At 40.6% G+C, this 85,761-nt stretch carries 76 protein-coding genes and 1 pseudogene; 57 read left to right on the top strand and 20 right to left on the bottom strand.

The annotated features are described in order from the left end of the window. The 6 genes from PAARA_RS00715 to PAARA_RS00675 all read left to right on the top strand — a co-directional run. Positions 1-1,734, top strand: a 1,734-nt coding sequence (locus PAARA_RS00715; RefSeq protein ID WP_276325273.1) for an RHS repeat-associated core domain-containing protein, incomplete at its 5' end; no start/stop codon positions are given. 17 nt (positions 1,735-1,751) lie between these two features. Next, a complete protein-coding gene (locus PAARA_RS00710) occupies positions 1,752-2,225 on the top strand; it encodes a hypothetical protein (RefSeq protein WP_062567167.1) in 474 nt (157 codons plus the stop codon). Between the two features lie 326 nt (positions 2,226-2,551). Continuing rightward, positions 2,552-3,070 carry an HD domain-containing protein gene (locus tag PAARA_RS00700; protein ID WP_083515226.1) on the top strand — a complete coding sequence of 173 codons (519 nt, stop codon included), beginning with the start codon at positions 2,552-2,554 and terminating at the stop codon, positions 3,068-3,070. Positions 3,071-3,197: 127 nt separating this feature from the next. Continuing rightward, positions 3,198-4,324, top strand: a protein-coding gene (locus tag PAARA_RS00690; RefSeq protein WP_157066143.1) for an IS3 family transposase whose coding sequence is annotated in 2 segments (ribosomal slippage) — positions 3,198-3,435 and positions 3,435-4,324 — 1,128 coding nt in all. Because the reading frame shifts where the segments join, the coding sequence is not laid out codon by codon here. A 264-nt stretch (positions 4,325-4,588) separates the two neighbouring features. Next, complete coding sequence (locus tag PAARA_RS00680; protein WP_062567161.1) at positions 4,589-4,771, top strand: hypothetical protein; 183 nt, start codon at positions 4,589-4,591, stop codon at positions 4,769-4,771. Positions 4,772-4,984: 213 nt separating this feature from the next. Beyond that, entirely contained in the window at positions 4,985-5,290 is a 306-nt protein-coding gene (locus PAARA_RS00675) for an HD domain-containing protein (RefSeq protein WP_083515225.1), read from the top strand. 123 nt (positions 5,291-5,413) lie between these two features. Here the strand turns inward: PAARA_RS00675 and PAARA_RS00670 are convergent, their stop codons facing one another. After that, positions 5,414-5,764, bottom strand: a complete 351-nt coding sequence (locus PAARA_RS00670; RefSeq protein ID WP_062567159.1) for a hypothetical protein — start codon at positions 5,762-5,764, stop codon at positions 5,414-5,416. Between the two features lie 329 nt (positions 5,765-6,093). Here PAARA_RS00670 and PAARA_RS00665 point away from each other — a divergent pair, with 329 nt between their 5' ends. From PAARA_RS00665 to PAARA_RS00655, 3 genes are all read left to right on the top strand, one after another. After that, positions 6,094-8,178, top strand: coding sequence for a TonB-dependent siderophore receptor (locus tag PAARA_RS00665; RefSeq protein WP_062567158.1), 2,085 nt, complete (start codon positions 6,094-6,096; stop codon positions 8,176-8,178). A gap of 85 nt (positions 8,179-8,263) precedes the next feature. Next, on the top strand, positions 8,264-9,226 hold the full coding sequence (locus PAARA_RS00660) for a protein kinase family protein (RefSeq protein WP_062567157.1): 963 nt from the start codon (positions 8,264-8,266) through the stop codon (positions 9,224-9,226). Next, positions 9,219-10,190, top strand: a complete 972-nt coding sequence (locus tag PAARA_RS00655) for a Gfo/Idh/MocA family protein (protein ID WP_062567156.1) — start codon at positions 9,219-9,221, stop codon at positions 10,188-10,190. Before PAARA_RS00660 ends, PAARA_RS00655 begins: the two co-directional genes overlap by 8 nt. On the opposite strand, the gene PAARA_RS00650 is transcribed toward PAARA_RS00655, so the two are convergent. After that, positions 10,187-11,014 (bottom strand): hypothetical protein, encoded by an 828-nt coding sequence (locus PAARA_RS00650; RefSeq protein ID WP_062567155.1) that lies wholly within the window; start codon positions 11,012-11,014, stop codon positions 10,187-10,189. The genes PAARA_RS00655 and PAARA_RS00650 overlap by 4 nt on opposite strands. 196 nt (positions 11,015-11,210) lie before the next feature. Here PAARA_RS00650 and upp point away from each other — a divergent pair, with 196 nt between their 5' ends. The 5 genes from upp to PAARA_RS00625 all read left to right on the top strand — a co-directional run bounded on the left by upp (position 11,211) and on the right by PAARA_RS00625 (position 17,964). Continuing rightward, the gene (gene upp / locus PAARA_RS00645) at positions 11,211-11,840 is read left to right on the top strand and encodes a uracil phosphoribosyltransferase (RefSeq protein WP_062567154.1); all 630 of its coding nucleotides are present in this window, start codon (positions 11,211-11,213) and stop codon (positions 11,838-11,840) included. 9 nt (positions 11,841-11,849) lie between these two features. Continuing rightward, positions 11,850-13,088 carry a uracil-xanthine permease family protein gene (locus PAARA_RS00640; RefSeq protein WP_062567153.1) on the top strand — a complete coding sequence of 413 codons (1,239 nt, stop codon included), beginning with the start codon at positions 11,850-11,852 and terminating at the stop codon, positions 13,086-13,088. A 138-nt stretch (positions 13,089-13,226) separates the two neighbouring features. Further along, on the top strand, positions 13,227-14,969 hold the full coding sequence (locus PAARA_RS00635; RefSeq protein ID WP_062567152.1) for an HAD-IIB family hydrolase: 1,743 nt from the start codon (positions 13,227-13,229) through the stop codon (positions 14,967-14,969). Next, positions 14,962-16,182 carry a glycosyltransferase family protein gene (locus PAARA_RS00630; protein ID WP_062567151.1) on the top strand — a complete coding sequence of 407 codons (1,221 nt, stop codon included), beginning with the start codon at positions 14,962-14,964 and terminating at the stop codon, positions 16,180-16,182. Before PAARA_RS00635 ends, PAARA_RS00630 begins: the two co-directional genes overlap by 8 nt. 12 nt (positions 16,183-16,194) lie before the next feature. Beyond that, entirely contained in the window at positions 16,195-17,964 is a 1,770-nt protein-coding gene (locus PAARA_RS00625; protein ID WP_062567150.1) for a sugar phosphorylase, read from the top strand. A 43-nt stretch (positions 17,965-18,007) separates the two neighbouring features. Here the strand turns inward: PAARA_RS00625 and PAARA_RS00620 are convergent, their stop codons facing one another. Next, complete coding sequence (locus tag PAARA_RS00620) at positions 18,008-19,027, bottom strand: substrate-binding domain-containing protein (RefSeq protein ID WP_062567149.1); 1,020 nt, start codon at positions 19,025-19,027, stop codon at positions 18,008-18,010. A 155-nt stretch (positions 19,028-19,182) separates the two neighbouring features. On the opposite strand from PAARA_RS00620, the gene PAARA_RS00615 reads away from it, so the two are divergent. After that, positions 19,183-19,569: a cytochrome b562 gene (locus PAARA_RS00615; RefSeq protein ID WP_062567148.1), complete on the top strand. Its 387-nt coding sequence runs from the start codon at positions 19,183-19,185 to the stop codon at positions 19,567-19,569. 21 nt (positions 19,570-19,590) lie between these two features. Here PAARA_RS00615 and ykgO read toward each other — a convergent pair whose 3' ends face one another. Beyond that, the gene (ykgO, locus tag PAARA_RS00610; RefSeq protein ID WP_062567147.1) at positions 19,591-19,728 is read right to left on the bottom strand and encodes a type B 50S ribosomal protein L36; all 138 of its coding nucleotides are present in this window, start codon (positions 19,726-19,728) and stop codon (positions 19,591-19,593) included. 12 nt (positions 19,729-19,740) lie between these two features. Continuing rightward, positions 19,741-19,992, bottom strand: coding sequence for a type B 50S ribosomal protein L31 (locus tag PAARA_RS00605; RefSeq protein WP_062567146.1), 252 nt, complete (start codon positions 19,990-19,992; stop codon positions 19,741-19,743). A gap of 251 nt (positions 19,993-20,243) precedes the next feature. Here PAARA_RS00605 and PAARA_RS00600 point away from each other — a divergent pair, with 251 nt between their 5' ends. Both PAARA_RS00600 and dkgB read left to right on the top strand, forming a co-directional pair. After that, positions 20,244-20,468, top strand: a complete 225-nt coding sequence (locus tag PAARA_RS00600) for a hypothetical protein (RefSeq protein WP_392353841.1) — start codon at positions 20,244-20,246, stop codon at positions 20,466-20,468. 213 nt (positions 20,469-20,681) lie between these two features. Continuing rightward, complete coding sequence (gene dkgB, locus PAARA_RS00595; RefSeq protein WP_062567144.1) at positions 20,682-21,497, top strand: 2,5-didehydrogluconate reductase DkgB; 816 nt, start codon at positions 20,682-20,684, stop codon at positions 21,495-21,497. A gap of 34 nt (positions 21,498-21,531) precedes the next feature. Here the strand turns inward: dkgB and PAARA_RS00590 are convergent, their stop codons facing one another. Continuing rightward, on the bottom strand, positions 21,532-22,185 hold the full coding sequence (locus tag PAARA_RS00590) for a DUF6058 family natural product biosynthesis protein (RefSeq protein ID WP_062567143.1): 654 nt from the start codon (positions 22,183-22,185) through the stop codon (positions 21,532-21,534). A 160-nt stretch (positions 22,186-22,345) separates the two neighbouring features. On the opposite strand from PAARA_RS00590, the gene dapA reads away from it, so the two are divergent. The 23 genes from dapA (at position 22,346) to PAARA_RS00475 (ending at position 43,749) form a co-directional block, all read left to right on the top strand. Next, positions 22,346-23,260, top strand: a complete 915-nt coding sequence (dapA, locus tag PAARA_RS00585; protein ID WP_062567142.1) for a 4-hydroxy-tetrahydrodipicolinate synthase — start codon at positions 22,346-22,348, stop codon at positions 23,258-23,260. A gap of 107 nt (positions 23,261-23,367) precedes the next feature. Next, positions 23,368-24,078, top strand: coding sequence for a beta-ketoacyl synthase chain length factor (locus PAARA_RS00580; RefSeq protein ID WP_062567141.1), 711 nt, complete (start codon positions 23,368-23,370; stop codon positions 24,076-24,078). Then, the gene (locus PAARA_RS00575; protein WP_062567140.1) at positions 24,068-24,844 is read left to right on the top strand and encodes a lysophospholipid acyltransferase family protein; all 777 of its coding nucleotides are present in this window, start codon (positions 24,068-24,070) and stop codon (positions 24,842-24,844) included. Before PAARA_RS00580 ends, PAARA_RS00575 begins: the two co-directional genes overlap by 11 nt. Continuing rightward, positions 24,841-25,098, top strand: coding sequence for a phosphopantetheine-binding protein (locus PAARA_RS00570; protein WP_062567139.1), 258 nt, complete (start codon positions 24,841-24,843; stop codon positions 25,096-25,098). The genes PAARA_RS00575 and PAARA_RS00570 overlap by 4 nt, the downstream gene beginning before the upstream one ends. A gap of 25 nt (positions 25,099-25,123) precedes the next feature. Then, a complete protein-coding gene (locus PAARA_RS00565; protein ID WP_062567138.1) occupies positions 25,124-25,369 on the top strand; it encodes an acyl carrier protein in 246 nt (81 codons plus the stop codon). A 9-nt stretch (positions 25,370-25,378) separates the two neighbouring features. Next, positions 25,379-25,942: a COG4648 family protein gene (locus tag PAARA_RS00560; protein ID WP_062567137.1), complete on the top strand. Its 564-nt coding sequence runs from the start codon at positions 25,379-25,381 to the stop codon at positions 25,940-25,942. Continuing rightward, positions 25,932-27,290, top strand: coding sequence for an AMP-binding protein (locus PAARA_RS00555; protein WP_062567136.1), 1,359 nt, complete (start codon positions 25,932-25,934; stop codon positions 27,288-27,290). The genes PAARA_RS00560 and PAARA_RS00555 overlap by 11 nt, the downstream gene beginning before the upstream one ends. Next, entirely contained in the window at positions 27,274-27,627 is a 354-nt protein-coding gene (locus PAARA_RS00550) for an ApeI family dehydratase (protein WP_062567135.1), read from the top strand. Before PAARA_RS00555 ends, PAARA_RS00550 begins: the two co-directional genes overlap by 17 nt. 3 nt (positions 27,628-27,630) lie before the next feature. Next, positions 27,631-28,368: a glycosyltransferase family 2 protein gene (locus PAARA_RS00545; RefSeq protein ID WP_062567134.1), complete on the top strand. Its 738-nt coding sequence runs from the start codon at positions 27,631-27,633 to the stop codon at positions 28,366-28,368. Continuing rightward, positions 28,368-29,336, top strand: a complete 969-nt coding sequence (locus PAARA_RS00540) for an LpxL/LpxP family acyltransferase (protein WP_062567133.1) — start codon at positions 28,368-28,370, stop codon at positions 29,334-29,336. The genes PAARA_RS00545 and PAARA_RS00540 overlap by 1 nt, the downstream gene beginning before the upstream one ends. 1 nt (position 29,337) lies before the next feature. Next, positions 29,338-30,882 carry an HAL/PAL/TAL family ammonia-lyase gene (locus tag PAARA_RS00535; protein WP_062567132.1) on the top strand — a complete coding sequence of 515 codons (1,545 nt, stop codon included), beginning with the start codon at positions 29,338-29,340 and terminating at the stop codon, positions 30,880-30,882. Next, positions 30,875-31,300, top strand: coding sequence for an acyl-CoA thioesterase (locus PAARA_RS00530; RefSeq protein ID WP_062567131.1), 426 nt, complete (start codon positions 30,875-30,877; stop codon positions 31,298-31,300). The genes PAARA_RS00535 and PAARA_RS00530 overlap by 8 nt, the downstream gene beginning before the upstream one ends. Positions 31,301-31,305: 5 nt before the next feature. Further along, positions 31,306-31,818, top strand: coding sequence for an outer-membrane lipoprotein carrier protein LolA (locus PAARA_RS00525; protein WP_167346326.1), 513 nt, complete (start codon positions 31,306-31,308; stop codon positions 31,816-31,818). Continuing rightward, positions 31,815-34,034, top strand: coding sequence for an MMPL family transporter (locus PAARA_RS00520; RefSeq protein WP_062567129.1), 2,220 nt, complete (start codon positions 31,815-31,817; stop codon positions 34,032-34,034). The genes PAARA_RS00525 and PAARA_RS00520 overlap by 4 nt, the downstream gene beginning before the upstream one ends. 3 nt (positions 34,035-34,037) lie before the next feature. Next, on the top strand, positions 34,038-35,279 hold the full coding sequence (locus tag PAARA_RS00515) for an NAD(P)/FAD-dependent oxidoreductase (protein WP_062567128.1): 1,242 nt from the start codon (positions 34,038-34,040) through the stop codon (positions 35,277-35,279). Continuing rightward, the gene (locus PAARA_RS00510; protein WP_062567127.1) at positions 35,267-35,818 is read left to right on the top strand and encodes a DUF3261 domain-containing protein; all 552 of its coding nucleotides are present in this window, start codon (positions 35,267-35,269) and stop codon (positions 35,816-35,818) included. Before PAARA_RS00515 ends, PAARA_RS00510 begins: the two co-directional genes overlap by 13 nt. A gap of 2 nt (positions 35,819-35,820) precedes the next feature. Beyond that, positions 35,821-36,984 (top strand): beta-ketoacyl-ACP synthase, encoded by a 1,164-nt coding sequence (locus PAARA_RS00505; protein ID WP_062567126.1) that lies wholly within the window; start codon positions 35,821-35,823, stop codon positions 36,982-36,984. Then, the gene (locus PAARA_RS00500; protein WP_062567125.1) at positions 36,971-37,423 is read left to right on the top strand and encodes a hotdog family protein; all 453 of its coding nucleotides are present in this window, start codon (positions 36,971-36,973) and stop codon (positions 37,421-37,423) included. The genes PAARA_RS00505 and PAARA_RS00500 overlap by 14 nt, the downstream gene beginning before the upstream one ends. Beyond that, the gene (fabG, locus tag PAARA_RS00495; RefSeq protein WP_062567124.1) at positions 37,423-38,148 is read left to right on the top strand and encodes a 3-oxoacyl-ACP reductase FabG; all 726 of its coding nucleotides are present in this window, start codon (positions 37,423-37,425) and stop codon (positions 38,146-38,148) included. Before PAARA_RS00500 ends, fabG begins: the two co-directional genes overlap by 1 nt. Next, complete coding sequence (locus tag PAARA_RS00490) at positions 38,148-39,374, top strand: beta-ketoacyl-ACP synthase (RefSeq protein WP_062567123.1); 1,227 nt, start codon at positions 38,148-38,150, stop codon at positions 39,372-39,374. The genes fabG and PAARA_RS00490 overlap by 1 nt, the downstream gene beginning before the upstream one ends. 124 nt (positions 39,375-39,498) lie before the next feature. Continuing rightward, on the top strand, positions 39,499-39,930 hold the full coding sequence (locus PAARA_RS00485; protein WP_062567122.1) for a hypothetical protein: 432 nt from the start codon (positions 39,499-39,501) through the stop codon (positions 39,928-39,930). Between the two features lie 67 nt (positions 39,931-39,997). Further along, positions 39,998-41,299 carry a DEAD/DEAH box helicase gene (locus tag PAARA_RS00480; protein ID WP_062567121.1) on the top strand — a complete coding sequence of 434 codons (1,302 nt, stop codon included), beginning with the start codon at positions 39,998-40,000 and terminating at the stop codon, positions 41,297-41,299. A 203-nt stretch (positions 41,300-41,502) separates the two neighbouring features. Continuing rightward, positions 41,503-43,749 carry a carbohydrate binding family 9 domain-containing protein gene (locus PAARA_RS00475; RefSeq protein ID WP_083515224.1) on the top strand — a complete coding sequence of 749 codons (2,247 nt, stop codon included), beginning with the start codon at positions 41,503-41,505 and terminating at the stop codon, positions 43,747-43,749. A gap of 22 nt (positions 43,750-43,771) precedes the next feature. Here the strand turns inward: PAARA_RS00475 and PAARA_RS00470 are convergent, their stop codons facing one another. The 5 genes from PAARA_RS00470 to PAARA_RS00450 all read right to left on the bottom strand — a co-directional run bounded on the left by PAARA_RS00470 (position 43,772) and on the right by PAARA_RS00450 (position 48,508). Next, positions 43,772-44,290 (bottom strand): protein tyrosine phosphatase family protein, encoded by a 519-nt coding sequence (locus tag PAARA_RS00470; RefSeq protein ID WP_062567120.1) that lies wholly within the window; start codon positions 44,288-44,290, stop codon positions 43,772-43,774. 19 nt (positions 44,291-44,309) lie between these two features. Further along, positions 44,310-46,046 carry an amidohydrolase gene (locus PAARA_RS00465; RefSeq protein ID WP_062567119.1) on the bottom strand — a complete coding sequence of 579 codons (1,737 nt, stop codon included), beginning with the start codon at positions 46,044-46,046 and terminating at the stop codon, positions 44,310-44,312. A gap of 221 nt (positions 46,047-46,267) precedes the next feature. Next, positions 46,268-47,863, bottom strand: a complete 1,596-nt coding sequence (locus PAARA_RS00460) for an AbgT family transporter (RefSeq protein WP_062567118.1) — start codon at positions 47,861-47,863, stop codon at positions 46,268-46,270. An 80-nt stretch (positions 47,864-47,943) separates the two neighbouring features. Further along, positions 47,944-48,240: a hypothetical protein gene (locus tag PAARA_RS00455; RefSeq protein WP_062567117.1), complete on the bottom strand. Its 297-nt coding sequence runs from the start codon at positions 48,238-48,240 to the stop codon at positions 47,944-47,946. 7 nt (positions 48,241-48,247) lie between these two features. Further along, positions 48,248-48,508: a DUF3081 domain-containing protein gene (locus PAARA_RS00450; RefSeq protein WP_062567116.1), complete on the bottom strand. Its 261-nt coding sequence runs from the start codon at positions 48,506-48,508 to the stop codon at positions 48,248-48,250. Positions 48,509-48,697: 189 nt separating this feature from the next. Between PAARA_RS00450 and PAARA_RS00445 the strand changes: the two genes are divergently transcribed. The 4 genes from PAARA_RS00445 to PAARA_RS00430 all read left to right on the top strand — a co-directional run bounded on the left by PAARA_RS00445 (position 48,698) and on the right by PAARA_RS00430 (position 54,816). Beyond that, positions 48,698-49,564: a TlpA family protein disulfide reductase gene (locus tag PAARA_RS00445; protein WP_062567115.1), complete on the top strand. Its 867-nt coding sequence runs from the start codon at positions 48,698-48,700 to the stop codon at positions 49,562-49,564. Between the two features lie 79 nt (positions 49,565-49,643). Further along, entirely contained in the window at positions 49,644-50,924 is a 1,281-nt protein-coding gene (locus PAARA_RS00440; RefSeq protein WP_062567114.1) for a flavohemoglobin expression-modulating QEGLA motif protein, read from the top strand. Positions 50,925-51,297: 373 nt separating this feature from the next. Further along, on the top strand, positions 51,298-54,267 hold the full coding sequence (locus PAARA_RS00435) for a TonB-dependent receptor (RefSeq protein ID WP_062567113.1): 2,970 nt from the start codon (positions 51,298-51,300) through the stop codon (positions 54,265-54,267). Between the two features lie 78 nt (positions 54,268-54,345). Next, positions 54,346-54,816: a hypothetical protein gene (locus PAARA_RS00430; RefSeq protein WP_062567112.1), complete on the top strand. Its 471-nt coding sequence runs from the start codon at positions 54,346-54,348 to the stop codon at positions 54,814-54,816. A 90-nt stretch (positions 54,817-54,906) separates the two neighbouring features. Here the strand turns inward: PAARA_RS00430 and PAARA_RS00425 are convergent, their stop codons facing one another. From PAARA_RS00425 to PAARA_RS00400, 6 genes are all read right to left on the bottom strand, one after another. Next, entirely contained in the window at positions 54,907-56,124 is a 1,218-nt protein-coding gene (locus PAARA_RS00425; protein ID WP_062567111.1) for a type III PLP-dependent enzyme, read from the bottom strand. Positions 56,125-56,363: 239 nt separating this feature from the next. After that, positions 56,364-57,215 (bottom strand): type 2 periplasmic-binding domain-containing protein, encoded by an 852-nt coding sequence (locus PAARA_RS00420; protein ID WP_062567110.1) that lies wholly within the window; start codon positions 57,213-57,215, stop codon positions 56,364-56,366. A 17-nt stretch (positions 57,216-57,232) separates the two neighbouring features. Next, a complete protein-coding gene (locus PAARA_RS00415; protein ID WP_062567109.1) occupies positions 57,233-58,036 on the bottom strand; it encodes a DUF1338 domain-containing protein in 804 nt (267 codons plus the stop codon). Between the two features lie 40 nt (positions 58,037-58,076). Further along, positions 58,077-59,549, bottom strand: coding sequence for a succinylglutamate-semialdehyde dehydrogenase (gene astD / locus PAARA_RS00410; RefSeq protein ID WP_062567108.1), 1,473 nt, complete (start codon positions 59,547-59,549; stop codon positions 58,077-58,079). Positions 59,550-59,567: 18 nt separating this feature from the next. After that, positions 59,568-60,602: an arginine N-succinyltransferase gene (gene astA, locus PAARA_RS00405; protein WP_062567107.1), complete on the bottom strand. Its 1,035-nt coding sequence runs from the start codon at positions 60,600-60,602 to the stop codon at positions 59,568-59,570. A 47-nt stretch (positions 60,603-60,649) separates the two neighbouring features. Continuing rightward, a complete protein-coding gene (locus PAARA_RS00400; RefSeq protein WP_062567106.1) occupies positions 60,650-61,855 on the bottom strand; it encodes an aspartate aminotransferase family protein in 1,206 nt (401 codons plus the stop codon). Positions 61,856-62,059: 204 nt separating this feature from the next. On the opposite strand from PAARA_RS00400, the gene PAARA_RS00395 reads away from it, so the two are divergent. Beyond that, entirely contained in the window at positions 62,060-62,488 is a 429-nt protein-coding gene (locus tag PAARA_RS00395) for an Lrp/AsnC family transcriptional regulator (protein ID WP_062567105.1), read from the top strand. 70 nt (positions 62,489-62,558) lie between these two features. Here the strand turns inward: PAARA_RS00395 and PAARA_RS00390 are convergent, their stop codons facing one another. Together PAARA_RS00390 and PAARA_RS00385 are read right to left on the bottom strand one after the other, a co-directional pair. Continuing rightward, a complete protein-coding gene (locus PAARA_RS00390; protein WP_062567104.1) occupies positions 62,559-63,485 on the bottom strand; it encodes a hypothetical protein in 927 nt (308 codons plus the stop codon). A 44-nt stretch (positions 63,486-63,529) separates the two neighbouring features. Then, positions 63,530-65,416, bottom strand: a complete 1,887-nt coding sequence (locus tag PAARA_RS00385) for a putative bifunctional diguanylate cyclase/phosphodiesterase (protein WP_157066142.1) — start codon at positions 65,414-65,416, stop codon at positions 63,530-63,532. Positions 65,417-66,007: 591 nt separating this feature from the next. Between PAARA_RS00385 and PAARA_RS00380 the strand changes: the two genes are divergently transcribed. From PAARA_RS00380 to PAARA_RS20685, 12 genes and pseudogenes are all read left to right on the top strand, one after another. Further along, complete coding sequence (locus PAARA_RS00380; RefSeq protein ID WP_062567102.1) at positions 66,008-66,307, top strand: isoamylase early set domain-containing protein; 300 nt, start codon at positions 66,008-66,010, stop codon at positions 66,305-66,307. A gap of 11 nt (positions 66,308-66,318) precedes the next feature. Then, the gene (gene malQ, locus PAARA_RS00375; RefSeq protein ID WP_062567101.1) at positions 66,319-68,295 is read left to right on the top strand and encodes a 4-alpha-glucanotransferase; all 1,977 of its coding nucleotides are present in this window, start codon (positions 66,319-66,321) and stop codon (positions 68,293-68,295) included. Then, a complete protein-coding gene (glgB, locus tag PAARA_RS00370) occupies positions 68,296-70,527 on the top strand; it encodes a 1,4-alpha-glucan branching protein GlgB (RefSeq protein ID WP_062567100.1) in 2,232 nt (743 codons plus the stop codon). It begins immediately after the preceding gene. Beyond that, entirely contained in the window at positions 70,517-72,559 is a 2,043-nt protein-coding gene (gene glgX / locus PAARA_RS00365; protein WP_062567099.1) for a glycogen debranching protein GlgX, read from the top strand. Before glgB ends, glgX begins: the two co-directional genes overlap by 11 nt. Positions 72,560-72,563: 4 nt before the next feature. After that, entirely contained in the window at positions 72,564-75,083 is a 2,520-nt protein-coding gene (locus tag PAARA_RS00360) for a glycogen/starch/alpha-glucan phosphorylase (protein WP_062567098.1), read from the top strand. 18 nt (positions 75,084-75,101) lie between these two features. After that, positions 75,102-76,403, top strand: a complete 1,302-nt coding sequence (gene glgC / locus PAARA_RS00355; protein WP_062567097.1) for a glucose-1-phosphate adenylyltransferase — start codon at positions 75,102-75,104, stop codon at positions 76,401-76,403. A 74-nt stretch (positions 76,404-76,477) separates the two neighbouring features. Continuing rightward, on the top strand, positions 76,478-78,016 hold the full coding sequence (locus PAARA_RS00350) for a glycogen synthase (protein ID WP_062567096.1): 1,539 nt from the start codon (positions 76,478-76,480) through the stop codon (positions 78,014-78,016). Positions 78,017-78,107: 91 nt separating this feature from the next. Next, positions 78,108-79,322 (top strand): EAL and HDOD domain-containing protein, encoded by a 1,215-nt coding sequence (locus tag PAARA_RS00345; protein ID WP_062567095.1) that lies wholly within the window; start codon positions 78,108-78,110, stop codon positions 79,320-79,322. A gap of 7 nt (positions 79,323-79,329) precedes the next feature. Further along, entirely contained in the window at positions 79,330-80,412 is a 1,083-nt protein-coding gene (locus tag PAARA_RS00340; protein ID WP_062567094.1) for a DUF418 domain-containing protein, read from the top strand. Positions 80,413-80,463: 51 nt separating this feature from the next. Continuing rightward, a complete protein-coding gene (locus PAARA_RS00335) occupies positions 80,464-81,567 on the top strand; it encodes an ABC transporter substrate-binding protein (RefSeq protein WP_062567093.1) in 1,104 nt (367 codons plus the stop codon). Between the two features lie 77 nt (positions 81,568-81,644). Continuing rightward, positions 81,645-82,562: a 23S rRNA pseudouridine(2604) synthase RluF gene (gene rluF / locus PAARA_RS00330; protein ID WP_062567092.1), complete on the top strand. Its 918-nt coding sequence runs from the start codon at positions 81,645-81,647 to the stop codon at positions 82,560-82,562. Positions 82,563-83,285: 723 nt separating this feature from the next. Continuing rightward, a pseudogene (locus tag PAARA_RS20685) lies at positions 83,286-83,996 on the top strand (RHS repeat-associated core domain-containing protein); the annotation flags it as partial. Between the two features lie 342 nt (positions 83,997-84,338). Here the strand turns inward: PAARA_RS20685 and PAARA_RS00305 are convergent. Next, the gene (locus PAARA_RS00305) at positions 84,339-85,667 is read right to left on the bottom strand and encodes an IS4 family transposase (protein WP_062567086.1); all 1,329 of its coding nucleotides are present in this window, start codon (positions 85,665-85,667) and stop codon (positions 84,339-84,341) included. Positions 85,668-85,761: the final 94 nt, after the last annotated feature.

Genomic DNA, 85,761 nt, shown 5'->3' with positions numbered 1-85,761 from the left:
GATGGGTTTGGTAATTTAAAACAAGTGGATGTAACGACAGGTAACCTTGGTATTGACCAACACCAGTTTTCTGAGAGTTATGTTTATGATGACTTGCATCGATTAAAAAGTAACTCAGTCAATGGTCATGAAATCACACACTACAGCTATGACAGTGTAGGTAACTTATTATTCAAATCAGATTACGCCACAGAGTACGACTACACAACAGGGACAACAGGTGGGCCAAACGCAGTAAAACGTGTATACCGAAGTGGTAGTTGGAAAACATTTAGCTACGACGCTCGTGGTAATATGATAAAAGGCGATGGATTATCACATGCAATTTACAACGCAATGGATAAGCCAATCCAACTCATAAAAGAGGGCAAAACACTTAACTTTACTTACGGTCCACAACACATGCGCTTTAAGCAAGTGAATGGCAGCGTAACCACCTTCTACAGTGATAAATTATATGAAGAAGACATCGACGGCACCAAAACCACATGGCGTGCCTATATTGATGACATAGCAGTGATAAGCCAAACGACGGATGAGACTGCGAGCATACGTTACACACATAGAGACCGTTTACAAAGTGCGCGCATAATCACAGACTATAATGGTTATGTGAGTACTCAACGCAACTATGACCCATTTGGTAAACCACGTTTAGCCAGTGGTGGCTTAATGCCGGTTGGAAACGCAAAGCTAAATGACTTAGCAGATGCAAAAACACGACGTGGCTTTACTGACCACGAGCATTTGGACGATATTGAGCTTATTCATATGAACGGTCGGGTGTACGATTATAACCTTGGCAGGTTTATGAGTGTTGACCCTTTGATTCAAAGCCCAACGAATAGCCAGAGTATTAACCCTTATTCTTACATAATGAATAATCCGCTGTCTGGAACCGATCCAACTGGGTACGCAGCAGAAATTGAAAAAGAGAAAATTAAGGTTTCAAAAATAGGTTCGAAAATTAAGCGTACCGTAGGGGAAAAAACAACGGTTACTACAACGAATGACTCAGGTCAGGTAACTAATAGGTCTACACAAACCGTTATTGGTTCAAATGTTGCTGTTACGTCAACAAACTTTGAAAACGGTGCAGTTACATCGTCTACATCTGCTGTTATGAATGGTAAAACAATGACGGCTGTATCTAATTCAGTTACAGATATTGGTTCTCCAGCAACGTTATCTCAATCGACAAGCATAACAACAGCTGAGGGGTCAGCAAATTGGTGTTATGGAGGTGCTTGTAGAACGGGAATAATGCCTAATATTGATACTAGAACTATTGCTCAAATGGATGAAGGGCTTGAAAATTTAAATTCAACTATGTCCGCAGTTGCAGGCGGTTTTAGTGTGGCTTCTATGCTGAAATCTTTGCTGACGGGACTTCCTAAATATGTTACAAAGGGCCATTATATACCAGATTATACATTGGCTAAGCAGAAAGAAAATGGCCAAGATATACCGCTACCATTAACTGAAGCAGAAGGAAGAGCGCATACTGTACTTGGTATGAGAGTAGGGAGTGATGGGAATATTTATCGTCAGTCAGCTCAGTTTCCAAGTAATACGTGGCCGAAAGTAAATGGTAAAGATGTTCCAATGAGTGAAGTTCATTGGAGTAATCACGGGCGCGGAGACCATTTAAGTCCTCATCAACATCAATTTAAGTTTGATGGTACAGGTTGGATTCGTGAGGGGGGCAATGGTTTGCCTTTTAGAACAGAATAGCAAGAGGAAAGTTTGAGATGCAGGTGTGTTTTGATTTAATGATACCTAAGGCATGCTTTGGAGATTCTTTTCCTTTGCAGGAAGAGCTTTCCTCTTTTGGGGGGGAAAGCTATAAGCAAGATCCCCCAAGGTACATGTGGAAAGAGGAAGTAAAGTTTAAATGTCAAGTTATACCTGACCATATTTTGACTTATATACCGTCTGAGATAAATGTTACGGAGTGGAACTATCTATCATTAGAAGGTAATGAGCTCGAATCTTGGGAAAAAAGCATTAATAAGCAAACACCGGAAGAGTCACAACTACCTTTAAAACAAATGCTTAATGAGTTACTACCTTTATTAAATGAATGGGTTGTCATTTTTGAGCTAAACTGTGATCAAATTGATAATGTCTATAAGATGAACAGTTCAATGCTATTAGATAAGGTCAATACTGTTCTTAATTGGAATAACGAGCCTGAGGGGTTTATAGCTTGGTATAAATCTTAACTATAATGTTTAGTATATAACTAATTCAATTATTCTTTTTAACCTCAAAAACGGATATTGAACTTTAAAGAAGTAAATATTTGAGTTGTGCATAATGGGGCGTTTCCTTCTACCTGTTTTATTGCCGAGCAAAAAGCTATCAAGAGCGTACTGTAAATCAGCTCATTTGCAGCGAGCACTGTGCTAAATGTGTTAGTGCCACTTCCTAGTGGCGCTGGCTCAAATAGCTTGATGCTTGCATGTGATTTACCATAGCAGCACTTTAACGTGATATAATACATCAACACGGTCTACGCTTAATTTTGCTCTAAAACTTTGAGGTTGCCATGATGAATCATTTTGCGCTTTTGGCTAAATCACTTCGGTTGGCTGCCCAATACTACGCTCAACAACAGCGTAAATCAGATGGCTCACCCTACATTAACCATTTAATCGAAGTTGTCGATATGCTTGTTAATATCGCTCATGTTCAAGATGAAAATGAGTTGTGCGCTGCCGCTCTTCATGACAGCCTAGAAGACACAGAAATTACCAAGGAACAAATTGCGAATGAATTTGGTATTTTTGTGCTTGAAATGGTGCAAGCGCTAACAGACGATAAAACACTATCATTAAAAGCACGTAGGGCTAGCATACTCGAACAGCTGCCCACTAAAGCGACCTCAATCCAGCGTATTAAGCTTGCTGATATTTGCTCAAACGCTACAGCCATTCCTTGTGGTTGGTCAAATGAGCGACTAACTGAGTACTTTGTTTGGCTTGATCAAGTTGCTGAACTTTGCAAAAACGCAAGCCCCTCTTTGTATGATGAATACCTAAAAAGAAGAGCTATCACCATCAAGTAACACGCTTACTTTCGCTTAATATTCCAACCTACTTGATTCTAAAACCAATCCAAAACGTATGCTGGACTTCCCATAGTTTGCTAGACACCTAATGAGTTACATTGTAACTTCTAATTAGAGGTGTTTTATGAGCAAAGGCAAACGGTATACCCAAGAATTTAAAATAGAAGCTGTTAAACAAATTACTGAACGTGGTTATTCAGTTGCTGAAGTATCAGAACGATTAGGTATTTGTACTAAAACCTTATATCACTGGCGCAGCCAGCTATCAGATAAACCTAAATCGGTTAAGTCATCAGAAGAACAACTTAGGATCGCTAAATTAGAGGCACAATTGAAACGAGTCACGGAGGAACGGGACATTTTAAAAAAGGCCGCAAGGTACTTTGCCAGCAACCCCGAGTAAAGAACGGCTTCATTCGAGAACACCAAAATGAGTTTTCCATCACTACGATGTGCCGCCTTTTTAAGCTGCATCGTAGTGGTTTTTATGCATGGTTAAAAAAGCCTTTAAGCGATAGAGCACTTGAAGATAATCGCTTGTTGAAACTCATCAAAGAATTCTACGTAGCCAGCGGCGGCACGTATGGTAGCCCTTGGATACATGCTGACTTACGTGAAATGCAGCTTAAATCGTGTGTGGCTAAGATCATGCGACAACATAAGCTTAAAGCGCAAATTGGGTATAAGCGCCGCCATATTAAAGGCGGTAAGACATCGCGGATTGCAGATAACTTATTAGCGCGTCAATTTAACCCACCTGCGCCGAATCAATCATGGGTGAGCGACATAACTTACATAAGAACTTATGAAGGTTTTTTATATGTGGCAACAGTAATGGATTTATTCTCTCGGCGTATTGTGGGTTGGTCGATGGATAAAAATCTTGTTATAAACGCACTATTGATGGCTGTATACCAACGTCAACCGAAGACTGAGGTAATGGTTCATAGTGATCAAGGTAGTCAATACGGTAGCGCTGATTATCTCGCATTTATGAAAGAACATAATCTTGTGCCTTCAATGAGCCGCGCTGGGAACTGTCATGATAATGCGGTTGCTGAAAGCTTTTTTGCGACAATTAAAAAGCGAATAATTAAGCGTAAGATATACTCGACACGCGAAGATGCGAAAGCTGAGATATTCAATTTTATAGAAATGTTTTACAATCCAAAAAAGCGCCACTCACATACAGGCGGTGTTTCACCTGCTAAGTTTGAAGAAGCATATTATTCTGAGTTAAAAACTGTCTAGTGAAAGCTGGGAAGTCCACACCTATAGACCCTAGAGATGTAGAAAACTTTAGAGATGCAGCAGGATTACCATCTGGAGGTGCTAGTGGGGCAATGAACTCAGCATCATTCCTGATTAGGGGACGTGTGAGCCATTCTGATATTATAAAATCAAGGTCAGCCTTACCTTTAGATGGTAATAAAGGTGGGTTAGAAGAGTTTATAATAGAACCTAAAAACGTTTAACTTACTGATTTTTCGATACTTAAATAGTAGGCTATAAGCTATGGATAATAAATATGCTGGAATGACAGTAAACGAACGCCTTTATGTTAGCGGTTTAATAGATGATTTTGATGAGGCTGTTGAAAACAACGATATTGAAAAAATCAGGACCATTCTTACAGAGGTTGAATTAACGAAAGAGGCGATTAAACCAATATTAGAAGAAATAGGTCTTTGGAAGTAATTGGTGTGTACTGTCTTTTACTTATAGTTGTTAGCTAAAATGACTTATCTGAATGATAAAGTCCACAAGAGTAGGCTTTATCATTTTTGCAATGGAGTTAGTTTGATATCAGTGTTTTTTAGTTATGTAACGGCCTGTCAAGTCACTTTTTAACGTGACAAAATACATCAACACGGTCTACGCTTAATTTTGTTCTAAAACGTTGAGGTTGCTATGATGAATCATTTTGCGCTTTTGGCTAAATCACTTCGGTTGGCTGCCCAATACCACGCTCAACAACAGCGTAAATCAGATGGCTCACCCTACATTAATCATTTAATCGAAGTTGTCGATATGCTTTTTAATATCGCTCATTTTCAAGATGAAAATGAGTTGTGCGCCGCTGCTCTTCATGACAGCCTAGAAGACACAGAAATTACCAAGGAGCAAATTGCAAATGAGCTTGATATTTGTGTGCTCAAAATGCAAAGCGTTAATAGGTTAGTACTACTTAATAAAGTTCTTGGCATAAGCTGTTAATCTAAAAATTACTAATGAGCTTTTAAAAAAGTCAAAACATTTGCAAAAAGCCCTTCATAATAGTAAAGCTAATTTAAGGGCTTTCTAGTGGCGTGAATAGATTCGCCGCTCATCAGAGTACACTTATATTGTGAGGCGTACTATTCTTCTATAAACATTTGGAGTGACACCCCAAGGTTCGCAATTGCCAACATCTTCATATGAAATACTTACAGTTGCACCAGCCATCTTTGCTGCTAGTAAAGTACTATACATTCTATCCCTGCTATCCTCAGAATAACCGGCGGGAATAATAAAAAATTCATTATTAGAACATGCTTGGACAGGAGCGCCATTTTGGTTTTCTAGTTTAACTAAAATTCTAGTGCTACTATATATTGACATGTTCTCCACCTTCCCAGTTGCACTAATCCACACTGCTTTTGCATTATGTGAAAATAAAATAAAAAATACTATAAAAAGAAACCTTTTCATACAAAACTCCTTTAAAATAAATAATAACAGTGTATTAATGCTAGGTTGGACGCCCAAATTAACCTAAAGTGAATGTCTTACCAATAATTAGTGAGTACCCTATAAAGATTCAGAATATTAGTCAATCATAATTTCACAGAATATATTGTGAAATTATACGTATTGGGTTGTGTAAAATAGTAGGATAATTTTCTGCTATTACAAGCTAATAGTACTGAAGGAAGCTGAACATTTTTTAATTTCATTTTTTCTCACACACCTAAAATACAATTGAAATGATAATTATTTTTAATTAATCTCTTGCTCTTTTATAGGTACAAGGAAGGAAAATGAAAATTAAAAAATTGGTTTTACTAATATCAGCTGCATTTGTTACCACACAAGCCGTGTCGCAAACTCAAAAGCAGCCAAGCAAAAAAGCACTTTCTGATATTGAAGTGATAGAGGTTTTAGGGCGAAGCGCGCAAACAACATTCTCTGATTACAGTTATTCAGTTACCCGCACTGCTGCTGATATTCTTGAGATCCCACAATCAGTAAGCGCAGTAACCAAGGAGGTGATACAAGATCAAGCAATGATGCGCTTAAACGATGTTACATCTTTTATTAGCGGCGCGAATGAATACTCTGTGTATGATGACATTACAATTCGGGGGTTTCGCAGCCAAGACGATCGCCGCGTCAATGGTATGCGTACTCATAATAACTTTTGGAATCAAACCTTAATTGCTCATGTTGAACGTGTCGAAGTAATTAAAGGGCCTGCTTCTGCTGTATTTGGTGATGCAAGCCCTGGTGGCACGGTTAATACAGTAACTAAAAAACCGCTTGGTGAAAGCCGCCATAACATTAGTGCTCGCTTTGGTAGTTATTCTGATAAATATGTCGCATTAGACACAACAGGCAAGGTAGCTAGCAATGATCGTTGGCTTTATCGATTTAATGCTGGCTACGAAGATTCAGAAACGTTCAGAGATAATATTTTTAATGAGAGTTTATTACTCTCACCCAGTTTTACATATTTACTAAGCGACGATACTAAAATTAATGTTGAGGTGGTTTACTCTGACAGCAAGGGGTTACTCGACCGCGGTCAACCCAATTTACGTAACGCGACCGATTTATCTCAGGTGTCTATATCTTTATCGTCAAATCAGCCAGGGGATAAGCTAGATACAACCTCGTTATCATCAAGTGTGACTTTAGACCATCATTTTAATGATTACTGGTCATTGGGTTTTAAATACATGCATTTAGATAGTGAGCAAAAGCTGGTTGAGCATCGTGCAGCGACATATGTTGATGGATCAGACTCCGTATTTAATGTTTGGTATACAGACCGGGATATTGATGCCGATTCAGATAATGTGACTGCTTACATAACAGGCAAAGTTTATATCGGTGATGTTGAGCACAATATTGTCATTGGTGGCGATTACATTGATAACCATAAACTCAATGCGCAACGAATGAGTCGCTCGGCAGGTACATTTGATATTTTAAATCCAACCTATGAGCAACCCGATATAGCAAGTTACAATTTAGGCGACCGTTTTGAATTTGGTGGTGGATTAAAAAGTAACGGCCTTTACATTCAAGATCATATTAAATTCGATGACTGGTCAATTTTAGCCAGTGTACGTCGCGAAGATTATAAGTTAACAGATCTAAATGGCAATGAAAGTTCAGACAGTGATTTCTTACCTCGCTTAGGTGTTGTTTATAATCTTACTCAAGACTCAAGTGTCTATGCCAGTTGGGTAACTGGCTTTGAACCCCCATCCACATTTTTAAATACCAAAGAGCAAGGTGGGCCATTTGGACCAATCGATAGTTACCTCTACGAAATTGGTTATAAGGCAAAGTTATTTGACGAAAAGGTGTTGCTAACAACGTCCATCTATCAAATAACAAAGCAGAATGTGTTAGTACAAGATTTTGCTCGTTCACAGCAATTAGGTTACCGAGTTTTTCGTCAAAGGGGTGAGGAGCAAGCCACAGGTTTCGAAATCGATATTAATGGGCAGCTCTCTGATAATTGGTTAGTGATTGCTAATTACGCCTACAATAGGGCTGAAATAACTGAAGACACGAATACGCTTTTAATTGGTAAACAAAAAGAAAATGCACCAAAAAATTCAGCCACACTCTGGAGTAAATATAGCTTAAACGATACATGGCAGTTAGCGGCGGGGGCAAGCTATGTTGATAAGCGCAATACAACCGACGAAGCTGTTTTGCCATCGTATACACTGTTGCAAGCAGGTATATACTTCAAGAAACCAAGTTGGAGTGCTGCATTGCTTGTTGATAATGCACTCGATAAACAGCACTGGAGTGGTGGTTATGGTTACGGGCAGTTATTTGTGGGTGATCCACGTACCGTTAGTTTGACTGTAAACTACACGTGGTAGCACATAATGAATAGGCCTTAACAGGCCTATTTTTTTATTGGTTTGCCTGACATAATCTGGCTGTGTATTTTTATATTGTTTGTTGATGTCAGAATTTTATTCTTTATTAAAGAATAACTATCAAGATATTGAAGTTATTAATGTGATTAGCACTCTATGGAGCGGCTGTGGCGAAATTATTCGTTGTCGATTAGACGATGAAACACGGGTCATTAAATTGATTTCTATGCCTGATTTCATTGAACACTCGCGAATTGAGCAAAGTCAATTTGCCCTAGCCAGAAAGCAGCAATCTTATTTAGTTGAATACAATTGGTATAAGCAATACAGCTCATCTTTACCAGACCAAGCTGCTGCCATTCCTTGTTTTAATCTGATACAGAAGCAAAATCAATTTGCTTTAATTTTTGATGATTTTACAGCGTTTGGCTATCAGCAAGCTCAAGACCACACTCAACATATTCATGCAATACTTAAATGGTTAGCGCACTTTCATGCTTTTCATTTATCAACCCCAGGCGAGGGGTTATGGCCCAGAGGCAGTTATTGGCATTTAGCCACGCGTCCTGATGAATACGCACGAATGCCCGACTCACCTCTTAAAGCCGCAGCTGAACATATTGATTGCGCACTTTATCAATGCAAATATCAAACACTAATACATGGGGATGCAAAGCGTGCTAATTTTGCTATCAACTCACAGATTAATCATGTACTTGGTTATGACTTTCAATATGCTGGTAAAGGGGTTGGCGTTATCGATGTAATGTACTTTTTGGGAAGTTGTTTAAATGAGTGCGCACTAAAGTTAAATGCGCAAACCTACCTAAATCGATATTTTGCAGAGTTAAATGCAGCACTTAAACAGTATCAACCTACTATAAACGCAGGCGATTTAATCAGTAATTGGCGTGGTCTTTGGTGTTATGCATGGGCTGATTTTTATCGGTTTTTAGCAGGTTGGAGCCCTCAGCATGTAAAGATAAATGGTTATATGCAAAACCAATTCAATGAATACCTGAACAAAAATAAGGAATACGATGAATAAGCCTATTCGTTTTGCCATTATTGGCTGTGGAGCGGTAACTGAGGTAAAAAGTGGCCCTGCTTATCAGCAAGTAAAGGGTATTGAACTTATTGGCGTTACGCGCAGAGATTTAAACAAAGCGCATGATTATGCTACACGCCATACTGTACCCAAAGTATTCGCAACTAACAGCGAGCTAATAAACGATGAAATGGTTGATGCTGTTTATATAGCAACGCCACCCGATAGTCATAAAGAATTGGCGCTCGAAGTTGCCAAAGCAGGCAAACCTTGCTGCATAGAAAAGCCACTCGCTCCTAGTTACGAAGAGAGCTATGCAATTGTTGAGGCGTTTAAATATGCTAAGCAACCATTATTTGTCGCTTACTATCGACGCTCTTTACCACGGTTTAATAAGGTTAAAGAACTTATTCAAAATGGCCAAATTGGCCAAGTACGCCATGTAAGTTGGCACTTAAGTAAAGTGCCAAGTGAGCTTGATTTGTCTGGTGAATATAATTGGCGCACTGATAAACGTATTGCTCGTGGTGGCTACTTTGATGACTTAGCGAGTCATGGCTTAGACTTATTCGCTTACTTACTGGGCGAGTTTACTCGGGTTCATGGTTTTAGTTCAAATCAACAGGGGTTGTACTCAGCATTTGATGCTGTTACGGCTCATTGGCAGCACAGTTCTGGTGTGACAGGTGTTGGCAGTTGGAATTTTGCCTCTGCTAAGCGTTTCGATGACGTGGTTATTTATGGTAGCAAAGGTGAAATACGCTTTAGTGTATTTGATGAAAAACCAATTGAGCTCAATAACCTTGCTGGTAAGTGTAAATTTTCCATCGAAAACCCCGTTCATATTCAACAGTTCCATGTTGAAAATATAGCGAGGTTTTTTGACCAAGGGGCGCCACACCCATCGACAGGGGAATCCGCACTTCATACAAGCTGGGTAATGGAACACATTTTAGCTAATTAATGCACATAAGCATTATTAAATGCCTCAATAATGACTTTTTGCTCAGGAGCTGGAAACAGCTCCGATAGCCGCTTGCTAATAAGAGTTTTGACTCTTTCACTTTGAAGAGCACGGTCAAATAACGCAATGGCTTGTCTTCCTTGCGGCGAAGGTGAACATGCTATATAACCAAAAACAGCTGCTTGATCAGGCTCAATGGTTAAATAACGTATTTTATCCGTACTAGCAGCGCGTTGATATCTGTCTATAAACACGTCTCTATATTCAATAATGGCATCTATTTTATTTTGAAAGAGCATCTGCCCCAAACGACTCGCATTGGTTGCACCTTCAAGTTTAAAAAAGTGTTTTTCATTATTTTTAATAAAGGTATCTATATCTACGGAATACGAGCGCCCACTTGTTATGCCAATTGTGAGGTCGTAGTCATTGATTGCTTTTTCCAGTGACAGTGAATCAGGTAAGGTAGGCATATTAAATACAATGAGCCTATTTGCAGGAAATGCCATAATTGGGTAGCGAGTAAATAGGGCGTTAGCCTCTCGTTCAGGCGTTTTTAACTTATTGTATAAGCAAACATCAGGAAGCATACTGAGTTGTTTCCACTCTCGTAATCTGCTTGCGGGAACAAACTGGATGTTTATTTCATCTTGTATTTCTTTTACAGCTTCGAGTAAGAAAATTGTTGCTTCATTTCTCGGCTTACCACTGGCTTGCGGAATATAGTCATCCATCACTTTTATTTCTAAAGGCTCAGAATTAGCTGTCGGACTTAAAAAAGCGAGGTTAAATAGTATTAAAAAAACGAGCGAATGTATTTTCATGCTACGTTGATACCTAAAAATTAAATAAATTGTGATGTTGTGCCACACCAGTTTGTTGCAAAAAAATTAATATTTCGGCCTTTTGATTAATATTAGACCTATTAACGAAATTAATGCAATAACAACGCATTTTTTGCGGTAGCGCGGGCTATTATACGCTAAAATAGGCGTAATTTATTTCATTTAGGTTCTACTTATGTCTATTAATGTAATTACTCATCCGTTAGTTCAACACAAACTTGGCCTTATGCGTGCAGAAGGTATTAGTACAAAAAGTTTCCGTGAGCTGGCGTCTGAAGTAGGTACTTTGCTTACTTACGAAGCAACTAAAAACCTACCACTAGAAAGCGTGCAAATCACAGGATGGGATGGTTCAACATTAGATGTAGAGCACATTAAAGGTAAAAAAATTACTGTTGTGCCAATTTTACGTGCCGGCCTTGGCATGATGGATGGCGTGATGCAATTATTACCCGCTGCAAAAGTGAGTGTTGTGGGTCTTCAACGTAACGAAGAAACACTCGAGCCAGTGCCTTATTTTGAAAAGTTAGTTGGCAAAATTGATGAGCGTTTAAGCCTTGTTATTGACCCAATGCTGGCAACAGGTGGCTCAATGATCGCCACTATCGATATGTTGAAAAAAGCAGGCTGTAAAGATATTAAAGTCATTGTATTAGTGGCAGCCCCCGAAGGCGTAGAAAAAACCCTTGCGGCACACCCTGATGTTGAAATTTTCACCGCATCATTAGACAGTCACTTAAACGAAAAAGGATATATCATTCCAGGCTTAGGAGATGCCGGTGACAAGATTTTTGGCACAGTGTAAGGCGCTCACGTGGAAAATCATCAACCATTTTCGTTAAAAACCATTCTTACCGGCGCGCAAATGCTGTTTGTAGCATTTGGCGCTCTGGTACTTGTGCCCTTACTGACAGGCCTTGATCCCAATGTGGCTTTATTTACCGCAGGTTTAGGGACTTTACTGTTTCATGTGGTTACCAAAGGCCAAGTTCCTATCTTTTTAGCATCGTCTTTTGCTTTCATTGCACCCATTATCGCCTCGGTACAAATGTGGGGCATTCCTGCAACAATGGGCGGTTTAATGGTGGCGGGCTTTTGTTATTTTGCGCTTAGTTTAATTGTAAAGTTTAAAGGCGTAAATGCTCTGCATAAAGTGTTACCGCCTGTGGTTGTTGGCCCTGTGATTATGGTCATTGGTTTAGCTTTAGCGCCAGTCGCTGTGAACATGGCAATGGGTAAAGCTGGTGATGGCAGTGCGCAATTAATCCCTTATGAGCAAGCTATTTGGGTTTCAGCTTTATCATTACTGGTTACGCTGATTTTTGCTGTATGGGGTAAAGGTGTATTTAAACTCATTCCTATTCTTGCCGGTGTGGTCGCAGGCTACCTCGCTTCATTATTTATAGGTATTGTTGAATTTAATGCGGTCACTCAAGCGAACTGGTTTGCAGTACCGGCATTTACCTACCCTGAGTTTAAGTGGCAAGCTATTTTGTTTATGGTACCTGTGGCAATAGCGCCAGCCATAGAACATATTGGCGACATGATGGCAATTAGCCAAGTAACGGGTAAAGACTATTTGAAGAAACCGGGTTTACATCGCACTTTATTAGGTGATGGCCTCGCGACCTCCGCGGCATCGGTTTTTGGTGGTCCACCTAATACAACGTACTCTGAAGTAACGGGGGCGGTAATGCTTACCCGTAACTTCAATCCACGGGTGATGCTTTGGACTGCTATTATTGCGATTGTGCTCGCGTTCGTAGCAAAAATGGGTGCAGGTTTACAAACTATTCCGGTGCCTGTGATGGGCGGCATTATGATTTTACTCTTTGGTTCTATTGCCGTGGTTGGTTTAAATACCTTAGTAAAATCAGGTGAAGACCTTACCGCGCCTCGCAATCTGACTATCATCGCACTGATTTTAGTGTTTGGTATTGGTGGCATGCATATCGGTGGTGACGAGTTTAGTTTGCAAGGTGTGAGCTTATGCGCAATCTTGGGGATTATCTTAAATGCTGTTCTCCCCAAAGCAGTGCAACAACCTGATTAGAATTTAGAAACTGCTTGAATATTGCACCAAAAAAGCGCGTTAAATATGCGCTTTTTTTGTAACTATTTAAAAAATAAGGAATTATAAAACTGGTCTACTAACTGCATTTATCTCTATGTCATACTGGTAGGAGCGATTATGCAAGAGGCAAATGTTGTGGATATTACCCCGTTTTTAGCGAAGCATCAGTTACCACTGAAGTATCAATACTTAAGTGAGCAGTTTTTTATACCCCTCGCGCACGATATCTTAAGTGCAAAAATAACTGGCCAACCTATGCTAGTGGCTATCAACGGCTGCCAAGGCTCAGGTAAAACAACCCTCGCTGATTTTTTAGTGACCTGGGTTAATAGTAATACCGAATTCAATAGCGTGTCATTATCAATCGATGACTTTTATTTAAGTCGCGATGCTCGCTCTGAGCTTGCTAAAGACGTTCATCCTTTGTTTGCAAGTCGTGGGGTACCAGGGACGCATGATACGCAATTAATGGAGCAAACCTTGTCAGCCTTGTTGGCAGGTAAAGTGGATGTGCCATTACCTCAATTTGATAAGCTAACTGATGATCCAGTGCCAAAAGAGCAATGGCCTAGTAGCCAAAAGCCGATTGATATCGTGTTTTTTGAAGGCTGGTGTGTAGCCAGTACACCGCAGCAACCTTATCAATTACAAACTCCAGTTAATGAATTAGAACAACAAGAAGATGCCGACGGCATTTGGCGCCGTTGTGTCAATAGTTGCTTAGCGAATGAATATCAACATGTATTCGCGATGGCTGATTACACCATTATGTTAAAAGCGCCTTCATTTGAAGATGTGTATGCGTGGCGCTTGGAGCAAGAGCAAAAGTTAATTGCTAAAAAAGGCCAAGGGCAGGGCACCTTTGACGAAGTGAGTTTAAAGCGTTTTATCTCTCATTTTGAACGAATTACGCGTGAAAACTTAGCCACTCTTACGCACAGCGTGGATGCGTTATTATTGCTTGATACCGAGCGTGATATCACCAAGATGGAACTACTGGCTGACCAAATTGCACAACCACTTATTTTTACAGACTTAGACGGCACATTACTTGATCACGATAGTTACGAGTGTGAGGTAATCAAACCTTTTTTGGCAAAGTTGAATGAAAGTGGTGTCAATGTCATTTTTAACACCAGCAAAACTTTTGCTGAAGTTACTGATATTCAAAAAGGTTTAAATCATCATCACCCTTTTATTGTTGAAAATGGCGCGGCCGTTTATATCCCAAAAGACACTTTCAAAGTAAAACCGATTGGCTGTGATGAATATAAAGGTTATTGGCGCTTTGCTATGACACAAAGCACCGATAAATTGCATGAAGATCTTAAGCAATATGCGAGTGATTACAGTCATTGTGTGCGCTTATTTAGCCAATTTAGTGCACCAGAAATAGCCGAGTTAACAGGACTACCTGTTGGTAAAAGTGAACTGGCTTTACAGCGCCAGTACTCAGATCCGGTTTGTTTCTCGGGCAACGATGAAGAAAAGCAAGGCTTGATAGATGCTATGAGCCAAGCAGGCTACGAAGTGCTTGTTGGCGGGCGTTTTATTCATTTAACCAAAGGTAACAATAAAGGTCTTGCACAAAAATGGCTGTTAAATCAGTTTAAAAAAGCCTATCGCAATCCATTTACTGTGATAGCCCTCGGCGACAGTCAAAACGATGTGGCCATGCTAAAAGCGGCCGACACCGCCATTCTAATCAATAATCCTGGCAGCCAGGTGCAATCACAAATATTACAAAAAGCCTGGCAGCTCAGCGAAAAACCAGCCCCAGCAGGTTGGGTTCAAGAAGTTTCTGCGTTAACTATCATCAAAGCGCGTTTTGCAGCAAAACAGGAGCAATCTCATGGCTGATTTTTATCAAAATGGCATTATCACGACCTTACACAATATTGCTGACCGCCCAGTAGAAGAGCTAGAAAAAGAATTATTGGGCTTTTCAAAACAACGCCCAATGGGACTGATTTTACCGTCGCTTTACAGTGAGTTAGAAGGCCCCGCTTTGCAAAATATTATTGCTGAGCTCAAACATGTGCCTTATTTATCGCAAATTACCATTGGCCTAGATCGCGCCGACGAAAGCCAATATCGCCATGCACTACAGTTTTTTGCTGAGCTTGATCAGCATCATAAAGTACTTTGGAATGATGGCCCGCGTTTACAAGCGCTCGATAAAGAACTCCAAAAACTGGGCGTTGCACCACGAGAGCTAGGTAAAGGTCGCAATGTTTGGTATTGCATGGGTTATAAGTTGGCAACGTCAAAAGTTGAGTCAATTGCGCTTCATGACTGTGATATTTTGACTTACGACAGAGCGCTTTTAGCACGCTTAATTTACCCTGTTGCTCACCCTCGTTTTAACTATGAATTTTGTAAAGGGTTTTACCCGCGCACCGCTGAGGGCAAAATTAATGGCCGCGTGTCACGTTTGCTGGTAACGCCGTTATTGCGCTCATTTAAAACAATTTTAGGTAGCAATGATTATTTAGAATACATGGACTCGTTTCGTTATCCGCTAGCGGGGGAGTTTTCGTTTCGCCGTGATGTACTCAACGATATTCGTATTCCAAGTGATTGGGGCTTAGAAATTGGTGTGCTATCAGAGATGTATCGAAACTACTCGCATAACCGTTTATGTCAGGTCGATATTGCCGATAATTACGATCATAAACACCAAGAGCTATCGCTCAGTAATCAAGCAACCGGATTGTCCAAAATGTCGATTGATATCACTAAAGCTTTATTTAGAAAGCTGGCTACACAAGGGGTGACCTTTACAACAGAAACAATTCGCTCATTAAAAGCGACCTATTACCGTATTGCACTCGATTTTATTGAAACCTATCACAACGATGCGCTCATGAATGGCTTAACGCTCGATATTCACCAAGAAGAAAAAGCTGTTGAGATGTTCGCGCAAAATATTATGAATGCGGGTCAGCACTTTCTTGAGTACCCAATGGAAGCACCCTTTGTGCCGAGCTGGAACCGTGTTGCCTCTGCCATGCCAGATGTGTTTGCGCGCTTAGAAGAAGCCGTAGAGCTTGATAACAAAGATTACATTTAATGGGGAAGGCGCGTGACTTTAGAGCTTTTACAACAACGGGTTATACAGCATTTAACCTGTATCTACGGCGAGGTTGAACTACCAACAACCCTTGAACAACTCGCAAACAGGCTGATCAACACTATGCTAGGTGATGATCCTGTCCGCGACCCGACGCCGCATAAAAACCGTTGGGATGAGCAAGACATGATCTTAATTGCCTACGGTGATTCAATCATTCGTCATGCTAATACGGATGATGCGGTAGCTAAGCCTGAAGAACCGCCTTTGCATACCTTACATCGCTTTGTTAAGAATCAATGTTTGCCTGAACTCAATGCCCTGCATATTTTGCCGTTTTACCCGTATAGCTCAGATGAAGGCTTCGCGGTGATGAACTATGTGCAAGTGAATGAAGCGTTAGGCAGTTGGCAGCATATCCGTGATATTTCGAAGGATGTCAGGTTGATGGCTGATTTAGTGATCAACCATTGTTCAAGTCGAAGTGTTTGGTTTGAAAACTTTATTCAATGCAAAGAGCCTGGTAAAGGGTATTTTAAAACGGCGAGTCCGAGTGATGATCTTATTCAAGTTGTTCGCCCGCGCACATCGCCTCTTTTACAAGCAGTTGAAACTAAAGATGGTTTGCAACATGTGTGGTGCACCTTTAGTCATGACCAAGTCGATTTTGATTTTGCCAACCCAGATGTGCTTAATGAATTTGTGGGCATTATTCGTCATTACTTAGACAATGGCGTACGTATTTTCCGCCTTGATGCCGTGGCATTTCTATGGAAAAAGCTCAATACCCGCTGCATCAACTTACCTGAAACTCACGAAGTGATTAGGTTGCTTCGCACCCTAATTGAGCATGTTGAACCTAACGTGATCATTATCACAGAAACTAACATACCTAATCGAGAAAACCTGTCGTATTTTGGTAATGCTAACGAAGCACATTGTATTTATAATTTTTCATTGCCACCGCTGTTATTGCACACTTTACTCAGTGGTGACAGTACTGCATTGAAGCATTGGATGATGAGTATGCCGCCAGCCCAGCACGGTACAGCTTACTTTAACTTTATTGGCTCTCACGATGGTATTGGTTTGCGTCCTGTTGAAGGTTTACTTGATCAAGCGCAAATAGCGGAAATGGTCAGCACGACCGCTAAATATGGTGGTAAAGTATCATTACGAACCGCACCAGATGGTACCAATACCCCTTACGAATTGAACATTGCTTTGTTTGATGCATTACAAGGTACGCATCGAGGACCAGACAAATGGGGGGTTGAACGCTTTTTATGTGCGCATGCCATAATGTTTGCGCTTGAAGGTATTCCGGGTCTGTATATTCATAGCTTGTTAGGTACTACTAACGATTACGAGCGTTTTGAAAATAGCCAACATAACCGAGCGATTAACCGCCATCGCTGGCAAGAGTCAGAGCTATTGGCAAAACTTAGTAATGAAAATACTCACCATCGTACCGTGTTTAAAGCAATGAAAAACCTGATGACTATTCGTAAGGCACAGAGCGCATTTCATCCTAATGCGACGCAATACACCTTACATATTAGCGATGGACTATTTGGCTTTTGGCGACAAAGTATTAATCGTTCACAGAGCATGTTTTGTATTTATAACATTACTGATGAATCAAAAACCCTTACCTTCGCAGATCTAAATCTGATTGAAACTGAAAGCTGGAAAGATTTGATTTCAGGGCAAGTTATAGAAGAAAACACGCAAAATATAGTGTTGTCACCTTATCAAGCTATTTGGCTAAGTAATAAGTAGTGTTTATAAGCTGTAAATGCCCTTTACAGCTTATTTTTAAAGGCTAGGGGAGGAGTGCTGCTATGGAGAACGGCTCAGAATTCTGCTCAGTTTTACTAAATTTCTTAAAATCTATCGCCAAACTATTGCTATGAATTTGCTCAACGAACGTGACTGTTCTAGCTGTGTGAGGCGTAAAAATAGCAATGTTTTGATGTAGCTCCAAAGGCTGTTGTTGGAATATGTCATATATGTTTACCATTGCTAGAGCACCAAGTGTGACATGCCCTCCGATACAAATGTCGATTTTTTCCGACGCAGCCTTGAGTGGCCAATTAATCGCGCCTACTAAGACTTTATCGCGTATCTTATTGTCATTAAGTGCTCTAATCGCTCCAAGCGCAATCGCATCATTAGCACTCCAAATAATGTTTATTTGTTTTTGGTGATTTAAAAAGCCAATGCTTTGGCGGTAAGCCTGCGTTGCTGACCAATTGGCAACACTTTGTGCGACTAATTTCGCGTTATTTGCTTTTGAAATATAATCAGTTATGCCTTGTTGTCTATCAATAGATGCGTGAGTTGTATAGTCACCATGAATTGCATAAATGTTAGCTTGTCCGTTATTTTTTTCTACGAGCTTTTGAGCTAACAACTTTCCTGCTTGAACATTGTTTGGCACAACACTGCCTGAAATATTAAGCCCTTTATTACTTAAGGCTGCAAGTTCATCATCAGTAGGACGATTTAGTAAAAAGTATATCGGGGTATCAAACTTTGGCAGATCTAAAAGTAGTTGGCTGAGTACACTTTTTTCATCCACTAAAATCAGCATATCAGGTTTAGTGTCTATCGCTTCAACAACAAGCGATTTCATTAAAATATGATTACGATTAGCGTACTCAATTGTTAAGTCTATATCTAAATCATCTGCTGCATCGCGCATGAGCTCAGATACTTCAAACCAAAAAGGCCCTGTGGTATTGGTATCGGCGTAACCCGGATTGATAAAAATAATTTTATGCTGTGCTAAAACACTGGGAATGCAAAATAAACAAAATAAGAAAGAAAGGGCCTTTGCCATAAACAACTAAAAACAATACAACAATGAAGTGAGTATAGCGCTTATTGGCAGAAGTTTCGATTAGCTGTTTGGCTTATAAAAAAGGCTGTATAAATTCGTTTCTATCGACCAAAAAGGATATAATTAACGCGAAGTTAGTTTTAATAGGAAGTAGTATGAGAGTTGTTTTGAGTGCCCTTTTTTTAGTTACCTCTTTATCTAGCTTTGCTAAAGGCATCGATTTAGAAGCTAACATGAAGAATATGGGGTTAGCATACAAAAATGCTGTGCAAGCCAGTGAGTTGAGCGAGTTCAACCACGCAATTGATGAGTTTATTCAACTATTAGAGAAAGCAAAAACGGCTGACTTTAAACAGCATCAATCTGCTTCTATTGAGGGTATCGATAAAGTTATCCATAAAGCAGAAGATGCTAAAAGGCTCGCCAATAAGCAGGGAATACTAGCGGCAAAAGTACCATTAAAAGAAATAGATACTTTACGAAAAAAATACCATGAACTTCATGAGCCACCTGGTTTTTGGGAGCTACTATTTGGCAAATAAAAAAGGTGCCTTTGCACCTTTTTAACGTTTTTTCTTTTTCCCTTGTACGGCTTTAAAGCGTGGGTTTTCTTTGTTAATCACGTACACGCGCCCTTTACGTTTTACGATTTGACACCCAGGTCTATTTTTTGCGCTTTTTAATGAACTTAATACCTTCATTTAATTCTCTTTTTATTTGCTCGCTAAATTTTTAAATCGGCGATTAAACGCAGCAACTCGACCATCACTTGCCACAGCTTTTTGTTTACCAGTATAAAAAGGGTGTGAGTCACTCGATACATCGATAGGCACATAGGGATAGGTCTTGCCTTCAAGCTCTACTGTTCGCGATGTTTTAATTGTTGAACCTATAATAAAGTAGCTATCTGCTGCTGTATCATGAAAGGCGACTTGCTGGTAATCAGGGTGTATATTCGGTTTCATTATATAACCTTTTGCTATGTGATAATGTATCAAATGATAAGTGTTCAAACTGGTAAGATCAAGATAAAAATAATTCTCATTTAATATTTGTGGTTTGATTTTAGTCAGTCTGAACAAACTCTGACCACTTGAATTCAAAAAGCTGGCTATTGTTAATAAGGCTGTTATAACTAGGTATGTGTGCTCATATAATAAGAAGGAGTAAGGCAGTGAACGATGAAATTCAAACTGAGCAATTGGACCAAAATGTAATGAATACGCTTCGTGATAAAGATCATTCAACACTTGCGAGCCATGTCGATACTTTAAGCTTCAGTCACAATGAGATAATTGAACTCTTAGCACAGTACCTTGCTCTGGGTGAGCAGGATGATGATGAGCGTTTTGATACTTGGTTTGATAATCTCACTAAAGAGCAGCATACGGTAGTGAAAACCTTTGAAGTGTACCGCGGTCACTATGAGCACTTAGACTAATTTAACAAATAGAAATGTATTAAACTCCCAATGAGGGCGTGTGTATTATCTATATACATGTTTATAGGTAATCTCGAGCAATTTAGGAAGTACTTATTTACGGTGAATAATTTCCTGTAAAGGCAACTTATTTTAAATCCCTCCTTGAAACTCTAAAATTTGGCCTCAGTGAAGTAAGTAAGCTTATAACGAATTACTTCAAAAGGAGAGGTTATGTCACAACATGTTATTGAAATGCCAGATTTAGGTATTGGTACATTTCGCCTAGAAGGAAAGACAGCTTACAATTCAGTTCAAATGGCGCTTGATATTGGTTTTAGACACATAGATACAGCGCAAATTTATGGTAATGAGGAGCAAGTCGGTAAAGCAATTAAAGACAGCTCTGTGCCCCGCAGTGAAATTTTTATTACTACTAAGGTCTGGAATGACAAACTAAACAAAGCCAAGTTTGTTGATAGTGTTAAACAAAGCCTTGAAAAGCTGCAACTAGATTATGTTGATTTATTACTTATTCACTGGCCTTCTCCGAGTAATGGAGAAAAAATGAGTGAATATTTAACTGAGCTCAAAAAAGTAAAAGAACTTGGTTTAGCAAAACACATTGGTGTTTCAAACTTTACCATTGCCAACTTGAAAGAGGCGATGCAAACGCTCGACGCGAGAGAAATTTTCACCAATCAAATTGAAGTTCATCCGTATCTTACCAATACTAAATTGCGCGCTTTTTGTGGACAACATGATATCCATGTTACCGCCTATATGCCGTTTGCCGTAGGTGAAGCCCTCAAAGACGATGTGATATTGGATATAGCGAAAAAACATAACGCTACACCTGCGCAAATAGTACTTGCTTGGGTAAATGCAAATGAGATGACGACAATCCCATCATCAACTAAGCGAGAAAACTTGGCTGATAATTTTGATGATTCAGTGAAACTTGATCATGAAGATATAGATAGGATCAATGCGTTAGACCAAAACAAACGCTTAGCGAACCCTGATTTTGCACCTGAATGGGATCAATAAATAATGAGGTAAAGCCGCCACCAGGCGGCTTTGTTTATTTTACAGATAGGTCGTATTTACAAACAACTTCTTCAATATATTTGTGACGTAAGGTGTTTTTACCTTCGTTGCCAGTACCGTGACTCAATGCTTTGTTCATAAGCTTTAAAGCTTTGTGAAGTGCTTGGCGCTCATCGACTGTTAAGCCTGTTTTAGTACGAAGTTCGGTAATATCATCAATGAGTAGTTTTGCTACATCAAGTTGAACGGCTTCTTCAATCAACCCATTTTGGGTTAATACCCCATATTTACTGCATAAAAACTGCTGCCAGACTTGTTGCAAATGTTCGTCAATCTCAGAACCAAATAAGTCTTCATTAAGGGCGTAACCTTGCTCGGCCAGTTTACTAAGTTGAGTCGAATATTGTTGGGCAAAGTGATTGAAGGCTTGGCATGATGATTTTACATCATGTTTAATAATGTGCTGGCCCCAGCTAGACGCACCACGAGGATAAAAGTCTTGATATTCCTCACATTGATAAATACCTGAGTAAGAGCTGCATTCTAATTGGCTTTGTAAGCAGTAACTTGGTTTCGGGAATAGCCCTTTTTGTTGCCAATCAGTTAGTGTTTCTTCATCAATTGATAGTGCATGACAAAGCTCCTCTGTGGTGTAAAAGTAATTAGCCAAAAATTTTGAAAGTTGCATTATCAATTACTCGCAATAAATACTGTTTATTTGTACAGTGTTTAATTCTGGCTTACCCTAAACATTTTATCAAGTATTTTTATTTATTAGCATGTACTACTCGGAAAATGCCTGTATTTATGTTACAACTAGCGCAAATTTTCCAAACATAAAAATAGTTATGCGCAGCCTAGAAACAATTAAACAAGCAAGTTTGATCACAGCAATTAAAACACCTTATCTCAACAACGGTGATATTGATCTGGCTTGTTACGATGAGCTTGTTGAACAACAAATTTCAGCAGGAGTCGATGGGATTATTGTTGGTGGTACCACAGGTGAAGGCCAACTAATGAATTGGGAAGAGCACTTGATGCTTATTGCACATAGTGTAAGTAAATTTTCAGATCGTCTAGTTATCATAGGTAACACAGGTAGTAATAATACCCGTGAAGCCATTAAAGCTACCGAATATGGCTTTGCAACTGGTATGGATGCAGCACTGCAAATTAATCCATATTATGGTCGTACGTCTATTCTTGGTGTGAAAGAGCACTTTAAACGCTTATTAGATATTGGTCCTGCGTTTATCTATAACGTGGCTGGCCGCACAGGGCAAGACCTTACACCTGATATTATTGAACCTCTAGCAGCGCATGAAAATTTTATCGGTGTTAAAGAGTGTGGTGGTAATGAGCGAATTGCTCATTATGAACAACAAGGTATTGCGTGTTGGTCAGGCAATGATGATGAAAGTCATGATGCTCGTCATATCCATAATGCTCATGGTGTTATTTCGGTAACTTCCAATTTAATTCCAGGCTTGTTCCGTCAGTTAATGGATAACAAAAACGATAGTCTTAACAATCAGTTACAGCCGTTAATGCAATGGTTATTCTGTGAACCAAACCCAATTGCTATTAATACCGCTTTAATGATGACTGGTGCAGTAAACAGTGTTTTCCGTTTACCGTATGTGCCGTTAACGCAAGCACAACAAGCGCTTGGACAACACCTAATTAATGAGCTTAATGTTGCTGATATTGTGGGCGATAAAGCTCAACTTTTAAACGAAAAAGGCGTTATCTTACGATAAAACTGAATTGACACTTAATTTTGGTTACAATTAAGTGTCAAAGTTTTACTTTTTTGTGGACAATGGGTAAAATTAGCAATCGATTAGCGCTAAAAGAATAAACGTTTGTGAAATTTGTTGTTAATAATCTGTGTTATTGGGTTGCACCCGGGCAACAAATACCTGAACGATTAGTATCAAGCTCCAGCGAACTTGATTTAAACTGGATCCCTGCCATGCAACGCCGTAGGTTAAGCCCTTACATGAAAATGGCATTGCATACCTTACATAACGCAAAAGCAGAACACACTCAAGTTGCTGTGAATTTTTCATCACGTCATGGTGACTTACCTAAAACAGCTAAGTTACTCAATACCCTCGTTGAACAAGCGCCTTTATCTCCTACTGCGTTTGGTCTAAGTGTGCATAATGCGACCACGGGTATTTTCTCGATAACAGGTCAAAACAAAGCAGCTATGAATGCCATTGCCGGCGGTGCAGAGAGTATCATTGATGCTATTACAGATGGTTATGCCCGCGTCAAATCAGGTCTTGAAAGTCAAATTCTAATCAATCATACAGACAGTGTGCTGCCTGAAGAATATCTTTGCTTTGCTGATGAGTTGCAAGTGGATCATAGTGTCTCGTTTTTGCTTTCAACACAACTTGGTAACGATGCATATTTTGAACTAAACAAGTTATCAAATCATGATGTGTCTCCTCCTAGCGATTGTTTACCATTGAGCGTGCAACTTGCAGATGCGTTTATTCGCAAGGAACCGAAAACAGTGCTTGTACATCAGCAGTCGGCTTGGATGCTTCAATACCATGGATCTTAACTTATTGGGTAAAGTTTGGCGTATCTTTGCAACTGGGTTTTGTTTTGTTGTATTTGGTATGGGTGGCATAGTTTTAACCTTGCTGGTATTCCCTTTGCAGCGTTGTATTGAGCCCTCAGCCCATAAACAAAAGCAAAAAGCACGTATCACAGTGCATTACACATTTAAGTTTTTTGTTGCTTTGATGCACTACACAGGCGCTATTCATTTTTCTGTGCATGATAGGGCGCGCTTTAAACAACTTAAAGGTCAACTCGTGTTGGCTAATCATCCATCTTTGATTGATGTTGTTGTTCTCATATCAGTGATTAAAAATGCAGATTGTGTCGTTAAGGCACACTTATTTAAAAACCCGTTTATGCGCGGAGTTATAAAGGGCACGGGGTATATTAGTAACGAAGATCCACAAGAGTTACTAGAGGAATGTGCGGCGTCACTCGCATCAGGTCATAATTTAATTATTTTTCCTGAAGGAACGAGAACAACGCCTAATGAACCATTAAAATTCAAACGTGGTGCTGCGAATATTGCAACACGTTGTCGAGCACCCATAACAACAGTAGTGATTAGTATGAAGCCAAGTACACTAACTAAAGACACACCTTGGTATAAAGTCGCTCCCACGAAGGCGTATTTTAAGATGCGCTTTGCTAATCAACAATTTGCATACACAGATTCTTTTAAAGATGAGCAGCCTGCAATGCAAGCGCGACAATTAACCCGTGATTTACAGGATTATTTTACAGAGGAACTCAGGCAACTATGACTGAACTAAAGAACCAAATAAAACAATTAATCATTAGCAGCTTAGACCTTGAAGATATTAGCATTGATGATATCGAGAATGATCAACCGTTATTCGTTGATGGCTTAGGGCTGGACAGTATTGATGCCCTTGAACTTGGTTTAGCTATCAAGAAAGAGTTTAATGTGAAAATTGATGCGAACTCGGAACAAACAAAAGCGCATTTTGCTTCAGTAGATGCACTTGCTGATTTTATTAATCAAAACAAATCGTAATATAGACTTAGAAGTAGGAAAAAGCATGAAAACCGCTGCCGAAATTTACACCGTTTTACAGGGCATTTTAGTCGATGAATTTGAAATCGATGCGGATGAAATTAGCCTTGATGCAAATTTATATCAAGATCTTGACCTTGATAGTATTGATGCTGTTGATTTGGTCGTTAAATTACGCGAAATTACGGGTAAAAAAATTGAGCCAGATGCGTTTAAGCAAGTACGCACAGTGCAAGATGTTGTTAGCGAAGTAGAAAAACTAGTTTCTTAATACAGCAACATGCTTAAAGCAATTACCACTACGTTAATTATCATCGGCTTATCTTTATACCCATTCATTGTGTATTTTGGTTTGCAGCACAGTTCAATTAAGCAGGTTAGTCTAGTACTGATTGCTTTATTAATTTTACGATTGATACTTAGCAAGCGCTTAGCGAATAAAATGCCATGGATAAAACCAGCCTCTTTACTAGCAATTGTGGCGTTAGTGGTAACACAGGTTTTTAATAGCGAATTAGGATTAAAGCTTTATCCTGTGATAATTAACAGCGTCATGGCAGCTACTTTTTTATATTCACTAAAAAAGGGGCCTCCAGTTATAGAGAGTTTAGCGCGGTTAAAGGAAGGTGATCTTGATGAAAACGGTGTACGTTACACGCGTCAAGTGACGAAAGTATGGAGCATATTTTTCCTGCTTAACGCCTCAGTAGCTTTATATACATGTCTATTCACCTCGTTATCAGTGTGGACGCTTTACAATGGTTTAATCGCATACATACTTATCGCTGGTTTAATGCTAGTTGAGTGGTTGATCCGACAAAAGGTAAAAAATAATGTTGGCTAATAACTTACAATTTCACCCAAGCGGTGCTTTTGTTGTTTCAGATAAAATCGTTAACCAGCAGCAGTTTTTTGCTGACATAGCGGCCTTTAAAGCGAAATTACATACGTTAAAAAGTCCATGTCATGTCGTTTTATTTCACCCTGATACTTATCAATTTGCCGTTCGGTTGTTTGCACTTGCTTGTGCTGGGCATAATGTAATTTTACCGCCCAATGGCCAGCCTGAAACATTACGCTTGTTGTTGGCTCAAACCCCGGTATTTGCAGGAGATACTGCAGATTTAGATACGCAGTCTGCGATTACTAATCTTGAGCAGCAAGCGTCTTGCGCGCCTACACCCCTAACTCAGTTACAGTGGCCAACAAACACGGCGGTGATTTTTTATACTTCAGGCTCTTCTGGCCAATCCAAGCCGATTGTTAAGCCATGGCGAGTGTTAAATCGTGAGCTGTCAGTGTTGTCTATGGCCTTTGATTTACAAGGGCAATTTACATTTTTAGCAACGGTGTCACATCAGCATATTTATGGGTTGTTATTTAGGTTGCTTTGGCCCTTGGCAAAAGGGCACATTATTGATAGCACACAAATCCAGTACCCAGAGCACATAGTGCAAAAGCTGAAAAAGACCCAACAAGCCGTGTTAGTTTCCAGCCCCGCACAGCTTGGACGCTTATGCTTAGACAATGTACTGATACCCGAGCGAGCACGCATAAAGTGGCTTTTCTCATCGGGTGGTCCGTTAAATAATCAGCACGCAGAGACGCTTTTTAATCAATTGGCTCGTCCAGTCACACAAGTTTTTGGCAGTACAGAAACGGGCGGCATTGCTTATAGGCAAGTTACTCAAGCAGCGGTTGAGGTTCCATGGCAGCCTTTTAGCGGTAATTATTTATCAATTAATCAAGAAGGCCGTTTAATACTCGACTCTTATATTCTAGAGCAATCTGGCTTTGCGCTAGATGACAGGGCACACGTGCATAGCAATGGTCAATTTAAATTGCTAGGCCGTATTGATAGGACAATCAAGATAGAAGAAAAACGGCTTAATCTAGATGACTTAGAAAATTATTTAGTAAGTCATACTTGGGTGAAAGAGGCTAAAGTTGTTGTTTTACCCGCGAAAAGAGTACAAATAGGTGCTGTTGTTGTATTAACAGATGATGGAAATAGTGAACGTCTTAAACAAGGGAAACTAATCATAAATCGTACTTTACAAAATTATTTATCTAATCGGTTTGAACGCATATGCCTGCCACGTAAATGGCGCTATATCGATGCGCTTCCTTTTAACAGCCAAGCTAAATTAAGCATCAAAATATTGGAGCAGTACTTTGCCAAGTCTGAATAATGTTACGCCACAGGTGAGCGTTTTATCACAAGCAAAAGATAGCGTCAGCTTAGCGTTAACGATAACGGCTGATTTAGATTATTTTCGTGGACATTTTCCTAATGCGCCTATCTTAGCAGGGGTCGTACAGTTAGATTGGGCCGTTAAATATGCGCAGCAATACCTTGGTTTTGGCTCTTTAGTAAAAAATCTAGAAATATTGAAATTTCAAGTGGTTACTACGCCTGATATGACGGTTAACTTAAGCCTAGAACGCAATGCAAAAGGCAAATGCTTATTTAGTTATTCCTCAGATAAAGGGCAGCATGCATCTGGCCGAATCGTATTTTGTGATTAAACAATGAACCAGTTTTGTATTGTTATTCCAAATTATAATCACACCCATGCTATCGCTGCGGTACTTGATGAGCTAAAGGCATTACAATTGCCGATTATTATGGTTGATGATGGCAGTGACGAAAGTGTGAAACAAGTATTTTCAGCACTTGACGCCGAGTACGATTTTTTAACTTTGCTCACCCATGCTCAAAATCAAGGTAAGGGCGGTGCTGTTCAAACCGGTTTAATGTATGCACATAAGCACGGCTTTAGTCATGCGATTCAAGTTGATGCGGACGGTCAGCACTCGTTAGCAGATATTAGTAGGTTGATAGAATTGAGTAATGAGTCACCCAACAATGTGATCAGTGGCTGCCCTATTTATGATAGCTCTGTGCCAAAACACCGTTATTTGAGTCGCTACATTACTCATTTTTGGGTGTGGGTTGAAACTTTAAGCTTTGATATTGTTGATTCTATGTGTGGCTTTCGTGTTTATCCACTTTCGGCTGTTGAAGATTTAATGTCTAAACAGACGTTAGGCAAACGCATGGACTTTGATATCGAAATTTTAGTTAGATTATATTGGCAAGGTGTGAAGGTTACTTTCTTGCCAACGCAGGTGATCTACCCCGAAAATGGCGTATCTCACTTTCGAGCCTTACACGATAACGTGGGTATTTCTTGGCTGCATACGCGTTTATTCTTCGGCATGTTACTGCGTTCACCTAAGCTACTTTGGCGTAAGGTGGTTGGCTGATGGCTGTTAAGCACTGGTCTAAAATGCAAGAGCGTGGCAATTGGCTCGGTATGCAAATTTTATTAATTTGCTATCGTGTTTTTGGCCGTTCAGGCTTATGGTTCGTATTGTTTCCAGTTGTGTTTTATTTGTTTTTAACAGGTAAAACAGCTCGTGAAGCATCTTATGCATTTTTAACTCAAGCACGTAAGGTAAATGGTAACCATAAAGCGGTTACATGGCGTGACAGCTTTCGCCACTTTCGTTCTTTTGCTGACAGTGCGTTTGATAAAATTGATGCTTGGCTTGGTCGTATTCAGCAAAGCGATATTATCTATACTAATGAGACATTATTTAAAGAGCTTGACGAGCAACAGCAAGGGGCTATTTTTATTGGCTCACATTTGGGTAATTTAGAAGTCTGTCGTGCGCTTAGTCAGCATCGCTATCGCAAAGTCATCAATGTATTGGTATTTACTCATCATGCGGTCGAATTTAACAAATTACTAAAAAGTATAAACCCTGATGTAGGCATTAACTTAATTCAAGTCACTGATCTTGGACCGGATATGGCGATTATGCTCAAAGATAAAGTAGAGCAAGGCGAAATCGTTGTCATTGTAGGAGATAGAACCAGTACTACAACAGCCGGACGTGTGGTTGAGGCTGACTTTTTAGGAAAACCAGCGCCATTTTCACAGGGCCCTTTTATACTCGCTGCGTTATTAGATTGCCCTGTTTTTCACTTGTTCTGTTTAAAAGATAAATTAGCCGGTGGAAAGAGAGTTTATCGGGTGGTATTTGAAAAATACGCAGACAAACTAGCGCTGCCACGTAAAACTAGACAGCAAACATTACAAAAAATTGTGAGCGATTATGCACAAAGGTTGAGTTATTACGCAGCTGCCTATCCATATCAATGGTTTAATTTTTATGATTTTTGGCAAAATGACGAGCAAGTGTCTCGTGACCAAAACAAGGAGAACTAAAGTGTCAGAGTACACGACTACATTATTTGGTGAGCAACGTTTATCGATTGAAGATATTGTTCATATTGCCTTGCAACAAGGGGCTGTTGCATTAACTTCAGATCACCAATTTGCCAAAAAAATCGACAGTGCCGTAGCATTTTTAGATAAACTCTTAGAAGACGATGGCGTAATTTATGGTGTCACCACAGGTTATGGTGACTCGGTGACTGTAAAAGTACCCCTTGATTTGGTTAATGAACTACCTCTTCACCTAACTCGATTTCATGGTTGTGGTCTAGGCAATACATTTAACTTAACGCAAGGACGCGCTATTTTAGCGACTCGCCTAGCATCACTGTCGCAAGGATACTCAGGCGTTAGCTGGGATATGCTCAATTTATTACGTGATTTTTTAAATCACAATATCGTGCCAGTTATTCCCGAAGAAGGTTCTGTGGGTGCCAGTGGTGACCTCACACCGCTTTCTTATGTCGCTGGCGCTATGGTGGGAGAGCGTGATGTATATTACAAAGGCGAAATTAAAAACAGTTTAGCGGTTATGCAATCTCTTGGCTTAAAACCATTAACGCTTCGCCCTAAAGAAGGGCTTGCGGTGATGAATGGTACCGCAGTAATGACTGCTTTAGCATGCCTTGCTTTCGATAGAGCCGATTATCTTGCTAAATTAACCAGCCGAATTACAGCGCTTGCCAGTCTTGCTTTAAAAGGTAATAGTCATCATTTTGATGATATTTTGTTTTCGGTAAAACCTCACCCAGGGCAACAGCAAGTGGCCGCGTGGATCCGTGGTGACTTAAACCATGTAGAGCACCCACGTAATGCTGACCGCTTACAAGATAGATACTCAATCCGCTGTGCACCACATGTCATTGGTGTATTACAAGATAGCCTCCCTTGGTTTAGGCAAATGATCGAGAATGAGCTTAATTCGGCGAATGATAACCCAATCATCGATGGTGAAGGTGAGCACGTACTGCATGGCGGTCATTTCTATGGTGGCCACATTGCAATGGTAATGGATAGCATGAAAACGGCGGTGGCTAATTTAGCTGACTTAGCAGACAGACAAATCGCTTCACTTGTCGATACTCGTTACAACAATGGCTTAGCTTCAAACTTGTCAGCAAGTACAGATGAACGTCGTTATATTAATCATGGTTTTAAAGCGGTGCAAATTGGTGCCAGTGCCTATACCGCTGAGGCATTAAAGTTGACCATGCCTGCTAGTGTGTTTTCGCGCTCAACCGAATGTCATAATCAAGACAAAGTAAGCATGGGAACTATTGCGGCACGTGATTGTTTACGTGTACTGCAGTTAACCGAACAAGTGGTTGCCAGTACATTGTTAGCGTGTATTCAAGGTTTACGTTTGCGTATTAATAACGGTGAGCTTGACTACGCAAGCTTAACCCCAGAAGTGCAGAGTATGTATCAAGACATTAGTGAGTTTTTCCCACAGCTTGATGAAGATCGCCCACTTGAGGCGGTGTTACGTTTTACCGTTGATGCTATTCAAACTAAACGTTGGAGTTTATATGCATAGTCGTGGCTCTTTATTGAGTACTTATGTAGAAATTGAAATCCCTTTTCATGATTGTGATCCTATGAACGTGGTATGGCATGGTAATTACCCACGTTATTTAGAGGTGGCACGTTGCGAATTGCTGCGTTTATTTGATTATGATTACGGGCAAATGCAGGAGTCTGGCTATGCGTGGCCAATTATTGATATGCATATTAAATATGTGGGTTCTGCATTGTTTACGCAAAAGATACGGATTGATGCATATTTGAAAGAATATGAAACGCGATTACGTATTGATTATATTATCAGCGATGTTGCGACGGGCAAAAAGTTAACGAAAGCGACGACTATTCAGGTGGCGGTTGATATAGAAAACAAAGAGATGCAATTTGTATCACCGCCTGTACTGCATGAGAAATTACAAAAGGTGATCTAATGCGAATGAGCATTTTTCTACTATGTAGTATGTTTTTTATAACGCCAGCTCTTGCTAAGAATGTGATAGAGCATGGCTCATTCAGCCAAGAAAAACACTTTAAGGGCTTTAGCAAGCCCTTTATTTCAAAAGGCATTTTTGAACTTAATGAAGAGGGCTTAACGTGGCAAGTGCAATCACCGGTAAAAAGCACTTTATTTATTAAACAGGGTCAAGTATATACTCTTGACAGTCAAGGAAACGAACAATTACAAAAAGGGGCTGAGCCCTATGTGAGCCTGCTACGAGCAATTTTAAAACACGACAGAGCGGCGTTAGCAGAGCAATTTACAATAAATAAAAGCGTTGAGCCTAATTGCGAAATCCTCTTGCCTAACCAAGCATTGCTAAAACACGTTTTTAGTCAGTTTGAACTTTGTTTTGATGCTAATAAGGTGACTACCGTGCGCTTACAAGAGCCAAATGAGAATTTTACCTTATTGCGTTTCTCATATACTGAAAATGAGCAGCAAAAGTGAAAGCGTGGGCAATTACATTATCTTGGCTAACTTTACTCACTGTTATGTTAGTTGTTGTTTTTGCGGTAAAACAACCAGCTTTAAATAATGACATTTTAGCCTTGCTGCCCAAGTCGGAGCCAAGGTTACAACAGGTAGAAGAGCACTTTTTTTCAGCAAACAAGCAACAACTGAGCTTTTCGTTTAGCGGTGAAAATAATACCCAAGCTTATGACGAAATGGTGAGTTGGTTCGCTGGCAAAAACATTCAACCGCGCTTTACACTGCCGAAGATTGAGACCCTTGCCCATTTTTATGGCCAATACGCAGGTTACTTGTTGGCACCCGAGTACCAACAAAGCCTACGTGAACCTAGAGTTTTCGAGCAGTATTATTTGGGGCAATTGAGCCAAATTGCTGATCCCTTTGTATCTAGCACTATCAATCAAGATCCTACGCTTAGTACCGCAAGTTTTTTGAGGCATGTTTTAGCCAATATACAACAATTTGAATTACAAGATGGCCGAATAACAGCTAACTACCAAGGCGAAGATTACTTACTTTTGTTTGTTCACAGCACGAATAATGCCTTTTCGATTAATAAGGCAATCGCTTTAAATGATGAAATATTAACTAAACTTACCCAATTAGAAAGTCAGTACCCAAATACAACCGTCCATTATTCAGGGGCTTTATTTCATACCGCTGCAAATGCTAAACAAGCAAAATTTGAAATGACTTTATTTGGCTCCTTGAGCTTAATTGCACTGTTCATAATGGTTGTGTGGGTATTTAGATCAGTGAATGCATTGTGGCTTGCATCGGTGACTGTGGTCAGTGCTGCACTTGGTGGCTCGATAGTGCTCGTTAGCTTATTTAATCAGATCCATGTACTGACGCTTGTATTTGCGGTCACACTGATTGGCATTGCTATTGATTATGCATTTCATGGCATGCTTGATTTAACGCAGCATAAAAGCGGTTTTAGTCGTGGACTCAAGCTTGCGTTAGCGCTCTCTTTACTGACTACGACTATGGGGTATGCAAGTTTATTTTTCTCGCCCGTTCAGCTGTTAACTCAAGTCGGTGTATTTGTTGTTGCAGGGCTTGTTACTGCTTGGTTTAGCACGCGATTTTTACTACCCCACTGGCAAAACAGGTTAGCAGTGAGTCAAAGTGCTAATCATCTTACTTCATCTCTTAGCAAGCAATTACAGAAGGTAAACGAGTATAAAACAGCACTAATAATAGGACTACTAGTGCTGTTAAGTGTATTTACACTACTTAAACCTCCAGTAGTAAATGATGATGTAAAACTATTAAATGCAAGCCCAAAAGCATTGATGGATAACGAAGCACTGCACATGACGTTGTTAGGAAAAGACAATGGCCAGATAATGATTTTATTTGCTGAAAATGCACAGCAACTTTTAGAAAAGCAAGAAACGTTAAAAAGCAAAATTAATGAGTATAAAGGCAAGGCTGTGATGCTCAGTGATCTTGTACCAAGTACTCATAGACAACGCGAGAATAAAGCGGATTTATTAACCCATCAAGCTGCTATAAATATCGTTAGCCAAATGACCGCCAATCCCGTGCAGTTTAGCCAGTCGACCTTAACTTTAGAGACCGCACTTGATTCAGCACTAGCACCACTGATACATAATCAAGTGTATATAAACAACTCATTTGCGGCCAGTTGGTTTATGGTAACAGGGGTTGAAAAACAGCAATTAAAACAGTGGGCAGCCGCCGAAAGCGATTTAATTGTGTATGATAAAGTGGCGCTGATCACTGAGGGCTTGAGTCATTACTCACAGTCATTATTAGTCACATTACTGATTGCAATGACCTTCGCTGTTTTGTTGTTTACCTTTAAGTTTGGATTTAAAACTGCATGCAAACAAGGCTTGATACTCGCTTTAACTTTAACCGCAGTATTATTGCTGTGCAGTTCGATACAAAGCCAATTATCGATTTTTAACTTATTGGGCTGCTTATTGATTTTAGCGTTAGCTATTGATTACCTCGTATTTTATCAAATCAATAAACTGGTACCGAACAATATTTTGGCAATTAGTTTGTCAGCAGCATCATCAATGTGGGTATTTGGTATGCTCGCAGTGTCAAAAACCCCCGCTATTTTTAGCTTTGGTTTAACGGTTTTAGTGGGGCTAATGTGTATTTATATACTCGCACCACTTAGTGTTGCATTACCTAATAATAAGGAAAAATAATAGGTGAATACACAAATTCAACAGGCAGATGTGATTATCATTGGTGCGGGTCCATCAGGAGCCGTGGCAGCCAGTTTATTGGTTAAAAAAGGGTGGCGTGTTGTGGTATTGGAGCAACAAGTTTTCCCTCGCTTTTCGATAGGTGAAAGCTTGTTACCCCAATGCATGCGCTTTTTAGCTGAAGCAAACCTTGAAGAGGCAGTGCAGTCGCAGGCTCAAGATTTAGGTTTTCAGTTTAAAAACGGCGCGGCGTTTCAGCGCCGTGGCCAGCATACACATATCGACTTTACAGAAAAATTCAGTGCGGGCCCAGGCACAACGTTTCAAGTTAAACGTGCTGATTTTGATAAATGCTTGGCGGATGGTGCGATGCAACAGGGGGCAGAAATTCGCTACCAACATAGTGTATCAGCTTACACGGATTGTGAAGATGGTGCTCTACTTAGCGTTATTGATGAAAATCAGCAAAGGTATCAAATTAAAGGCCGATTTGTGCTCGATGCCAGTGGCTTTGGTCGAGTGTTACCAAGACTACTTGACTTAGAAACACCGTCAAACTTTCCGGTGCGCTGGGCTTTTTTCAGTCATTTTGAGGATAATATTCGCGACGAGCAGTTTGACCGCGAGAAAATACTCATTAATATTCACCCCGAATTTAAAGATATTTGGTATTGGCTTATTCCATTTAGCGATGGCACAGCAAGCATCGGTGTGGTTGGCAAACCGAGTCAGTTTGAGCAGCAAGAACCGTTAACTTGCTTAAATCAGTTTATTGAACAAGATGCTTACTTAAGTAAATTACTGGCAAATCGTGTCGTAAAGGGTGAGGCGCGTGCCATTAAAGGTTATTCAGCGAATGTGTCGTCTTTATATGGTGAGCATTTTGCGTTACTGGGGAATGCGGGGGAGTTTTTAGATCCTGTTTTTTCATCTGGTGTCACTATCGCTTTAAAATCAGCTTCATTGGTGGCTCCTTTGGTTGATAGCTATTTACGGGGTGAGAAAGTTGATTTTGAAAAGCAGTACAGCATCCCTTTGCAACAAGGCGTCAATTGCTTTAGAACCTATGTGAGTGCTTGGTATAATGGTTCATTTCAGGATGTCATTTTTTATAGTGAACAAAATCAACAAATACGCGAAATGATCAGTGCCATTTTAGCGGGTTATGCGTGGGATCTTGATAACCCATTTGTTAAACAAAGCGATAAACGTTTAAACACCTTGGTCGAGTTATGTCAGCAATAATGCGTTATATCATTGTAATTTGTAGCTTATTTTTAGTTAGCTGTGCCAGTGAGTATGCAGTTAAAACAGGGCTTGATCTTGCACCTAACGCAGGTATCTATCTATCGGATCCGCCAGTTTCACTAGACGTTGATAATTGGCAGCAAGTGCTTACAGTAAAACATAATACAGAACAACATACTCTGTTAGCGCAGTTAAATTTGAGCAGTGAAACGGGTATAAATTTAGTCGTAATGACGGTGCAAGGCATGCCAATTTTTCAACTCGAAAAAGCCCCGTTAGGAGCGGTCAAAAGTGAAAAAATGTTGCCGATTAGTGGGGTTGATCCACGCTATATTTTGGCTGACATTATGCTTGTGCATTGGCCTATAGATGTACTTAATGCACAGCTTTATGGCCTGGTAATTGATGAGCAAGGGACAACACGACGCCTTTACCAAGGAAAACGGCTGATCAGCGAAATTCAATTTTTAGACAGTCAAACCAAGCTTGTTAACTACGAGCGAGACTACTCAATAATTTTTCAAAGGGTTAATTAATTATGCCATTTTGGCTAAATGACTTAGGAATTGTTAGCGCGATGGGCGTAGGGCAAGAGCAAACTATGCAAAGTGTGTGTGCTCAGCCTAAGCAAACACTAACAGAAGTTACTTCACTGGCATTTGAAAAGCGACCTACCTGTGTGGGGTTAGTCAATGAGATACCTTTATCTGAATCGATGCGTTTTTATAAGTTAATTGACTTAGCCCTTGCACAGTTATCCGATACTTTAGCAAAAATCACGTGCCCAAATGAACGTATTGCAGTGGTAATCGGTACCAGTACAGCTGCCATACAAGAGGGCGAAAGAGCCAGAAAAGTACAAGCTGAAAGTAGGCAGTGGCCAAGCCAATTTGATTATTATGATCAAGCTTTAGTTGCACCCGCTGCCTATATCGCAAAGAAACTAAATGCATCAGGGCCAAATTACAGTATTTCTACAGCCTGTAGTTCAAGCGCAAAAGCGATGATAAGTGCTCGCGCTTTATTGAGTGCGGATTTAGCAGATGTGGTGATATGTGGTGGGGTAGACAGTCTTTGCCAGCTTACAATTAACGGTTTTGATTCACTGTCTTCAATCAGTGATGATATCTGTAAGCCATTTAGTAAGGATAGAAAAGGCATCAATATTGGCGAAGCCGCGGCGTTTTTCGTAATGAGTAAAGAAAAGCTGAGTGATCACAGTGTTGCTTTTCTAGGTGGAGGAGAGAGCTCTGATGCCCATCATATCTCAGCGCCTATTCCTGATGGTTCAGGCGCTATAGCAGCAATGAAAGCTGCATTGAATGAGGCAGGTATTAACCCCTCAGATATTCAATATATTAATGCGCATGGCACCGCAACACCGCAAAATGATGCCATGGAGTCACTTGCAATCAATGATGTGTTTGGCAACAATACGCCAGTCAGTTCGTCAAAACATCTGACGGGTCATACATTAGGTGCTGCCGGTGCGCTAGAGGCAGGCCTTTGCTGGTTGTACTTAGCTTATCCTGAATTTACGAGTATGGTGTTTAATCAAATCGAAACTGACGAAACACTAGCTGATATTGGCCTGATAACTCAGCCTACACACGTAAAGGTTAGCCATTGTTTATCAAATTCATTTGCCTTTGGTGGCAATAATGTCAGTGTAGTACTAGGACATCTGAATGAAGAATTATAAAATTGAGCAGGTTGTACCTCATAGTGCGCCTATGATTTTGCTCAATCGTCTTGCCAATTATACTGAAGAGAGTGCTTGTTGTGAGGTAGATATTAGCCCTCAGAGTCCATTTTACAACACGTCTTTACACGGGGTTGCCAGTTATATTGGTTGTGAATATATGGCACAAACCATTGCTGCATATGCGGGTGCGCTGGCAAAAGATAAAGGGAACGATGTACAAATAGGTTTTCTAATTGGTACGCGTAAATACCAAACCTATGCACCGATCTTTGAAAAAGGGCAAACGCTTAAGGTAACGGTTACACAGTTGTATCAAGAAGAGTCAGGATTAAGTGTCTTTGAGTGTCAAATTCACCACGACGAAACGCTATTAGCAGAAGCAAAAATCAATGTGTTTCAGCCACAAGATCCAATGCAGTTTATAAGAGAAAGTTAATGACAAAACGTATTTTAGTGACAGGCTCTAGCCGTGGTATAGGTAAAGCAATCGCATTACGATTAGCAGGCGACGGCTTTGATATTGCCGTACATTGCCGAAGCGGTTTGGCTGAAGCTAAACAAACGTGCGACGAGATTATCGCATTGGGTCGGCATGCCAGTTTATTACAATTTGATGTATGTGACAGAGCATTAGCAAAAGAACAAATAGAATCAGATATTGCTGAGCATGGTGCCTACTACGGTGTGATCTGTAATGCTGGGATAACCAATGATATGGCATTTCCAGCGATGCAGGGCGATGATTGGGATAAAGTAATTCGCACAGGGCTTGATGGTTTTTACAATGTGGTTCATCCAACCGTGATGCCTATGGTGCAAACACGTAAGGGGGGACGTATTGTTACGATGGCATCTGTATCGGGGATTGCCGGTAACCGTGGTCAGGTTAACTATAGCGCGGCGAAAGCGGGTATTATTGGTGCCACAAAAGCATTATCGCTAGAGCTTGCTAAGCGTAAAATTACCGTCAATTGTGTGGCTCCTGGTTTAATTGAAACGGCAATGACAGATGATTTACCTGTCGATGAAATGCTCAAAATGATTCCATTGAAGCGTATGGGCGCGGTAAGCGAAGTGGCTGGCACGGTTTCTTTTTTATGCTCTGAAGATGCCGCGTATATTACTCGGCAAGTTATCTCAGTTAACGGTGGAATGGTGTAATGAAGCGCGTTGTTGTTACAGGTATGTCCGCAATTACTGCACTCGGTGATACTTGGGGTGAGTTTAAAGGTGCGCTTAAAAAAGGTGAGAACGCAGTTCAATACATGTCGCAATGGGATTGTGCTGCTGATTTAAATACACGTTTAGCTGCGCCTGTAACGCACTTTACAAAGCCTAGTCATTATAAGCGTAAACAAGTACGCTCAATGGGCCGCGTTGCTATGATGTCTACGCGCACCACTGAACTTGCACTTGAACAGGCTGGACTTTTAGAGCACCCAAGTTTAACCGATGGTTCTACGGGCATCGCTTTTGGCTCATCAACGGGGTCAACACCGCCGCTACTTGCTTTTGCAAACATGATGCGAACAGGCGAAATGACGGGGGTGACAGCAACGAGTTATATTCAAATGATGGCACATACTGCACCGGTCAATGTTGGTGTGTTTTTTGGCTTAAAAGGGCGTGTTATTACAACGAGCTCAGCGTGTACATCAGGCTCACAAGGCATTGGTTATGCGTATGAAGCAATTAAGTATGGACGTCAAAAAGTGATGGTAGCGGGTGGTGCTGAAGAGCTATGTATTACCGAAGCGGCTGTATTTGATACATTATATGCCACCAGTACTAAAAATGATGCCGCGAAAACAACTCCCCGTCCTTTTGACCAAGATAGAGATGGTCTTGTGATCGGTGAAGGGGCAGGGACATTAATTTTAGAAGAATATGAACACGCAATTGCGCGTGGTGCAGCTATTTACGCTGAACTAGTTGGTTTTGGTTGTAATTCAGATGGTCAGCATGTAACCCAACCAACTGCTGATACAATGCAAGTGGCCATTAATATGGCAATGACCGATGCCAATCTTACCGCAGATGATATTGGTTATATCAATGCCCATGGTACATCAACAGACAAAGGCGATATTGCTGAGTCTCATGCAACTTATAATGCGCTTGGTAAAAAGCCGATTAGTTCACTAAAAAGCTACTTAGGACATACATTAGGTGCCTGTGGTGCGATTGAAGCGTGGGCAAGTATTAATATGATGAATGATGGTTGGTTTGCACCGACTATCAATTTGAGTCAAGTTGATAGTCAATGTGCAGACCTTGATTACATAAAAGGTCGTGGCCGAGACATACAAACTAATTACATAATGAGTAACAATTTTGCATTTGGTGGCATTAATACTTCGCTGATTTTTAAGAAGTGGCAGGCATAACCTACTGCAATGTTAAATGAGATTTATCGACAACATCGAACTGTATGCAAGTCTTAGTGAAACAGAATAACAACAACTCTATTTCACTAAAGCGTGCATGGAAACGACACAAAAGGAACTTTAAATGAAATTAATTATTACCACTTTGGCTCTTATCGGTTGTTTATTTTCTGCTAATAGCGCTGCGCGCGATGATCTGCAAACACTACCAGTTGAAGCATTATTGCAAACAACGAAAGCAAAAAATGCGCTGCTTGATATTCCTCTTTATTTTGCCAGTCAAAGTCATAGCAAAATCAAAAGCAGTTATGGTGAAGTGATAACAAATAAAAAAACCAATGCGTTTAACAAAAGTGACCGCGAAGCATGTGAGTGGGTAATGTTAAGTGCGCTTAAGGCTCTACAAGAGCGTGCTAAACGTGAAGGCATGAATGCAGTCGTGAATATTCAATCTTATTATAAAAAGCGCGAGTTTGTGAGTGAGACTGAATATCAGTGTGGCGCGGGTACTTTTATCGCAGGCGTAGCATTAAAAGGCACTTTAGTTAAGTTATAACTAACTAAAACCATTTTTTTTCTGTATAATTTGCGACCCTTGATAAGATGGCCGCAGGTTATACAGCATGAATTTTAAATCATTTAGTTTTTCTTCTGAGATTCTTCAGGCGTTAGAAGAACTTAATTTCCAAACGCTTACTCCCGTACAACGTACTGCTATTCCTGCAATAAGAAAAGGCAAAGATGTACTTGTCAGTGCGCAAACTGGTACGGGTAAAACAGCTGCTTTTGCACTGCCTCTTATTCAAAAGCTGTCAGAGACCACACTGAGTGATAATAATGCGCCGAGTGCCTTAGTGCTTGCGCCAACTCGTGAACTTGCAGAGCAAATTGCCAATAACTTTAAAGCATTTGCAAAATACACTGAGTTAAAAACAGTGTGTTTATTTGGTGGAATTAACCTAGCCGGCCAAGCAAATGATCTTAAAGCAGGTGTTGACATTGTCGTAGCAACCCCTGGGCGTTTATTAGATCAATTACGTTTAGGTAATATCAGCTTAGCAAGTGTTAAACACCTTGTACTTGATGAAGCTGACCGCATGCTCGACATGGGCTTTATTAATGACATGCAAACAGTCATTAATGGCTGTGATGAAGCACGTCAAATTTTACTGTTTTCGGCGACTTTTCCTGCCGCAATTAAGCAGTTTGCAAGTAAAGTACTTAAGCAACCTGAAATTATCCATGTTGATCAAACGAACAGTACTGCCGAAACCGTTCAGCACGTAGTTTATCCAGTAGAAGAGCGCCGTAAACAAGAGTTGTTGTCAGAGCTTATTGGTAAGAAAAATTGGCAACAGGTTTTGGTTTTCGTAAACATGAAAGAAACCGCCGATGAGCTTGTTAAAGAGCTAAACCTAGATGGTATTCCTGCGGTTGTATGTCATGGCGATAAAACCCAAGGCAATCGCCGTCGTGCATTACGTGAATTTAAAGAGGGTAAAGTTCGCGTATTAGTTGCAACTGAGGTGGCAGCCCGCGGTATTGATATAGAAGGCTTACCACGTGTTATTAATATTGACCTGCCTTGGCTTGCTGAAGATTATGTACATCGTATCGGTCGTACAGGCCGTGCTGGTAAACCAGGACAAGCTATCTCATTCGTTAGCCGTGAAGAAGAAAATACCCTATTCGATATCGAAAAGTTAATCGGCCAGCGCATTAAACGCATAGTGTTACCCGGCTATGAAGTGAGTAATCGTGATGTATTGATTGATAAAATTGGTAAAAAGCCCGCGCACCTACGCCGTAGTCGTACAAATAAGCCGTCTGGTCAGGCGACAGGCGAAGCACGTGCTAAAAATCGCTCGCGTATTGCCAAGGTACGTAAGTCCTTAAAAGGCGGAAAACTAAGCTTAAAAAAATAACTAATTGAATTTTAGTTAATTTTGAAAGGCCCTGTCGCGAATACGCTACGGGGCTTTTTGTTACCTATTCAAAACTAATAAAAATTACTTATTTGTTAATTTTTATAGACAAAATCATTAACAATTCTACCTCATTGAATTACAATCGCTTTTCGAAAAGCTCAAATGGCGTGAAGGTCACGCTTGTATTTAAATGGATGTTTATGCAGTACGTAAGAAAAATAATTACCCGTGCTATTCTACCTGGCATTTTTTTTAGCCTTGCACATGTACCCCTCAAAGCTGTTGCTTATGATAAAGTCGAATTTTCATTAGCTCATATCAATGAGTCTATTCGTGTCGACGGTGTCATGGACGAAGCACATTGGCAGCACGCAACTAAGATACCTCTTAAATATCAAAACGAACCCAATGAAAAAGGTGAGCCACCTGTACAAACTGATGCTTATATGTATGAAGATGGTAAGTATTTGTATGTTGGATTTGTTGCCAAAGATAATGATCCTAGTCAAATTCGTGCAGCACTTCGGGACCGTGATACGCTGTGGCAAGATGACAATGTTGCCTTAATGATCGATACCTTTAACGACGAGCGTACAGGGTATGAGTTTTATGTAAATCCACTTGGTGCTCAAGGGGATATGCGTATGACAGACACTGATGATTGGGCTGAAGACCCTTCATGGGATGCAATTTGGGATAGTGCAGGGCAGATCACTGAAAACGGCTATGTGGTGGAAATGCGAATCCCTTTTACTGCATTACGCTTTCCTAAAAGCCAAGAGCAATTGACATGGAGCTTTGCTGTTTGGCGTAACTACCCGCGAGACGTATTTTATCAAATGTCGAATGTCGGTTTTGACCGTGATGTTAAGTGCAGTTTTTGTCAATTTGATAAATTAACTGGTTTTAGAAATATGAGTGAGAGTAAAAATATTCAGCTCACACCGACATTAACAGCACTTCGCCATGATACAAAAGACACTGTGCCAGGAGATTGGCAAAATGGAGATATCGACACTGAGGCTGGCCTTGATTTACGTTGGGGTGTGACTCAAGATGCGGTCATTAACGCTACAATTAACCCTGATTTTTCGCAAGTTGAGGCTGACTCACTTGAGCTTGATGTTAATACCACTTATTCAATTTACTACGCCGAAAAACGTCCATTCTTCTTAGATGGTGCGTCTTATTTTGACACTAACCAACTTGAATTACTGTATACACGTACCATTGCAGAGCCAGAAGTCGGTGTTAAGTTAACAGGTAAAACAGGGACGCACAGCTATGGCTTTATGTATGCGGATGATGAAAATACCAGCGTTTTGCTACCGACTAACCAAGGCTCTGGTTTTGCCAATCTTGGTGATAAAACACATTCAGCTGTAGGACGTTATCAACTTGATATAGGCCAAAAGGGGACGATTGGGTTGATGACAACACACCGTGAAAGTGGTGATTATCACAACACAGTTTTATCCCTTGATGGTAGTTATTGGTTTAATCAAACGGATAGCCTTCAATATCAAGCTGTAACAACAGACACTAAGAACTCTGATTATTTAGTTGATGTGTATGGTCTTGAAAAAAATCAATCAGACCAAGCCTACAATATTGAGTTTAGCCGCAATAAACGTGATTACGAGCTTTACGCAAACTATGAAAATATAGGCAAAGATTACCGCTCTGACTTAGGTTATCAAGCAAAGGCTGACTATGAGCAAGTTCAACTTGGTGGAGGTCAAACTTGGTATCGTGACGCCGAGGATGCAATTACTGAGTACAGTTATAATGCTGAGTGGGATAAAACGTGGGCGCAAAATGGTGATTTACTCGAAGAAGAGTACGATGGCTTTATTACTTTTAAAGGCAAAATGCAGTCACAAACAGAAATTGGTTTTATTCACCGTAATGAGTTTTATGCTGGTGAGTTCTTTAATCAAAATATTGGCTATATCTACGGTGGTTTTAGGCCAATTCGTGACGTGCGTTTCTTATTGTATGCGCAATACGGTAGCAAAATAGATTATAGCAATGCCGCCCTTGGTACTATGGTACGAATTGAGCCAGAAATGACATGGGACATTAACGACCATTGGCAAGTCCAATTAGAGCACAGTTACAGCTATTTAGATAACGAACAAAACGACCGTGTTTATACCGCTAACTTAACGGATTTGCGAGTTTATTATAAATTTAATATGCGCTCGATGCTGAAACTCGTTTTACAATTTGAAGATGTGGATCGAAATCATGAAGCTTATCTTTATGATGTAAGCCAAACGAATCGTGACTATGGTAGTCAACTGGTCTATTCCTACAAAATTAATGCCCAAACTTTATTTTACTTAGGCTACTCAGATAGAGGGTATGAGGATGACTCTCTTAAAGGGCTAGAAAGAGACCAACGAACCTTTTTTACAAAGTTAAGTTATGCGTGGCAGCTTTAGTTTCAGTTAAAAATTGGTCAGCTTAGGGCTGACCAATTTCTTCGTTTACTTTACTTCTTACAACCCCTTCAAGGCTTTTTAAGCCCCATTGCTTTCCAATCTCGACAGCTTCATCAATTGGCTGTTTTAAGGTAATAGCATTGTAAAGCGCAACAAGTGCACCAACACGGTTGCTGCTAGCACAATGCAACAAGGTTGTTTGCTGTTGATGTTCATTGAGCAAACTTTGTAGCTTAGTGGCATTTTCAATCGTAATATCAGCTTTCGATTGCACAGGAATATGGTAATAATTCATGCCAAGCTCGGTGACTAAATCTTGCTCAGACCAATTAGTTTCGTTATCCCCACGTAGGTTAATGATATTTTTAACTCCCAGCTCTTTTAATTTTGCAAAATCGGTTTGATTCGGCTGACCTGAGGTCAATACATACTCAGATTGAGCTTTCAGGTTATAAATATCTAGCTCTGTGGTGATTGTTTGTGTTGCTAATACTGAAAATGACAGCATTGAGGCTAATACTAACTGTATGAACTTATTCATATTATTCCTTCAAATGTGTTTAATTTTTACTGTAGACGGTTTTACCACGGCTGATGGTTTCTAACACGTGTAAGTTATGAAGCTCTGCAGGCTTTATTTTTAAAGGGTTATTATCAAGGATAATTAAATCCGCTTGCATCCCTTGTTTTAATTGCCCTTTTGAGGTTTCTTCAAAGTGTTGATACGCAGGCCATATTGTCATTGCTTGCAATGCAGTATACACAGAAACCCGTTGCTCAGGACCTAATACTTGATCAGTACGAGTTGTGCGGTTAACCGTTGCATCTAATACGCGAAGAGCATTGGGCAGTGCCACTGGCGCATCATGATGGGTGCTAAACATTAGCCCTTGCTTGCGAACCGCATGGGTTGGTGAAATAAAATCTGCACGGGGGTGACCAAGCACCGAGTTTACATGCCAGTCGCCCCAATAAAAGGTATGCATTGGGAAGAGTGATGGAAAAACGCCTAACTCTTTAAGGCGGTTAACTTGGTCCTGACGAATTGTTTGACCATGAATGAGCACAGGGCGACGGTCTTTTTTGCCAAGCTTGTTATTCGCATTTTCAACAGCATTTAAAAATTGTTCAATGGCGGCATCACCATTCGCATGGGTCATAACTTGCCAGCCATTAGCGAAGGCTGTTTCAACATATTTATAGGCTTGCTCATCGCTAAAAGTAGGGTAGCCTGCATAACCCTGCTCTTGGCCTTCAGGGGCTTTTAAATAAGGATGAGTTAACCACGCAGTTTTACCTTGCGGTGAGCCATCAAAATTTAGTTTTACCCCACCGATGCGAAAATGGTTGGTGTAGTCTTTACTATTATAAGTTGAGTTCATGAAACTACTACTCGTAGCCATATCCGCATAAGCAACCACATCAATCACGAATTTATTCGCTTTTGATGCCCTTACCATTGAATCATAAGCTTCTTGGGTTGCACGGCCTTCTTGCGCCGTTGTGTAGCCGTATTTGGTATACATTTTTTGGCCTTCTTCAAGCATCATGTCTTGTAACTCAGGATCAAAAGATTGCATGAGTTTAAACAATAAAGCAAAGTGTGCGTTTTCTTCGAGTACACCACTTGGTTCTTGTGAGTTAGGCATTCGGCGTATCAGTCCGCCATCAGGATTTTTAGTGCTGGCATCAATGCCAGCCATGGCTAACGCTTTACTGTTTGCAACACTTAAGTGGCCTGAGGTATGAATTATAATTACAGGTTTATCTGTACTAACTAGGTCTAAATCCATTTTAGTTGGATACCTATCAAGTTCAGCATCATCGTAACCAAAGCCTAAAATTGCCCCTGTTTTTTCGATAAATGTAGTGTAGTCAGGGTTATGTTGTGCTGCTTTTAGGATGTTGACGATTTGCTCAACGCTATTGGCATCACCATCTGGGCTAGGTAGAACATTGGCGACCATGGCTTGCAAGCCAACACCATATACATGGCTATGGCCATCTACAAAACCAGGCATTAAAGTTTTACCTTGCAGATCAATGAGCTTTGTTTTGCCAAACTTATATTCAAGTGCTTTATCTTTATTACCCACAAAGATAATTTTTTCACCTTTTGTTGCGATTGCTTGTGCGTACTCTGGTTTATCATCGGTCATAGTAAGAATATCACCACCATAATAAATAGCATCTGCATAGCTAACTTGCAGTGGCAGAGTTTTAGCTGTTTGCACAGGGGCTTTATCACAGGCCGTTAAGGCGAGTAATGTACAAGCGAGTGCGAGGTGATACTTCATGTGTAGCGTCCTTGTTTATTAATTATGTCTTTGAGCAATATAAGAATATAGTCTGTTTATATAGGTTGTGTTTAAAAAATGGGCTTAAATTTGATTGAAGTCAAACTCGATTGTCGAAGCTGCTAACTGATTCTTACTATAAAGCTGAGTGCCACAGGGTAATTACACAGGCAAAAAAGCCAAGCGAGTGCTTGGCTTTTTTCTTCAGAAGAGGTGCTCACTTAAGGCTGATAATAAATCGGTGATTCAGGGCCCACAGGTAATCCCAGTACAAATACCCATAAGTAGAATAACGCGACCCAACCAACAAAGAATATCATGCTGTAAGGAAGCATGGTCGCAACCAATGTACCAATACCCATGTCTTTCTTATATTTAGTTGCAACAGCTAGTATCAAGCCAAAGTAACTCATCATTGGAGTAATAAGGTTTGTTACCGAGTCACCAATTCGATACGCTGCTTGAATAGTCTCCGGTGCGTAGCCTATAAGCATTAACATTGGTACGAAGATTGGTGCAGTGACAGCCCACTGTGCTGATGAAGAACCCAAGCTTAAGTTTACTAGCGCACACATTAAAATGAATAGCACGAAAACTTCAGGACCAGTTAGGTTTAGCGCTTGTAATAGAGCAGCGCCGTTAATCGCTAAAATTGTGCCTAAGTTGGTCCATTTAAAGAAGGCAACGAACTGTGCTGCAAAGAATACCAGCACAATGTACATCCCCATCGAGCTCATGCTTTTACTCATGGCATCGATGACATCTTTATCGTTTTTCATGGTGCCAACAACGCGGCCGTAAACAAACCCTGGGATACCGAAAGTCACAAAGATAAATACTACAATGCCTTTTAAAAATGGCGAGTGTGCTACAAGGCCTGTTTCTGGGTTGCGTAAAATGCCGTCGTCAGGAACAATTGTCCATGCAAGTAATAATGAAACCACTAACAATGAAACACCAGCCCACTTAAGGCCTGACTTTTCTTTATCGGTTAAACCGGCAATATCATTTTTTGGCAAATCATTACTAGCTTCTTCTGGGTTGTATTTGCCAAGCCGCGGCTCAACGATTTTCTCAGTAACGAGAGTACCCAAAATAGCGATTAAAAATACTGAAATCATCATGAAATACCAGTTAGCTTCAGCGCCAACTTGGTAGTTCGGATCAATCATTTGTGCAGCGGGCGTAGTGATACCAGCTAGCAAAGGGTCAATGGTGCCTAGTAATAAGTTAGCGCTGTACCCACCTGAAACACCCGCAAATGCGGCAGCAAGACCCGCAAGTGGATGACGGCCAAGGCTGTGAAAGATCATTGCAGCGAGTGGAATAAGTACTACGTAGCCAAGCTCTGATGCCGTATTTGATAAAATCGCAGCAAACACCACCATAAAGGTAACTAATCGTTTAGATGCACCCATTACCATGCCACGCATAGCTGCAGAGAGTAAACCTGAGTGCTCTGCAACACTGACGCCCAATAAAGCAACCAGTACCGTACCAAGTGGCGCAAAGCTGGTAAAGTTAGTCACAAGCCCTGTAACGATACGTTGTAGGCCTTCAGCACTGAGTAAGCTGACAACCTCAATTACACCATCAGGGTCGCGACCTGCAGCACCTTCTGGGCGTGGGTCGATGGCACTTAGGCCAAACCAATCGGCAATACCACTGAATACGATGATCGCAACACAGAACATTGCAAATAATGTAATAGGGTGGGGTAACATATTGCCCAGAAATTCAACGGTGGCTAAAAATCGGTTAAATAACCCATTGTTACCACCCTCATGGGTGTTGTGAGAGTTTATTGTTTTTGACATGTCCAGTTCTCGTATTTTCAAAATGGCGCTAACCTAGCATTTTTTACCGGACAGATCATGTTTTAGCGGTGGGAATCGTTCTAAGTACGCTCAATGACACCCTTATATAGCAAGGGGTAGCGGCGCAAACGTTTACCAATATAATCATCAGCTAGAATTTGCGCGCAAATTTGCTCTACATCATTGCTTGCTTCAAACACCCAATCAAAGCGCTCAATAGCGAGCAGAAAACCACGCTTAAGAAACTGTTGCTCACGATAGTAACTCAGATTATCGCGGATGATATCTAACTTATCAGGATTACTTTTAAGTTCATTAATAACCTCATTGATAAATACAGTCTGTTGTTTTGACTCAGCTTTTACCCGTCGTTTCATTATGTATTCATAGTTCCTTTTCTGCGATATAAAGCACTTTCTTTAAAAAGTCTTCTTTATTTTTTTCGTGTTGATAGTCAAGGTGATAGGTATTGTGAAAACCAAAGCGCAGTAATACACCGCTGCCTTTTAGATATACTGTATAGCCATCGATATCTGAAAAAGCGCAAATACCTTCATAGAGTTTACCGTCTTCGTGATCTTCACCGTGTTGAATAATTTTCTCATACACAGAAAGAATTAATTTACCGTCTAACTCGTTTTTCATGATGACTCCTTTTTGGTGTAATACGTTTACTATCTATAAAAAGTTTAGTGCTATTCTTAATGTTTTGAGTGTTAATAAGCTTTACTTTGCGATAAATCATTAAAATGACATTAGCATGGCTGATGTCGAAAATTTACAATCCTTTGGCTTACCTTACGCTTAAGCTACGTTTTATTTGAGGATCGCACAATGAAATATAAGTTTTTTCCTTTGGTGCTGCTAACAGGCTTGTTGCTTGTTAGCCAAAGAATATCGGCGAATACACCCCCCCTTGTTTTAGAAAATGAAGCAGGACAAATTGTTAAACTTGGCAGTTACTTAGGCAAGAAACCAGTTTACTTAAAGTTTTGGGCTACCTGGTGCAAGCCATGTATGGAGCAGATGCCGCATTTTCAGCATGCTTATGAGCAATATGGCGATAAAATTCAATTTGTAGCTATTAATATCGACCTCAATGATGATGCACACGCTGTTGCTAAGGTTAAAGAGCGTTTCTCACTTAGTATGCCACTATTTACGGATCACACAGGCCAAGTTGCGAAACATTATGAATTTATGGGCACCCCTTTTCATGTGTTAATTGATAGCGATGAGAAAGTGATTTTTCAAGGCCACGAAGCCGATAAGCCGCTTGATAACACATTACGTTTGTTATCACACAATGGCAAAGTTGAAAAAGCACGACTGCTTAGCGAAAAACAAGGCCAAGCGACTCCATTGACTATTCCGAAAAAAGGCAAAAAAGCAGTGCTATTCACCGCAACGTGGTGCGACTGGTACTTAGCCGACACTCGCCCTGCTATGGCAAAGCAATGTGTATTAGCACAGCAACATGTTAATAAGTTGACAGAGCAAGGAATTGATGTGGAAGTTAAAGTGAGCCAGCTGTGGACCGATCAAAGTGCAGTGCAAGAATATGTTGATAAATTCTCTGCAAGTATGCCGGTTTCAATCGATTATGGTAACGATTTATTTCTCGAAAATGGCATTAATTCGGTACCAACTTTACTTATCTACAACGATGGAAAGTTAGCCACTACACAGGCTAAATTTTAGCTAAAAACCGATTAATTTAGCTTTGTAATTATACAAATTTAGCCTATGCTCTAGGCTCATTACACAGTGAGCCTAGAGCATGATAGATAAGGCATTATTAGCAAAAACACGCGAGTTATCTGACCGATTAATCGCACTGCAAACACCCATTCGTATTCTTGATGCGATCAATTGGGATAAACAGATCAAAGAAGAGTTTTTTAAGCATAAATGCCAGAAAAACCCAACGGTTGATCAAGCCTATTACCAGCAACGTGATCTTGGTTTTGTACCAAGTGAGTTACGCCGTGCGTTTTCTGATTTAAATCGCGATATCATCAGCCAGTTAGGGCAACTCAATCCGATTGCCCAATTCATGAGCAAGATGTGTACTGAATATAAAACTGTACTTAGTATGATTGAGTATCGTGGCACGCCTGAATTTCATGATCTTTCTGTTGAACTATTTGGTCACCCCAAAGATTTATTCCATGCTGGAGAGCCTTCACTTGCTGAGCTTGCCACTATGCTTGAGCAGCCGCTAAAGAGTATGCTCGATGCCGATATATTGCCTGATGATCCCAAAAATATTGATGCAGAAGATGCAGTTAAAATTTTAGCATCGCAAGTGGCTCAAACAATGCCGGGTATCGATGTTGAGGTCATTCTGAGCGACGGTATTGTTAGTGACGCTGCAGCGGGTGCAAACAACATTAAACTTAATCAAGATGTTAAGTTTTCACAGCGGGAGCTTGATATTCTTGAAGTGCATGAAGGCTGGATCCATGTGGGGACGACCCAAAACGGTCTTGCGCAGCCTTATTTAACTTGTTTAAGTAAAGGCACACCGAGCTCTACGGTTACCCAAGAAGGCCTTGCGGTGTTGACCGAAATTATTACCTTAAAGTCGACGCCTCGACGTTTAGCAAAATTAGTTAACCGTATTCAAGGGATTACCAAGGTTATTGATGGCGCTGAATTTGTAGACATTTATCGTGACTATGTAGCACAAGGCTTGAGCAAGGACGACAGCTACACGCTCACTCAACGCGTGTTTAGAGGAAGTACAGCAACAGGCTTACCTTTTACAAAAGATATTGCCTATATTAAAGGTTTCGTGTTGGTGTATAACCTAATACGAGTTGCCATTCAGTTAGGCCGAATTGATCAATTGCACTTGCTATTGGTTGGTAAAATCTCAATAGACGATTTCAGACTGATATCACAATTGCATGATTTAGGTGTGATTGAAGACCCTAAATTTATTCCGCCACACTTTAAAGACTTGCGAGGCCTAGCAACGTGGCTGAGCTTTGGTCGTTTTATTGGCAACTTGTCGTTTGAGCAATTAGAAAACGATTACAAACCATTGTTTATTTGATCTATTTAAATGTGGAGTGGCGATAATTTATTTAGCTCCACACTCTCAAGTGATTATTTAATTCAAACTACAAAAATTTTTGTTAACTTTATGTACCAAAAAGTCATTTCAAGCATAAAGTGATACCTAATTCATTCTGATTTTTCCCTCGAAAATCTTTTTAGTAAACCTCATATTTACAATTTTTATATTGTTTTGTTATCAGGAACAAAAGGTGTTTTTATAGATGTTGTTGAATATAGTGTGTTTTTTTCTTAATGAAATGTTATCAGAAAGTTTCAATAAACACTTGTATATACCACGTGTTAATGGTAAAAATATTTTGTTACATCGAAAGTGCGAAAGTAACTAAAATAATAATTCAGGGAAAATTATGATACATAAAAACAACATATTCAAAAAAGCGGCTTTATGCGTTGCCGTTTGCTCATCTTTAACACTTTACAGTGCGCAGTCACTAGCAAGTAACGTTGATGGTGCAATTAAAGGGGTAGTAACACAGCAACAAGGCGATGCACCAATTGCCGGTGCAACTGTTACTATTACGAACGAGACAAATGGTTTCACGAAAACGCTTATCGTAGACTCTAGAGGTCAGTTCAACTTAAATTCAATTCCTGTAGGTGTTTACAATATTCGCATTGAAAAAAGTGGTTATCAAACATCTGAACTTAAAGACGTAACAATCGGAATTGGTAAAGTTGCAGCGCTTGAAGTAGAGATGATAGAGGGTAACTTAGAGGTTATTTCTGTAACGGGTAGCCGAATTGCTCGCGTTGATACAACAAGCTCAGAGGCTTCTTTCAATATTTCTGCTGATGAACTAAACCGTTTACCAGTTGCGCCTGATATCACATCAGTAGCATTACTTGCTCCAGGTGTTAACTTAGGTGATTCTCGTTTCGAAGATGCGAAAGGTAACTCACTTGCAAGCTTTGGTGGTGCATCTCAAGCTGAAAACGTTTATTACGTGAACGGTCTTAACATGACAAACTTCCGTAATGGTGTTGGTGGTGCGACTATTCCTTTCTTAGCTTATGAATCTTTCCAAGTTAAAACGGGTGGTTACTCAGCTGAATTTGGTCGCTCAACAGGTGGTGTAGTAAGCTCTGTAACTAAATCGGGTACTAATGAGTTTAAATTTGGTCTACAACATAGACAAGATCTTGGCTCGCTATACGGTGACCGCCCTAGTTCGTACTATCAAGCCGATGACTGTCAGCAAAAAGTTGTAAACGGTGACATAGTTGAGACTTGTGCTAACCGTGTTGGTGACGTTATTGTTGATAATAGCCGTGATGCGCGTGAAACAAGCAAAACAGATATTTTTGCAAGTGGTGCTCTAATTGAAGATACATTATTCTTCTATGGTCTTTATGAAATGCGTGATAATGAATACGAAGATCTTATCAATCGTGGTAACGGTATGCGTATTCGTAAGGATGATGACCCTTATTACTTGGCACGTTTAGATTGGAATATTAATGAAGATCACTCTTTATCTGCATGGATGTTCAAAGACGAAAGTACTCTTGCGACTACTGATTACGACTTGGATGCAGATGGCAATATCATCAAAGACACGGCTCTAAATTCTGAAACCTTGTCTGGTGGTAAAAGCTGGTCTGTTCGTTATAACGGTAACATTACAGATTATTTATCAATCTCTGCAATGGCAGGTAAAGTTGAGTTTACGGATACTACAACAGCTGATGGCGCAGATTGTCCAGTAATTTATGACCTTTCATCTGGTCAAAACTTAGGTTGTTGGGCGTCTTTTACTATTGAAGATAATAGTGACGAACGTAAGCAATATCGTTTTGACGTTGACTGGTTAGTAACAGACAATCACAACTTGCGTTTCGGTTACGACGCAGAGAAAAATACATCAACGAGTGTTGTAAACCTTTCTGGTGATATCTACTACGCATACCAAAACTATGAAGCAGGTGCTGTATTACCAAATGGTTATACAATCCAAGAGTCTGGTCGTTATGTTCGTGTACGTAACTATGAAGTTGGTGGCGAATTTGATATCAACAATGAAGCGTTCTACATTGAAGATGTTTGGAATGTAAATGATCAACTAACTCTAAACATCGGTTTCCGTTGGGAAAGTTTCGAAAACTTAAATGCTGACGGTGAAACATTCGTTGAAATGAGCAATCAGTTTGCTCCTCGTTTAGGTATCGCATACGACATCTTTGCAGATGGTGAGCATAAAGTATTTGCCAATGCAGGTCGTTATCATTTACCAGTAGCATCAAATACTAACGTTCGTTTAGCAGGTGCAGAGCTTTATACACATGACTATTACCAAATTGACAGCATCGGCTCAGATGATGTTCCACAATTAGGTGGTAAGCTTGGTGACACAGTTGTATTTGGTGACGGTACAGCACCTAGCCCTGTAAGTGTTCGTTCTTCAAGCCTTGAAGCAATGTATCAAGATGAATTCATCATTGGTTATCAAGGTATGATCAATGAAGACTGGTCAGCAGGTATCAAATATACTCGTCGTGAACTTAAGAGTGTAATTGATGATGCGAGTGCAGAAAAAGCATTTGAAAGCATCGGTATTGATGATGATCATTTCTTATTGCTTAACCCAGGTAAAGGCGCATCTTTCCAATATGACGCTGACGGTGACGGTGTTTTAGAGGACTATAACTTCACAGCTGAACAGCTAGGTTACCCAGAAGCAAAACGTAACTACAACGCTGTTGACTTAATGCTTGAAAGAGCATGGGATGGTCAATGGATGCTTAAAGCGAACTACACATGGTCACAAAGCTATGGTAATGCGGAAGGTTACGTTAAATCTGATAACGGTCAGGATGATGCTGGTCTAACAACAGACTGGGATTACCCATACCTAATGGACGGCGCTAATGGTTACTTACCTAATGACCGTCGCCATTCACTGAAAATCTTTGGTTCATATGCGATATCAGACAATCTAATCGTTGGTATGAATACGCGTCTAACTTCAGGCCGTCCTCGTAACGCACTGGGTGCTGGTTACTACCCAGACCAAGGAAGCTATCACTATGGTGATACTTACTATGTAGGTGACACTAAATTCTCACGTGGTAGCTTTGGTAGAACTCCTTGGACTGCGACAGTAGATGTTAACTTCAAGTATGACCTTAGCTACTTAGACGTATTTGATTCTGCTTTCGTATCTCTTCAAATTGAAAACTTGTTCGATGCGAGCAATGTAACTAACTATGAAGAGGTTGCTGAATCGGAAGCTGCATTCAATGGTAATGCACAGTTCGGTTCACCAGTTTCTTGGCAGACACCACGTACTGTTGAAATGGTTTTCAACATGACGTTCTAAAAACTTAAGCTTATTGCTTGATTTTTAAACAGAAAGCGCCTACTTTATAAGAGGGCGCTTTTTTTATGGAGAAAAAATATGATTAAACATTCAAGCCTAGTAGTTTCAGCAGTTTTAATGACAGCATGTAGTGCGTTGCCTATTAAAAAGGATATAGACGAAGGAAAGTTTCGAGTTGAAAACTTTCAATATGAGCATGGTAAGCAAAGAGATTATGTGTACTTAATGTGTAATAGCAAGTCTGTTTCAGCTTGGGAGCAAGCAAGGCAGTACGAAGCTGGCGACCACGTTCTTTGGGTTAAAGCCGTAATTAGTGAAAGAGATTTCCCATCTTCTGAAAAGAATGCTTTTGCTCGATTTGATATGAACTTTAAAGAAGGCGGAAACTACACGTTAAACCGTGAAGTAAAGGGAGATAAAATTTCTATTTGGTTCGCAGATAAAGAGACGGGTAATCAAGCCTCAGAAGTAATTACCCAGGAGCTGAAACGTCCTTTAGTAATCGAAGATCAGCTAAGAAAGAAACAGTGTTTAGAAGGTACTGTTTAATTGCATGAAATAAAAACGCAGCTGGAATGAGCAGCTGCGTTTTGTAAAGCTAAAGCATGTTGACTTACATGCTTTTAGTCGAGGAAATAGTTAACCAGTGAGTGCATCAACCTGTACTACATCATTCAGTACAATAACGTCAGCACGTTTGAAGAAGTTAAAATCTGTTGCGGTTGCTAATGTGTAAGCACCCATCATACGACTGATGATTAAATCACCGTTGCTTAATTTGGGTAGCATGATTGACTCACTCACCACATCGATGCTGTCACAAGTTGGGCCTGCCAATACCGACTCTACACGTTCGTTCGATTGTTTTAGCGACTCTATTGGGTATGAGGCTTCATCAAACATTAAACCACTGAATGAGCCATAAATACCATCATCTAGGTAGTACCAAGGTTTACCTTCACGTACAGCTTGACCCATTACCGATGCAACACTGGTTACAGCGCTGGCAACAATAAAGCGACCTGGTTCTGCAATGACGCGAACTGTCTCTGGTAACTGTGCTAAGGCATCATTAATCGGCGCACAAAACTCATCAATTGGCAGCACGTCTTTGTTGTACGGCACTGGGAAACCACCGCCGATATCAAGCGTACTAAGTGCAGGTAGTCCCAATGCAGCTACATCGTTAATCACTTGGTTACATGCAGCAATTGCTGTTACGTATTTAGCAGGGCTCGCTGTTTGTGAACCAACATGGAACGACAAACCTTTGATACGAATACCTAGTTGTTGCGCGTAAGTAATGATCTCAATAGCCATTGCAGGGCTACAGCCAAATTTTTTCGATAAATCCGCGAATGACTCTGCATTACGAAAACTTAAGCGAACAAGTAACTCAACGCGGTCTTTGTATGCAATGAACTTTTCTAGTTCATTGATGTTATCAACCACAAACACGTTACAACCATATTCAAGGGCATCACGAATATCACGGTCACGCTTGATAGGGTGCGTGTGAATAGTACGATCACTTGGTACACCTTGGCTGGCAACTAAGTCAACTTCACCGCTGGTTGCTAAATCAAAGCTGGCACCTTCTTCTAAAAGCGTGCGAACAACTGCTGCATGAGGAAGTGGCTTTAATGCAAAGTGTAAAACAACACCAGGTAAAGCACGGCTTAGTGCACGGTACTGGTGGCGTACAGATTCACAATCTAGCACCATTAATGGCGCACCATGTTGGGCAACAAGTTGCTCAATAAATTGATTTGATGGTTGTGCTATTGATTCGTTTGCAGCAACCGATGCTGCAGGTACTTTGATTGTTAAGTCTTGTGTAAGTGTTGAAATAGCCATTTTACTCTCCGGCAATTAAGCAACTGCTCGGAAAAAAATGGAAGTCCAAGTCAGTTGAGTGTTATTAAGCGCACCGTATGTTCTGTGCAATCAAATACACTCTTGGATAGTTGCTCTATCGCCTTGCTACAAACTAGGTTTGCAATGTACTCGGATTGGCTATCATCAAGAAGCGGCGAGATAATAGATCTGCTTTTTTATTTGCGCAAGCATTATTTCAAAGATTTTTTGAATTATTTTCAGTGTGTTTTTTGAACAGGTGAAGGGGCGTTTTTAAAATTTATCCCGTATGTTTTAGTATAAATGTCGAGCATTGCTTGGGTATCTTCTGGGCGGCTATTATTAGTATGGATTTCTTTAAGGTAGGCAGCCATATCATGGGTTTTCATGTAATTGTTCATTAATTCCATGGCCCTGCGACCTTGCGGTGTTTTACTACAAGCAAAATACCCATTTATAAATTTAGGTAACTCAATAATAGGACGGGATTCAATAAGAGACTGTTGCTCAACGGTTAAATGAGCAAATAACGTTTCTTGGTAACCAATAATGAAATCGATACGATTGTTCATGAGTAGATTACTTAGTTGTAAAAATGGGTTTTCACCATATATAACAGCTACATTTGAGGCATTACTTGCAAACAATTTGTCCAGTTGTTGATAACTTGTGGATCCAATTATTCCGAAAATATAGTTTTTGTGTAGGAGTTGTTCCACTGAAATGTCAGAAGGTTTACTTTTTAGTTCATTTTTAAGACCAAATAACTGTCGTTGCACATGCATAAATGTTGGAACTGTTGAAAACAACATGTTCTGTTTGCGTTCTGGTGTTTTTATCGCATTAAAAGTACAGCTAGGTTCGTTACTTGATAAACGTTTAATTTGGCGTGCATGATTTGTAAACTGTAGCTTAAGATGGAACTCATTACCGAGTGCTGGCTGAATTGCTTTGACTAGATGGTAGTTAACGCTATTTTTATCAGTTTCATTGTCGAAATATGCATGAGATAGAATTATAAGCTTACTCTTATCACTAGCGAAAGCTGTGCTTAAGGTCAGCATTATTAAAAAAAGCAAACCTAGTCTCATGCATATCCTTTAATTATTTATCGAGCATTGGTGCTCTCAAAAATTTTGTCAGCTGATGCTGCAACAAAACCAGTGTAGAGTTCGCCATCCGGTTTTGCATAACGTAGCGCAAACTCATAAAAGCAACTCGGTACGGCAACAACACCATCGCTAAATTCAACTTCGCTATCATCAGCAAGCGTAGAAGACTGTTCAAGTAATACCTCTGGCGAACCTTTGATTTCGCCGCCCGATGTATTTAGTGCAAAACCGGCATCTTTAAGTGCTTGGTTAACACTTTCTATATCATCGAATTTCGCCAATTCATTGATGCTCACCGTAAAGTGATTAGCACGGTAACCCCACGCCGACATCCATGCTGCATATTCGCTTTCTGCTAGCAGTTTTTTGTAGGTGTCTGAACTTACTTGCCAGTGCGTACCTGAGTAAAGGAAATTATCCGCTGTTACAGCGTTTTCGTCAATCTGTTCAACCATATCGTTAACAATAGCTTGAAGCTCTTCTGAGCATTGTTCAACAAGTAATTCAGAAATGAAAACTTTAGGTTGCTTCGGATCTGAGTGTTCGAAGTGTTTAGCGTATAGTTTTTTCGCTTCGAAGTGGTATTCGCCGCATTCTTTGTAGCCAACTGCTAAGAAGTGCGCAGCTAGTTTTTCTAAACCGATTTTTTCATGGTTAAAGGTACGTAAAGCGATGTGATCGTTAATCACGTCATCTTTTTGTGTAGAGCCTAGTAGCTCATGTACTTTTACCGCCGATGGCGTAACTGATAAATAGTTGTCCCATAGGTTTTCAAATAGGGCGTTTACATCTGTGTGCATGTTTAATTCCTTCAATTAAGGCGGCGAGACCGCCAAACAATTATTCAATAATTAAGCCCGGCGCAAGGGTCTGTGGTAAGTTAACTTTATCGGCTTCAACAGAAGCAACAGGGTATGCACAGTAGTCAGCAGCATAATAAGCGCTTGCTCTGTGGTTACCACTGGCACCAATACCACCAAACGGTGCAGCGCTTGATGCGCCTGTAATTGGTCGGTTCCAGTTAACGATACCGGCACGAATACGTTTTAAGAAGTGCTGGTAGTCATCACTATCATCACTTAATAAACCAGCAGATAAACCAAATGAGGTGTTATTTGCTTCATTAATCGCACTATCGAAATCTGTATAACGGTATACCTTGATAAGCGGACCAAAGTGTTCTTCATCAGGCATGTCTTTAACAGCCGTTACATCAATAATACCTGGACTTACAAAACCAGTACCCGGTTCAAGATGCTTAAGCTCGACAAGAGAGGTTGCTCCCATATCAAGTAATTGCTGCTGAGCTGCAACCATACCGAGTGCTGCTTTTTCGCTGATCATTGCACCCATGAACGGTTGATCTTCGCTGAAGCTGTCGGCTACTTTAATGTGTTTGGTTGCAGCAATTAACTTTTCTAAAATTGCATCGCCATTTGCCGAGTTCTCAATAAATAAACGACGAGAACAGGTACAACGTTGGCCAGACGTAATAAAACCAGACTGAATAATATCGTGAACAGCGGCACTTACATCAGCAACATCTTTTACGATAAGTGGATTATTCCCACCCATCTCAAGCGCTAAGATTTTACCAGGGTGACCTGCAAATTGCTTATGTAATAGGTGACCTGTATTTGAGCTACCCGTGAAGAATAAGCCATCTATATCTTGGTGAGAAGCGAGTGCAATACCTGTGTCGACTTCACCTTGTACAAGGTTAATGACACCGGCAGGTAAGCCGGCTTTTAGCCAAAGTTTTAAGGTAAACTCTGCAACATGAGGGGTGAGTTCTGATGGTTTAAATACAACCGTATTACCCGCTAAAATAGCAGGCACAATATGACCATTCGGTAAGTGACCTGGGAAGTTATAAGGACCAAACACTGCAACAACACCATGTGGCTTGTGACGTATAAACGCTTTCGCCCCAGGCATTGGGTTTTCTGTGGTACCCGTACGTTCGTGATAGGCTCTAATAGAAATGGCAATCTTACCTGTCATTGCGCCTACTTCGGTACGTGTTTCCCAAAGTGGTTTACCTGTTTCACGGGCGATAATTGTTGCAAACTCTTCGCTATGCTCTTTAAGCTCTGCTGCAAAGTTTTCAAGAATAACAATACGCTCTTCAAGGGTCATATCAGCCCAGCCTAGCTGCGCACTACGAGCTGCTTTAATTGCATCAGCTACTTGCCCAGCCGTGGCTGTTTTACCCTGCCACACAACCTCGCCATTACTTGGGTTGATAGAACTAAAATCATGACCAAGGCCAGCTTGCCATTGGTTATCGATAAGTTGAGTTGTGACACTCATTTTAAACTCCTTAAGTGGTTACAAACGGAAGAACCGTGCTGCATCCCCTTGTTTTAATTTAAGTGCATCTGCCACTTCTTGGCTGATGATTAGCGTGTGCTTAGCGTGGTTATAATGAGCATGTTTGGTGAATGTTGCTCTAAAGTCATTCACGCCTTGATTACAAATAGCTAATGTATCTGAGCTTTTCTCATTAATGTGTGTAAGCTCACCGATGGTGATAGGACACACTTGTGACTCACGAACACTGCGAATATTGCCAAGTTTTGCTTCAACAGTGGGCCCTGCATCGAAAAGGTCGACATACCCACGGTGCTCAAACCCTTCTTTTTCTAACAGTTTAAGTGCAGGCTTTGTTTTTTCATGAACCTTACCAATCACAGCTTGCGCTTTTTTGCTCAGTAAGTTGGCGTAGATTGGGTATTTAGGCATTAATTCGCTGATAAATACTTTATCGCCTAAACCGACTAGGTGATCAGCTTGTGGAAACTCAATGCTAAAAAAGTGCTCTTGCAACCATTGCCAAAAAGGTGAATGGCCTTTTTCATCACTTACGCCACGCATTTCTGCGATGATGGTATCAGCAAAACGTTCGCTGTGCTGCGCCATAAATAGAAAGCGCGAACGCGATAAAAAGCGACCTGTTAAGCCTTTGCGGTTTTGTTCACGTAAGAACAAGGTACAAATCTCAGAGCAGCCTGTGTAGTCATTACACATACTCAGAATATCAACGGTGTTATACACGTTGAGAGTACGTGAATGGTGAACAGTTTTTCCAAGATGGTAATGATACAAAGGCACCGACATACCTACAGCGGCTTCAATCGCTGTAGTGCCGATAACGTCACCCGTTTTACTGTCTTCTAAAACAAATAAATAGGTTTCGTCTTGTGGTTTATTGATGTTTTTTGCAAAACTTTGATCGGCGCGATCGATTTTTTCTTGTAGCAAGGTGTCATCAACAGGTAATGAGGTAAACCCATGACCAGACTCCATCGCTATTTGCTTTAACGCGGCAAAATCATTTGCTGTGATAGGACGTAATACTTGCATTCATTGCTCTCCGATGGCGCACTGGTTTAGCAGCACGCCAACTAGAATTAACCGTTTACAACGTCTGCAACCGCTTTTTCAAAGCGAGCTAAACCTTCTTTAATATCCTCAAGAGGGATAACTAAAGATGGCGTAAAGCGCACAACATTTGTACCCGCAACAAGGCTCATTAAACCGTGTTTTGTGCTTGCTACTAGGAAGTCACGTGCACGGCCTTCAAATTTGCTGTTAAGTACCGCACCTAATAATAGACCTTTACCACGTACTTCACTAAATACATCGTATTTGTCGTTAATTGCAGCAAAGCCGTCGCGTAAAAGCTGTTCACGCTCTTTAACACCTGCGAGTACTTCTTCAGTATTGACAGTATCAAAAGCCGCTTCAGCTACAGCACATGCAAGCGGGTTACCACCGTAAGTTGAACCATGTGTGCCTACTTTTAAATGCTCTGCAATGCTCGCCGTTGTGATCATCGCACCGATTGGGAAACCACCGCCTAACGCTTTTGCTGTAGTAAGAATATCTGGAGTTACACCTAAACCTTGGTATGCGTATAAATCGCCGGTACGACCAACACCTGTTTGTACTTCATCAAAAATAAGTAAAGCATTGTGTTTGTCACATAACGCGCGAACACCTTTAATAAACTCGTTTGTTGGTGAAATGATACCGCCTTCACCTTGTAATGGCTCCATCATTACGGCACATGTGTTGTCGCTGATAAGTGCTTCAAACGCAGCTAAATCGTTATAGTCACAGTGATCAACGGCAGCAGGTTTAGGGCCAAAGCCATCAGAGTAAGCAGCTTGGCCACCTACAGTAACAGTGAAGAATGTACGACCGTGGAAACCTTTGTTAAACGCGATGATTTGGTTTTTTTGCTCGCCGTGTACATCTAATGCCCAGCGACGCGCTAATTTTAATGCTGCCTCGTTGGCTTCTGCACCTGAGTTTGCAAAGTACACTTTATCTGCAAATGTAGCGTCCGTTAACTTTTTAGCTAAGCGCAGTGCAGGCTCGTTTGTCATTACGTTTGATAAGTGCCAAATTTTTTCACCTTGCTCTTTAAGCGCATTGACAAGAGCAGGGTGACAATGACCTAAACAGTTAACGGCAATACCACCTGCAAAATCAATAAATTCTTTACCGTTTTGATCCCAAACACGTGAGCCTTTTCCGCGAACAGGGATAACCTCAGATGGGTTATAGTTTGGTACCATTACGTCGTTGAAAAGTTCTCTTGTTACTTGCATTTGTTGCACCTAAATATGGCTTAGTATGAAAAAAGTTAAATTGCAAAAAATAGGTCAGTTAAGCCGTTCCTGCCTAATTAAGCACGATGAGATTATTTTTCTTATCTATTTTTACTATTATCTGGGTTAGAAACTTAAATTTGCAGTGCTATTTTGTGAAAAATGACTAAAATAAAAAGCAAATTAACGAAAAGAGTAGTCAAAGTGATAACGCCACAAGACGAAAAGCTATTATCTATACTAAGAACAAATGCCCGCGCCAGTATCTCTGACCTAGCCAGGGCGCTTAATTTATCGCGCTCAACAGTGCAAAGCCGAATGTTAAAACTAGAAGAAACAGGTGTGATCAAAGGCTACAGTGTTGACTATGGTGATGCCTATTTGAGCCAAATGGTATCGGCGCACGTTTCAATTAAAGTAAAACAAAAATTGACCACTAAAACCAATCTTGAGTTGAAGCAAATTGATGCCATTTCGCAGCTCTACGCAATTAGCGGTGAGTTTGATTTGATTGCAGTTGTGCAAGCACAAAACCTTGAAAAGCTGAGCCACCTTTTAGATGATATTGGTAACTTAGATGGGGTTGAGCGTACTACATCGTCAGTGATTTTAGAGACGAAATTTAAACGTTAACCCTTAATTTGGATCAAGGTTGTTTTTACTCGGTTCAGAAATTACTCATTCAGTTTTTGGCTATAGATATTTAATTTGTATCTGCTTGAGGTGCTTTGCGAATGACTTTCTTTTCGACTTCATCAAGTTGTATAACATATGCATTGCCACCGATACCTTTAAATTCTTCATCGGTAAACACGATGGTGTTGTCATCGTAAAATGTGATAGCTTCTTTTTGAGTGACGATACCTAAGTCTATACGTGACACATCACCTGAGAAGAACTTATCGCCTTTAAAGTTTTCAAATAACCAGATGCTAGTCGAATCAAGTAAAACAAGTTTACTTCTGTCAGGGCTTAACGCGGCAGATGTGACCCAGCATAACTTTTCCATCGTCGTGCAGGTTTTGAATGAGTCAATTAATTCGGCATCGAAATTTGCGGCATGGTCGCCTACTTTATAAACATTGGTAATGCCATCGAATGGCTCGGTACGGTTTTTGGTAAATAAATACAAATGATGGTTAAAAGCAACAAATGCTTCTAAGTCAAAGTTACGTTTATTGGGGAGGATTGGGCTGCCATCCATTTCAGGGTAGGTGAATTTTATGATTTCAGCTTGTGTTGTATTACCCTTTATATCAATAGGGTTTTCTATTTTATAAATGGTTAGCCATTTTCGGTCATTGTTATTATTGCCAAAATCCCCTAAAAAGAAATGCCCGAACCTATTTTGAGTCATATCTTCCCAATCAATGTTTTTGGCATTGGTGACTAACACTTCTTTTGCGATTGAGCCATCCTCATTTAAACGATACAGTTTTGGCTGGTCGCCACTATCGTTAATTGCCCAAAGGCGATGCTTTTTATCAAATTCTATCCCTGATATTTCCTTGACTTTAGGATCAACAGATAAGCGTTTTTTACTGTATAAAGTATAAATTGATGTACCGATAAAAATACCGACAAGCGTCACGATCAGGGTTAGTGTAATTAATAGACTTTTTTTCAACATTAACAAGGGATTGGGATTTAGATATTAAATGTGATTATAGCTTATTAATGTTGTCTCTGTATATTCCAAACACTTGTGCCTGTTGTTGCAATAAAATTGACGTTATCGTGGAGTACTTTGTGGCCTACATTAAAAGATGATTCGGGCTGGCTAACAAGGTAACCCTGCACACTTCTAATACCCATTGATTTAACTAGTTCAAATTGTGCAAGCTCTTCAACGCCTTCGGCCACAATTTTTAAACCTAGTTTATGGCCTAACTCACTGACAGAGTGAAGTATCTTATTATATTTTGGGTTGTCATTGGCTTGCGCAATAAACAGTCTGTCCAGTTTTATTACATCAATCGGTAAGTCAGCAAGGGTACTTAAAGAGCTAAAACCAGTACCAAAGTCATCGATGGCGATAGTGATACCCTCACGGCGTAATTTCTCTAGGTCGTTTATAATTTTTTTACTTGCGGTGATTAATGTCGACTCTGTTATTTCCAACATAATAGCAGTTGCTGGCAGTCCTGTTTTAGAAAGTTTGGCCATTACCCAATCATAAATTGCCCGGTGTTTTAACTGAATGCCAGAAATATTCACCGATATTTTCACTTTCTTCATCCCCGCGTTATACCATGCAGCCATCTGCCGACATGACTCAAGCATGATCCAATCGCCGAGTTCTAAAATAAGATTCGATTCTTCAGCAATAGGAATAAACTCAACAGGAGAAATAGCGCCCTCAACTGGATGTTCCCAGCGTACCAAAGCTTCAAAATAATCGATTGCGCAATCGTCAACATCTACAATCGGTTGAAAGAATAAATGAAAGTTTTCAGAGGCAATTGCAAGGCGCATTTCCTCAAGTAAGTAATGATAGCGACGCATTTTATTGCCCATTTCAGGGGAATACACTTTAAAAATACCACGGCCATCAGTTTTGGCACGATACATCGCCACATCAGCCATTTGCAGTAATGTGTGAGGTGTCGCTGCACTGTCAGGGTAAGTTGCAATGCCTATGCTTGCGCTGATCTTAATCAGCTTATTACCGAGTACAAAATCCCTCTCGATTTCTTTTAAAACATTTTTAGCAATTTCAAGTGCTTGCTCTTTTGAGGTCAGGTGATTAATAAAGATAGAAAATTCATCTCCTCCCAAACGAGCTAAGTTTTGTTCAAGCTGGCTGGTGGCAGAAATATTGTTGAGCTTGTGATGGCGAAGCACACCCGTTAAGCGAGCAGCTACCTGAATAAGTACTTCATCGCCAAAGCTGTGGCCAAATGAATCATTTACCTGTTTAAAACCATCTAAATCGATAAATAAAAGTGCACAATTGAGTTTATCTATCTCTGCAACACTTAGTTGTCTGGCTAAATGCTCTAAATATGCATGGCGGTCTATCAGTAGGGTCAATTTGTCTTGGCAAATACTCGCCTGAGATTCACGGGTGTAAGTGGTAATGTGCGCGCTCAAAGCGTGAACATTTGCTTGTAAATTACAAAGTGTAGATTGCGAAGCTGAATGTGTGTTAGTAAGGTTTAGGTTGGAGAGTAGGGCTGAAGTTTGAACGTTAAGTTCTTTAATCGTCTGTTTCATGCTATCGCTTTGACGTCTTAGGCTGACCAACCAGGTGATAGCAATAATTAACAGCAACAAAATGATAACATTAATAGGCGCCATCAAAGTAGAAGTAATGAGCTGCTTTGTCTCAATAGCCGTGACTGTTTTTGTATCGGCTTCAACGACAACGTAATTTTGCTTGTTATGAGTGACTGTGTATTGGCCAGTTAAAAGAATGTTGTACCAAGGGGCCGGTGCTATACCTGATGGGGGGATTGCGAAAGTGGAAAGCATAGTTGTATTTGGTTGATAAGAAAGATCGTTAACCTGTTTAACTAATAAAATGTTTAAACCATAAAAAAAAGCTACTATGGTTATCATACAACTGCATACTATACGAAGAGCATTGGCCATTATTCACTACCGTCCTGGGCACTATTATATTGTTTACCAACCCGTAAGTTAATTTTTTCAGTATATGGCTTGTCACTAAAATAGACAAACCTTTTGTAATGTAATTAGAATGTTAATCTGTTAAGTAAGCAAAAAGTTGTATTTGTTGAGTGCAATAATCAGGCCTTTAATCTCTTAAAAATACTTTGTACTACACGATTAACTTCAATTTAATTCACTTTACCAACACTTACTTATTAACTACTTTTTACTGAGAAATGACTCAAGTTCAGTATTTAGAGTAAATGAGAATTTAACTTTCAAATTGGTTCGTTTATTGCTGACTTAAGGTTAGAAGTTTGATTAATCATGTTTTTGTTTGTTTTATGCACTTTTATGGTGCGTGCACAAATATTTTGCACTGTCATAATGCGTAAACAAAGATTTGATTTACTGAGTAAGGTACATGTTCTTTTAGGCAGTTTTTAGCGCATGTAATACACAGCCCCGACTGTTGAGTAGTTGAACACGGCACTGTGGCAAGGATTAATTAACCATCTGGTTGAATTGGAGCCCACTATGTTAAGTAAACGTTTTTTTAAAACCAAAGACGAAACCGAAGTTACTTTTGAATTTCAGCACCCAGACGCTGAAAATGTGCAATTAGTTGCAGAGTTTACAGATTGGCAGCCAGTGCCAATGAAATACAACAAAAAAGAACAGGTTTTCAAGTGCAAGCAGCGTTTACCGCTCGATAAACAATTTCACTTTCGTTACCTCATCAATGGTCATGTTTGGGATAACGACCATCAAGCTGACGCTTATACTCCTAATGTTTTTGGTACTGAAAATAGTGTTGTAAACACTCAACGCGCTTAATAGGTGCATTAATGCAGTCACTTTCGCAGTTATTTTATCTTTATGGTATTGGCTACGAGTATACAAAGTACACAGGCGAGCATGTTGTTTTCGATGAGAATACTCGCGCTTGTGCCTTACGTTGCTGCGGTATTCATACTGACGACATAAATACAATTGAACAGCTAAACTTTACGCTTGATGCAGGTAATTGGCTCAATTTATTGCCGCCGGTAAGCCTTGTCAGCGCTGAAAACCGACTATTAAAAGTGCGTATAGATGAGCGCTTACTTGAGCATCATTGTGAGCTATCAATCCCGTCACTCGGAATAACCGCTAACAGAGAAAGCTTTGTAGGTTTAGATGTATTAGGTGACTATGGTTTAAATGGTGTTCGTTATATCGAGGTCGCGCTACCTGTGCCGCCTATGCCTATTGGTTATCATGATGCGTATATATCTGTGGCAGATCAACACAGTCGTAGTCAACTTTGGATAACCCCTCAAACATGTTTTCAAGTTGAAGATAAAAAACGTTTGGGTTTATCTATTCAGCTCTACAGTTTAGTGAATCATGCAGGCTTTGGTATTGGTGATTTTGCTGACTTGGCTTCCCTTATTCGTGATGCGGCCAGCCATGGGATGGATTATATTTTACTCAACCCATTACATTTACTTTTTGAACACACCCCAGAGCGGGCAAGCCCATACAGCCCAAACAGCCGTGCTTTGTTAAACCCGCTGTATATAGCGGTGTCTCTATGTGAGGACGCAAAGCACAATACTAAGCTTGAAAAATTATTGGCTGAGCTGCCAATCAACTCAGAACAGTTCATAGATTACACCCTAGTCACTGATTTTAAATATAAAGTGTTCGATTGCTTATACGCACACTTTTGCAATACCGCATCGGACGAACGTAAAGCCCAATTCGACGAGTTTTGTAACGTACATAGCCAAAGCCTAGTAACACTGGATGCAGAAGATAGCCGATACGCAAGTTACTTACAGTGGCTTGCGCACTCTCAGCTAAACTTTTGCCAACAACTAGCTGCTGATTGCTATATGGATATTGGTTTAATAAACGACTTGGCAGTGGGCTGCGCTGGAGATGGCAGTGAGTTTAAAAGTCAATATACGTTATTTTCTCATGGTGCTTATGTTGGTGCACCACCGGATCCTTGGGCAGAGCGAGGCCAAAATTGGGGGCTACCTGCATTAGACCCACAAAAACTCAGTACAGATCACTTTGCATTTTACCGTTCTTTAATTCGCGCCAATATGGAAGATGTAGGCGGGCTGAGAATTGACCATGTTATGGCTATACGCAGATTATGGTGGTGTTTTGAGAACCAAGGACAACAAGATGGTTGTTATGTTTATTACCCATTTGAACATCTTCTTGCCATTTTAAAAATAGAATCTCATCTTAATCAGTGTGTCGTAATTGGTGAAGATTTAGGGGTTGTCCCTAATGAAGTAAGAGAGGCACTTGAAGCAAGTGCTATTTATTCAAATGGTTTGTTTTATTTTGAAAAAGATCAGGATGGGGAATTCCTCTTGGCTGAACATTTTTCGCAGCACAGTTTATTAATGATTGCCAATCATGATGTCCCGCCATTTTCTGGTTGGTGGACTGGTTATGATATCACTGTAAAACAGCAATATGGATTGATAAATGAGGCCGAGAGCTATGAACTTATCGCAGCGCGAGACATTGAAAAACAAAGGATGTTGCATTTTATTTATCGTCAAAGTGCGAAGGAGTTAAGCCCTAATGCACAGGCACAAGAAGTGTATGAAGCATTAGCGACATGTCTTGCTAAGGCTCCTGCGCAGTTATTTACCATTCAAATAGATGATTTAGACGAGCAAGTATTGCCCGTAAACATCCCTGGCACTGATCAAGAATACCCAAATTGGCGGCGTTTATTGTCACGTTCGGCAAAGCATATTATCGATTCTAAAGCATCATTGTTAGCCAATTTAATCTCCATAAGGAAGCAATAAATGCAAAGTCGTGTCCGCCAAGAGCACATTGAACAACCACTGATTTATCAGGCACAGATCACGGCTTTAACTGCTGGCTGCTTTAAAGATCCATTCAGCTTTTTAGGGCCACATAAAGTGAATAGTGAAAGTTATGAAGTACGTTGCTTTTTACCAGGAGCAAAAACAGTATCCGTTGTGCTCGATTCACTCATTGTACCAGCACACAGGCAAGGGCAAAGTGATTTGTTTGTTGCGACAATCCATACAGAGTCTGCTCCTGAGTACAAACTTGACGTCAACTATGAGCAAGGGTGCGAGCAACAGTACGATGAATATAGCTTTGTAAGCACACTCGACGAACAGGCAATGTATTTGTTCAATGAGGGCAGCCTCGAGCATGCTTATAAACACTTTGGTGCTCATTTTACAGATCAGCAGGGTGTACAAGGAGTCCGTTTTGTCGTGTGGGCACCTAACGCCGCGAGTGTCTCAGTCATTGGGGATTTTAATTATTGGCAACGCAGCCGCCATTTTATGCGGTTTCATCCTGCAAGTGGTGTGTGGGAGTTATTTATTCCTGCACTAAAAGTAGACCAATGTTATAAGTTTGCGATTACCACTCTTAGTGGTGAAGTGCTTGAAAAAGCGGACCCATTTGCATTTAAAATGCAACAGGCGCCTGGCACTGCTTCTGTTTTACAGTGTAGCAAGGCAGCGGTACACCTTGACAAGAACGCACTGGCTAATCGTGCCAAGCGCAATAGCATTGATGCGCCAATAAGTATATATGAAGTGCATGTAGGCTCTTGGCAGCGACAAGATAATAATCGATATCTAACATGGCGAGAGCTTGCCGATTGTCTGATCCCTTACACCATAGAACTTGGTTTTACCCACTTACAGTTAATGCCAATTAGCGAATACCCATTTGATGGTTCATGGGGTTATCAACCGGTAGGTTTATTTGCGCCAACAAGCCGTTACGGTAGCTTTGAAGATTTTGTTTATTTTGTTAATCAATGTCATCAAGCAAACTTAGGAATTATATTAGATTGGGTGCCTGGGCATTTTCCAAGTGACCCGCATGGTTTGCATTGTTTTGATGGCACTCACCTTTATGAACACGCAGACATTCGTCAGGGGTTTCACCCTGATTGGAATACCTATATCTACAACTATGATCGGGCTGAAGTACGCAGTTTTTTGATTGCGAATGCGATGTATTGGCTGCATGAATTTGGTATTGATGGCCTGCGTGTTGATGCTGTGGCGTCAATGCTTTACTTAGATTACAGCCGAGAAGAAGGGCAGTGGGTTGCTAATCAATATGGCGGCCGTGAAAATCTCGGGGCCATTGAGTGTTTAAAGCAAGTGAATATGCGCTGCTACGCAAACAATCCAGGCATCATGATGGTGGCAGAAGAATCAACAGCATGGCCTGGTGTTACACGCCAAGTTGATCATGATGGCTTAGGATTTGGCTACAAATGGAATATGGGCTGGATGAATGACAGTCTGCACTACATGCAGCGAGACCCACTATACCGTGCGCATCACCACCACGAAATGACTTTCTCAATGGTTTATGCTTACAGTGAAAATTATATTTTGCCACTCAGTCACGATGAGGTTGTACATGGCAAAAGGTCGCTTATTGAAAAAATGCCCGGCGATGATTGGCAAAAATTCGCTAATTTAAGAGCCTATTATGCGTTTATGTGGGCGCATCCAGGCAAAAAGCTCCTTTTTATGGGGGCTGAAATAGCGCAACGTAACGAGTGGAATCACGATCAATCGTTAGATTGGCACTTACTTGAGCATATTAGTCATTGTGGTGTGCAGCAAACCATTAAAGAGTTAAATGAGGTCTATCGCAATACGCCCGCACTGTACGAACAAGACACCAGCCCTGCTGGGTTTGCTTGGCTTGATAGCAACAATGCAAAGCAAAGTATTTTTAGTTTCATTCGCTATGCAAAACAAGCCGATGATTTTGTAATTGTGATCAGCAATTTAACCCCGCAGGTCTATCATGACTTCATCGTTGGTGTACCTAAAGCGGGTGATTATCAGGTTGTTTTTAACACCGATAAGCAAGATTATTTTGGCTCAGGTGTAGAAGTGACAGGCATGGCAAATCAAACAATAAGTACGCAAACGACGCTAAGTCACGGCTTTAAACAAAGTTTGAGTATTTCTTTACCTGGCCTTGCCACAATTTACCTTAAAAAGGTGAATCATGAGTCATAGTGTGCGGTTGGAAATCGGCTTTACGCAGCCTCTGGGGTCATCCGTTGTTGAAGAGGGGGTTAACTTTGCCGTCTATGCGCCACAGGCAAAGCATATCTTACTGTGCTTGTTTGATAGTAGTGGTCACTCGGAAGTATTAACGCTACCGATGAATATGAACGAAGGAGGTGTGTGGACACTTTTGGTCAGCCCATTAAAAAAAGGAGCGTTATATGGCTTTCGTGCCGATGGTGAATATGCACCTGATAAAGGAGTGTTTTTTAATAAACACAAACTCCTGTTAGACCCATATGCGCAGGACTTTTACGGTGAATTTACTTGGAGTGAACGCCACTATGGGCAAATGCCGGTAGGCACCTTAAGCGAAGTGAATAATGCCATTGATATGCCTAAGTCGCGTGTCGGAGAAGTTAAGCCATATTCGGGTAAAAGACCAAATCACAGCTGGGGCAAAACTGTGATTTATGAGTGCCATGTTAAAGGGGCAACATGTAGACACCCAGACATTCCAAAGCCATTACAAGGAAAGTTTTTAGGGTTGAGCCATCCTCGTTTCATTGAGCATTTACGTACGTTGGGCATAACTTGCTTGGAGTTATTGCCTGTGCAAGCTTTTATCAGTGAACAGTTTCTTACTGCCAAAGGGTTACAAAATTATTGGGGTTATAACACCTTAAACTTTTTCACTCCCCATAAAGATTACTTGGTTAAAGATGATGTCAGTGAATTTCAAGATATGGTGGCAACCCTTCATAAAGCAGACATTGAAGTTATTTTAGATGTTGTTTACAACCATACTGCCGAGGCTGGCACGGATGGTCCTTTGTTATCACTGCGAGGCTTAGATAATCTAGGTTATTACCGAACAGTGCCTGAAAAACCATCACATTATATTAATGACACGGGGTGTGGCAATACGCTCAACATTGACTCTCCACGCACATTGCAATTGGTACTCGACAGTTTACGCTATTGGGTTGAAATAATGGGCGTGGATGGTTTTCGATTTGATCTTGCGACTATCTTAGGGCGCAACCCAAACGGTTTTAATCAAGCCCATTCATTTTTACAGGCAATAAACCAAGACCCTGTACTTAATAAAGTAAAGTTAATTGCTGAGCCTTGGGATATTGGGCCTGGAGGCTATCAACTTGGTGCTTTCCCTGCGCCTTGGCGTGAGTGGAATGATCAATACCGCGATACCGTTCGACGTTTTTGGAAACAAGAGCCAGGCTTAATTGGTGAACTTGCAAAACGCTTACATGGTTCTTTCGATCTATTTGAGCATAACTTACGAGGCCCTTTAAATAGTATTAACTTTATCACTAGCCATGACGGATTTACGCTGGCAGATTTAGTCAGTTACGAACAAAAGCATAATGAAGCTAATGGCGAACAAAATCGTGATGGTCATAGTGCTAATTATTCATTTAACTGTGGAGTTGAAGGCTTTACTAACGATGCAAAAGTAAGCTCATTACGATTACAACAACAAAAAAATATGTTGCTAACTTTATTGCTTTCCAAAGGCGTGCCTATGCTTGCGTCGGGCAGTGAAATGGCTCACTCACAGGGCGGTAATAATAATGCGTATTGCCAAAATAACCGCACCAGTTGGCTTGCTTGGAAAGATTCTCAATTAAGCCACCCATTGACTCGATTCATTGATGATGTGCTGCGTTTACGCAAACAATTTAGTGTCTTTAAGCACCGTTTCTTTGTGCACGATGATGACACGCGGTATGACGTCGCATGGTTTACCGAAGAGGGTAACGCAATGCAACAGGACGACTGGCATGAAGCTGAGCGTCAGTTCCTAATGTATAGCTTAACCGATAAACATACACACCAAGCACTCTTAATCATTCTAAATGCAGGGTCTGAGGCTGTTAGCTGTCAACTTCCTCATTTAGAAAAAGCTAAGTGGCAGCTCGCTGTTAGCAGTATTCATCCAATATCCGCCAATGAAGATATGGAACAACAAATAGCTGCAATGAGTAGCTGGGTTTTTACCGCCAATTCAGAGGACTAAAGTCATGACTAAAAATGCTGAGCAAGCATGTGTTGTAAAAGGGTGGCAAGACGCGCCAATTATTGATGAAAGCACCTTAGAGGATGATTTATCACGCCATTTTTACTACACCTTAGGGCGTGACAAAGTCGGCAAGTCACAACTGTATTTATATCATGCGTTAGCATTAACAATACGTGACAGGCTGGTGGCTCGCTGCCGTGTAACTAAGCAGCAAATACATGAACAAAAGCGTCGAAAAACTGCCTATTTATCACTGGAGTTTTTAATGGGACGGGCACTTGGCAATGCAATTTTGAATCTTGATTTAGATGAGCAAGTTGAAAAAGCATTGCAGCAATATTGTACTGAACTTGAACAAGTTGCAGAAGCTGAACACGATGCAGGGCTTGGTAATGGTGGCTTAGGGCGTCTTGCAGCGTGTTTTTTGGATAGCTGCGCCAGTCTTGCTCTGCCTGTTATTGGTTATGGTATCCGTTACGAATACGGTATGTTTAATCAGGCACTTGAAAACGGTCATCAAGTTGAGCAACCAGATAACTGGCTACGCGAAGGCCATCCGTGGGAATTAAGCGCACCAGAGCAGTCAAAACGGGTTAAATTTTTTGGTCACCTAGACAGCTATACAGATAAACAAGGACGAGTACATCGTCAGTGGCTTGATACCCAAGACGTACTCGCCGTACCTTATGATGTGCCAATTCCTGGCTATAAAAATGACATAGTTAACACCTTGCGTTTGTGGAAGTCAGAAGCCACCGATGAGTTTGATTTAAGTGAGTTCAATGCAGGCAGTTACTCTGAGGCTGTGGCACGTAAGAACTTAGCAGAGCAAATTACCATGGTGCTATATCCCAACGATAGTAGCGAAAACGGTAAAGAGCTGCGTTTACGTCAACAATACTTTTTATCATCGGCCAGTATTCAAGACATCATTGATATTTGGGTTAATCAGTACGGTGAAGACTTTTCTGACTTTGCCGATCATCATGTATTTCAGTTAAACGACACTCACCCTAGTATCGCTGTAGCAGAGCTAATGAGACTACTTGTCGATGATTATGAGCTTGATTGGGATGAAGCGTGGCTAATTACCACAAAAACAATGGCATACACAAACCATACACTGTTACCTGAAGCACTTGAAAAGTGGTCGGTGTCATTATTTTCTCGTTTACTGCCCCGTGTTTTAGAAATTATTTATGAGATTAATGCTCGTTTTCTAGCTGAGGTTGCACAAGCGTGGCCAGGCGATGTTGGCAAACAACAAGCTTTGTCGTTAATTGAAGAAGGTGGCGAGCCGCAAATTCGTATGGCGTATTTAGCGATTGTTGGTAGCTACTCCGTCAATGGTGTAGCAGCCCTGCATACTGAACTATTGAAAGCTGGCTTATTTAATGACTTTTATCAGTTATGGCCTAACAAATTCAATAACAAGACAAATGGTGTAACTCCTCGTCGCTGGCTTGCTCATTGTAACCCTGCGTTAAGCACATTAATTACCAGCAAAATCGGTGATGATTGGGTTGCTGATTTCAGCAAAATTAGCCAGCTACGTCGTTATTACGACGATGAAGCCTTCCACAAACAATGGCAAGCAGTTAAATGCACTAACAAACAGCGTTTAGTTGATTTAGTTAAAGCTCGCTGTGGTGTTGAGTTTGATTCTTCAATGATGTTCGATGTGCAAGTTAAGCGTATTCATGAATACAAACGCCAGCTTTTGAATGTACTGCATATCATTCATTTATATGATCGAATTCGTCAAGGCCACACAGACAATATCGTGCCACGCTGTGTGTTACTTGGTGGCAAAGCAGCACCTGGCTATTACATGGCGAAGAAGATCATTAAGTTAATTAATAACGTCGCTGAGGTTATCAATAAAGATCCACTCGCTCAGCCCTACTTACGTGTTGCGTTTTTGCCTAATTATAATGTCACCGCAATGGAAACTATTTGCCCTGCAACGGATTTATCAGAGCAAATTTCAACAGCAGGTAAAGAAGCATCAGGCACGGGTAATATGAAATTCATGATGAATGGTGCACTGACCATTGGCACATTAGATGGTGCAAACATTGAGATTCGAGATGCGGTTGGTGCAGACAACTTTTTCTTATTTGGTGCCCGCGCAGAACAAATTGACGATATTAAAGCCCATTATAACCCTGAGCAAATTATTCAACAAACTGACAGCTTATATAAGGTGATGCAGCTCATTGAAAGTGGTCATTTTAATCTTTTTGAACCCAATTTATTTGACGACATCATTGCCGCGATTAAAAGCCCACACGATCCTTGGTTAGTCGCCCATGATTTTGCCAGCTTTGTACAAGCGCAAGAACATGTTGAGCAAGCCTATTTAGACACATCACATTGGACCAAAATGAGCATTTTGAATACGGCCGCCAGTGGAATGTTTTCGAGCGATAGAACAATAAGCCAATACAGTGACGACATATGGCATTTGGAGCCACTTTTGGATACTCGCACACAGCAACACACAGAAAAAAGTAGCTAACTTAAGACGGAGAGAGTTATGCCAAGTTATGCAAATCGATATATAAGTAGTTTAACAAGAGAAACGTATGCCCTAATTTTAGCGGGTGGGCGAGGTTCACGTTTACACGAATTAACAGATTGGCGAGCGAAACCGGCTGTGTACTTTGGTGGTAAGCATCGAATTATCGACTTCCCATTGTCCAACTGTATAAACTCAGGAATTCGTCGAGTGGGGATTGCTACTCAGTACAAATCACACTCATTAATTCGTCATGTAAATCGTGCTTGGGGGCACTTTAAGAAAGAGCTTGGAGAGTCAGTTGAAATACTGCCTGCATCTCAGCGTTATGGTGATGAGTGGTATTGTGGTACTGCGGATGCTGTTTTTCAGAATATGGATATTATTCGCCATGAACTACCTAAGTATGTAATGATTTTGTCTGGGGATCATGTTTACCGTATGGACTATGGCGGCCTGTTGGCAAAGCACGTGGAAACAGGGGCCGATATGACAGTATGCTGCATTGAAGTGCCTTGTGAAGAAGCCGCAAATACTTTTGGTGTGATGACAGTTGATGATACTAAACGGGTTCGCCGTTTTGATGAAAAGCCAGCAAACCCGAGTTCTGTGCCTGGCAAACCTGGCACATGTTTGGCATCAATGGGGAATTATGTTTTCAATACCGAGTTTTTGTTTGAACAGCTAAAAAAAGATGCTGAAACAGAGGGCTCTGGCCGAGACTTTGGCCACGATATTATTCCTGCCATAATCGAAGAGCATAATGTGTATGCGTATCCATTTAGAGATCCAGGCTTTGAAGGTCAGCCGTATTGGCGCGATGTTGGCACCCTAGACTCGTTTTGGGAAGCCAATATGGAGCTAGTAATGCCTGAACCGCAACTTGATTTATATGACCCAAGTTGGCCTATTTGGACATACCAAGAGCAACTTCCACCTGCTAAATTTATTTTCGATAATGATGACAGGCGCGGTATGGCAGTGGATTCCACTGTTTCAGGTGGGTGTATTATTTCGGGCTCGTTAGTGAGAAAGTCACTGCTGTTTTCGAATGTGCATGTACACTCTTATTGTGAAATAGAACAGTCGGTGATTCTACCCGGTGCAAAAATTCAGCGTAATTGTCGAATTAAACGCGCAATTATCGACCGTAGCTGTGAAATTCCGGCAGGACTGGAAATTGGCTACGATCATAAGGTTGACAGAGAAAATGGCTTTAGGGTATCCAAAAAAGGCATTGTGCTTGTTACCCGTGACATGTTGCATGAACTTGCCAAGAAACTAAAGCAACAAGAGCAGGATAACAAACGTCTTGCTTAATGCCGTGCTCATGCAGTTAGCGCGTATTGCCGTGGCTGCATGATTTAAACATATTCAAAAGGAGTACTGCAAACATGCATGTGTTGATGGTGGCTGCAGAGAATGATGCGTTACCCAATGCCAAAGTAGGTGGCGTTGCTGATGTTGTGAGAGACTGCCCAAAGGCTTTGATTGAAAAAGGCTTAACGGTTGATGTTGTTATACCTGACTATGGTTTCCATTATTTGGAGCGTCAGCACTTAGGCAGTATCTCGGTTTCATTTGCAGGCAAAATAGAGCAATTAGAAGTGTGGCAGCTAGCTCAGTCGGAACAGGGCATAAAGCAACTTGTTATTTCGCATTGGGAATTTAGCCGACATCACGGTGCTGTGTATTGTAATGATGAAATAGGCCGCCCATTTGCAACAGATGCCAGTAAGTTTGCTCTGTTCAATGCGGCAGTCTGTGAGGCTTTATTACAAGGGGTTATTAATACCCCAGATGTATTACACCTACATGATTGGCATAGTGCGTGTGTCGCATTGTTATTAAAAACAGATAAGCGATTTAATCGGTTTTCAAACCTCTTTTTAGCCTACACGGTTCATAATTTAGCCCTACAAGGTATTCGCCCATTTAAGGGGGATAGCTCGAGCTTAGAAGCATGGTTTCCAAGTTTAGGCTACGATGGTCAAACATTGTGTGATCCTCGCTACCCAGATTGTTTTAACCCGATGCGCACAGCGATTAATTTAGTTGATAAAGTTCACTTGGTGTCTCCAACTTATTGCCAAGAGGTCCTTAAAGCAAGCGATGCTGACAATGGTTTTTTTGGTGGCGAAGGATTAGAGCAAGACTTACAGGCGGCTAATAAAGAAGGGCGAGTAGTTGGCATACTCAATGGCTGTGAATACTCAGTCGCAGAGCCTGATAATTGCACACTGGCTAGCCTGTATCAGCATGCCGAGTTGGCATTGTTTCAATGGATGGCAAAAAGTCCGATACTTGACTCAACCCACTACATTGCGCATCAACGGCTTTTACAGTTTAAAACACGTTCCTTTTCAGGCCCATTAGTAACCAGTGTCGGCCGTTTAACGGATCAAAAAGCCTTGCTGTTGCGGCAACCTTATAATCAACATCGTGTTATTGATGAATTGTGTGCTCGTTTAAGTACATACCATGGCTATATGATTATATTGGGCTCCGGTGATGACTCGCTTGAGCAATTAATGACCGCGGCGATGGCACGAAATGCTAACTTATTATATTTAAAAGGGTATGCACACTTAACAGGCGAATACCTGTATCACTTAGGTGATTTATTCTTAATGCCTAGCTCGTTTGAACCATGTGGTATAAGCCAGATGCTAGCGATGCGAGCAGGCCAACCATGTCTTGTTCATAGTGTGGGGGGGCTTAAAGATACAGTCGTTGATTCAGAAAATGGTTTTAGTTTTGAAGGCGCTAATCTTAGCCAGCAAAGTAGTGCACTCATTAATCGTTTTAGTGAGGTATTAGCGTTAAGGGAAACAGATTCTGAGCTGTGGTGTACAATTTGCGAGCGAGCGAAAAGTGCTCGTTTTACTTGGCAGCAAGTCGCCACAAATTATTTATCGGACTTATATCAATAAAAAATGGACTATTATTGGGAATAGGGTGACTTTTGTTTCAATTTCAGTTATTAATTACTTAGTGTTACATAATAAATAAAAAGTAGGTAAAGTGGCTGTATTTGTTGCTAGGCAAGCTGTCTTTAATCGTCGTCAACAAGTTGTCGCCTATGAGTTACTATTTCGTGATAGTGAGAAAAACTGTTTTCCGAATGTTGCTGAAAGTACTGCGACAGCACGACTCATTATGGAAAATCAGCTCAACTTAGGTACACGTCATATTACATCGGGGAAAAAAGCGTTAATTAATATTGGTCCAGAGTCTTTGAAACTGGATTTATGCGCTTTTTTGCCTAACCAAGATGTTGTTATCGAACTGTTGGAAACCATGGAGCCAACAGACGAAAACTACGCTTTTTGTCGTGAACTTTTTCATAATAACTTTAAGCTTGCTCTGGATGATTTCGTTTATCAACCAGAATGGGATCGTTTTTTAAAATTAGTACGATTAATAAAGTTTGATGTAAAACAAACGCCTTTCGAAGAAATTTCTCCTGTCGTCAATAAGCTAAAAAAGCACAAAAAAATAAAACTACTCGCTGAAAAGCTTGAAACGGAAGAAGATTACAAAAAAGCCTATGAAATGGGCTTTGATTTTTTCCAAGGCTATTTTTTTGCAAAACCAACCATGATTCAACAGCGTGACATTAACTATAACTACGCCTTAGTGTTGTCGATTTACGCTGAAGTTATGCGACCTTCACCCGATATTAACGAAGTGGCAGGTTTGTTTTCTCTTGATACAGCCCTTGCCTATAAACTATTGCGACTGATCAACAGTGGTGTTTTTCCAATAAAAAGCAAAATAGGGTCTTTAAAACAGGCACTTGTTTATTTGGGTAATGAACGACTGAAAAAGTTTGTAAGTCTTATAATTACCGCCCATAGTGCGCAATCAAAACCAGCCGAGTTAACTCGGCTTTGTGTTGTTAGGGCACGCTTTTGTGAGTTAATAGCCTTGCAAGTCGCTAAAGAACACACTGGCGAAGCGTTTCTAACAGGTTTGTTTTCTTTGCTGGATGCTATACTTGACCAACCGATGGAAAAGCTGCTTGATAGACTACCTTTTCCTGATGATATCCATGCGGCATTGATGCAGGAAAGGAACATTCTCTACTATATACTTGAGACTGTTAAAGCTTACGAATCAGGCAGTTGGTGGGCATTAGAGCAAGCTGTTGTCTATATTAATATTGATAGTGCAGATCTTCCCAAAATCTATGAAAATGCGGTAAATTGGAGCGATAGCTGTCGGCAAAACTTATAAGTGATTTATGCGCAATATAAATATGGATGTTTTACGGGGTATCGCGGTACTTGGCCTGATGTTTATGAATGCCTATTTTTTCGGTGTTTTTGAATATGGATATGTGCCAAGTCCACAACCACCTTTATCTGATAATATAATTCATACAGCCGATCTCATTTTTATTGATGGGCGATTCAGAACACTCTTTTGCCTGTTATTTGGCACAGGCTTAGTTATTCAACGGCAGCATCCTCAGTTACGTGATAAACAATATAATCGTTTAAAAATACTTGCCTTTATAGGTCTAGCACATGGTCTTTTACTTTGGGCTGGCGATATTCTATTAATTTATGCGTGTGCAGGTTGGTTAACATTAAAGTTTATTGACCAACCCTATAATCAACAACTAAAGCAAGGCATTGGATTTTTAGCGCTTGGTGCAGTCATTTCATTTTTACTGGCTTTTATTGAACCTGATATGAGCCCCTTAACTCGTGAATCAGATACTTTTGTAGAGGCTTACCAAGACTGGCATTCATCATTTTTTTCTGGGTTTATGAGTAACATACTCATGTTTGTTGTGATGCTAATAGCGCTCCCGCTTATAACATTATGGATGGCAGCGGGTATTATGCTTATTGGTGTTGCACTCTATAAACAAGGCATTTTTGTAAACGGTTTAACGACAAAACAGCTTAACTTTATTTTACCAGCTGCCGTTGGATTTACGCTTTTGAGGTTAATAGTTGAGCCTAGCACAAGCGTTTTAACATATGCTTTAGCTGAGCCATTTAACTGGTTTGCAGCCCTTAGTACTGCTTTACTCTATATTCATTTAATTGTGAAGCTTGTCGGAAATAATAAAAATAAATTTACGGCCTTACAAAATGCAGGTCGTATGTCATTGACCTTATATTTAATGCAAACAGTGATCTTTTTGTTGTGCTTTCGAATTGTATTTCCTTCGTGGGTACTTACCTTTAATCGGATTGATTATTGGCTACTGAGCGTTTTTATTGCCCTGCTTCAACTGAGCTTTTGTGCCTTATATTTACGTTTATTTAAGCATGGTCCATGTGAATATGTATGGCGTAAATTATCGTCATAGTCGCCACTGTGTGTACTACACTTAACTTAAAGAAAATTGTTCGGGGATGTTATGCGGTTTTGGATAATTAGCTTACTAATGTTATGCACAATGCCACTTTGCGCAGTCGAGCAATTTAATGTGTTATTTGTAAATCCATCCATTAAAGAAGAACCATTTTGGCAAAAAGTGACCGACGTAATGCAGGCGGCTGCAAAGCAAACTAATGTCGATTTGGATATTATCTATGGCGGGGCGAATCGCCATATTCAACTGGAAGAACTCAAGCAATACCTCAAATACAATGCGACACCTGATTATGTTGTCTTAATTAACTATCCAGGCGGCGCTGAGCAGTCGATGAGTTTGTTAGAAAAACACAAAGTTAAGTTTATTACCCTAGAAGAAACTATTCTGGGGGCTGAGAGAGAGCAAGTCGGTGAGCCAAAACAGCATTTTAAATATTGGTTAGGCGAAGTGTATCACGACAACTTTAAAGCCGGTGAACAACTTGGCAAAGCCCTGCTAGACAGTGCTGAAAATGCAGGCCAAACAGCGCATTTTGTTGCTATTAATGGCCACTATGGCACCGAATCTGACACACGTAGTAACGGCTTAAAGCACTTTTTAAAAAATCAGCAAGTTGAGCTAGAGCAGGTGGTTTATGCTAATTGGAACAAAACTGAGGCCACAGATAAAGTGCGCAGGCTATTACATCGCTACCCCCAGACAAATGTTATTTGGTGTGCCTCTGACTTAATGGCGCTTGGCGCACTGGATGCTGTTAAAGAGAAAAATAATAAACAGTACTTTATTGGTGGCATGGACTGGCTTGATGATAACTTAAGACTGATTGAACAAGGACGATTAACCGCAAGTGCCGGTGGGCATTTTATGATGGGTGCATGGGCATTAATAAGTCTGGTCGATCATCACAATGGTCACTCATATTGGACAAATAATAATTCTATAAAGTTTTTATTAGGTGTGATCACCAATCAAAACGTAAACGATTATAATTGGATAAGAGACATCGAAGATTGGTCTACGGTTCCCTTTGACGCATTTTTGCTCAGCGGTTCAAATAATACTGCCTATCAGCTCGATTTTGAGCGGCTGCATTCCTTATTGTTGCAAAAAAACGCCAATGTGGCTATTGATGAATCCGCTTTTTAGACGGCCTCTATTGCGTCTGGTTTGCCTAAGCATTCTGGTATAAACTAGCGGCTTTACCATTCCAATAGAAGTACGTTATGACACAGTTAAAGCGATTAAATAAATTTATCAGTGAAACAGGGTTCTGTTCACGTCGTGAGGCCGATAAATATATTGAAGAAGGTCGCGTAACGGTTAACGGCAATTTACCTGAAATGGGCGTTAAAGTCAGTGACTCCGACGACGTACTTATCGATGGCAAAGCACTCAAAGCAAAGCCTAAACTTGTTTATATCGCTTACAACAAACCCGTGGGGATAACTTGTACCACAGAACGTAAAATTCAAAGTAATATTGTAAAAGCAGTAAACTATCCTGAGCGAATTTTTCCTATTGGTCGTTTAGATCGTCCATCCGAAGGGTTAATATTTCTAACTAACGAAGGTGACATCGTTAACAAGATTTTGCGCGCGGGTAATAATCACGAAAAAGAATACGTCGTCACCGTTGATAAACCGTTAAACCGCCAATTTGTAAATAAAATGGCAAATGGTATTCCCATCCTCGATACGGTGACAAAGAAATGTAAAGTCAAACAAACTGGCCCTCAGCAATTTACGATTGTATTGACACAAGGGCTCAACCGCCAAATTCGCCGCATGTGTGAATACCTAGGCTATGAAGTTGTGACTCTAAAACGCACGCGCATCATGAATGTGACGTTAAAAGGCTTGAAAGTAGGCCAATGGCGTCACCTGACAGAACAAGAAATGGCTGAAATTAATAACTCCATTGCAAATTCAGGTAAAACTGAAGAACGTTCCATAGATGAAAACAAACAGCAAAACAAGCCTTCGCCAAAACCTCGCGCAGAAAACGATAAAAAGCGCGACTTTTCGAAATACCTAAAAAAAGCGCGTACAGACTCAAAACAAACGAAAACTCATTCTGCAAAAAATACGCAAACAAAGCGTAGTAGCACTAAACGTGTAGGCACATTGAGTCTTAAAAAATAGCTAATAACATAAAGCGTATTTAGCTTTAGGTTAGAAAGGTTCTTGGTATTTAAATGGCAAAACACAAAAAAATTTCAAATAACATTAGTAGTGCTTGTTGTCTGTATCATGGGCTTTAACCTCATTGATATTCGTGTCGATTTCTTTTTAAATCCGTTTTATATACTGAGTTTGGTCACTGCAATTATTTTGGTTGTTCAATCGATAAACTACACATGCCCTAAATGTGGTAAAAACCAAGTTATTCGCTCATTTTTAAAATATAACATGCCAAAAGAGAGCTGCTACTCTTGCGCAAGCCAGTTAGATAAAAATGATAAGTAAATAGACTTTTTGAGTCCAATTCCTCGCACTTTGAATTAACCATATTTGTTTTATAGCCTCGGTAATATTACAAATAATGGTTAAGAATACCTTTGCTTATATTCTTGCGAACCAAATGGTCAAATCGGATAGTAATCATTATGTTTACGATGGCTATAATCGCCGTATCAAGAGCATAGACTCAAAAGGTGTTAGCTATAGTTTATACAGTAAGGCAGGTAAATTGCATTACCGAGAAACACCGAAAGGGGGCATTAATTATATATATCTTGGAGGTAAGTTAGTTGCTAAAGAAGGTACTTGAGTTGCTGTCGCGCCATCGGTTATGAATTATAAGCCGTATGGGGATAGCATTGAAGCAGCAAAAGATGATGTGGGCTACACAGGCATAAATTCGACACGGATTTAGGGTTGAGTTATATGCAGGCACGATACTATGATCCAGTCATAGGTCGCTTTATGAGTAATGATCCTGTGGATGTCATGGGGCATATGGGGCGTGGGAATCCTGTGCATGGGTTTGGTCGCTACACGTATGCCAATAATAACCCTTATAAATATGTAGACCCTGATGGTGAGTTTGGTATTCAAATAGCTGCAACACTAATTGGTGCTGTAATAGGTGGTGCCACAGAACTATTGACAAACGATAACGCAAGTTTTTCTTCTGTTGCTCGTGCATCGGCTGTTGGTGGTGCAGTTGGTTTGGCAAGCTCTCTAGGTGGCGGGGTTGTATCATCTGCTTTACTAGGTGGTGGTGCAAATGCGGCAGGTGAAGCTGTAAATCAAATTGCTACTGGAAATTATGATGGTGCTAAGGTTGCGACAGCAGGTTTAACAGGCGCTGTTGGAGGCGCTTTAGCCAAGAGTACAGCAAATTCGGTAAAAGGAGCATTGACCAAGGGGTTACCAGATAACTCTATTAGTCAAGCTAGTCATAATATGACAGAATCAACTTCTCAAAGAGTGTTAAGCAATTCACAGTCATTAACAAATGCTGGTAGCAAATCAGCAGCTGCGGACGTTCAGGTTGGGGCTGGGTATGCAACAGGAGCAGCAGCAGGTACTGCTACAGCAGATAAAGTATGCAAAGATAGTTCGGGTTGTTGATATGGGTTCTTTAAAATTTTCAGATTCAACATCAGAGAAAGGAAAAAAAGTAAGGTTAATCATACATACAATAAATGTATTTATTGTAACCTTTATCTATATAACATTAGTTCATAAGGTCGGTGCGGAACTGGGAATTGATGTGAATAAGCCGTTAAGGGAATATGACAAAGTTATCGTTCTAAGTGGTTTTGCGTTGATGTTGTTTTCTCTGGCTATCTTATATGGTGTGTCTTTTAAGATCTTAAGCTGGATTTTTTCCAAACTTAAAATTTAGAACAAATCTTTAGATGACATCCACTCAAATTTGAACAAAAAGCCCCACTCTCATGGTAATGCCAGTCAGTTAAGCTGACTGGCTTTTTTCTTTGTGGGGTATTTAGTCGGTCTTTTCCTCACAACTCTTGGGTAATACCTATCAGGCCGTTTGTCAGGTAATTTCATCATCCTTAACGATTCCATCAGGTATTCATAGTGAACGGGCAACTTGGTTACTGTTTCCGGTAAAGTGGTTAGGAAGAACACGATGATGTGTCTCATGCAGAGGCCGAAGCTAAGCCGCGATGGGGATAGCTCAGGCATATCTTTAACGGCATCCAGCATAATCATCCGAATCAGGTTGTAGGCCAGTAGTAGTCCCCAGAGCTCCTGTCGTACCATCTCAGGTTTCTTGCTACGAAGTGTTAGCTTGGCCTGATTTAGCGTCTGTTTCATTTCCCTGAACCCTAGCTCTATTTCCCAGCGTTGAACGTACACATCAACAACTTCTTCGTAGGGAAACTGCAATACATCGACCATTGAACTGAGCACATGGTAGCTTTTCCCGTCTACTTTGTAACTGGTTAGCCTCGCGTCGATGGTTTCTGGTAGACCATCAAATTTTTTCCGAGCCTGAGGCGAAGTCTTGAGAGTGATAACAGCATCATGTTCGCTTAGTCGGTGTTTTACTGTGTACTGTAGATCTTTACGGGCAGGGAGCATCCAGTGCGTATTAACGCCTTTAGTCATCCATAAGTACAATAACCCCAGCGAATAATATCCTCTGTCGAAAAGAGTCAGAGAGTTATTGGGAACCGAAGGAATAAGCCGCTGCGCAAGAGACATCTCCCCCACATCCCGACTGTCAAACTCACTGGCCAGTAGAAGGTGGCTGGAGGTTTCCATCAGACTACACATGCGTACCTGTGGATACGGATTATCGCCTTTAGCATTACGGTCACAACCGAATGCAGTAAGGTTCTCACCGGTATCCTGAGCACGAAACATCACGCCATCAACTGCTAACACATTTAAACCACACCACTGTTCAAAGGCAAAATCACCAAAGGCCCGTTGTGCCATCAGCTTAAAGACGTGACCGACAGCTTCATCACCTAGTCGTTGCCGAGCTTGAACTACCGCACTGGGGGCAACAAATCGATTTTTACCTGGTAATGAGATATCAAGTTTATTTGCGATGTCCCAGACAGGGTCATTACGAAAAAGACTCATACCCACGATAGTAAATACGACCGAATCCAGAGGTAACCGGCGACGTCTGATAGTTGCTACGCCCGATAGTGTATAGGCTTGCTGAAGAAGTTCAGGGTCGACAAAAGACATAAGCTTATCGACAGCCTTCAAGTCTTCCGCATGACTAAATGTTTCATCGAGGTTTGTGAGTAAAGACATAAAAAAATCCGATATCAGTTTCTGATATCGGATTTTGAAGCCTTTAAAAGATCGGTCAACCGATCATGAAAATATTCTTAACTGATCGGCATTA

The organism is Pseudoalteromonas arabiensis (assembly GCF_001550155.1).
Taxonomy (GTDB): Bacteria; Pseudomonadota; Gammaproteobacteria; order Enterobacterales; family Alteromonadaceae; genus Pseudoalteromonas; species Pseudoalteromonas arabiensis.
Note: the sequence above shows the minus strand (reverse complement) of the source record. Positions and strands in the feature narration are given on the sequence as shown.

Coding starts and splice junctions, on each gene's coding strand:
- PAARA_RS00710 (WP_062567167.1), top strand. CDS start 1,752: ATGCAGGTGTGTTTTGATTTAATGATACCTAAGGCATGCTTTGGAGAT.
- PAARA_RS00700 (WP_083515226.1), top strand. CDS start 2,552: ATGATGAATCATTTTGCGCTTTTGGCTAAATCACTTCGGTTGGCTGCC.
- PAARA_RS00680 (WP_062567161.1), top strand. CDS start 4,589: ATGGATAATAAATATGCTGGAATGACAGTAAACGAACGCCTTTATGTT.
- PAARA_RS00675 (WP_083515225.1), top strand. CDS start 4,985: ATGATGAATCATTTTGCGCTTTTGGCTAAATCACTTCGGTTGGCTGCC.
- PAARA_RS00670 (WP_062567159.1), bottom strand. CDS start 5,764: ATGAAAAGGTTTCTTTTTATAGTATTTTTTATTTTATTTTCACATAAT.
- PAARA_RS00665 (WP_062567158.1), top strand. CDS start 6,094: ATGAAAATTAAAAAATTGGTTTTACTAATATCAGCTGCATTTGTTACC.
- PAARA_RS00660 (WP_062567157.1), top strand. CDS start 8,264: ATGTCAGAATTTTATTCTTTATTAAAGAATAACTATCAAGATATTGAA.
- PAARA_RS00655 (WP_062567156.1), top strand. CDS start 9,219: ATGAATAAGCCTATTCGTTTTGCCATTATTGGCTGTGGAGCGGTAACT.
- PAARA_RS00650 (WP_062567155.1), bottom strand. CDS start 11,014: ATGAAAATACATTCGCTCGTTTTTTTAATACTATTTAACCTCGCTTTT.
- upp (WP_062567154.1), top strand. CDS start 11,211: ATGTCTATTAATGTAATTACTCATCCGTTAGTTCAACACAAACTTGGC.
- PAARA_RS00635 (WP_062567152.1), top strand. CDS start 13,227: ATGCAAGAGGCAAATGTTGTGGATATTACCCCGTTTTTAGCGAAGCAT.
- PAARA_RS00630 (WP_062567151.1), top strand. CDS start 14,962: ATGGCTGATTTTTATCAAAATGGCATTATCACGACCTTACACAATATT.
- PAARA_RS00620 (WP_062567149.1), bottom strand. CDS start 19,027: ATGGCAAAGGCCCTTTCTTTCTTATTTTGTTTATTTTGCATTCCCAGT.
- PAARA_RS00615 (WP_062567148.1), top strand. CDS start 19,183: ATGAGAGTTGTTTTGAGTGCCCTTTTTTTAGTTACCTCTTTATCTAGC.
- ykgO (WP_062567147.1), bottom strand. CDS start 19,728: ATGAAGGTATTAAGTTCATTAAAAAGCGCAAAAAATAGACCTGGGTGT.
- PAARA_RS00605 (WP_062567146.1), bottom strand. CDS start 19,992: ATGAAACCGAATATACACCCTGATTACCAGCAAGTCGCCTTTCATGAT.
- PAARA_RS00600 (WP_392353841.1), top strand. CDS start 20,244: ATGAATACGCTTCGTGATAAAGATCATTCAACACTTGCGAGCCATGTC.
- dkgB (WP_062567144.1), top strand. CDS start 20,682: ATGTCACAACATGTTATTGAAATGCCAGATTTAGGTATTGGTACATTT.
- PAARA_RS00590 (WP_062567143.1), bottom strand. CDS start 22,185: ATGCAACTTTCAAAATTTTTGGCTAATTACTTTTACACCACAGAGGAG.
- dapA (WP_062567142.1), top strand. CDS start 22,346: ATGCGCAGCCTAGAAACAATTAAACAAGCAAGTTTGATCACAGCAATT.
- PAARA_RS00575 (WP_062567140.1), top strand. CDS start 24,068: ATGGATCTTAACTTATTGGGTAAAGTTTGGCGTATCTTTGCAACTGGG.
- PAARA_RS00570 (WP_062567139.1), top strand. CDS start 24,841: ATGACTGAACTAAAGAACCAAATAAAACAATTAATCATTAGCAGCTTA.
- PAARA_RS00565 (WP_062567138.1), top strand. CDS start 25,124: ATGAAAACCGCTGCCGAAATTTACACCGTTTTACAGGGCATTTTAGTC.
- PAARA_RS00560 (WP_062567137.1), top strand. CDS start 25,379: ATGCTTAAAGCAATTACCACTACGTTAATTATCATCGGCTTATCTTTA.
- PAARA_RS00555 (WP_062567136.1), top strand. CDS start 25,932: ATGTTGGCTAATAACTTACAATTTCACCCAAGCGGTGCTTTTGTTGTT.
- PAARA_RS00545 (WP_062567134.1), top strand. CDS start 27,631: ATGAACCAGTTTTGTATTGTTATTCCAAATTATAATCACACCCATGCT.
- PAARA_RS00540 (WP_062567133.1), top strand. CDS start 28,368: ATGGCTGTTAAGCACTGGTCTAAAATGCAAGAGCGTGGCAATTGGCTC.
- PAARA_RS00530 (WP_062567131.1), top strand. CDS start 30,875: ATGCATAGTCGTGGCTCTTTATTGAGTACTTATGTAGAAATTGAAATC.
- PAARA_RS00525 (WP_167346326.1), top strand. CDS start 31,306: ATGAGCATTTTTCTACTATGTAGTATGTTTTTTATAACGCCAGCTCTT.
- PAARA_RS00510 (WP_062567127.1), top strand. CDS start 35,267: ATGTCAGCAATAATGCGTTATATCATTGTAATTTGTAGCTTATTTTTA.
- PAARA_RS00505 (WP_062567126.1), top strand. CDS start 35,821: ATGCCATTTTGGCTAAATGACTTAGGAATTGTTAGCGCGATGGGCGTA.
- PAARA_RS00500 (WP_062567125.1), top strand. CDS start 36,971: ATGAAGAATTATAAAATTGAGCAGGTTGTACCTCATAGTGCGCCTATG.
- fabG (WP_062567124.1), top strand. CDS start 37,423: ATGACAAAACGTATTTTAGTGACAGGCTCTAGCCGTGGTATAGGTAAA.
- PAARA_RS00490 (WP_062567123.1), top strand. CDS start 38,148: ATGAAGCGCGTTGTTGTTACAGGTATGTCCGCAATTACTGCACTCGGT.
- PAARA_RS00485 (WP_062567122.1), top strand. CDS start 39,499: ATGAAATTAATTATTACCACTTTGGCTCTTATCGGTTGTTTATTTTCT.
- PAARA_RS00480 (WP_062567121.1), top strand. CDS start 39,998: ATGAATTTTAAATCATTTAGTTTTTCTTCTGAGATTCTTCAGGCGTTA.
- PAARA_RS00475 (WP_083515224.1), top strand. CDS start 41,503: ATGCAGTACGTAAGAAAAATAATTACCCGTGCTATTCTACCTGGCATT.
- PAARA_RS00470 (WP_062567120.1), bottom strand. CDS start 44,290: ATGAATAAGTTCATACAGTTAGTATTAGCCTCAATGCTGTCATTTTCA.
- PAARA_RS00465 (WP_062567119.1), bottom strand. CDS start 46,046: ATGAAGTATCACCTCGCACTCGCTTGTACATTACTCGCCTTAACGGCC.
- PAARA_RS00460 (WP_062567118.1), bottom strand. CDS start 47,863: ATGTCAAAAACAATAAACTCTCACAACACCCATGAGGGTGGTAACAAT.
- PAARA_RS00455 (WP_062567117.1), bottom strand. CDS start 48,240: ATGAAACGACGGGTAAAAGCTGAGTCAAAACAACAGACTGTATTTATC.
- PAARA_RS00450 (WP_062567116.1), bottom strand. CDS start 48,508: ATGAAAAACGAGTTAGACGGTAAATTAATTCTTTCTGTGTATGAGAAA.
- PAARA_RS00445 (WP_062567115.1), top strand. CDS start 48,698: ATGAAATATAAGTTTTTTCCTTTGGTGCTGCTAACAGGCTTGTTGCTT.
- PAARA_RS00440 (WP_062567114.1), top strand. CDS start 49,644: ATGATAGATAAGGCATTATTAGCAAAAACACGCGAGTTATCTGACCGA.
- PAARA_RS00435 (WP_062567113.1), top strand. CDS start 51,298: ATGATACATAAAAACAACATATTCAAAAAAGCGGCTTTATGCGTTGCC.
- PAARA_RS00430 (WP_062567112.1), top strand. CDS start 54,346: ATGATTAAACATTCAAGCCTAGTAGTTTCAGCAGTTTTAATGACAGCA.
- PAARA_RS00425 (WP_062567111.1), bottom strand. CDS start 56,124: ATGGCTATTTCAACACTTACACAAGACTTAACAATCAAAGTACCTGCA.
- PAARA_RS00420 (WP_062567110.1), bottom strand. CDS start 57,215: ATGAGACTAGGTTTGCTTTTTTTAATAATGCTGACCTTAAGCACAGCT.
- PAARA_RS00415 (WP_062567109.1), bottom strand. CDS start 58,036: ATGCACACAGATGTAAACGCCCTATTTGAAAACCTATGGGACAACTAT.
- astD (WP_062567108.1), bottom strand. CDS start 59,549: ATGAGTGTCACAACTCAACTTATCGATAACCAATGGCAAGCTGGCCTT.
- astA (WP_062567107.1), bottom strand. CDS start 60,602: ATGCAAGTATTACGTCCTATCACAGCAAATGATTTTGCCGCGTTAAAG.
- PAARA_RS00400 (WP_062567106.1), bottom strand. CDS start 61,855: ATGCAAGTAACAAGAGAACTTTTCAACGACGTAATGGTACCAAACTAT.
- PAARA_RS00390 (WP_062567104.1), bottom strand. CDS start 63,485: ATGTTGAAAAAAAGTCTATTAATTACACTAACCCTGATCGTGACGCTT.
- PAARA_RS00385 (WP_157066142.1), bottom strand. CDS start 65,416: ATGATAACCATAGTAGCTTTTTTTTATGGTTTAAACATTTTATTAGTT.
- PAARA_RS00380 (WP_062567102.1), top strand. CDS start 66,008: ATGTTAAGTAAACGTTTTTTTAAAACCAAAGACGAAACCGAAGTTACT.
- malQ (WP_062567101.1), top strand. CDS start 66,319: ATGCAGTCACTTTCGCAGTTATTTTATCTTTATGGTATTGGCTACGAG.
- glgB (WP_062567100.1), top strand. CDS start 68,296: ATGCAAAGTCGTGTCCGCCAAGAGCACATTGAACAACCACTGATTTAT.
- glgX (WP_062567099.1), top strand. CDS start 70,517: ATGAGTCATAGTGTGCGGTTGGAAATCGGCTTTACGCAGCCTCTGGGG.
- PAARA_RS00360 (WP_062567098.1), top strand. CDS start 72,564: ATGACTAAAAATGCTGAGCAAGCATGTGTTGTAAAAGGGTGGCAAGAC.
- glgC (WP_062567097.1), top strand. CDS start 75,102: ATGCCAAGTTATGCAAATCGATATATAAGTAGTTTAACAAGAGAAACG.
- PAARA_RS00350 (WP_062567096.1), top strand. CDS start 76,478: ATGCATGTGTTGATGGTGGCTGCAGAGAATGATGCGTTACCCAATGCC.
- PAARA_RS00340 (WP_062567094.1), top strand. CDS start 79,330: ATGCGCAATATAAATATGGATGTTTTACGGGGTATCGCGGTACTTGGC.
- PAARA_RS00335 (WP_062567093.1), top strand. CDS start 80,464: ATGCGGTTTTGGATAATTAGCTTACTAATGTTATGCACAATGCCACTT.
- rluF (WP_062567092.1), top strand. CDS start 81,645: ATGACACAGTTAAAGCGATTAAATAAATTTATCAGTGAAACAGGGTTC.
- PAARA_RS00305 (WP_062567086.1), bottom strand. CDS start 85,667: ATGTCTTTACTCACAAACCTCGATGAAACATTTAGTCATGCGGAAGAC.